This is a genomic window from Polaribacter litorisediminis, assembly GCF_019968605.1.
Lineage (GTDB): Bacteria > Bacteroidota > Bacteroidia > Flavobacteriales > Flavobacteriaceae > Polaribacter > Polaribacter litorisediminis.
The window spans coordinates 1-115,343 of record NZ_CP082966.1; the positions used below are offsets into that span (position 1 = coordinate 1).

General features: G+C 31.0%; 99 protein-coding genes (1 of these 99 running past the window's edge). 66 read left to right on the forward strand and 33 right to left on the reverse strand.

Annotated elements, in window-relative coordinates; genetic code table 11:
- Nucleotides 1-120 precede the first annotated feature (120 nt).
- On the forward strand, nt 121-690 hold the full coding sequence (locus tag K8354_RS00005) for a hypothetical protein (RefSeq protein ID WP_223444335.1): 570 nt from the start codon (nt 121-123) through the stop codon (nt 688-690).
- A gap of 181 nt (nt 691-871) precedes the next feature.
- On the forward strand, nt 872-1,411 hold the full coding sequence (locus K8354_RS00010) for a hypothetical protein (RefSeq protein ID WP_223444337.1): 540 nt from the start codon (nt 872-874) through the stop codon (nt 1,409-1,411).
- Between the two features lie 462 nt (nt 1,412-1,873).
- Here the strand turns inward: K8354_RS00010 and K8354_RS00015 are convergent, their stop codons facing one another.
- Nucleotides 1,874-4,117, reverse strand: a complete 2,244-nt coding sequence (locus K8354_RS00015; protein ID WP_223444339.1) for a TonB-dependent receptor — start codon at nt 4,115-4,117, stop codon at nt 1,874-1,876.
- A gap of 107 nt (nt 4,118-4,224) precedes the next feature.
- On the opposite strand from K8354_RS00015, the gene K8354_RS00020 reads away from it, so the two are divergent.
- The 12 genes from K8354_RS00020 (at nt 4,225) to folK (ending at nt 18,141) form a co-directional block, all read left to right on the forward strand.
- Nucleotides 4,225-4,875 carry a metal-dependent transcriptional regulator gene (locus K8354_RS00020; protein ID WP_223444341.1) on the forward strand — a complete coding sequence of 217 codons (651 nt, stop codon included), beginning with the start codon at nt 4,225-4,227 and terminating at the stop codon, nt 4,873-4,875.
- Nucleotide 4,876: 1 nt separating this feature from the next.
- On the forward strand, nt 4,877-5,713 hold the full coding sequence (locus tag K8354_RS00025; RefSeq protein WP_223444344.1) for a ZIP family metal transporter: 837 nt from the start codon (nt 4,877-4,879) through the stop codon (nt 5,711-5,713).
- Between the two features lie 301 nt (nt 5,714-6,014).
- On the forward strand, nt 6,015-9,143 hold the full coding sequence (locus K8354_RS00030; protein ID WP_223444346.1) for a UvrD-helicase domain-containing protein: 3,129 nt from the start codon (nt 6,015-6,017) through the stop codon (nt 9,141-9,143).
- 48 nt (nt 9,144-9,191) lie between these two features.
- Nucleotides 9,192-10,385, forward strand: coding sequence for a glycine C-acetyltransferase (kbl, locus tag K8354_RS00035; protein WP_223444348.1), 1,194 nt, complete (start codon nt 9,192-9,194; stop codon nt 10,383-10,385).
- A gap of 114 nt (nt 10,386-10,499) precedes the next feature.
- Entirely contained in the window at nt 10,500-11,852 is a 1,353-nt protein-coding gene (locus tag K8354_RS00040; RefSeq protein ID WP_223444350.1) for an OmpA family protein, read from the forward strand.
- Nucleotides 11,853-12,013: 161 nt separating this feature from the next.
- Nucleotides 12,014-13,522 carry a F0F1 ATP synthase subunit beta gene (atpD, locus tag K8354_RS00045; RefSeq protein WP_223444353.1) on the forward strand — a complete coding sequence of 503 codons (1,509 nt, stop codon included), beginning with the start codon at nt 12,014-12,016 and terminating at the stop codon, nt 13,520-13,522.
- 10 nt (nt 13,523-13,532) lie between these two features.
- Complete coding sequence (locus K8354_RS00050; protein ID WP_223444355.1) at nt 13,533-13,826, forward strand: FoF1 ATP synthase subunit delta/epsilon; 294 nt, start codon at nt 13,533-13,535, stop codon at nt 13,824-13,826.
- A gap of 226 nt (nt 13,827-14,052) precedes the next feature.
- Nucleotides 14,053-14,445 carry a 30S ribosome-binding factor RbfA gene (rbfA, locus tag K8354_RS00055; RefSeq protein ID WP_223444358.1) on the forward strand — a complete coding sequence of 131 codons (393 nt, stop codon included), beginning with the start codon at nt 14,053-14,055 and terminating at the stop codon, nt 14,443-14,445.
- A gap of 38 nt (nt 14,446-14,483) precedes the next feature.
- A complete protein-coding gene (locus K8354_RS00060; protein ID WP_223444360.1) occupies nt 14,484-15,686 on the forward strand; it encodes an ABC transporter permease in 1,203 nt (400 codons plus the stop codon).
- A 4-nt stretch (nt 15,687-15,690) separates the two neighbouring features.
- On the forward strand, nt 15,691-16,263 hold the full coding sequence (locus K8354_RS00065) for a hypothetical protein (protein ID WP_223444362.1): 573 nt from the start codon (nt 15,691-15,693) through the stop codon (nt 16,261-16,263).
- A gap of 61 nt (nt 16,264-16,324) precedes the next feature.
- On the forward strand, nt 16,325-16,501 hold the full coding sequence (locus K8354_RS00070; RefSeq protein ID WP_223444364.1) for a transposase: 177 nt from the start codon (nt 16,325-16,327) through the stop codon (nt 16,499-16,501).
- A gap of 512 nt (nt 16,502-17,013) precedes the next feature.
- Entirely contained in the window at nt 17,014-18,141 is a 1,128-nt protein-coding gene (folK, locus tag K8354_RS00075) for a 2-amino-4-hydroxy-6-hydroxymethyldihydropteridine diphosphokinase (protein ID WP_223444366.1), read from the forward strand.
- A 3-nt stretch (nt 18,142-18,144) separates the two neighbouring features.
- Here the strand turns inward: folK and gldC are convergent, their stop codons facing one another.
- A complete protein-coding gene (gene gldC / locus K8354_RS00080) occupies nt 18,145-18,477 on the reverse strand; it encodes a gliding motility protein GldC (protein ID WP_223444368.1) in 333 nt (110 codons plus the stop codon).
- Complete coding sequence (gldB, locus tag K8354_RS00085; protein ID WP_223444369.1) at nt 18,477-19,436, reverse strand: gliding motility lipoprotein GldB; 960 nt, start codon at nt 19,434-19,436, stop codon at nt 18,477-18,479. The genes gldC and gldB overlap by 1 nt, the downstream gene beginning before the upstream one ends.
- A gap of 60 nt (nt 19,437-19,496) precedes the next feature.
- On the opposite strand from gldB, the gene nadE reads away from it, so the two are divergent.
- Nucleotides 19,497-20,285, forward strand: coding sequence for an NAD(+) synthase (nadE, locus tag K8354_RS00090; protein ID WP_223444372.1), 789 nt, complete (start codon nt 19,497-19,499; stop codon nt 20,283-20,285).
- A gap of 545 nt (nt 20,286-20,830) precedes the next feature.
- Here nadE and dnaG read toward each other — a convergent pair.
- The 4 genes from dnaG to tig all read right to left on the reverse strand — a co-directional run bounded on the left by dnaG (nt 20,831) and on the right by tig (nt 26,382).
- Nucleotides 20,831-22,858 (reverse strand): DNA primase, encoded by a 2,028-nt coding sequence (gene dnaG, locus K8354_RS00095; RefSeq protein ID WP_223444374.1) that lies wholly within the window; start codon nt 22,856-22,858, stop codon nt 20,831-20,833.
- A gap of 85 nt (nt 22,859-22,943) precedes the next feature.
- On the reverse strand, nt 22,944-24,182 hold the full coding sequence (clpX, locus tag K8354_RS00100; protein WP_223444376.1) for an ATP-dependent Clp protease ATP-binding subunit ClpX: 1,239 nt from the start codon (nt 24,180-24,182) through the stop codon (nt 22,944-22,946).
- An 80-nt stretch (nt 24,183-24,262) separates the two neighbouring features.
- Nucleotides 24,263-24,922 carry an ATP-dependent Clp endopeptidase proteolytic subunit ClpP gene (clpP, locus tag K8354_RS00105; protein ID WP_223444378.1) on the reverse strand — a complete coding sequence of 220 codons (660 nt, stop codon included), beginning with the start codon at nt 24,920-24,922 and terminating at the stop codon, nt 24,263-24,265.
- Nucleotides 24,923-25,056: 134 nt separating this feature from the next.
- A complete protein-coding gene (tig, locus tag K8354_RS00110; protein ID WP_223444380.1) occupies nt 25,057-26,382 on the reverse strand; it encodes a trigger factor in 1,326 nt (441 codons plus the stop codon).
- A gap of 227 nt (nt 26,383-26,609) precedes the next feature.
- On the opposite strand from tig, the gene pyrH reads away from it, so the two are divergent.
- The 7 genes from pyrH (at nt 26,610) to K8354_RS00145 (ending at nt 34,913) form a co-directional block, all read left to right on the forward strand.
- Nucleotides 26,610-27,320: a UMP kinase gene (pyrH, locus tag K8354_RS00115; RefSeq protein WP_223444382.1), complete on the forward strand. Its 711-nt coding sequence runs from the start codon at nt 26,610-26,612 to the stop codon at nt 27,318-27,320.
- Nucleotides 27,321-27,343: 23 nt separating this feature from the next.
- Nucleotides 27,344-27,898 (forward strand): ribosome recycling factor, encoded by a 555-nt coding sequence (gene frr, locus K8354_RS00120; protein ID WP_223444384.1) that lies wholly within the window; start codon nt 27,344-27,346, stop codon nt 27,896-27,898.
- 100 nt (nt 27,899-27,998) lie between these two features.
- On the forward strand, nt 27,999-30,368 hold the full coding sequence (locus K8354_RS00125) for an efflux RND transporter permease subunit (RefSeq protein WP_223444386.1): 2,370 nt from the start codon (nt 27,999-28,001) through the stop codon (nt 30,366-30,368).
- Between the two features lie 497 nt (nt 30,369-30,865).
- Nucleotides 30,866-32,299, forward strand: a complete 1,434-nt coding sequence (gene asnS / locus K8354_RS00130; RefSeq protein WP_223444388.1) for an asparagine--tRNA ligase — start codon at nt 30,866-30,868, stop codon at nt 32,297-32,299.
- Between the two features lie 139 nt (nt 32,300-32,438).
- Nucleotides 32,439-32,648: a hypothetical protein gene (locus tag K8354_RS00135; RefSeq protein WP_223444390.1), complete on the forward strand. Its 210-nt coding sequence runs from the start codon at nt 32,439-32,441 to the stop codon at nt 32,646-32,648.
- 217 nt (nt 32,649-32,865) lie between these two features.
- The gene (gene rpoN / locus K8354_RS00140; RefSeq protein WP_223444392.1) at nt 32,866-34,323 is read left to right on the forward strand and encodes an RNA polymerase factor sigma-54; all 1,458 of its coding nucleotides are present in this window, start codon (nt 32,866-32,868) and stop codon (nt 34,321-34,323) included.
- Nucleotides 34,323-34,913, forward strand: a complete 591-nt coding sequence (locus K8354_RS00145) for a hypothetical protein (RefSeq protein ID WP_223444394.1) — start codon at nt 34,323-34,325, stop codon at nt 34,911-34,913. The genes rpoN and K8354_RS00145 overlap by 1 nt, the downstream gene beginning before the upstream one ends.
- Here K8354_RS00145 and K8354_RS00150 read toward each other — a convergent pair.
- The 6 genes from K8354_RS00150 to K8354_RS00175 form a co-directional block, all read right to left on the reverse strand.
- Nucleotides 34,908-35,582, reverse strand: coding sequence for a porin family protein (locus K8354_RS00150; protein WP_223444396.1), 675 nt, complete (start codon nt 35,580-35,582; stop codon nt 34,908-34,910). The two genes, K8354_RS00145 and K8354_RS00150, sit on opposite strands and share 6 nt — an antisense overlap.
- Nucleotides 35,583-35,698: 116 nt before the next feature.
- Entirely contained in the window at nt 35,699-36,166 is a 468-nt protein-coding gene (locus K8354_RS00155; protein ID WP_223444398.1) for an ExbD/TolR family protein, read from the reverse strand.
- Between the two features lie 21 nt (nt 36,167-36,187).
- Nucleotides 36,188-36,832, reverse strand: coding sequence for an ExbD/TolR family protein (locus tag K8354_RS00160; protein ID WP_223444400.1), 645 nt, complete (start codon nt 36,830-36,832; stop codon nt 36,188-36,190).
- 4 nt (nt 36,833-36,836) lie between these two features.
- A complete protein-coding gene (locus tag K8354_RS00165; RefSeq protein WP_223444402.1) occupies nt 36,837-37,298 on the reverse strand; it encodes a hypothetical protein in 462 nt (153 codons plus the stop codon).
- Nucleotides 37,299-37,306: 8 nt separating this feature from the next.
- A complete protein-coding gene (locus K8354_RS00170; protein ID WP_223444404.1) occupies nt 37,307-38,032 on the reverse strand; it encodes a MotA/TolQ/ExbB proton channel family protein in 726 nt (241 codons plus the stop codon).
- 239 nt (nt 38,033-38,271) lie between these two features.
- Nucleotides 38,272-39,309 (reverse strand): asparaginase, encoded by a 1,038-nt coding sequence (locus tag K8354_RS00175; RefSeq protein ID WP_223444405.1) that lies wholly within the window; start codon nt 39,307-39,309, stop codon nt 38,272-38,274.
- Nucleotides 39,310-39,456: 147 nt separating this feature from the next.
- Here K8354_RS00175 and K8354_RS00180 point away from each other — a divergent pair, with 147 nt between their 5' ends.
- Nucleotides 39,457-40,155, forward strand: a complete 699-nt coding sequence (locus K8354_RS00180; RefSeq protein WP_223444406.1) for a zinc metallopeptidase — start codon at nt 39,457-39,459, stop codon at nt 40,153-40,155.
- A 94-nt stretch (nt 40,156-40,249) separates the two neighbouring features.
- Here the strand turns inward: K8354_RS00180 and dusB are convergent, their stop codons facing one another.
- Together dusB and K8354_RS00190 are read right to left on the reverse strand one after the other, a co-directional pair.
- A complete protein-coding gene (gene dusB, locus K8354_RS00185) occupies nt 40,250-41,248 on the reverse strand; it encodes a tRNA dihydrouridine synthase DusB (RefSeq protein ID WP_223444407.1) in 999 nt (332 codons plus the stop codon).
- Nucleotides 41,249-41,288: 40 nt separating this feature from the next.
- Entirely contained in the window at nt 41,289-42,032 is a 744-nt protein-coding gene (locus tag K8354_RS00190) for an XRE family transcriptional regulator (RefSeq protein WP_223444408.1), read from the reverse strand.
- 192 nt (nt 42,033-42,224) lie between these two features.
- Here K8354_RS00190 and K8354_RS00195 point away from each other — a divergent pair, with 192 nt between their 5' ends.
- The 9 genes from K8354_RS00195 (at nt 42,225) to K8354_RS00235 (ending at nt 48,899) form a co-directional block, all read left to right on the forward strand.
- The gene (locus K8354_RS00195) at nt 42,225-42,620 is read left to right on the forward strand and encodes a type III secretion system chaperone family protein (RefSeq protein ID WP_223444409.1); all 396 of its coding nucleotides are present in this window, start codon (nt 42,225-42,227) and stop codon (nt 42,618-42,620) included.
- Between the two features lie 26 nt (nt 42,621-42,646).
- Nucleotides 42,647-43,348, forward strand: coding sequence for a PspA/IM30 family protein (locus K8354_RS00200; RefSeq protein ID WP_223444410.1), 702 nt, complete (start codon nt 42,647-42,649; stop codon nt 43,346-43,348).
- Between the two features lie 65 nt (nt 43,349-43,413).
- A complete protein-coding gene (locus K8354_RS00205) occupies nt 43,414-43,962 on the forward strand; it encodes a DUF4178 domain-containing protein (protein ID WP_223444412.1) in 549 nt (182 codons plus the stop codon).
- A 25-nt stretch (nt 43,963-43,987) separates the two neighbouring features.
- The gene (locus tag K8354_RS00210; protein ID WP_223444413.1) at nt 43,988-44,797 is read left to right on the forward strand and encodes a hypothetical protein; all 810 of its coding nucleotides are present in this window, start codon (nt 43,988-43,990) and stop codon (nt 44,795-44,797) included.
- Nucleotides 44,798-44,824: 27 nt separating this feature from the next.
- Nucleotides 44,825-45,694 carry a DUF350 domain-containing protein gene (locus K8354_RS00215; protein WP_223444415.1) on the forward strand — a complete coding sequence of 290 codons (870 nt, stop codon included), beginning with the start codon at nt 44,825-44,827 and terminating at the stop codon, nt 45,692-45,694.
- A 24-nt stretch (nt 45,695-45,718) separates the two neighbouring features.
- Nucleotides 45,719-47,266: a polyamine aminopropyltransferase gene (locus tag K8354_RS00220; protein WP_223444417.1), complete on the forward strand. Its 1,548-nt coding sequence runs from the start codon at nt 45,719-45,721 to the stop codon at nt 47,264-47,266.
- Nucleotides 47,267-47,298: 32 nt separating this feature from the next.
- Nucleotides 47,299-47,592 (forward strand): S-adenosylmethionine decarboxylase, encoded by a 294-nt coding sequence (locus K8354_RS00225; RefSeq protein ID WP_223444419.1) that lies wholly within the window; start codon nt 47,299-47,301, stop codon nt 47,590-47,592.
- On the forward strand, nt 47,589-48,365 hold the full coding sequence (locus K8354_RS00230; RefSeq protein WP_223444421.1) for an ion transporter: 777 nt from the start codon (nt 47,589-47,591) through the stop codon (nt 48,363-48,365). The genes K8354_RS00225 and K8354_RS00230 overlap by 4 nt, the downstream gene beginning before the upstream one ends.
- On the forward strand, nt 48,366-48,899 hold the full coding sequence (locus K8354_RS00235; protein ID WP_223444423.1) for a rhomboid family intramembrane serine protease: 534 nt from the start codon (nt 48,366-48,368) through the stop codon (nt 48,897-48,899). It abuts the gene before it with no gap.
- Nucleotides 48,900-49,000: 101 nt separating this feature from the next.
- On the opposite strand, the gene K8354_RS00240 is transcribed toward K8354_RS00235, so the two are convergent.
- Nucleotides 49,001-50,224 (reverse strand): M28 family peptidase, encoded by a 1,224-nt coding sequence (locus tag K8354_RS00240; RefSeq protein WP_223444430.1) that lies wholly within the window; start codon nt 50,222-50,224, stop codon nt 49,001-49,003.
- A 44-nt stretch (nt 50,225-50,268) separates the two neighbouring features.
- Between K8354_RS00240 and K8354_RS00245 the strand changes: the two genes are divergently transcribed.
- The 3 genes from K8354_RS00245 (at nt 50,269) to K8354_RS00255 (ending at nt 52,210) form a co-directional block, all read left to right on the forward strand.
- Entirely contained in the window at nt 50,269-51,366 is a 1,098-nt protein-coding gene (locus K8354_RS00245) for a TolB family protein (RefSeq protein ID WP_223444432.1), read from the forward strand.
- A gap of 264 nt (nt 51,367-51,630) precedes the next feature.
- A complete protein-coding gene (locus tag K8354_RS00250) occupies nt 51,631-51,906 on the forward strand; it encodes an EF-hand domain-containing protein (protein WP_223444434.1) in 276 nt (91 codons plus the stop codon).
- Nucleotides 51,907-51,934: 28 nt separating this feature from the next.
- The gene (locus tag K8354_RS00255; RefSeq protein ID WP_223444436.1) at nt 51,935-52,210 is read left to right on the forward strand and encodes an EF-hand domain-containing protein; all 276 of its coding nucleotides are present in this window, start codon (nt 51,935-51,937) and stop codon (nt 52,208-52,210) included.
- A 72-nt stretch (nt 52,211-52,282) separates the two neighbouring features.
- On the opposite strand, the gene K8354_RS00260 is transcribed toward K8354_RS00255, so the two are convergent.
- Nucleotides 52,283-52,801, reverse strand: coding sequence for an SOUL family heme-binding protein (locus tag K8354_RS00260; protein ID WP_223444438.1), 519 nt, complete (start codon nt 52,799-52,801; stop codon nt 52,283-52,285).
- 301 nt (nt 52,802-53,102) lie between these two features.
- Here K8354_RS00260 and lepA point away from each other — a divergent pair, with 301 nt between their 5' ends.
- Entirely contained in the window at nt 53,103-54,899 is a 1,797-nt protein-coding gene (lepA, locus tag K8354_RS00265) for a translation elongation factor 4 (RefSeq protein WP_223444446.1), read from the forward strand.
- Nucleotides 54,900-55,154: 255 nt separating this feature from the next.
- Here lepA and K8354_RS00270 read toward each other — a convergent pair whose 3' ends face one another.
- The 3 genes from K8354_RS00270 to K8354_RS00280 are packed head-to-tail and all read right to left on the reverse strand — an operon-like array spanning nt 55,155 to nt 59,331.
- On the reverse strand, nt 55,155-55,919 hold the full coding sequence (locus K8354_RS00270) for a LytR/AlgR family response regulator transcription factor (RefSeq protein ID WP_223444448.1): 765 nt from the start codon (nt 55,917-55,919) through the stop codon (nt 55,155-55,157).
- Between the two features lie 19 nt (nt 55,920-55,938).
- The gene (locus K8354_RS00275; protein ID WP_223444450.1) at nt 55,939-56,949 is read right to left on the reverse strand and encodes a sensor histidine kinase; all 1,011 of its coding nucleotides are present in this window, start codon (nt 56,947-56,949) and stop codon (nt 55,939-55,941) included.
- Nucleotides 56,950-56,961: 12 nt separating this feature from the next.
- A complete protein-coding gene (locus K8354_RS00280) occupies nt 56,962-59,331 on the reverse strand; it encodes a TonB-dependent receptor (RefSeq protein WP_223444456.1) in 2,370 nt (789 codons plus the stop codon).
- 316 nt (nt 59,332-59,647) lie between these two features.
- On the opposite strand from K8354_RS00280, the gene K8354_RS00285 reads away from it, so the two are divergent.
- Both K8354_RS00285 and K8354_RS00290 read left to right on the forward strand, forming a co-directional pair.
- Entirely contained in the window at nt 59,648-60,811 is a 1,164-nt protein-coding gene (locus K8354_RS00285; protein WP_223444457.1) for an IS4 family transposase, read from the forward strand.
- 142 nt (nt 60,812-60,953) lie between these two features.
- A complete protein-coding gene (locus K8354_RS00290; RefSeq protein ID WP_223444458.1) occupies nt 60,954-61,565 on the forward strand; it encodes a transposase in 612 nt (203 codons plus the stop codon).
- Between the two features lie 30 nt (nt 61,566-61,595).
- On the opposite strand, the gene K8354_RS18885 is transcribed toward K8354_RS00290, so the two are convergent.
- A complete protein-coding gene (locus K8354_RS18885; protein WP_254713032.1) occupies nt 61,596-61,907 on the reverse strand; it encodes a hypothetical protein in 312 nt (103 codons plus the stop codon).
- Here K8354_RS18885 and K8354_RS00295 point away from each other — a divergent pair.
- The 4 genes from K8354_RS00295 to K8354_RS00310 all read left to right on the forward strand — a co-directional run bounded on the left by K8354_RS00295 (nt 61,883) and on the right by K8354_RS00310 (nt 64,791).
- Complete coding sequence (locus tag K8354_RS00295; RefSeq protein ID WP_254713033.1) at nt 61,883-62,482, forward strand: restriction endonuclease subunit S; 600 nt, start codon at nt 61,883-61,885, stop codon at nt 62,480-62,482. The two genes, K8354_RS18885 and K8354_RS00295, sit on opposite strands and share 25 nt — an antisense overlap.
- Before the next feature lie 24 nt (nt 62,483-62,506).
- Nucleotides 62,507-62,791: a restriction endonuclease subunit S gene (locus K8354_RS00300; RefSeq protein WP_223444459.1), complete on the forward strand. Its 285-nt coding sequence runs from the start codon at nt 62,507-62,509 to the stop codon at nt 62,789-62,791.
- Between the two features lie 56 nt (nt 62,792-62,847).
- Complete coding sequence (locus K8354_RS00305) at nt 62,848-64,191, forward strand: Fic family protein (protein ID WP_223444462.1); 1,344 nt, start codon at nt 62,848-62,850, stop codon at nt 64,189-64,191.
- Between the two features lie 330 nt (nt 64,192-64,521).
- Nucleotides 64,522-64,791: an AlbA family DNA-binding domain-containing protein gene (locus K8354_RS00310; protein ID WP_223444463.1), complete on the forward strand. Its 270-nt coding sequence runs from the start codon at nt 64,522-64,524 to the stop codon at nt 64,789-64,791.
- Nucleotides 64,792-65,023: 232 nt separating this feature from the next.
- Here K8354_RS00310 and K8354_RS00315 read toward each other — a convergent pair whose 3' ends face one another.
- The 8 genes from K8354_RS00315 to K8354_RS00350 form a co-directional block, all read right to left on the reverse strand.
- Entirely contained in the window at nt 65,024-66,781 is a 1,758-nt protein-coding gene (locus K8354_RS00315) for a right-handed parallel beta-helix repeat-containing protein (RefSeq protein ID WP_223444464.1), read from the reverse strand.
- A gap of 4 nt (nt 66,782-66,785) precedes the next feature.
- Nucleotides 66,786-68,888 carry a T9SS type A sorting domain-containing protein gene (locus K8354_RS00320; RefSeq protein ID WP_223444465.1) on the reverse strand — a complete coding sequence of 701 codons (2,103 nt, stop codon included), beginning with the start codon at nt 68,886-68,888 and terminating at the stop codon, nt 66,786-66,788.
- 4 nt (nt 68,889-68,892) lie between these two features.
- On the reverse strand, nt 68,893-70,221 hold the full coding sequence (locus K8354_RS00325) for a T9SS type A sorting domain-containing protein (protein ID WP_223444472.1): 1,329 nt from the start codon (nt 70,219-70,221) through the stop codon (nt 68,893-68,895).
- A 24-nt stretch (nt 70,222-70,245) separates the two neighbouring features.
- Nucleotides 70,246-71,880, reverse strand: coding sequence for a RagB/SusD family nutrient uptake outer membrane protein (locus K8354_RS00330; protein WP_223444474.1), 1,635 nt, complete (start codon nt 71,878-71,880; stop codon nt 70,246-70,248).
- Nucleotides 71,881-71,885: 5 nt separating this feature from the next.
- Entirely contained in the window at nt 71,886-75,002 is a 3,117-nt protein-coding gene (locus K8354_RS00335; RefSeq protein ID WP_223444476.1) for a SusC/RagA family TonB-linked outer membrane protein, read from the reverse strand.
- Nucleotides 75,003-75,047: 45 nt separating this feature from the next.
- Complete coding sequence (locus tag K8354_RS00340; protein ID WP_223444478.1) at nt 75,048-76,925, reverse strand: alpha-1,3-galactosidase-related protein; 1,878 nt, start codon at nt 76,923-76,925, stop codon at nt 75,048-75,050.
- A gap of 90 nt (nt 76,926-77,015) precedes the next feature.
- Complete coding sequence (locus K8354_RS00345; protein WP_223444479.1) at nt 77,016-77,198, reverse strand: hypothetical protein; 183 nt, start codon at nt 77,196-77,198, stop codon at nt 77,016-77,018.
- Nucleotides 77,199-77,225: 27 nt separating this feature from the next.
- A complete protein-coding gene (locus K8354_RS00350; protein WP_223444480.1) occupies nt 77,226-79,757 on the reverse strand; it encodes a T9SS type A sorting domain-containing protein in 2,532 nt (843 codons plus the stop codon).
- Between the two features lie 226 nt (nt 79,758-79,983).
- Here K8354_RS00350 and K8354_RS00355 point away from each other — a divergent pair, with 226 nt between their 5' ends.
- From K8354_RS00355 to K8354_RS00375, 5 genes are all read left to right on the forward strand, one after another.
- Entirely contained in the window at nt 79,984-83,955 is a 3,972-nt protein-coding gene (locus K8354_RS00355) for a hybrid sensor histidine kinase/response regulator transcription factor (RefSeq protein WP_223444481.1), read from the forward strand.
- A gap of 19 nt (nt 83,956-83,974) precedes the next feature.
- Nucleotides 83,975-85,528: a sulfatase family protein gene (locus tag K8354_RS00360; protein ID WP_437440117.1), complete on the forward strand. Its 1,554-nt coding sequence runs from the start codon at nt 83,975-83,977 to the stop codon at nt 85,526-85,528.
- Between the two features lie 90 nt (nt 85,529-85,618).
- Complete coding sequence (locus tag K8354_RS00365; protein ID WP_223444490.1) at nt 85,619-87,139, forward strand: sulfatase family protein; 1,521 nt, start codon at nt 85,619-85,621, stop codon at nt 87,137-87,139.
- A gap of 38 nt (nt 87,140-87,177) precedes the next feature.
- Nucleotides 87,178-88,551, forward strand: a complete 1,374-nt coding sequence (locus tag K8354_RS00370) for a sulfatase (protein WP_223444491.1) — start codon at nt 87,178-87,180, stop codon at nt 88,549-88,551.
- A gap of 56 nt (nt 88,552-88,607) precedes the next feature.
- Nucleotides 88,608-90,260 (forward strand): sodium/sugar symporter, encoded by a 1,653-nt coding sequence (locus K8354_RS00375; protein ID WP_223444492.1) that lies wholly within the window; start codon nt 88,608-88,610, stop codon nt 90,258-90,260.
- Between the two features lie 223 nt (nt 90,261-90,483).
- On the opposite strand, the gene K8354_RS00380 is transcribed toward K8354_RS00375, so the two are convergent.
- Nucleotides 90,484-90,915 (reverse strand): winged helix-turn-helix transcriptional regulator, encoded by a 432-nt coding sequence (locus K8354_RS00380; RefSeq protein WP_223444493.1) that lies wholly within the window; start codon nt 90,913-90,915, stop codon nt 90,484-90,486.
- A gap of 149 nt (nt 90,916-91,064) precedes the next feature.
- On the opposite strand from K8354_RS00380, the gene K8354_RS00385 reads away from it, so the two are divergent.
- Both K8354_RS00385 and K8354_RS00390 read left to right on the forward strand, forming a co-directional pair.
- A complete protein-coding gene (locus tag K8354_RS00385) occupies nt 91,065-91,949 on the forward strand; it encodes a nuclear transport factor 2 family protein (RefSeq protein ID WP_223444494.1) in 885 nt (294 codons plus the stop codon).
- Nucleotides 91,950-92,419: 470 nt separating this feature from the next.
- Entirely contained in the window at nt 92,420-93,610 is a 1,191-nt protein-coding gene (locus K8354_RS00390) for a serine hydrolase domain-containing protein (protein WP_223444501.1), read from the forward strand.
- A gap of 260 nt (nt 93,611-93,870) precedes the next feature.
- Here K8354_RS00390 and K8354_RS00395 read toward each other — a convergent pair whose 3' ends face one another.
- The 3 genes from K8354_RS00395 to K8354_RS00405 all read right to left on the reverse strand — a co-directional run bounded on the left by K8354_RS00395 (nt 93,871) and on the right by K8354_RS00405 (nt 95,909).
- Nucleotides 93,871-94,299, reverse strand: coding sequence for a hypothetical protein (locus tag K8354_RS00395; RefSeq protein ID WP_223444502.1), 429 nt, complete (start codon nt 94,297-94,299; stop codon nt 93,871-93,873).
- 12 nt (nt 94,300-94,311) lie between these two features.
- Nucleotides 94,312-94,671: a DUF2237 family protein gene (locus K8354_RS00400; protein WP_223444504.1), complete on the reverse strand. Its 360-nt coding sequence runs from the start codon at nt 94,669-94,671 to the stop codon at nt 94,312-94,314.
- A gap of 146 nt (nt 94,672-94,817) precedes the next feature.
- Complete coding sequence (locus tag K8354_RS00405) at nt 94,818-95,909, reverse strand: formylglycine-generating enzyme family protein (protein ID WP_223444506.1); 1,092 nt, start codon at nt 95,907-95,909, stop codon at nt 94,818-94,820.
- 158 nt (nt 95,910-96,067) lie between these two features.
- On the opposite strand from K8354_RS00405, the gene K8354_RS00410 reads away from it, so the two are divergent.
- The 17 genes from K8354_RS00410 to K8354_RS00490 all read left to right on the forward strand — a co-directional run.
- On the forward strand, nt 96,068-97,066 hold the full coding sequence (locus tag K8354_RS00410; protein ID WP_223444510.1) for a GntR family transcriptional regulator: 999 nt from the start codon (nt 96,068-96,070) through the stop codon (nt 97,064-97,066).
- 3 nt (nt 97,067-97,069) lie between these two features.
- Nucleotides 97,070-97,963 carry an aldose 1-epimerase gene (locus K8354_RS00415; RefSeq protein WP_223444513.1) on the forward strand — a complete coding sequence of 298 codons (894 nt, stop codon included), beginning with the start codon at nt 97,070-97,072 and terminating at the stop codon, nt 97,961-97,963.
- A gap of 12 nt (nt 97,964-97,975) precedes the next feature.
- Nucleotides 97,976-99,124, forward strand: a complete 1,149-nt coding sequence (gene galK / locus K8354_RS00420) for a galactokinase (RefSeq protein WP_223444515.1) — start codon at nt 97,976-97,978, stop codon at nt 99,122-99,124.
- Nucleotides 99,125-99,252: 128 nt separating this feature from the next.
- A complete protein-coding gene (locus tag K8354_RS00425; protein WP_223444517.1) occupies nt 99,253-100,275 on the forward strand; it encodes a UDP-glucose--hexose-1-phosphate uridylyltransferase in 1,023 nt (340 codons plus the stop codon).
- A gap of 310 nt (nt 100,276-100,585) precedes the next feature.
- The gene (locus K8354_RS00430; RefSeq protein WP_223444519.1) at nt 100,586-101,413 is read left to right on the forward strand and encodes a prephenate dehydratase; all 828 of its coding nucleotides are present in this window, start codon (nt 100,586-100,588) and stop codon (nt 101,411-101,413) included.
- A gap of 40 nt (nt 101,414-101,453) precedes the next feature.
- Entirely contained in the window at nt 101,454-102,599 is a 1,146-nt protein-coding gene (locus K8354_RS00435; protein WP_223444522.1) for a pyridoxal phosphate-dependent aminotransferase, read from the forward strand.
- A gap of 116 nt (nt 102,600-102,715) precedes the next feature.
- The gene (locus tag K8354_RS00440) at nt 102,716-103,567 is read left to right on the forward strand and encodes a prephenate dehydrogenase (protein ID WP_223444524.1); all 852 of its coding nucleotides are present in this window, start codon (nt 102,716-102,718) and stop codon (nt 103,565-103,567) included.
- A 53-nt stretch (nt 103,568-103,620) separates the two neighbouring features.
- Nucleotides 103,621-104,703, forward strand: a complete 1,083-nt coding sequence (locus tag K8354_RS00445; RefSeq protein WP_223444525.1) for a bifunctional 3-deoxy-7-phosphoheptulonate synthase/chorismate mutase type II — start codon at nt 103,621-103,623, stop codon at nt 104,701-104,703.
- Between the two features lie 882 nt (nt 104,704-105,585).
- Complete coding sequence (locus K8354_RS00450; protein ID WP_223439252.1) at nt 105,586-106,644, forward strand: IS701 family transposase; 1,059 nt, start codon at nt 105,586-105,588, stop codon at nt 106,642-106,644.
- Nucleotides 106,645-106,968: 324 nt separating this feature from the next.
- Nucleotides 106,969-107,463 carry a hypothetical protein gene (locus K8354_RS00455; protein WP_223444526.1) on the forward strand — a complete coding sequence of 165 codons (495 nt, stop codon included), beginning with the start codon at nt 106,969-106,971 and terminating at the stop codon, nt 107,461-107,463.
- 318 nt (nt 107,464-107,781) lie between these two features.
- Entirely contained in the window at nt 107,782-108,747 is a 966-nt protein-coding gene (gene rsgA, locus K8354_RS00460) for a ribosome small subunit-dependent GTPase A (protein WP_223444528.1), read from the forward strand.
- A gap of 3 nt (nt 108,748-108,750) precedes the next feature.
- The gene (dtd, locus tag K8354_RS00465) at nt 108,751-109,203 is read left to right on the forward strand and encodes a D-aminoacyl-tRNA deacylase (protein ID WP_223444531.1); all 453 of its coding nucleotides are present in this window, start codon (nt 108,751-108,753) and stop codon (nt 109,201-109,203) included.
- A 6-nt stretch (nt 109,204-109,209) separates the two neighbouring features.
- Entirely contained in the window at nt 109,210-109,854 is a 645-nt protein-coding gene (locus tag K8354_RS00470; protein ID WP_223444533.1) for a TatD family hydrolase, read from the forward strand.
- The gene (locus K8354_RS00475) at nt 109,851-110,567 is read left to right on the forward strand and encodes a tRNA threonylcarbamoyladenosine dehydratase (RefSeq protein WP_223444535.1); all 717 of its coding nucleotides are present in this window, start codon (nt 109,851-109,853) and stop codon (nt 110,565-110,567) included. Before K8354_RS00470 ends, K8354_RS00475 begins: the two co-directional genes overlap by 4 nt.
- A gap of 85 nt (nt 110,568-110,652) precedes the next feature.
- On the forward strand, nt 110,653-111,291 hold the full coding sequence (locus K8354_RS00480) for a YceI family protein (RefSeq protein WP_223444537.1): 639 nt from the start codon (nt 110,653-110,655) through the stop codon (nt 111,289-111,291).
- Between the two features lie 218 nt (nt 111,292-111,509).
- Nucleotides 111,510-113,423 carry a DUF3857 domain-containing protein gene (locus K8354_RS00485; RefSeq protein ID WP_223444539.1) on the forward strand — a complete coding sequence of 638 codons (1,914 nt, stop codon included), beginning with the start codon at nt 111,510-111,512 and terminating at the stop codon, nt 113,421-113,423.
- A 10-nt stretch (nt 113,424-113,433) separates the two neighbouring features.
- Nucleotides 113,434-115,343: the 5' portion of a DUF3857 domain-containing protein gene (locus K8354_RS00490; protein WP_223444541.1), read on the forward strand. It continues 130 nt past the right edge of the window; the window shows 1,910 of its 2,040 coding nt (coding positions 1-1,910); it begins with the start codon at nt 113,434-113,436; the stop codon falls past the right edge of the window.

Genomic DNA, 115,343 nt, shown 5'->3' on the forward strand with positions numbered 1-115,343 from the left:
TATTTGTAATGTTCTTGGCTTATTATTAAATAGTTGCTATTTAAGTTGTAAATTTAAATTAAAAGGTCAATCGTGAGGTTTTTATGGATAGTTTAATATATTTGTAAAAAAAAGCTAATTATGAATAATCTCAAAAAAACTTGTTTTTTTGTTTCATTTATTTTCTCAATAGCAGTGCTTCAAAGTCAGGATAGAGATCATAAATGGGCCGTAAGTATAGGATCTGGAGCAGTAATTTACGCTGAAAAAGATTTCTCATCTGTGGGATATCGATATTCCCCTCAAGTTCCAAGAATATCGATTGCAAGGTATGTGTTCAAAAATATAATTATTGCCGGATCATTTTCAACAACTATAGACCCTATTAAAAAATATTCAACCTTTGATGGTGAAATGAGATATGACTTTGGTACCGCAGAAAATGTATTTTCTCCTTTCTTTTTTAAGAGACTTTCTCCTTATGTTTTAGTAGGTGCAAGTATCGTTGATGCTAAGAATATTCGACCAACGGTAAACTTTGGTGCAGGTGGCACATTTTGGATTACGCAAAGATTTGGTTTAAATGCTCAGTTAATCTATAAGTATCATTTTTCTGGAGACAGCGCTCAACCCTCTCATGTGTATGGATCTGGAGGTATTGTATACAATTTTAGCAGGATAAATAGTAGGCGAGGGCCAAGGGGCTTTTAGTAGTTTTATTTTTTTTTAATTTAAAATTATGACATTCAGTAGAAAAAGTGTGTTATTATCTTTTTTTTTTTTAATAAAACGATATATTTGTAAAAAAAATAGAATGCAATTATTTACCATTCCCCATATGAAAAATTTAAAAAAGGAATATATTTTCGCTCTTTTCTTGTTTTTGACAATCATGATACAAGGTCAAGATAACAACAATAAATGGGCGGTAAGTATTGGCGGTGGGATTTTAAATTATAATCCCAAATATGGTACTCCTTCTTCCGCAGTCGGCTACAGGTGGGTAGAAATGCTTCCGCATTTTACTGTTGCAAGATATGTTGCTAAAAACCTGACTATATCTGGTTCGTTTGGTATAGCGTTACAGGAATCTCCTAGATACGAAATAGATACGTTTAGAGACGACGTTCAAGTTCAATGGGCAGCAAGATATGATTTTGGAACTTCAGAAAATATAATTTCTCCTTATGTCTTATTAGGAGGAAGTTTAATCAGTGCTCGGGGTAATACTGCTACAACCTTAAATTTGGGAGTTGGTGGAACACTCTGGGTTTATCGACGATTTGGGTTAACTGGTGAATTAATGCAAAGATTTAATTATGCAGGAGTTGAAAGTCAACCTTCGCATCAATTTGTTTCTGTAGGTATTGTATATCGCTTCAATTTAGGTGGGGAAAATGGTAGGCGTAGATTGTGGAATGTGAAACATTAGTTCGTTAATTAGTTAATTAGTCGTTTTCGGGGTTTTATTTAATATAGTTTGTGTTTTCCTTGTTTATGCTATTAATTAAATCAAGAATTTTGAATTTAAGATGGTAGCAGTATTACACTAATGCTAGTATTTATAAAGTCTTTTAGCAATTCTTTATTTTCTGTTTTAATGCCTCAAGACTTATATAATTTTCTCACCTAGAAGACCAATTTCCTTTTCTTCAATTATTTTAATAAATTACAGTGCTTCATTTTAAAATACGAATGATTTCCTTGTATTTAAATTTATTTTGTTTCATTACAAATTAAATTTTTCATCAATCTTTACAATAGAAAAAATGTTCTAGTTTTTTGTTGATGTAGCTTTTCTAATTAAAAAAAGAAAAATTTCAATAAGTTTTTTCCCGATTGCGAAAAAATTGCTGAAAATTGAAAAAAAGAATGGCAGCTTCGATTTTTTTATCTAAAATAGGGTATATCTGATTCCTAAAAAAGCTCTAATTCCTTGGTTGGAGGCAAACATATAGCTGGGATCAAAAGCTAATTCGGGGTTTTGTTGTGTGTCTATTCCAATATCAAAAGGATTGTCGGCTCCATTAATACTATTTGCAGGTGGTGTAAAGTTTAAAATGTTTTTGATACCGCCATAAACTTCCCAACTCTTCGTAAACTTTTTTGTAAATTGAATATTCTGAATACTAAACCAAGGTGAGTTTGCCGCTCTTGGGTCATTTTCTCCTAAAAGAGGCAATCGCATGGGCCCGTATACGTTGCCTGTATAATCCATAGAAAAATTATTAGTAAACTTATAAGAAATAGACCAAACGCCGCTAAAGCTTTCCGTTAATATTTGTCTTGTTTTTATGCTATTTTCAGTAATAGAAACGTCCATTAAAGTAGCGCCGGCGTTTATGGTCAGTCCGTTTGTAAAGATAATATCTGTATTTAAAGATAGTCCTTTAGAAACTGAAAAGCCATTTAAATTGGCATAGATAATTTTGTTTGTGTCTGTTTCATAATCGGGTAAAATACGATTCTCGAAATAGGTATAAAAAGCACTTGCATCTAAGGTTACATAAAAATTTTCTGTAGTTATTTTTTTTACATAATTTATATTCGCATTCCAAGAAGTCTCTGGCTGTAATTCACCATCAAATTCAACTTCTCTTGCGCCTGTTAAGGCTGCATGGTCTTCTGTGAAAACGTTGGCAACTCTAAACCCGTTACCAATGCTAATTCTAAAAATATCTGAATTATCTTTAGAATTCCATTTGTAATTAATCCTTGGTGAAAAAATATTTCCATGCAAACTATTGTAATCCCATCGTGTTCCTAATAATAATTTATTTTGATTGTTCAGAGCAATTTCGTCTTGTAAAAAAATACCTGGTAAATGAGATATTGCAGGTTTGTTCGCCGTTCCATTTTCATCTAAAGTAGCAAAGGTGCTATCATCATAAAACGTATATCGATAGGCTACACCTAAAAGAAAATCGTGTTTTTTTGCAATTTTTTTGTTATAAACAAATTGTCCGAAACCAATTAACTGTGTCGCATCGTATGCATCTTTTCCATAAAAAGAATCTTGATAATGGCCGTTTGCGCTAAACTGAAAACTAATATCTTCAAATGTTGGTAACTCATAAGTTCCAAAAGTTTCCCATCTATTGGTGTAAATACTCTCTCCATAAATTTGATCTGTTCCTCTAAATTGTCGTTGCCATTCCATTTCTCCTCCCCAACGATCTTCATACATATATCTAGTAGCAATATTAAAAACTTTATTGTTTTTTCTTTTAATGTTAATCTTATTAAAAATGGAAATTCTATTTTGAAGCGTTAAATCTGTAAAATTATCGTTGTTATTATCAATTCTATTTTGAAAGTTAAAATAATTAATACCTAACAGACCTTGAACTTTTTCTGAAGCTTTATAGCGTAAACCAATATCTGTATTTACTTCACCCCATGAGCTAGTCATCACATCCGTAGATAAAATGGGGGTATTGCTAGGTTTTTTAGTGATGATATTGATGATGCCACCAACAGCTTCAGACCCATATAAAGTAGAAGCAGGACCTTTTACAATTTCTACCCTTTCTATTAACGATTGCGGAATTCCTGTTAATCCATATACTGTAGAAAGTCCACTAACAATGGGCATTCCATCAATTAAAACAAAAGTATAAGGGCCTTCTAAACCATTAATATGAATGTCTCCTGTGTTGCAAACATTACAATTTAATTGTGGACGAATTCCATTTATATTTTGCAAAGATTCAAAAATAGAAGGTGTAGGATTTTTCTTAAAAAATGTTTCACGATATACTTCAACAGGAACCGGACTGTTAGATTTTATTACAGGTCTTAAAGTTCCTGAAATCACAATCTCTTCTAGAGCACTGTTTTCATCTAGAATAAAGTTTTTTATTAATTTTTCACCTCCAGAAAATGAAATTATCATTTTCTGCGAGTTAAAACCAACGCTGCTTAAAATAAGGATGTACTTTCCGTTTGGAATATTTTTCAACTCAAAAAAACCATTTTCATTGGTTGCAGTGCCTAATGAAGTGTTTTGTAAATATACATTTACAAAAGGTATCACCTGTCCATTCGATGTTATTTTACCAGCAATGCTATTTGTTTGTCCATATATTGATGCAATTCCTAAAAATAAAAAACAGATAAATTTGAAGAGTATTTTCATGCTATTAAATATTATTTTTGACAAATATAATATTATTTTTAGACTAGACTAAAAATATATTTTTATAAAAATAAAAAGTATATCTTTGTAGCACTAAATACGCACAAATGTTTACATTTTCTGAAGAGAATTATTTAAAAGCCGTTTATCATTTAGAGTTAGAAACGAATAAAGTAATTAACACCAATGCGATTGCAGAAAAATTAGAAACGAAAGCTTCTTCCGTAACAGATATGATTAAAAAATTATCTGATAAAAAAGTTTTAATTTATAAAAAATATAAAGGAGTCACTTTAACGAAATTAGGAAAAAAAACGGCAGCAAATGTGGTTCGTAAACATCGGCTTTGGGAAGTTTTTTTAGTTGAAAAATTAAATTTTTCTTGGGATGAAGTACATGAAGTTGCAGAGCAATTAGAACATATAAAATCTCCAAAATTAATTAATCAGTTAGATGCTTTTTTGGGTTTCCCTGAAAGAGATCCTCATGGAGATCCTATTCCCGATAAAAATGGCGATTATAATCAAATTGAAAAAAGATTATTATCAACCTTAAAAATTAAGGAAAGCGGAATTTGCATTGGTGTTCATGATTCATCATCAGAATTTCTACAATTTTTAGACAAACAAGAAATTGCGCTAGGCCAGGAGATTCATGTAATTGGTAAAGAACCTTTTGATAATTCGATGTTGATTAAGATAGCACATAGAGAATTATCAATATCCAATAAAATAGCAAACAATTTATATATAAAGTAAGATGAATATATTTAATCAATTGGTAGAATATGCCAAAGATAACCCTATTTGGGCAGCATTATTTGCGTCGCTTTTTACATGGGGATTAACTGCTGCAGGTGCCGCTTTGGTTTTCTTTTTTAAAAAAGCCAACAGAGCAGTTTTAGACGGAATGTTAGGGTTTACGGGAGGTGTTATGGTAGCTGCAAGTTTCTGGAGTTTACTTGCGCCAGCCATTGATAACAGTCCTGGAGAAGGTTTTGTGAAAGTTTTACCAGCGGCAATTGGTTTTGGTTTAGGAGCGTTATCACTTTTCGGAATGGATAAAATTTTACCCCATTTACATATCAATTTTAAAATCGATGAAGCAGAAGGTGTTAAAACAGAATGGCATAAAACAACGCTTTTAGTGCTTGCAATTACACTTCATAATATTCCTGAGGGTTTGGCTGTTGGTGTTCTTTTTGGTGCAGCTTCTACTTTAGTTGGGGTGGAGCAAACAGAAATGATTATTGCGGCAATTTCTTTGGCAATCGGAATCGGAATTCAGAATTTTCCAGAAGGTTTTGCAGTATCGATGCCACTTCGTAGACAAGGAGTTAGCAGGTTAAAAAGTTTTTGGTACGGTCAATTGTCTGCTGTTGTAGAGCCGATTGCTGCAGTTTTAGGAGCTTTAGCAGTTTCCTTTTTTACTCCAATTTTACCGTATGCTTTGGCTTTTGCAGCAGGTGCGATGATTTTTGTAGTGGTAGAAGAAGTAATCCCAGAAACGCAAAGAGATAAATATACAGATATTGCTACGCTTGGTTTTATTGGTGGTTTTATTGTGATGATGTCTTTGGATGTAGGGCTTGGGTAATAGTCCTTTTTAATTTCCCCAAAGGGGAAAGCACTCGTGTGTTAATTTTTTGCGCTCTTTTTTATTCTAGAAATAGTTTTTTTTCAACCATTCCTCAATTGTTCCTTCCCTTTGGGAAGGTTAGGATGGGATTTTAATTTCCCCAAAGGGAAAAAAAATGCTTGTTTTTTTTTGCGAATGCGCGTCTTTGTGAAATTTTTATAAATACAAATCGCTGTGTAAATATTTTTGATGAAAACTCAGACTAAATTTTAAGTTTATTTGTGTAAATTCGTGCAATTCGTGTCTTAAAAAAAACGCTGTGCAACAACTCTCAACTTTTCAAGTATACAACGCTTCTGCCGGAAGTGGAAAAACATTTACGCTTGTCAAAGAATATTTAAAGGTATTATTAAATTCTAATAATGTTTTTGCATTTCAGAAAGTATTAGCAATCACTTTTACCAACAAGGCGGCTGGTGAAATGAAAGAGCGTGTATTGTCTAGCTTAGAAGATTTTTCCGAAGGAAAAGAAAATGAATTACTTAATATTATTTTGCAAGAAATTAAGGTTGATAAGGATTTAATTCAAGAAAGAAGTCAGAAAATATTACATGCAATTTTACAAAATTATTCGGCATTTTCAATTACTACAATTGATAGTTTTACCCATAAAATTATCAAAAGTTTTGCGTATGATTTAGGATTACCACTCAATTTTGAGTTAGAAATGGATGCTATTTCATTATTAAATCAAGCGGTAGATATTTTAATTTCTAAAATAGGAACCGATAACAAACTCACAAAATTACTGATAGATTATTCTTTAGATAAAATAGATGATGATAAATCTTGGGATATTTCTAGAGATTTAAATGAGTTTGCTAAAGTACTTTTAAACGAAGATGATATTAAATATTTTAGAGAACTTTCTACTAAAAAATTAGATGATTTTACGAATCTAAAGTCTAAGTTATTTATCCATCAAAAGGAATTAAAAACCGATTTTAAAAAAGTTGGCGAAGATTGTTTGGGGTTAATTGCTAGTCATGATATTGAACATAAGGATTTTATGCGGGCAACCATACCTAAATTCTTTGCAGATATTAATGCTAAAGGATTTGATTTTACGTATTTAATAAGAAGTGAAACGGTTCAAAAAGCCATTGATCAGCATCAATATTATTCAAAATCTACCTCAAGTTCGGTGGCACAAAGTATAGAAGGCATTGTACCCGAAATTATAAGTTTATTTGAAAAATCGAAAGGAATTTATAGTAAGTTTTTAATGAATAAACTAACCTTAAAAAATATCATTCCTTTAGCGGTTTTAAATAATATTAACCTTGAGTTAGAGAATATTAAGGAAGAAAATAATATTAGATTAAATGCAGAGTTTAATCAATTAATTTCAGACAATATAAAAGAGCAACCAGCGCCTTTTATTTATGAGAGAATTGGGCAACGTTTTCAGCATTATTTTATTGATGAAATGCAAGACACATCTGTATTGCAATGGCAAAATTTAATTCCGTTAATTGACAATGCTTTGGCGCAAGAAAATGGTAATTTGCTCTTGGTTGGTGACGGAAAACAAGCAATTTACAGATGGCGTGGAGGTAAAGCAGAGCAGTTTATAGATTTGGGTTCTGATCTAGAAAACCCTTTTGCGATACACAAAGAAATTAAAAATTTAGAAACCAATTTTAGAAGTTATGCCGAAGTTATTAATTTTAATAATTCGTTTTTTAAACATACGGCCAATTTTCTTCAAAATAAATCTTACAAAAACTTATTTTTAGAAGGAAATAATCAACTAGAAAACACTAAGAAAGGAGGCTTTGTTTCACTTTCATTTCTTGAAAAGGAAGATGAAAAGGAGGATGAAAAAATAAAATATCCGAAGAAAGTTTTAGCGAAAATAATCGAATTAAAAAACGACTTTTCTTTGGGTGAAATCTGTATTCTCACAAGAAAAAGAGCCGATGGTGTTGCGATTGCAAATTACTTGTCAGAAAACGGAATTGATATTATTTCATCAGAAACTTTGCTATTGCAAAATAGTACTAAAGTTTGCTTTATTGTAGATGTTTTAAAAGTTTTACAAAATCCGAATGATGAGGAAACTCGGTTTGAGATGCTTTATTTTTTGCAAGACCATCTACAAATTAAAAATTCAAAACATACCTTTTTTAAAGAGTTCGCAAAAACAGACAATCAAACTATTTTTGAAGCTTTAAAAAAATACGGAATTTCATTTGAGATTTCCAATTTTCATCAACTACTATTTTATGAGAAAATTGAAGAAATTATAAGGAGTTTTAATTTGATGAATTCTTCAGATGCGTACATACAATTTTTTCTAGACGTTGTTTTAGAGCAACAAAGAAAAAATATTGATATTGCTGCGTTTTTAGAGTTCTGGGAGCTCAAAAAAAATAGTTTAAGTATTGTGGCACCAGAGAGTGCGAATGCGGTTCAGATAATGACGATCCATAAATCGAAAGGATTAGAATTTCCTGTGGTAATATTTCCTTGTGATGTAGATATTTACAGACAAATAAATCCTAAAGTTTGGATAGATGAATTGCCAGAGAATTATGATAATTTTAAAGAATTATTACTGCCTTACAATAAAGAATTAAGCCATGTAAATGCAACAGGTTTAAAAGTTTTTAACCAACAAAGAGAAGAATTAGAATTAGATAATTTTAATTTATTATATGTTTCCTTAACAAGAGCTGTAGAGCAATTGCATATTATTACTGAAAAGAAAATTTCAGCAAAAGGAATAGAAGATACTAAATTTTATTCAGGTGTTTTTATCAATTATTTAATACAACTTCATCTTTGGGATAATGATATACTTGATTATTCTTTTGGTGATGCAAAAAGAGCTAGTAAAAAAGAAGGATTGCAGTCGGTTGCGGAAATTCATGAAAAATTCATCTCCAGTCCTTGGCAAGAGCATGATCTCGTTTTATTGGCTGGTGCTTCAAAATTATGGGATACGATGCAGGGAGAAGCTATTAATTTCGGGAATCTAATTCACGAAATTTTATCGAAGATTATGACTATAAATGATGTTGAAAAGGTTGTGGAGCAGTTTCATCAACAAGGATTTTTAAATGAGAAGCAATCTGAAGAAATTAAAGAAAAAATCTACTCAATTGTGAAGCATCCAAAGTTAGCGAGCTATTTTTCTGAGGATATCATTGTATACACGGAACGAGAAATAGTAGACGTAGATAATCAAATTTTAATTCCAGATAGATTGGTTTTTACGGATAAAAATCAAGTGGTAATCATTGATTACAAAACAGGAATTCGATCAAATGAGCATGATCAACAATTATTAAGGTATGAAAGAGTTTTAAATTCGATGAAGTTTAAGGTGATTAAAAAAATGTTAATTTATATGCATAAAGAAATTGATGCTGTTGAAGTATAATCAGAAAAATTAAACTTTGTAACTTTGTATTTCTTAAATCAATAGAAAATGTACGGAAAAATTAAAGATATTTTAACAAAAGAGCTTCAAGAAATAAAAGAAGCAGGTTTGTATAAATCAGAAAGAATCATCACCTCTTCACAAGATGCAATGATAAAAATTTCTTCTGGGGAAGAAGTAATTAATTTCTGCTCTAATAATTATCTCGGGTTGTCAAATCATCCAGAGGTAATTCAGGCGGCAAAAGACACGTTAGATTCTCATGGTTTCGGAATGTCTTCAGTACGCTTTATTTGCGGTACTCAAGATATTCATAAACAATTAGAAGAAAAAATTGCAGAATTCTATCATACAGAAGATACTATTTTATATGCAGCTTGTTTTGATGCGAATGGTGGCGTTTTTGAACCCTTACTAACAAAAGAAGATGCGATAATTTCAGATAGTTTAAATCACGCTTCTATTATAGACGGCGTTCGTTTATGTAAAGCAGGACGTTATAGATATGATAATAATGATATGGCTTCTTTAGAGGCGCAACTAATAGAAGCGAACAAACAAAATCATCGGTTTAAAATTATTGTTACTGATGGTGTTTTTTCTATGGACGGAATTGTAGCGAAATTAGATGAGATTTGTGATTTAGCAGATAAATATGATGCCCTAGTTATGGTCGATGAATGCCATGCTACTGGCTTTATTGGTAAAACGGGTCGTGGAACTGTAGAGTTGAAAAATGTAATGGATAGAGTTGATATTGTAACCGGAACTTTAGGCAAGGCTTTAGGAGGAGCAATGGGTGGATATACAACAGGTAAGAAAGAAATTATCGAAATTTTACGCCAGCGTTCAAGACCTTATTTGTTCTCTAATTCATTAGCGCCAGCAATTGTAGGAGCCTCTTTAAAAGTTTTTGATTTAATTTCTGATGACACTTCTTTAAGAGATCAATTAGAATGGAATACAAATTATTTTAGAACAGAAATGGAAAAAGCAGGTTTTGATTTGGTTGGTGCTGATGCCGCAATTGTGCCTGTAATGTTATACGACGCAAAACTTTCTCAAGTGATGGCTAATAAATTATTAGAAAAAGGTATTTATGTTATTGGTTTCTTTTTCCCTGTTGTACCCAAAGAAAAGGCTAGGATTAGGGTGCAACTCTCTGCAGCGCATAAAAAGGAGCATTTAGATAAAGCAATTTCAGCATTTATAGCAGTTGGTAAAGACTTGAAGGTTATTTAAAATTGATAAAGACTTGCTGTTTTATGAATATTTTGTAGATTTGTCTTTGTATTAATGACGGAAGATTTTATTTTTGTCATTGCAATAACGAACTTTTAATTTAAAAACTTGATAATGAAACGATTAAAATTAGCTGTGATGGCTTTATTTGCGTTTGTAGCCGTTGGTAACATAAGCGCGCAGGATGAGAATAACCGTTGGGCGATAAGCGCAGGCGTTAATGCTATAGATGTTTACAATGCACCAGGGATAGATTTGGCTGATTGGGTAAATACTGAAGATTGGAATATACTTCCTACAATATCAAGAATTACAGTTGAAAGATATTTTAAAAAAGGATTTTCTTTACAATTAGCGGGTTCTATGAATAAAATGGAATGGTTAGAGAGAGCCAATGATTCAGATTTATTATATTGGTCTATAGACGCAGCAGTGAAATATGATATTAATAGATTAGTGGGTGAAACGGGTTGGTTTGATCCTTTTATGCATATTGGAGCTAGTTACGTGACTTTTGGTGAACAAGATGGAGGTGCGTTAAATTTTGGTATAGGTTTCAATACTTGGTTTAATGATAATTTAGGTTTGAGTTTTCAAGCTTCATCAAAAAGACATTTGGATGAGAAATTTAGAACGCATTATCAAACTTCTGTTGGTGTAATCGTTAAATTTGGAGGTAAAGATACAGACGGAGATGAGGTATATGATAAAGATGATGCTTGTCCTGAAGTTGCTGGTTTAAAGGAATTCAACGGTTGTCCTGATGCAGATGGAGATGGAGTTAAAGATTCTGATGATGCTTGTCCTAATGTTGCTGGATTAGCAGCTATGAACGGTTGTCCAGATTCTGATGGAGATGGTGTTGCTGATAAAGATGATATGTGTGTAAATGAAGCAGGTACAAAAGCTAACAAAGGTTGTCCAGATTCTGATGGAGATGGAGTAGTAGATAAAGATGATAAGTGTCCTTCAGTTTCAGGTGATGCGGAAAACGGTGGTTGTCCTTGGCCAGATACGGATGGAGATGGTATTTTAGACAAAGATGATAAATGTATCAATGAAGCTGGTTCAGCTTCTGATAATGGTTGTCCTGTAGTTTCTTATGCTGCTAAATTTGCTGAATTAGGTATAACTGCATTCGATAAAAACATTTTATTTAATACAGGTAAAGCTAATTTTAAATCTGGAGTTACTGTAATTTTAGAAGGAATGTTAGAGGTATTAAATGAATATCCTAAATCTGAATTTGCAGTTAGAGGTTATACAGACAGCACAGGTTCTGAGGCTTTAAACTTAAGGTTATCAGACAAAAGAGCTAATGCGGTTAGAAACTTTTTAATTAATAATGGTATTAATGCTTCAAGATTAACTGTAAAAGGTTTTGGTGAAGAAAATCCTGTAGCGCCTAATAATACAAGCGCAGGAAGAGCACAAAATAGAAGAGTTGAAGTTAAAGTAACAAACTAGTAGCTTTTTACTACACTAGTTAAATATAAAAAGTCTCATCAATTCGATGAGACTTTTTTAGTTAAAAAAACTTTTTTAATTCCAACCAAAAAAAGTAACTTTGCAACCTGAAAATGAGATATACATCTCAAAACTAAATAATAATTTTAATTAGATACACAATGTCTACAATAACAGGTAAAGTTTCTCAAATTATTGGACCAGTAATTGATGTTGAATTCAATACAGATAGCGAACTTCCTAAGATTTACGATTCTCTAGAAATTAAAAAAGCAGATGGCTCTATTTTAGTTTTAGAGGTACAACAGCATATTGGAGAAGATACCGTTAGAACAATTTCTATGGATGCCACAGATGGTTTAAGTAGAGGAGTAGAAGTATTTGCTACGGGTAGTCCTATTCAAATGCCAATCGGTAATGATATTTATGGTCGTTTATTCAACGTTACTGGAGATGCAATCGATGGTTTAGGAAATTTAAAAAAAGAAGGTAAGAATGGTTTGCCTATTCATAGATCTGCACCTAAATTTGAAGATCTTTCTGTATCTACAGAGGTTTTATTCACAGGTATTAAAGTAATCGATTTAATTGAGCCTTACGCAAAAGGAGGTAAAATTGGATTGTTTGGAGGAGCTGGAGTAGGAAAGACAGTTTTGATTCAGGAGTTGATTAACAATATTGCAAAAGGACACGGTGGTTTGTCTGTTTTTGCAGGCGTTGGAGAAAGAACTCGTGAAGGAAACGATTTACTTCGTGAAATGTTAGAGTCTGGCATTATCAAGTATGGTGATGATTTTATGCATTCTATGGAAGAAGGCGGATGGGATTTATCAAAAGTAGATAAGCCAGGAATGAAAGATTCTAAAGCAACATTTGTCTTTGGTCAAATGAATGAGCCACCTGGAGCACGTGCAAGAGTTGCTTTATCGGGTTTAACGATTGCTGAATATTTTAGAGATGGAGCAGGAGAAGCACAAGGTAAAGATGTACTTTTCTTTGTCGATAATATTTTTAGATTTACGCAAGCAGGTTCTGAAGTTTCTGCATTATTAGGTCGTATGCCTTCTGCAGTTGGATATCAACCAACGTTGGCAACAGAAATGGGAGCAATGCAAGAACGTATTACATCTACCAAAAAAGGTTCTATTACATCTGTACAGGCTGTTTATGTACCGGCAGATGATTTAACAGATCCAGCACCAGCAACAACTTTTGCGCATTTAGATGCAACAACAGTTTTGTCTCGTAAAATTGCAGAGTTAGGTATTTACCCAGCGGTAGATCCTTTAGATTCTACTTCAAGAATCTTATCTGCAGAAATTCTAGGAGATGAACATTATAATACTGCAACAGCTGTAAAAGAAATTTTACAACGTTATAAGGAATTACAAGATATTATTGCCATTTTAGGTATGGAAGAATTATCTGAAGAAGATAAATTAGTGGTTCATAGAGCAAGACGTGTACAACGTTTCTTATCTCAACCTTTCCATGTTGCTGAACAATTTACAGGTATTCCAGGAGTTTTAGTAGATATTAAAGACACTATCAAAGGATTTAATATGATTATGGATGGTGAATTAGATAAATATCCTGAAGCTGCATTTAACTTAAGAGGCTCAATTCAAGATGCAATTGATGCTGGAGAAAAAATGTTAGCTGAGGCTTAAAAGATAAGATATGTTTTTAGAAATTGTAACACCAGAAGCAATATTGTTTTCATCAGAGGTAGATTCTTTATCTGTTCCGGGTGTAAACGGAGAGTTTCAAATGTTAAATAATCACGCGCCAGTGGTTTCTATTTTAAAGAAAGGTGTTGTAAACATTCATGTTCATAGCCAACAGCATTTAAAATTAGAAAAATTAAATGGTAAATTAATTCCACATATTGATGACGCAAAAATTTTAACTCTACAAATTAGTTCTGGTACGCTAGAGTTAAATGATAATAAAGCGATTATTTTAGCGGATTAATAAAATCAAAATATTAAATTAAAATCTCAAAACAAGTAATTGTTTTGAGATTTTTTGTTTTAATCAAGTACTTTTATAGGAATAAAGGTAAGTTTAATGCTAAAAGCTATAAGGATTATAGAAATGATTTATTGCTAAAACTGAACGTAAAAAACAGAGTTGATTTGCCGCTGTATGCTATTAAAAATAAAATTTACACTCTATAAAAATATCGTAAATTTGCAGTATGGAAGAAACAAATAGACAAAGAAAAATTGCAGGAGTCTTGCAGAAAGATTTGGTAGATGTGTTGCAAAAGGCCGCACAAGATGGTATGAAAGGAGTATTAATTTCTGTCTCTAAAGTACATGTTACATCAGATTTAGGAGTTGCTAAAGTATATTTGAGTATTTTTCCGTCAGAAAATAGAGCTGAGATAATAAAAGGAGTACAATTTAATACGGCTACAATTCGATATGAAATGGCAAAACGTACGCGTAATCAATTGCGTAGAATGCCAGAATTATTATTTTTTGGTGATGATACTCTTGATTATTTAGAAGAGATTGATAAATCTTTAAAGGGTGAAGACGAAAATCCAATAAAGAACCCAGCAGTGCTACCAAGACGAAAAAGATAATACCTATTTAACTCGTCATACCAAGCGAAAATGAGCTTATGAATTTTCCGCTATACATAGCCAAAAGATATTTATTTACCAAAACAAGTAATAATGCAATAAATATTATTACAATAATTGCATCCATCGCTGTTATTATCAGTTCTTTAGTGTTATTTATTATCCTTTCAGGATTTTCAGGTTTGCGAACTTTTAGCTATAATTTATTAGATGCCTCTGATCCTGATATTAAAATTTCAGCGGTAAAGGGAAAATCTTTTGTTGCTACTGATGATATTTTTAAAATTATTAATGAAAATAGCGCCGTAGAAGCTAGTTCTAAAATTATTGAAGAACATGTTTTTTTAGAGTATAATGATAAAAATGAAATTGCTTATATTAAGGGAGTTGAAGAAAATTATACTCAAATTACGAGCATAGATGAAGTTTTAAGTGTTGGTAATTGGTTAGATCAAGAATACACAAATACAGCCGTTGTGGGCAGAACAATTGCTAGAAAACTTTCTTTAGGAGTTAGAAGTTTCGGAGAACCTTTGTCGATTCTGGTACCAAAGCCTGGTGTTGGTTTTATCAATCCTTTAAATGCATTTTATAAATCTGATGTTCAAATTATTGGTTTATATGCAGGTACGGAAGAATTCGAAAGTAAATTTGTTTTTGTTACGCTGCAACAAGCTGAAGATTTATTAAAATTTCAAGAAAATCAAGTAACCGCATTAGAATTAAAATTGTTAGAGGGTTCAGATTCAGATAAAGTTGCAAATGAACTTCAAATAGCATTAGGTGAGGCGTATAAAGTACAAACGAAAGAGCAATTAAATGAAGTTTTTTATAAAGTAATTAATACCGAGAACTTTGTTTCGTACCTTATTTTCACATTAATCGTAATTATTGCACTATTTAATGTAAGTGGAACCATTATCATGATGATCATTGATAAGAAAGAGAATTTAAAAACTTTGCACAGTTTAGGAGCTACGGTTACAGAGATTAAAAATGTATTTATCCTTCAGGGTTTTTTGCTAACCTTTAGCGGAATGATTGTTGGATTGATACTCGGCGTACTTTTAGTTTTTCTCCAAAATAAGTTCGGATTATTGATGATTATGGAAGATTTGCCGTATCCTGTAGAGTTTCGATTTACGAATCTACTCATTGTTTTTTCAACTATCACTATTTTAGGGTTTATTGCAGCCCAAATAGCTAGTAGTAAAATTTCTCAAGAATTTATAGAAAGGTAGGTTGATGAAGGTTGATAGACATTTAATTTGTGTATTTTTTATATATTTAATTACAAGTTGTGTTTCCTATAATCAAGTTGTGAAATGCGAAAAGAATAAAGAAATTACAGAAAATTTAGATGCTCTTCAAAATGGATATTCTATTAATTTACCAAATAATTGGTTTGCATATAATGACATACACTGCAGTTTAGTCTATGCTCCTAAAGAAAATTTAAGTATTGGTAATACGTCTAATTCTACGGTAGTGAATATCTTCGGACCAAATATTTTTGGTTCTTTTAAGGGTGTAAAAAATATTGATGACCTAACGACGAAGTCTATCAATTTAATTAATAAGAATTTTGGGAATCCAGAAATTTTTCTAACAAAATTAAATCATGAAAAGTACGGTGATTATACAGTATTGAGATTTAAATCAAATATATTAGGTGTTCATTATGAAAATTTTTCAGTCAATTATTTTTATGAAGGTGATGTTTATAAAATTTCATGTTTAGCCAAAGAGAATGATTTTAATAAATATATTGTAGATTTTCAGGAAATAGTAAGTTCTTTTAAAATTTTGAAAAGGTAAGAAATCTAATTTATTTATTGTTAGAGACTATAAACTCAACGCTGTCTGAATAAAAAATTTTTTGAAGCATAGATGGAAAATCATTCATCTTAGAACGACTCATAAGAGAAAAACAAGGGAAATGGAAAAGAAAGAAAAGACGATAAAAAGTGGTTTAGGTACTTTTGAAATTCAAATTCCAACAGATAGAAATAATAGTTTTGAGCCAGAAATCATCAAAAAAAGCAAACGATATTAGAGGAAAATTTATCATAAAAAATTATAGGGTTATATGACTTAGGGATGGATTTCCGAGATGCAACATTTTATATAAAAAAGATGGGTGAAATGTCTAGTTTAATATAAACCTGCCACGCAATAACCAATGCCTATAAAACCGTCCGTTGGCAATAACTCCTACTAGATTCATTTAAACTTTAGCTCTTTGCTAGGTCCTTTTTTCAAAGTATTACGAACTTTTATTAAATATAGACATTATCTCATAAAATTAGACAATCTACTTCCGAGGTGCTAAAATTTGTTCCATATCTTGGATAACTACTAGAAAATAGATTTTTAAGAAAAAATCTCAAGGCTTTAACTTTTTTGTTATTCCAAAAGTGTATCGCATTATTTTTTTAAATTGATATTAAAATCGTTGCTATAAGTTGACGGTTTTTTTGTGCTTTTTTGTTTCTTTGCATACGCTTAAAAAACCTCACGAACCTCACAGATTTTTGTAACTTGTGAGGTTCTTTAACCACTATTTAATTGAAAATTAATCACGTAGTATATTTATCAATAGGCAGCAATCAAGGAAATAAGCTTGTAAACCTTCAGAATGCAATTGATTTAATTGCTGATCAAGTTAATTCTATTAATAAAATATCTTCTGTTTATAAAACTGCTTCTTGGGGATTTGATAGCGATGATTTTTTTAATATTTGTTTAAAGATTTCAACGCATCATCTACCTGAACAATTCATGCAAATCCTTCTGAATATAGAAATAGAACTAGGTAGAAAAAGAAAAGATTCTAGCGGCTATGCCGATAGAAATATTGATATAGATATTTTATTATTTGATGATGAAATTATTTTCTCTAAATTACTTACGGTTCCGCATCCAAAGATGTTAGAACGCAAATTTGTTTTAATTCCTTTAGTTGAAATTGCGCAATCCATAATTCATCCCATAGAAAAAAAACCGCTTTCTATTTGCTTGCTAAATTGCAATGATTCTGCTGAAATTTCTAAAATTGACGCACAATTAATAAGACCTGTTCCGATTACAGAGAAATATAATTATATTGCTATTGAGGGAAATATAGGTGCAGGAAAAACATCATTATCTAAAATGATTTCGAACGAATTTAATGCGAAAATTATCTTAGAAAGGTTTGCAGAAAATCCGTTTTTGCCAAAGTTTTATGAAGATAAAGAACGATTTGCATTCCCGTTAGAAATGAGTTTTTTAGCAGATCGGTATCACCAATTATCTGATGATTTAGCGCAATTAGATTTATTTACAAACTTTATTGTATCGGATTATTACATTTTCAAATCGTTGATATTTGCTCAAATTACACTTCAAAAAGATGAATATTTACTCTACAGAAAAATGTTCGATTTAATGTACAAAGAAATTACAAAACCCGATTTATACGTCTATTTATACCAGAATACAGCACGGTTATTAGAAAATATAAAAAAGCGTGGTAGAGATTATGAACAAAATATTGAAGCTGGGTATTTACAAAAAATTCATGATGGTTATAAAAATTTTATAAGCACCCAACAAAATTTAAATACGTTGGTTATTGACGTTTCTGAACTTGATTTTGTAGACAATATAGAAGACTATAACGCTATAATCCGTCAAATTAAAAAATCTTCTTAAAAACTATTTCAGCACTAACTTTTCAGCAAAATAATCACAAAAATCTTTCATAGTAGCCCCCATTTTAGAGTCATCTGTATCTCTTTCAAACGATTCTGCCATGGCAACTAAAGTTTGATGATAAAACTGTTTCATTTCATCTATTGGCATATCTTTGGTCCACAAATCCATACGTAAAGTATCTTTCTTTTTATGATCCCAAACGGAAATCATCACTGCTTTAGATTGTTCTGTATCAATACCACCATCTATTGCCGTCCAAGAAATTTCTTCGGGAACTTTATTTTCGTCTAAACCAATTTTAAATTTAACTTCTGAAGTATGTTTTACTGCCATTACCTTTTGGGTTTATATTTAGATTTATTGAAGACTTCTTCTTCACTCGTTTTTAATAATTCTTGTAAAGATACATTATTATGTTTCATATAAGATTTTACAATTTGCCACCCCATCCAAACACCAATTTTACCAGGAGATAAATTATCTTGTTCTTTGTAAAATTTCGAGAAGGGTGCGTTTTCTAAAAACCGTAAATTTAACTTTGTATCGGTACTAAATAATAATTTTTGATCAATAAAATACGTCCAAATTTCTTCTTCATTAGCTTCCGCCCAATTTAGTTTATCTTGAGAATACCCCATTTTTTCTTGGTTAGAAGTTGATGGTATATAAAGATCTAATAAATATTTTTTTTTTCCTTCATAAATCATTTTAGCAATAAAACTTCTAGTATTTAAAGGATAGACTTGCTGATCAATTAAAGCATTTGCAACATCAACTACAAGATGCTCTTTTGTATTATTTTGTTTAATATATTTCGGATAATCTGCATAAAATGGGTGGTTTTCTCCGAGATAAACATCCAAAGAAATAAGCAGTAAACTATCGGCATAAATAACGCGACTATTATAATCTATATTTGTTAACATCGTAACAACATTGGGCGCTCTAAACTGCGGATTGTAATATTTTATATGTTTAAAAAGTGAGGTAATTTGCCTTTCCTGAAATGAGAAATCTTTATAAACCTTTTGGGTTTCGGTAAATAATTCTTGCTCTAGTGAATCGTTAATTTTTAAAAGCGCTAAACTATCTATAAACGCTTCTGGGAATAAATACGGATATTTATGTTTAACAATTGGTAATGTTTCTTTTGATGCAGTATAAAAATCTATATCATATCTTTTTACAGAAAAATCGACATTAATTTTTGAAAAATCAATATTGGTCTCATTTTTATCAGAACATGAAAAAAAGAGGGGTAAAACCATTAAAAACGCAAATAAAAATCTCATAATATTTGTATATTAGTACATCCATTTAAAGAACGATAAAAATACTAAAATAGTTTGTCAATGAATACAGAAAAAACAGCAGAATACATTATAAATTGGTTAAAAGACTACGCCACAAATGCAAACATAAAAGGATTTGTTATTGGCGTTTCTGGCGGAATAGATTCTGCTTTAACCTCTACCTTGTGTGCAAAAACAGGCTTACCTCTCTTGTGTTTAGAAATGCCAATACATCAATCTAAAAAACAAGTATCACGAGCAGAAAACCACATTGAGTGGTTGCAAAAAAAATTTACAAATGTTTCTAAAACAGAAGTAAATTTAACGCCAGTTTTTGATAGTTTAATTGCTGCGTTACCCGCTGTAGAAAGTGAAGAAAGTCGTTTTATGTCTTTAGCAAACACAAGAGCCCGTTTGCGTATGACAACCTTATATTATTTTGCTGCATTGCATGGATATTTAGTTGCTGGAACAGGAAATAAAGTAGAAGATTTTGGTGTTGGGTTTTATACAAAATATGGAGATGGAGGTGTTGATTTAAGTCCGATAGCCGATTTAATGAAATCAGAAGTATATGAAATTGCAAAATATTTAGGGGTTCATCAAGAAATTATTGAAGCTGCTCCAACGGATGGTTTATGGGGAGATAATAGAACCGATGAAGATCAAATTGGTGCTTCTTATGATGAATTAGAGTGGGCTATGAATATGCAAGAACAGGGCAAAACTGCAGATGATTTTTCTGACAGAGAACAAGAAGTATTTGTACTTTACAGCAGATTAAATAGGATGAACCAGCATAAAATGAAGCCAATTCCTGTTTGCGAAATACCGCATGAAATAAAATAAATGAGTTCTTATTCCATTAAAAATCCCTTAACTTTTATAGTTAAGGGATTTTTAATTTTCTTCTTCTGTTGATTCTTATAATAAATTAGCAGAAACCATCATTTTTTTAATCCTCATATACGCCCTTCTTTGAGAGCCTTTATTAATTTCAAAAGGGAGAAAAAGAAACAATTGAATAATTTTTAAAATTTGTAATATTCTTTTCATAATACTTTTCTTGTTTCGTAGTGCAAGAAACAAAAAAATATCTATTTTTAAAATTATTTAGACCAATAAAATGGTTTTTTTGTATAATTTTGATGAATCGATAAAAAATAGGGTAAAAAAATATAAAATTTATTTCTTTATTAATAAAGAACAAGAATGTGTTAGTAAACAACTATTTATACAATTTTATTTTATAATGTAGTGGTTATAAAATAAATTATTTTTTTGATTCATTAAAATTAATCAACAAGAATCATGGTCTGAGTTGTAGTTTTTTTTTGATAAAAGCCAAGGGAAAAGGAAACGATTTATTGTGGCTTTACAGGATTAATTTGGCATTATACGACTCTATTCAATTTTTCGAAAAGGCGCATTTTAAGACTTGTATAGTTTTTTATCATTTCTAAATCTATATTTTTAGATTGATTCTCGATAGCTTCCTTCATCAACTCCTCAATTTTTTTACCAATTAAAATTCTTCTTAAGTTAAAGATTACATCTGTAACAGCTTTGGGTAGCACGTCAATAGCCGTTTTTACTTCTATATTTTTACTTTCCCAATTACTTAATTGCATCTTTGGGTTTTCTTTATCCATTAAAATAGAAGTGATAATTGTGGTAATTTCTGAATTTTCATGACTGGTAAAATCATTCATATCTAATTTTTCTGATTGATTTAATTGATGAATCATTTCTACATAAATTTCTTGAAAAACGGCATTCGAAAACTCAATTTCATCATCATGCAAATGCAAATAAATCTCGGAGCTCACAGTATTCTCAAATTTTCTTAAAGAAATAGTTTCCTTCCCTTCTTCATCTACCTCAACAATTTCTTCCGTAAAATCAACTTTTTCATTACCATACAAAACTAAAATCCTAATAATTTCTTGTTCTAAAATAGAAAGTTCGTCAATTTTCTGAGAAGGCACTCGTCCTCCTTTAATAAGACCCATTGCCGCTTGTTCTTGTTCTTGAAAGTATTCTGGAGGTGGCTCATTAGGATCTATGTTAGGGTTGTAATTGGTATTTGCATTTGTTTGTGTCTTTTTTTTCTGAAAAGATTCTTTTTTTAATATTTGAGCCAATTCACTAAACAAGACCCGCTCTGAAATATCCATGATTCTAGAACATTCTTGCACGTAAACTTCACGTTGAATACCATTTGGAATTTTAGAAATACTGGTAACAATATCTCTAATAACAGTCGCTTTTTTAATAGGATCGTTATTAGAATCTTTTAATAAAAGTGATACTTTAAAGTTGATAAAGTCTGTTGTAGAATTCTCTAAATATTCTTTTAGCTCTAGATCAGAATGCGACTTTGCAAAACTATCTGGATCTTCACCATCCGGAAACTGAACCACTTTAACGTTCATTCCTTGCTCTAAAATTAAATCGATTCCGCGTATAGAAGCTCTAATTCCGGCAGCATCGCCATCAAAAAGGACTGTAATATTTTTTGTTAATCGATTTACCAATCTAATTTGGTCAGCGGTTAAAGCGGTACCTGAAGAAGCTACCACATTTTCAATTCCTGATTGATAAAAAGAAATAACATCTGTATAACCCTCTACCAAATAACAATTATCTTGTTTGGCAATTTCTTTTTTGGCTTGATAAATTCCGTATAGAATTTTACTCTTGTGATAAATATCGCTTTCTGGAGAATTTAAGTATTTGGCTGCCTTTTTATTTGCTGTTAAAATTCTTCCACCAAAACCTAAAATTCTTCCTGACATGGAATGAATAGGAAACATTACCCTTCCTTTAAAACGATCAAATTGTCTATTTTCTTTTACAATCGATAATCCTGTAGCCGCTAAATATTTTAAATCATATCCTTTTGCTAAAGCTGTTTTTGTGAAATTATCCCATTCATCGAGACAATATCCTAAATCGAATTTTGTGATAATTTCATCTGTAAAGCCTCTTTCTTTAAAGTAACTTAACCCAATTGCTTTTCCTTTATTGGTGTTTAGCATTAAATTATGAAAATATTCTTTGGCATAATTAGAAACCAAAAACATACTTTCTCTCTCATTCATTTGAGCTTTTTCTTCGCTGGTTTGTTCGGTTTCTTCAATTTCTATATTGTACTTTTTAGCCAACCATTTTAAAGCTTCAGGATACGAAAAATGCTCATGCTCCATTAAAAACGAAACAGAATTTCCTCCTTTTCCGGTAGAAAAATCTTTCCAGATTTGCTTTACTGGAGACACCATAAAAGAAGGTGATTTTTCGTCTGTAAACGGACTTAATCCTTTAAAATTACTTCCTGCTTTTTTTAGTTGCACAAATTCACCAATAACCTCTTCTACCCTAGCAGATTCAAAAATTCGGTCTATGGTACTTCTAGATATCATTTGTTATAAAAAAGAGTTACAAATATATAAAGACCTCACAGGTTTTGGAAATCTGTGAGGTCTAAAAAATTAAATTAATTTTATATTAAGAAGCTGCCTTTAACTTCTTTAAAGTTGTGTTTGTTAATTTTGCTTCTGCATATTCTTTGGTAACATGCAATTCTTTTTCATCAGAACTTGGCAACTCAAACATGGCATCTGTAAAAATAGCTTCACATAAAGATCGCAAACCTCTTGCGCCCAACTTATATTCAACTGCTTTTCCAACAATGTAATTTAACGCTTCTTCTTCAATCGTAAAAGCAACATCATCAATTTTAAACAATTTAGCATATTGTTTAATGATTGAGTTTTTTGGCTCTGTTAAAATGGCACGCAACGTTTTTGCATCCAAAGGATTCATATAACTTAAAACTGGCAAACGTCCAATAATTTCTGGAATCAATCCAAAGGCTTTTAAATCAGAAGGAATAATATATTGTAATAAATTTTCTTCATCCACTTTATCATCGCTCATAGAAGCGCTGTAACCCACTGCTTGCATGTTTAAACGCTTACTAATAATTCTGTCTATTCCTGAAAAAGCTCCTCCTGCAATAAATAAAATATCTTGTGTGTTTACCTCTATAAATTTTTGCTCTGGATGTTTTCTTCCGCCTTTTGGCGCAACATTTACAACGGTTCCTTCTAATAATTTTAACAATGCTTGTTGTACACCTTCACCAGAAACATCTCTTGTAATGGATGGATTGTCTCCTTTTCTTGCAATTTTATCTATTTCATCAATGAAAACAATCCCTTTTTCTGCTTTTGCTACATCATAATCAGCCACTTGCAATAATCTACTTAAAATACTTTCTACATCTTCACCAACATAACCTGCTTGCGTTAATACAGTAGCATCTACAATAGAAAAAGGAACATTTAGCATTCTTGCAATTGTTTTTGCAACCAAGGTTTTTCCCGTTCCTGTTTCGCCGACTAAAATAATATTAGACTTTTCGATTTCTACATCGTCATCATCATTTTTATTTTGCAATAAACGTTTATAATGATTGTATACAGCAACTGCCATTGCACGTTTTGTTTCGGTTTGACCGATAATATATTGATCTAAAAAAGCCTTAATTTCCATAGGCTTTTTTAGCATTACATCTTTGGATAAACCACTAGATTTAGATTCCGAAATTTCTTCTTCTACAATGCCATGTGCTTGTTCTATGCATTTATCACAAATATGTGCATCCATCCCTGCAATTAACAGGTCTGTTTCTGCTTTTTTTCGTCCGCAAAACGAACACTCTAAATTTTCTTCTTTCGCCATTTGATTTGGTTTTTGGTTATTAGTTAATCGTTATTGGTAAAAAAATTACCAAAAACCATCAACCAAAAACTAAATACTTTTTATTTTCTTGCTAAAACTTCATCAATCATTCCGTAGGTTTTTGCCTCGGCTGCCTTCATCCAATAATCTCTATCAGAATCTTTTTGAATTTTATCAAAGGGTTGACCTGAATGATTAGAAATGATGGTATATAGTTCATCTCTTAATTTAATGGTTTCTTTAATAGTAATTTCCATATCAGAAACTTGCCCTTGCGTTCCGCTCATTGGCTGATGAATCATAATTCTAGAATGTGGCAATGCCGAACGTTTTCCTTTAGCTCCTGCACACATTAAAACTGCTCCCATAGAAGCCGCCATTCCTGTACAAATTGTGGCTACATCTGGCTTTATAAATTGCATGGTATCATAAATACCTAGACCCGCGTAGACGCCACCGCCTGGAGAATTAATGTAAATTGAAATATCTTTATTCGCATCTAAACTTTCTAAAAAAAGTAATTGTGCTTGTATAACATTAGCAACTTGATCATTAACACCTGTTCCTAAAAAAATAATTCGATCCATCATTAAACGTGAAAAAACATCCATTTGAGTGATGTTCATTTGACGCTCTTCCATAATATATGGCGTTAAACTACTTGTAATTTGATTAAAGTAGGTGCTGCTTACTCCTTGGTGTTTTGTCGCGTATTTTTCGAACTCTTTTCCGTAATCCATTTCTTAATTCTTTTAAAATATTATGAACTGTAAAGATAAGAACAATTCTCTTAATAATATGTTAGAGTTTAAACTTGAAAGACCTGAATTCTTTAATTCAGGTCTTTATCTTTTAAGACAATAATTCTTTAAAATTATTGCTTATATGCTTCTTTGATAAATTCCTCGTAAGAAACCTCTTCTGTTTTAAAGTTGATATTCTCTTTAAAGAAGGTAATTAATTTCTGATTAATTAATTGATTTTCTAATTTTTGAGCTTCTTCTTGATTCTGTAAGATTCTAGCAGCAATATCATCCAATTCTTTTTCTTCTGGATTCATATTCCCGAACTGTGCCATTTGCTGACGGATAAATCCTTTTGCATACGCTACCAATTCTGCATACTCTAATTTGATGTCATTATCTTTCATCAACTTACCTTCAATTAATTGATAACGCAAACCTTTTTCAGATTTTTCAAATTCAGCTTCAGCCTCTTCTGTAGTTAATTCTTTTTCACCTGCAGTTTTTAACCACTTTTTTAAGAATTCAGTAGGTAAATCAAACTTTGTATGCTCCATTAAATACTCTTGAACAGCTCCTAAGATATGCTGATCTGCTTGTTGTTGAAATTGTTTTTCTGCATCTTCCTTAATTTTTTCTTTCAACTGGTCTGCAGTGGTAACACTACCATCAGAAAATAATTTATCAAACAATTCTTGATCTAAATCCGCTGGCTTCGTTGTGGTAATCTCTTCTATGGTAAAAGTAACGGTGATGTCTAAATCGTGAATTTCATCGTGAGCAACTCCTAAAATTTGTTGTAATTTATGGTCGTCTTCAAACAATTTTTTTGTTTCTAACTCAATTACATCACCTATTTTAGCGCCAATAAGTTTGTTTTCGTTTTTATCACCTTTTAAATCATTTACTAAAAAAGTACTTTTTTTATTGATTTCCTTTTCTTCATTTATAAAAGTTCCCGTAACATTAGCATGCTCGGTAGCCTCCTCTATAGGAGTTACTTTTCCGTAACGAATTTGAATATTCTTTACTTCTTCATCAATTAATGAATCTGTTGCAACAATATTATATCGTTTTATTTTATTTTTTTCTGATAAATTAATCTCAAATTCTGGCATTAAACCTAATTCAAATTCAAAAGAAAAAACATCTGAATTCCAATCGAAATCCTCTTGAATTCTTGGAATAGGATTCCCTAACATCTTTATTTTTTCTTCGGATATAAACTTAGTTAAAGAATTTTGCAAAAGCTTGTTAACCTCGTCCATCATGATCGATGAACCGTATTGCTTTTTAATCATTCCCATAGGCACGTGCCCTTTTCTAAATCCAGGAACATCTGCCTTTTTTCGATAATCTTTTAACTTTTCAGTTACAGTTGTCTGGTAATCTTCTGCAACAATATCTACTTTTATAACTGCGTTTAAAGCATCTACATTTTCTCTTGTAATATTCATTTCTTGTTATCTCTAGTTCTTAAAAAAATCGAGTGCAAAATTAATCAATTTTATTTAGCTTACAAAAGTTTAAATTGTTCTATTTCAGGTTTTTCGTTTTTAATTCTTTTCAAAAAAAAATTAAAAACAAAAACAAGTCGGCTGATTTTCATTTAAATAAAAAAAATACTTAATTTTGCTTGCACACAAGTGCTTCCAAACGAAGAACAACAAACAACCAAACAAACATGCATTACAAAAGAATTCTTTTAAAATTGAGTGGAGAGGCATTAATGGGCGATAGACCTTATGGTATAGACCCTAAACGACTTGCCGAATACGCAAAAGAGATAAAGCAGGTTGTAGATAGAGGTATTGAGGTTGCTATTGTTATTGGTGGTGGTAATATTTTTAGAGGTGTAGCCGGAGCAAGTAATGGTATGGATCGCGTTCAAGGAGATCACATGGGAATGCTCGCAACATGCATCAACGGCTTAGCTTTGCAAAGTGCTTTAGAAGATGAAGGTTTGCATACTCGTTTGCAAACGGCATTAGAAATTAAAGAAGTTGCAGAGCCTTATATAAAACGAAAAGCTATTAGACACTTAGAAAAAAGACGTGTTGTTATCTTTGGTGCTGGTACAGGAAATCCTTATTTTACAACAGATACTGCCGCAGTTTTAAGAGCTATTGAAATTAATGCAGATGCTATTTTAAAAGGAACTAGAGTTGATGGGGTTTATGATAAAGATCCTGAAAAAAATACAGATGCTGTTAAATTTGAAACCATTTCTTTTAAAGAAGTTATTGAAAAAGGTTTAAAAGTGATGGATATGACGGCATTTACTTTGAGTGAAGAAAATAAATTACCGATTATTGTATTTGATATGAATACAAATGGAAACTTATTAAAATTGATTTCAGGAGAAAATATAGGTACAATAGTTGACGTTAAATAATGAAAATCTTTAAATGTTAAAAGATGAACGAAGAAATTGAATTTATTCTAGATACCGCCAAAGAGGCAATGAACAATGCCATAGCGCATTTAGAAAAAGAATTACGCTCAATCAGAGCAGGGAAAGCCTCACCAGCCATGTTGGGGACGGTTATGGTAGATTACTATGGTTCGCAAACACCACTTGGGCAAGTTGCTAACGTTAACACCCCAGACCCCAGAACATTAAGCATTCAGCCTTGGGAAAAAAACATGTTACAACCCATAGAAAAAGCAATACAGAATGCAAATCTGGGTTTAAACCCAATGAATAATGGTGATATTATCATGATTAATGTTCCGCCTTTAACAGAGGAACGAAGAATCGGTTTAGCAAAACAAGCAAAAGCAGAAGCAGAACATGCAAAAGTTGGCGTTAGAAATGCCCGTAAAGATGCGAATAACGACATCAAAAAAACAGATATTTCTGATGATATGAAAAAAATTGCAGAAGATGATGTTCAAAAACTAACAGATACTTTTGTCAAAAAAATAGATGATACCTTATCCGTTAAGGAAAAAGAGATCATGACCGTATAAATAATTGAAAATTAAATTTTAACAAAGAGTGTTTTTAAAACACTCTTTGTTTGTTTTATGCACCCCTACAATTTAACTACCTTTGTGTAAAATTTTTTGAATGAATTTCTGGACAAAAGTTGCAGGTATTATTTTAAGAAACCGGTACTTGGTTTTAGTATGCATTGCTATCATTACAGGTTTACTTGCTTCTCAAATGAAGTATATGAAATTTTCATATACAGAAGCAAATCTGTTACCAGAAAACCATGAAGCTAATTTAGAATACAATAAATTTTTAGAAATCTTTGGTGAGGAGGGTAACCTTGTTATTCTTGGCCTTAAAGATTCCACCGTTTTTACTCCGCAAAAATTTAATGCCTGGAATGGTTTAGTAAAGCAATTTGATGATTTAGAAGAAATAGATTTTACAGTTTCTATTGCTGATATTCAAAAATTAAAGGCCGATAGAAAAAAAAGAAAATTTGTTTTAGAGCCTCTATATGCCAAGGATCCAAAAACATCAGAAGAAGTTTTAGCGATTAAAAAAGAACTTTTTGAAAAACTACCTTTTTACGATAATCTACTTTTTAACAAAGAAACCGGCACATTACAAACGGCTATTTATATCAAAAAAGAGATTATAAACACTCCAAAACGTAGAGATTTTATATTCAATACATTAATCCCGATTATAGAAAAATTTGAAAAGAATCAAAATGTTGATGTTCGTATTTCAGGAATGCCTTATATTAGAACATTAAACGCTCAAAACATTCAAGATGAAATATTACTTTTTGTTTTAGGCGCACTTTTAATTACGGCGATTATCTTCTTTTTCTTTTTTCGTTCTTACAGAGCCACCTTTATAACTTTACTTGTTGTTATTGTGGGTGTTACTTGGGCTTTCGGTTTTATAGGTTGGTTTGGTTATGAAATCACTGTTTTAACCGCATTAATTCCGCCTTTAATTATTGTAATTGGGGTGCCGAATGCTGTTTTCTTGATTAATAAATATCAGCAAGAAATAAAAAAGCATGGAAATCAGGCAAAATCTTTACAACGTGTTATCGCAAAAGTTGGTAATGCAACTTTAATGACGAATATTACCACTGCCTCGGGTTTTGCAACCTTTGTGTTTGTAAAAAGTGATTTATTGCGCGAATTCGGAATTTTAGCATCCGTAAATATCATCAGTATTTTCATTTTAGCGTTGTTAATAATTCCTATTATTTATAGTTTTATGCCACTTCCGAAAAAGAAGCATTTAAATCATTTGGAAAAAAAATGGATAGAAAATGTGGTAAATTGGATGGAAAGAATGGTGAAAAATCAACGAATTACTATTTATTTTACCACAGTTATCGTCATTATTTTAAGCATTATTGGTGTTTATAAAATTAGAGTTTCTGGCAGTATTATTGAAGATATGCCAAAAAGTACGGGCTTTTATAAAGATATAAAATTCTTTGAAAATGAGTTTGGTGGCATTATGCCCCTTGAAATTTTAATTGATACTAAAAAAGATAAAGGAGTTATGAAATTATCCACGTTAAAAAAGATGGATAAAATTAACGAAACGATAGAATCTTTTCCAGAACTCTCAAAACCAATATCTGTTGTAAATTTGGTAAAATACTCAAAACAGGCTTACTATAAAGGAAATCCTAAATATTATCAACTACCAACAAATCAGGAACAGAGTTATATTTTTGCATATACAAAGAACACCAATAGCGATGCGGGGATGCTAAAAAACTTTGTAGATTCTACAGGTCGTTATGCAAGAATTACCACCTTTATGAAAGATATTGGTACGGATAAAATGGATGTGATTCAAGAGCGTTTAAAAGCTGTTATTAATAAAGAATTTCCGGCGGATGATTTCTCTGTTTCTATTACCGGTAAAGCACTAGTTTTTATAAAAGGGACCAATTATTTAATTACCAATTTGGTGGTTTCTTTATCATTAGCCATTATTTTAATTGCCCTTTTTATGGCTTGGATGTTTAGATCTCCTCAAATGATTGTAATTTCTTTGTTACCTAACATGCTTCCGTTATTAATTACAGCAGGACTCATGGGCTTTTTTGATATTCCGATAAAACCTTCAACAATTTTAGTATTTAGTATAGCATTTGGTATTTCTGTGGATGATACTATTCATTTTTTGGCGAAGTACAGGCAAGAATTAATTGCTAATAATTGGCGTATAAAACCCTCTGTTTATAGTGCTTTAAGAGAAACAGGTGTAAGTATGTTTTATACTTCTATTGTGTTATTTTTTGGCTTTTTGGTTTTTTGTCTGTCTAGTTTTGGCGGAACTATCGCTTTAGGTGGTTTGGTATCTATCACCTTATTATTGGCCATGGTTTCTAACTTATTATTACTTCCTTCCTTATTGCTAACTTTTGAAAAGAAAATTGCAAATAAAAAAATGTTTAAAGAACCTAAGATTAAAATTATTCCGTTAGAAGAAGAGAATTTATAAATGCTAGAATTTATTCAAAAAAATCTATTCTAAAGTGAGGATTTTAAGTTCTTTTTTTAATTAATTGTGAATATTAAAACAAAGAATAAAGAGTACGATTTCTTTTTAGTTGAAGTGAAAAGAGCAGGTGCGTTTTATTATAGTAATTTTAATTGATAAATAGAATAACATTTAAACGAGATACACTTTTACTGAACCTCCGACCTAGAAAATTATAAGTTTCAGAAATTATAAACATAAATTGTATCTTTATTTCATTGACAAAACAAAATTTAAAAACTAGAAATTAAGAAATAAAACCTAAAGAAATAGCTCCAAATGCCTTTATTATGGTAAGATTCTTTTAGAATAAATTGTTTTTTTATAGCATAAATAATAATCGCGATTATTTTTTAAATACTCCTTATTTACATCTTTAAATTATCCTATAATTTACTACAAAAAAAGTATCTTTACAATTCGAAGAAAGCTTTTAGAACAAATCAAACAAAAGAAAAATGACAGAGAAAAGCGTTGCCGAAATTTTAAAATCGGATGCAATTTTACAAGAAGTGCTATTAAAAGGCTGGGTAAGAACTTTTAGAAGTAATCGATTTATTGCTTTAAATGATGGTTCTACTATTAAAAATATCCAATGTGTTATCGACTTTGAAAACACAGCTGAAGAGACTTTAAAAAGAATTACAACAGGAGCTGCAATTGCTATAAAAGGAACTATTGTAGAGAGTCAAGGAAAAGGGCAAACTGTTGAAATTCAGGTTTCTGAAATTGAAATTTTAGGAGATTCTAATGCTGATGAATATCCTATTCAACCTAAAAAACATAGTTTTGAATTTTTAAGAGAAAACGCTCATTTACGCATGAGAACCAATACATTTAGTGCTGTAATGCGCGTGCGTTCTAAACTATCTTTTGCCGTTCACAAATATTTTCAAGAAAACGGTTTTAATTATGTAAACACACCAATTATAACGGGTTCAGATGCAGAAGGTGCTGGTGAAATGTTTCGAGTAACCAATTTTCAGGACAACAAAGCGCCTGTTACGGAAGATGGAAAAATAGATTATTCAAAAGACTTTTTTGGTAAAGAAACTAACTTAACAGTTTCAGGTCAATTAGAAGCAGAAACCTTTGCTATGTCTTTAGGAAAAGCTTATACTTTCGGTCCTACATTTAGAGCTGAAAACTCAAATACTACTCGCCATTTAGCTGAATTCTGGATGATTGAACCAGAAGTGGCCTTTATGGATTTAGATGGGAATATGGATTTAGCTGAAGATTTTATCAAAGCTGTTTTAAAAGATATATTGATAACTTGCGAGGACGATTTGGCTTTTTTAGACCAACGTTTAACACAAGAAGAAAAAAGTAAACCACAAGCACAAAGAAGTGAAATGAATTTGCTTGCAAAACTTCGGTTTGTAGTGGATAATAATTTTAAAAGAGTTTCTTATACGGAAGCCATCGATATTCTTCGAAATTCTAAACCAAACAAAAAGAAAAAATTTCAATTCCCTGTTAATGAATGGGGAGCAGATTTACAATCTGAACACGAGCGTTTTTTGGTGGAGAAACACTTTAAATGCCCGGTGATTTTGTTTGATTACCCTGCGAATATCAAAGCATTTTATATGCGTTTAAATGATGATGGTAAAACGGTAAGAGCTATGGATGTTTTATTTCCAGGAATCGGAGAAATTGTTGGAGGTTCTCAAAGGGAAGAACGTTACGATGTTTTAGTTGATAAAATGAAAGCTTTAAATATTGAAGAAAAAGAGTTGTGGTGGTATTTAGATTTAAGAAAATACGGTACTGCTGTTCACTCTGGATTTGGTTTAGGCTTTGAAAGATTGGTGCAATTTACAACCGGAATGAACAATATTAGAGATGTAATTCCTTTTCCAAGAACACCTCAAAATGCAGAATTTTAATTAGATTTTTTGTATTTTTAAAAAAACTTTGAAGGCTAAATACTTTGGTTAGTTATAAAACATAATTTGGAGTGGTATAGTTATTAAAACGAAAAATATTTTGGCTATTTTTATTTCTAATTTTGAAATAACAAACTCTATGAGAAAAGTAATTTTCACTTCAGAAAGTCATAAAATGTTGCAAAAGAGTAGAGGAGAAGGAGATATTAGGTTTTTTTGTTATCAATCTCTAAATGAAATTGACGTAGCAAGGACGGAAGGGATGCATGAACAGCTCTATGAACAACAAAAGTTTTTAATCAACGAAATCGAGTTTTTAAATAGTAGAATGATAAAAATAACAGTTTAAACATTCTAAAAAATTAAATTAAAAAATAAAGGAAAAAACGCATGGTAAACTGATTTTTCTTAAACTATAAAAAGTTAGTTCAAATAAATAGTATAGAAATTGTTTTAGAAAATTTCTCTAATATTTGTAAATTAGAATACAATTATTGGTATCGCCTTTTGTGATACTAATCAAGACCAAAATTCAATTTTTAAGTTTTTAAAAGAAAACTAAATAAATGCTAAAACAAAGCCTTCAATACAAACTACTGCAGAAATTAAGTCCTCAACAAATTCAGTTGATGAAGTTAATTCAATTACCTACGCAAGCTTTTGAAGAACGTTTAAAACAAGAAATTGAAGAAAATCCTGCATTAGATACTGGCAAAGAAGAATTATCATCGATCGATGATGATTTATCTAATGAATTTGATGATACGGGAACTGAAAAAATTGAAGCTGAGGACATCAATATAGATGAATATTTAAGTGATGATGAAGTGCCAAGCTATAAAATGCAAACAAATAATTATTCGGCAGATGATGAAGAAAAAACGATACCTTATGCTGCAGGAACAAGTTTTCATCAATCTTTAAAAAATCAATTAAATACGTATTCCTTAAATGACGAAGAACGCGCTATTGCCGAATTTTTAGTGGGTAGTATTGATGATAGTGGCTATATAAGAAGAGAGATTATAGATTTAGTTGATGATTTAGCTTTTACCGCAAATGTTTATACCACAGAACAAAAAGTAGTTTCACTACTTACGAGAGTTGTGCATACGTTAGACCCAATTGGAGTTGGTGCTAGAGACCTAAAAGAATGTTTAATAATTCAATTAAAAGCTAAAGAAAATAATAAAACAAGAAGTTTAGCGATTGATATATTAGAAACAGCTTTTGATCATTTTGTAAAAAAGCACTATATAAAATTACAAGAAAAATTTAATATTTCTATTGATGAATTAAAGGAAGTAAATGCAGAAATTTCTAGATTAAATCCGAAGCCTGGAAGCTCTTATGCTGGTAATAATAAAATTGCAGAACAAATAGTTCCAGATTTTTCTATTAAAATTATTGACGGTGAGTTAGATTTGACTTTAAATTCTAGAAATGCTCCAGAATTGCATATTTCAAGAGAGTATAACAATATCTTAAAAGGATATCAAGAATCGAATACCAAAAGTAAATCTCAAAAAGATGCCGTGTTTTTTATCAAACAGAAATTAGATGCTGCAAAATGGTTTATAGATGCCATCAAACAGCGTCAACAAACACTTTTAGTTACGATGAATACGATTATGCATTATCAGATTGATTATTTCTTAACTGGTGATGAACGCAATTTAAAACCGATGATTTTAAAGGATATAGCCGATAAAATAAAAATGGATGTTTCTACCGTTTCTAGGGTTGCGAATAGCAAATATGTTTCTACGCCATATGGCACAAAACTGATAAAAGAATTCTTTTCTGAATCTATGAAAAATGATCAAGGTGAAGATGTATCAACCAAAGAAATTAAAAAAATATTAGAAACCGTCATAGCAGAAGAAGATAAAAAAAAGCCTTTAACAGACGATAAATTATCAAAAATTTTAAAAGAGAAAGGATATCCTATTGCGAGAAGAACAGTTGCTAAATATCGAGAGCAGTTAGACTTACCTGTAGCACGTTTAAGAAAAGAAATTTAGTGCGTTTTTACAAATTCATATCTACTATTTTACATCCCATTGTAATCCCTACAATAACTGTGATGTTGTATTTCTTATTGGTACCGAATACAATTGTTAGCAGTCAAAAATTAACCATTTTAAGTTTAATTTTTACCATTACTTATTTAATACCGTTATTAATTTTAATACTTTTTAAAAAATTAAAAATTATTAAAAATTATCAAACAAATAGCATAAAAGAACGAAAATTACCTATGGCATTAATGATTGTATTATTTTACTTATTAGGGAACACCATCAGTAATATTGGTAATTTAAGCCATCTCTTTTATGCAACTTCCTTAGGTCTATTACTAATTTATATCTTGTTCTTTTTTAACATAAAGGCAAGCGTGCATCTGCTCTCATTAGGTTTATTCATAAGTTTCTTTATGGTAATATCCATTTTGTATGCACAATCATATATTTTATTAATAACTATTATTTTCTTGTTGTCAGGTATTTTAGCAAGTGCAAGGCTAAATTTAAAAGCGCATACTACTAAAGAAATATATATTGGTTTTTTTATCGGAATTATGGCGCCTTTTTTAGTGTATGCAATTTTATAACAGATAAAATATAAGTCCAAATTTTAGGATACTAGTATCGATAGTTTCGCCATTTATTTTGGCATTGGTAAACATAGGAGTAAGATTGTAAAAAAGATTAAGATTCACCTCATCATAACCTGCGGAAAGGGACAATCCATATTGTAATTTTTGATATGCACTGACATTTTTATATTCAAAATTCATAGAATTTTCTTCAAATTGAAATTTATTAGAAAGATTATATAAAAATTTTAGCCCTCCATAAAATCTCCAGAACTCATATTTTTTTGCATTAGATGTTCTAAATCTCAATTCTATGGGGAACTCTAAATTATGAGCCTTAAATACATTAGAAGTAAGATTGATAGCAGGATTAAAAACAGTTACATTATTAATCTCTTCAACTCTTAATTTATGATTAAAAAAATCAAATCCATAACCTATTCCTAAAGCAATGGAGATGGTTCCTTTTTTATTTAGAATAATATCTTTTATAAAACCCATTGATAAAGCGTAGGAAAAACCACTTTTACTTATTTCTTTCGGTTGATTAGAAAATTGAGCATAAGAAATCGATCCATAAATTTGATCTTCGGCATACCAATCCCCTAATTGTAAGGAATCTTTTTGAGCACATACATTCAGCACAAAAAATAATAAACAGTTAAAACAAAATATTTTCATCATTTTAAGCTAAAACGTTAAAAAGTAAAATACACGATACCTTCAAAAATAAACTAATTAAATAAAAAAAGGGTTTAATTCGTACGAATTAAACCCTTTTTATAATGTGTGAAAATATGTTAGTTTTTCGCAGCTGTCGTCGTAGAATAATTAATTTTAAGAGCATTTACATCTCTTAATTTTAATCTAATATCTATAATCGTTCCTACATTAGATTCTCTATCAGCTTTAATAGATGTTGTCATAAGAGGAATTAGTTGTTCAGCAATCTTGTCTCTTTTACTTAAAATAAAAGCTGGAACCTGATCTGCTGTAGAAATTTTATCATTCAACTGAATTTTATTATAACCCACACCATCTCTGTTCGTGTCTTTTGATTTACCTACATAAATTGTACTGACCAAACTTTTATCTTCTAACTTTTTAATTTCACTAGCAGCTGGCAATCTAGGATTTTCAATTACTAAATTGGTTTCTCTCATAGTTGTGGTAACCATAAAGAAAAATAGTAACATAAAAACAATATCTGGTAATGCTGCCGTGTTTACAGCCGGTATACCTTTTTTCTTCTTTCTAAATTTAGACATTTGTTAAATTTTAAAAATTAATTAAGAGGTTGGTTCGGCATCCGAAATTATTTGAGGATAAGATTTTTTAATATCTTCCACTTTGTTTCTTAAGGACTCCACTCTATTTTTTAAATCTGCACTTTTCTTAGCATCCTTAAACGATTCTTCTAATTCATCAAACGTTACGCCGTAACGTTCTTTAGACAATCTGTTTCTTAATTCGCTATATGCCCTTAACAACTCATTTTGAACTACAATATACGTACCATATTCTGTACCTCTATCACTTTGAACCGAAATAATTGCTTTGTTAGGATGATCTGAAGAGGCATCACTTCTTTCTCCTTTACAATAATCACAAGCTGCACCAGGAGAACCATCTTCTCCAGGCTTACCTATGCCTCCACCATTATCTATAAACTTAATGGCAGCGTCTTTAATATCTTTAATTTCCATGCGCTCTCCTTCTACAAGGAGTTCATTATTTCTATTAATATTTACTTCAAAGATATTTTTCTCCTTAATCACTGGAGGCACATAATCTGCTGGTGGTTTTTCTGATAACTTCTTAGAGACACCTGAATCTACATTCATGGTTGTAGTTACTAAGAAGAAAATTAATAACAGAAAAGCAATATCTGCCATCGAACCTGCGTTAATTTCTGGATTTTCTCTTCTTGCCATAATTTTATGATTTAACCAATCCTTTTAATAAATCCCAAACAAAGAATAAACTAGCAATACCACCTAAAATGAGGCTATACCAAATTCCTGTTCCTACCCAATGATTAATTGATGAACCTTCTTCACCTCCTGGTTCTATTTTTCCTGCTGCATTATAAACTGCTTCACTATCAGACAAGAAATAAGCGATGAATAAAAGAACTGCTAATACAGCTACTCCTCCTAAAGTTTTCTTTAAGTTTTCTGGATTCCTTACTAAAGCCCATAAAGATAAAGCAATTGTAATTATTACTGCAGCATAAAAAAGATATGTAGAATAGTAAATTAATGGGCTCACCACTTTGTTAGCTACATCTACATTAGTTTCAATGGTTTCAGTATCTTCCATAAAAATTCTTATGAAAAGGAAACCACCTATAATGGCTATTATAGCAATTAAAATATTTAAAATTTTAGTACTTTTCATATTGAATATTATTTTTTATACTTTACTAGTAAATCTATCAAAGAGATAGAAGCATCTTCCATACTGTTTACAATACTATCAATTTTCGCAACGATATAATTATAAAAAATCTGAAGAATGATCGCAACAATAAGACCAAATACAGTTGTTAATAAGGCTACTTTAATACCCCCTGCAACTACCGCTGGAGAAATATCATTTGCTACTGCAATGTCATTAAATGCTCCAATCATACCAATTACAGTACCCATGAAACCAAGCATTGGTGCAAGAGCAATAAACAAAGAAATCCATGAAACATTTTTCTCTAATTGTCCCATTTGAACACCTCCATAAGAAACAACTGCTTTTTCAGCTTGCTCCACACTTTCATCAACTCTATCTAAACCTTGATAAAAAATTGAGGCTACTGGTCCTTTTGTATTTCTACAAACTTCTTTAGCAGCTTCTACACCACCAGAGCTCAATGCATCATCTACATTTGCTAATAATTTTTTAGTATTCGTTGTGGCCATGTTTAAATAAATAATTCTCTCAATGGCGATAGCTAATCCTAAAATTAAAGCTACTAATACAATCCCCATAAATCCAGGGCCACCGTCAATAAAGTTTTGCTTTAAGATTTGGTGAAAAGTTTGAGATTCTGTTGCTGCTGCTTCTTGAGCGAAAGTGGATTGTATAGCTCCAAAAAACATAAATCCGGTTACAGATAAGACATTTACTACTTTTTTCATCTTTGTTATAAATTAATTTTAATTGTTAACGGGTTAAAGGTATAAATTTTCATCTCAAAAAAAGAAAAAAATGACGAAATTTCTATTTTTTAATTGAGAAATTCTCTTTTTCATTTTAGAGACTGCCAAGTAACAAAAAATGTTATGCATAAAAAAATTTTTTTATGATATTTCTCCGATTAGATTCAAATTATTGCGAAAACATTTCTTTTTTGAAGTATTCTTTGTAATTTAATTACCTAACCATCAGAAATTTCTCCCCTTAAAGATTTTTCAAAATAAAATGTAAAATCTTTTAACGATAAATTTTCCTTAAGCAAATACATCAACTTTGCGACTGCTGATTCTGTAGTAATATCTTTTCCGCTGATAATTCCTAGATCCTTTAAACCAATACTGGTTTCATAATGACCTTGCATTACGCTTCCTCCCGGACATTGAGAAACATTTACAATCTTAATATCTCTTGAAACAGCCTCTTTTAATAGTTTTAAAAACCATGGAGTATTTAAGGCATTTCCTGCTCCGTAAGTTTCTAAAATTACTCCTTTTAAATTATCTACATTCAAAATACTGTGCACTACTTTTTCTGTAATTCCGGGAAATAATTTTAAAATTACAATATCATTAACCAGTTCTTTTCTAACAACCAACTCTTTTTTTTCTGTTGATGGTTTATGAATATAATATTCATTAAAATTAAGATGCACACCACTTTCTGCTAAAGGTGGATAATTCATAGAGGTAAAAGCCTCAAATTGCTCGGCATTTATTTTTGTAGTTCTGTTAGCTCTGTATAGCTTGTATTCGAAATACAAACAGACTTCAGAAATTATAGGTTTGTTATCTTTTTGTGAACATGCAATTTCTATAGAAGTAATTAAATTTTCTTTGGCATCCGTTCTTAAATCACCAATTGGTAACTGAGAACCCGTAAAAATAATTGGTTTTTGTAAATTGTCGATCATAAAACTTATTGCGGACGAAATATAAGACATGGTGTCTGAGCCTGTTAAAACTACAAAGCCATCATAGGCTTTATAATTTACTTCTATGGTTTCTGCAATGTCTTTATAAAACGATGTATTCATATTAGAAGAATCTATAGGATCCTCAAAAGAAATGCTTTTAATAGTACATTGCAATTGCTCTAATTCTGGAATGTTTTCTGTAATCTGACTAAAATCGAAAGCTTTTAAAGCGTTTGTTTTATAGTCTTTAATCATACCAATGGTACCACCTGTATAAACAATTAATATGTTTGGTTTTTTTGACATTATGACATCTATTCTTAATAAATTCTTAAATTCTAATCATTTCTGTATGACAACAATTAAATTTTATGCACAAACATAAAAGTTGGAATACTTAATGTTGTAAATTTATCAAACAAAAATGAAATACAATTTTTAAAAGAATAAATTATGATAGGATTCTATATGTTAATTGGTGCAATATCCATACTAAGCTGGTTTGTAAGCAATCAATTGAAGAAAAAATTTAAGAAGTATTCTCAAGTTCATTTAAGAAATGGAATGAACGGGGCGGAAATTGCAACAAAAATGCTTTCTGATAATGGTATTTATGATGTAAAAGTAATTTCTACTCCTGGAAGACTAACAGATCATTATAACCCGAAGGATAAGACAGTAAATTTAAGTGAATCCGTTTATAGTCAAAGAAATGCCGCTTCTGCTGCTGTAGCTGCGCATGAAGTTGGCCATGCCGTACAACACGCAAAAGCATATCGTTATCTAACCATGCGTTCTCAATTAGTGCCTATTGTGAGTATTACCTCTAAATTTTCTCAATGGTTGGTTATTGGTGGAATTATTTTAGGGGCTACCTCGGGCGCCACGGGCTTAGGGTTCTACATTGCTGTTACAGGTTTAGTTTTTATGGGCTTAGCAACAATTTTTAGTTTTATTACATTGCCTGTTGAATATGATGCAAGTAACAGAGCTTTAGTTTGGCTAAAAAACAAAAATATGGTAACTCCACAAGAATTTGAAGGTTCTAAAGATGCTTTAAAATGGGCAGCTAGAACTTATTTAGTGGCGGCTTTGGGTTCTTTAGCGATGTTGTTATATTGGGGAATGCAAATTTTAGGTGATAGAGATTAGGCATTATAAATATATTTTGTGTCTCGCTGCTTAGTAGATGAAAAAAATAACTTTGATAAAAACCTTACTGAGGCAGAAATAATTGTGGAAAATTTTAGAATAAAGGAATAGTAGCATTTCCGAATTTAGCTTCTACTTCATTAAAAGCCTCAAAAACGTCTTTTGGATCATCAGAAGTAACCATTTTAGTTCTATATTCTTTAAAATGTGGAATTCCTTTAAAATAATTGGTATAATGCCTTCTGGTTTCTACAACCCCTAAACGTTCGCCTTTCCAATCAATAGCCATTTGTAAATGTCTTCTTGCAACTTGCGTTCTTTCAGAAATTGTAGGTTTAGGTAAATGTTCTCCGGTTTCAAAAAAGTGTTTTACTTCTTTAAAAAACCAAGGATAGCCAATAGAAGCTCTGCCAATCATGGCGCCATCCAAACCATATTCATCACGCATCATCATGGCTTTTTCTGGCGTAGTAACATCTCCATTGCCAAAAACAGGAATATGCATCCTTTGGTTGTTTTTCACTGCGGCAATGGGTTTCCAATCCGCATCACCTTTATACATTTGTGCTCGAGTTCTACCATGAATAGAAATGGCTTGGCAACCCACATCTTGCAAACGTTCTGCCACTTCTACAATTCTAATAGAATCATGATCCCAACCTAAACGTGTTTTTACAGTGATGGGCAAATTCGTGTGTTTTACCATGGCCTCGGTTAAGGAAACCATGAGATCAATATCTTTTAAAATTCCTGCTCCTGCACCTTTAGAAACTACTTTTTTTACAGGGCAACCAAAATTAATGTCAATAATATCGGGATTCGATTTTTCTACAATTTCAATCGTTTTTAACATCGATTCTAAGTTAGCTCCAAAAATCTGAATTCCTACAGGTCTTTCTTTTTCATAAATATCAAGTTTCATGAGGCTTTTTGCAGCATCACGAATCAACCCTTCAGATGAAATAAATTCAGTGTACACTACATCTGCACCATTTTCTTTACACAAAGCTCTAAATGGCGGATCTGAAACATCTTCCATAGGTGCTAACAATAAAGGGAAATCTGGAAGTTGAATATTGCCTATTTTTGTCAAAACGTATTATTTTTTGCAAAATTAAGCATTAAAAATTTAATTATTCTTTAATAATTTGTTGTAATTGTTTATTCATAGTATCAATCCTGTCTTCAAGTTTAGAGGCAAAGTTAGGATATCTATTGAGCAGCACTGAGGTTACTTTCCAAACAAATAGTTCATCATCTTTATTAACTGTTATTGGAGGAATATGCACATGATCGGCTAAAAATAAATAACTAGTATCGTTTTTTTGTAACCTTCTTACAAACAAACGATCGTTCCACAAAGTAATCACAACACTTCCTTCTTTTACTTCTGAAATTGATGTTGATACGCCAATAACAGTATCATTTGGGTATAAGCCTTCTTCTTTATACACCATCATTAAATCTTGAACTGAAAACGCTAACAGGCCTTCTTCGGTTTTTATCGGAATTTGTACAGTAGGTAAATTTTGGTAGCTTTTGGAAGTAGGAAATTCTGAAATGAAAAAATCTTTATTCAATTCATTTACAAATGGAACCGATGAAAATGTTGTTTGCACCACCTGATTTAAATCTGTTGTAATTCCGATATTAAAGCTTAATAATTGATTGATGGTAATTTCTTTGGTTAAAAGATCATCAATAGAAATACTAAAATGATTAGCAACTTTAATGATGGTTTCTATCTTAGGCTCACTTCTTCTTTCTTCATAAGCCCCTAATGTAGCTCTCTTTAAATCAAATAAATTTGCAAATACTTGCTGGCTCATTTTCTTTACTCCTCGAATTTTCTTAATATTTTTCCCAAAAAAAGACATATTTTGCTAATTTTATTTGCAATTTAAAATTTTATTGCTACATTTGAATCAAAATTAATAAATAAAATCAATAAAATGAGTAGAAACTATGTGAATAAACTAAAATAATTAGCAAATAATTTAAAAAAAGGACTAAAAAAACACCAAAGAATTAAAAAGTGTTTTGTAATATTAGCGCAAATAAACACACTTATGAAGAATCATTTTAATACCATTAAAGACTATCTTTTAGAATTAAATTACGCAGTTACTCACGAAGACGAAAAGGAAGGGATTTTAATTATCAAAAATCTTGAAGAAGGCATCAACAATCTTATTATTGGAGTTGCTGATCCGATTTTAATCATAGAGCAATATATTTTTAAAATTAATCACCCGAACGAAACAGTTTTTAGAGAATTATTGCAAAAAAACAGAGATATTGTTCATGGCGCTTTTGTATTAGATGAAACAGGGCAAAAAGTAATTTTTAGAGATACACTGCAAATAGAAAATATCGATTTAAATGAGCTAGAAGGTTCTATAAATTCATTAAGCCTTTTATTAAGTGAATATTCCGAAAATATTATACAATTTTCAAAATATTAAAATTCAAACATTAAAAAGACAGTATTATGAATATTTTTAAACGATTATTTAACGTTGGCAAAGCAGAGGCAAATTCTGCTATTGACAAAATGGAAGACCCTATTAAAATGACTGAACAAGGCATTAGAGATATGAAAGGGGATTTAACAAAAGCGCTAGAAGGTTTAGCACAAGTAAAAGCAATGCTAATTCGCTCACAAAATGACAAAAAACAATTTGAGGCTATAGTTAAGGATTATCAAAATAAAGCCATGCTAATTTTACAAAAGGTTCAAAAAAACGAATTACCCGCAGAAGATGGAGATCGATTAGCAAAAGAGGCTTTAGTGAAAAAAGAGGAAAACCAAGCGCAGGTAAATAGAACGATTATGGAAGTTGAAAAGTTTTCGCAATCAACTTCTCAATTAGAAAGAAATGTATCTTCACTTCGTGTGAACATTAGCAAATGGGAAAACGAATTAAAAACATTAAAAGCGCGGGTAAAAGTTGCTAATGCTACCAAGAATTTAAACAAGCAGATGGCGGGTATAGACAGTTCTAGTACTGTAAATATGCTAGAAAAAATGAAAGAAAAAGTAGAAGAAGAAGAAGCTTTAGCAGGTGCCTATGGAGATATTGCCAATGAAGCTAAAAGTGTAGATGACGAAATAGATAAAGTTTTAGATACTACAAGTTTGAGTGCAAATAACGATTTAGAAGCGTTAAAAAGACAAATGGGATTGTCATAATCTTAATCTAAAAAAAGACTTAGTGGCACTAAGTCTTTTTTTATTTAAATATTTTAAAAAGAACAATGGGAATATTCAACTTTTTCAAAAAAAAAGAAACTGAGCGGCATTTTGACCCTACAAACATAACTGTTAGAGATTTAGGAAAAGGCTATATTTTTGAGTATAATACTGAAAATTGGACGGTTACTGCTGTTTTTGAATACGATTGGGGAGGTAATTATTTTACTCGAGAATTTACAATTCAAAATGGAGAAATTATAAAATACCTTCATCTTGAAGATGATGGAGGATTAACAGTAACTTTATCGGATAAAATAAAAATCAGAAAATTAGGAGAAGAGGTCACCGATTTTATTTATGAAAAACAAAAACCACCTAAAAAGATAATTTTTGAAGGAATTAAATATTTTCTAGATGAAAAAGCACCAGGTTATACGAAAGAAATAGACCAAGAAACTTGGGCAGAATTAGTGTCATACGATTATATAGACGAAGATGAAGAAAAAGTGTTATCTATAGAGCAATATAGTGATGAATCTTTTGAAGCTAGTGTGGGTCAAATTATTCCTGAATCTAGTATCTATAATATTCTACCTAAAGAAGAAAATTAGTAACTTTATACCAAATTAAATATTGATGAAATACACGCTAAAATATACATTAATAATTACCCTGTTTTTTATACTATCTTCCTGCGGAAATTCTTCTGAAAAGAGAACCTATATAAAATCTCCTGTAGATAATTTAATCACAACATATATAGATCAACAAAATTTTAGTGTAATTCTAGCAGATATGAATTATGATGAGAGTAAAAATAGCTATTTCCACAAATATCGAATTATAATACCAAAAACTCAAAAGGCATCTTCAGAAAAAACTGAAAATGATTTTGAAATCGTAAATACAGACTGGAAAAAAGTGACTCCTATTACGTTTGAAAAACATCAAAATGATCTGGGAATGACTATTCTCTCGAAAAAAGAAGGAGTTTTAGATAAAAAAACAGCTCCTGCTGGTTATGACAACTATGTAGGGAATTCTAATTATGGAGAATGGAAAACGAATTCGAATGGAAGTTCTTTTTGGGCGTTTTACGGACAATACGCTTTTATGCGCTCTATGTTTGGGTGGGGTTCTGGTTACCGAAATTATAGGTATGATTATGATGATTATGGAAGCTATCGAGGAAGTAGAAATTTTTACGGAAGAAACAATACATATGGCACAAAGAATTACAAAAATACGAATTCTACATGGGCAAAAAAACCAGAGAGTTTTAAGCAAAGAGTACAGAGTAATGTAAAGAAAAGTGCTTCTTCTATGAGGTCTTCTGGATATTCATCGAACAGAAGCTATTCAAATTCTACGAACAAAACAACCAGAACCTCCAACGCTTATAGCAGTTCTTCTACAAGATCTAGAAGTGGTGGTTTTGGAAAATAAGGGCATATCAATCTTTAAAAATATCAAATGAACGAATATATCAATATTACTGAACTTCTTCATTCTGGAGGTTATATATTTTCTGGGCTTATTATTTTTACCATAGGAAAGTTATTATTTAAACTTACACATCTAAAAACAAACATTCAGCAAGAATTAGTTGATAAAGACAATTTTGCATTTATCCTTTCTTATGTAGGGTATTTTACAGGAGTTTTAATTACTATTGGAGGTTGTGTTGTGGGTGAAAGTTATGGTTTCTGGACAGATATTCAACATATTTTTATCTATGGTATTTTATCCATTATCCTTTTACAAATTTCTAATTTTTTGGGTGATAAATTTATCTTGCCTAACTTTCATATAAAAAAAGAAATTATTGATGATAAAAATGAAGGTACAGGAATTATAACCGCTGTAATATATATTGCCAACGGTCTTATTTTATACGGAGCTTTACTTGGGGAATCTAATGGTATTGTAGAAGGAATAACAACTTTTGTAATTTATTGGTTATTAGGAAATGTGATGCTTATCATAGCTTCAAAAATTTATGGATTGTGGATAAATTACAATATTCATGATGAAATAGAAAAAGACAACGTTGCTGCAGGTGTTGCTTTTGCAGGGGCTATTTTAGCTTTAGGAATTATTATCATGAACGCATTAATAGAACCTTTTTTTGACTGGACTACTACTTTAATTGGTGTTTCTGTTCAAATGATAGTTGGTTCCGTTTTACTCCCTATAATGCGTTTTTTTGCAGATAATATCTTACTACCAGGTCAAAAATTGACGGATGAAATTGTAAATCAAGAAAAACCAAATCTAGGAGCGGGTCTTATAGAGGCTTTTGCATATGTAGGTTCTGCTGTTTTAATTGCTTGGTGTGTTTAATTTTTTATTTCAAAAAACAAACTGTTGAAATTTTTCAAACAAAATTCTTTTGTATTAAAAGCAGCTATTTTCGCCACTGGCTTTGCTGGTATTGTTGCTGAATATATACTTTCAACATTGGCAACATATTTTATTGGAAACTCCATTTTTCAATGGACAATGATTGTTTCTCTAATGCTTTTTTGCATGGGATTAGGAAGTAGGTTAAGCCAACTAATCACCAAAAATCTAATTCAAAATTTTTTAATCCTTGAAATCTCGTTATCTATTTTAGTTGCTTTTTCATCTGTTTTAGTATATACGCTGGCAGCATTTACGACGTATTACGGAATTGTAATCTACGCTTTAAGTATGCTTGTCGGTTTGCTGATAGGTTTAGAAATTCCTTTAGTAGTTCGTATAAACAAAGAGTATGAAGATTTAAAAAGTAATATTTCTTCCATTTTAGAAAAAGATTATTACGGAAGCCTTTTGGGTGGTGTATTCTTTGCTTTTATTGGGTTGCCTATTTTGGGACTCACATATACCCCTTTTGCATTAGGAATCGTGAATTTTCTGGTAGCAGTTATTGTGTTTTTTCGTTTTAAAGATAAGTTAACTTCAAAAAAACATTTTAACCTAAAAATAAGCCTTAGTGCTACATTTATACTTTTAATTATCGGACTTTCATTTACAAACCCAGTAATAAAATGGGGAGAACAAAAAAAATACAAAGACAAAATTGTATATGCAGAACAATCTAAATATCAAAAGATAGTCATCACAGAATGGAAAAATGAACATTGGCTATATTTGAATGGGAACTTGCAATTTTGTACGTTAGATGAAAAAATGTATCACGAAGTTTTGGTGCATCCTATTGTAAAACTGCATGCCAAACCTCAGCGTATTTTGATTTTAGGAGGGGGCGATGGTTGCGCAGTCCGCGAAATTTTAAAATATAAAAATGTTGAAAAAATAGATTTGGTAGATTTAGACCCTATCATGACTGATTTAGGAAAAAACCATCCAATATTAATTGAAACTAATTTAGGGAGTCTAAATTCTAAAAAAGTAACTATTTACAATAAAGATGCCTATATTTTTTTAGAACAAAATACCACCGATTTTTATGATATTATTATTGCAGATTTACCAGATCCAAGAAATATTGAATTAGGCAGGTTGTATTCAAAAGAATTTTATACCCTTTGTTATAGAAAATTAAGACCTAATGGATTTATTATAACGCAAGCAGGTAGCCCATATTTTGCTACAAAAGCCTATGAGTGCATTAATAAAACCATTGAAAGTGCTGGTTTTACAACCGCAAAACTTCATAATCAAATTATTTCTATGGGAGAATGGGGTTGGATATTAGGAACCAAAAATAAATTGGAGCCAGGTATTTTAAAAAAGCGATTAAAATCTTTAGAATTTGAAAATACCAATTGGCTTAATAACGAAGCCATGCAACTTATTACTTCTTTTGGTAAAGATTTTTATGCTATTGAAGGTGAAGTAGAAGTAAACAGCGTTCACAATCCTGTTTTGTATAAATATTACTTAAAGGGTAATTGGGACTTATATTAAAATTACAAATTAGTTAAGAGACATAGATTAAAATGGAATACAAACAAATAGACGCTCAGATTTATAATTATCGCTTTTGGATAACTTGCACGAATCCAAAAACTTTAAAAAATAAGTATGATGCGTTATTAAAAAAAATTGGATTTACCATTTTACAGTTTCATGAACATTATTTCCCGGAAAAAGGATATACTTGTTTTTGGCTTTTGGGTGAAAGTCATTTGGCGATTCATACCTTTCCAGAAAATAAAAAAACGTATATAGAATTAAGTAGTTGCAATAAAGAAAAATTAACTCTTTTTAAAACTGAAAGTAGCCTGTTATGAAAAATAAAGTTAGAGAGTTTGTAAATCATAATAAATATTTTGTTCAATTTATTTATGGATTAATTATACTTAATATAATTGCTTTAATTTTAGAGTCTTACCAGAGTTTAAATGCCAATTACAAATGGTTTTTTAATGCTTTTGAAATTTTTTCGGTTGTCATTTTTTCAATAGAATATATTGTTCGTATTTGGGTGTCTGACAAAACAAAAGAAAATAAAAGGGAGCGTATAAATTATGCTTTTTCTACATTAGGTATTATCGATTTAATTGCTATTATTCCTTTTTATTTACCTTTTATTTTTCCGATTGATTTGCGTGTTGTTCGTATTTTGCGCTTGTTTAGATTATTACGAATTTTTAAGTTAAGCAGGTATTCAAAATCTTTAAAGACCATTCGTTATATTTTAAAAGAAACCAAATCAGAATTATCCATTACCATTTTTGTAATTTTTGTTTTAATGGTACTGTCCTCAACATTAATGTTTTATATAGAACATGACGATCAACCAGAACAATTTGCTAACATTGGAGATGCTTTTTGGTGGGCAATTGCCACATTAACAACAGTGGGGTATGGAGATGTATACCCTGTAACCCCTTTGGGTAAATTATTGAGTGGTGTAATTGCATTAATTGGTATTGGCTTTGTAGCATTACCTACAGGAATAATCAGTTCTGCTTTTATTGAAAAAATTCAGAATGAAAAAAAAGAACAGAAAAAGGCAGAAGGTCAATGCAATTGCCCACATTGCGGAAAAGCTATTGATTAAATGCAAAAACACATTAAAAATATTGCAATAACAATTCTGCTGTTGTACTTCATTTTTATCGTTAGTCTAATGCTGCCAATCACTCAATTTGGTATTGTGCCAAGATCACTAAAAGGATTAATTGGTATTATTACAAGTCCTTTTTTACATGCAAATTTTAGTCATTTAGTGGCAAATACATTGCCGTTAATTACGTTACTTTTTGTTTTGTATGCTTTCTATCCTAAAAAAGCATTTTCAGTACTTATAATAAGTATTTTACTAGGAGGAGCTTTAGTTTGGCTATTGGGAAGAAATGCTAACCATATTGGTGCGAGCGGATTAATTTATGCGTTGGTAAGTTTTTTAATTGCAAACGGTTTCTCGGAACAAAAAATTGTTCCTATGCTTATTTCTATCGGAATTGCAGTAATTTACAGTAGTTTGTTTTTAGGAATTTTTCCATCTGTACATTACCCTTACATTTCTTGGGAAGGGCATTTATTTGGGGCTATTTCAGGTATTGTGGCTTCCTTTAGGTTAAAATATAAGTAGCACATTCATGCTAGTTTAACTTTTTAATAATAGTAGCTCTCTAATTGATTAGGAGATGGTATTATTATATTTTTTACTTTTTAAGTATCGGGTTCTTTTTTCTAAAAGTTAATTATTTTTTCAACCTCTTCACTTCCTCTTTTTACCACAACTTTTGTAGAATTTCCTTTTTCAAAAACAGACAGAGCTCGCATATAACTCATCATATCCACAACGGTGCTATCTCCTAATTGTATCACAATATCTCCCTTTTTTAAACCAGCTTTTTGAGCGGGCTTTTCTTCAGAAATTCCATCAATTCTCATGCCTTTTCCATCGAACATGTAATCAGGAATTACGCCCAAACCAACTTTAAAACGCGGTGTTTCTTCGCTTTCATTTTTTGTTTTTCTAAAAGATAATTTTCCATTATTGTCAAGATCCGTAATGATGTTAAAAATGTAATCGGAAATTAGTTCCATTCCTTCATAATTCAATTTTTCTGAATCATCACCTGGTTTATGATAGTCTTCATGTTGCCCAGTAAAAAAATGTAATACAGGAATATCCGCTAAATAAAAACTAGTATGATCACTAGGGCCAACTCCAGATTCTTGCTGAATTAATTTAAACTTAGAATTATGAGATTTTAATGTTTGTTTAAAAATTGGTGAGGTTCCTGTGCCGTAAACTGCTAATGCAGAATCTTTTTTCAAACGCCCCACCATGTCCATATTAATCATATAAGACACTTTTTTAGTATCGATTGTTGGGTTTTTTACAAAGTAATTAGAACCTAAAAGTCCCATTTCTTCGCCAGAAAAAGCCATAAAAAGATAATTGTTGCTTTTATTTTTCGCTTGCAATTTTGAAACTAAATTTAATAAAATAGCAACTCCAGAGGCATTATCATCTGCACCATTATGAATGGCTTTGATAGAATCTCGGTATAACGAGCCTTCTCCGCCATAGCCTAAATGATCATAATGCGCGCCAATAATGATCGTATTTTCAGCTTGATTATTTATAAATCCTACCACATTATTACCTGTAATTGTTCCATCTCCATTCACATCAAATTTTACTTCGTCATGAGGATTGGTTTTTGGTTTAAAGGTAAAAGGTTGTAAATAATCTTTTGTTCCTTTTGGTTGTAATCCTAATTCTTTAAAGCGTTCAGAGATGTAAGAGGCAGCTTTCTTTTCACCTTTTGTGCCTGTTTGTCTTCCTTCTAAATCGTCAGAAGCTAAAAAAGTAACGTCTTCTTTAATTCTAGTTTCTTGATTGATAGGTTGTTTACAGGAAATTAAAAAACTGAAAAAGATTAAAAATAGCAGGTTTCTCATGATGATAAATATTATTTTTGCAAAGTTAATTAATAAATAATAAAATGAGAATCCTTTCTATACTTGTATTGGGACTATTATTAGTTTCTTGTAAAACAGAAAAAAAGCAATCAGAAAATAAATCATCCGAAATTACCACGCTGAAAGACTCTTTGATTTATCCGGAAGAAGTACATTTTAAAAGTTTGCGTCAAGTAACCTTTGGTGGCGATAATGCAGAGGCTTACTGGAGTTTTGATGATCAACAATTAGTTTTTCAATCAAATTATAAAAATTGGAATGTTAGTTGTGATCAAATGTTTTTAATGAATGCTGATGAAAATTTTAAAAACAAAATGCCACCAATGATTTCTACAGGAAAAGGACGTACTACTTGCGCGTATTTTTTACCTGATAACAAACATATTATTTATGCATCTACACATTTGGTTGATGATAATTGCCCCGAAGTTCCTTTGCGTAAAAACGGAAAATACATTTGGCCAGTTTACGATAGTTTCGACATTTTTGTAGCAGATTTAGAAGGCAATATCGTAAAACAATTGACCAATGAAAAAGGCTATGATGCAGAACCAACAGTCTCTCCCAAAGGGGACAAAATTGTGTTTACATCTACAAGAAGTGGCGATTTAGAATTATATACAATGAATATTGATGGTTCTGACGTAAAACAAATTACAGACGAATTAGGCTATGATGGAGGTGCTTTTTTCTCTCCAGACGGCACAAAAATTATCTTTCGTTCTTCAAGACCAAAAACTAAAGAAGAAATTAAAGCATATAAAGATTTATTAGCAGAAGGCTTGGTAGAACCTACAGAAATGGAGCTTTACATTTGTAATGCAGATGGCTCTGAATTACGTCAATTAACAGATTTAGGAAACGCCAATTGGAGTCCGTTTTTTCATCCTTCAGGAGAAAAGATTCTATTTTCATCTAATTTTGAAGCGGAAAGAGGTTTTCCATTCAATTTATATTTAATAGATTTGGATGGCAAAAACTTAGAAAGAGTTACCCACGGTGAAACTTTTGATGCTTTTCCTGTATTTTCCAATGATGGTAAAAAGTTGGCTTTTTCGTCCAATAGAAATAATGGAGGTGGTAGAGATACCAACTTGTTTATTGCAGAATGGCAGGACTAAGAGGACTGATGTTCTGAAATAACAACAAGAGATACCAACTTGTTTATTGCAGAATGGCAGGACTAAGAGGACTGATGTTCTGAAATAACAACAAGAGATACCAACTTGTTTATTGCAGAATGGCAGGACTAAGAGGACTGATATTCTGAAATAACAACAAGAGATACCAACTTGTTTATTGCAGAATGGCAGGACTAAGAGGACTGATATTCTGAAATATAATTTGGATGTAATTTATTTATCTCTTAATGACACGAAGCTAAAATGGCTTGGACAAAAGAAAAAATACTAGAGAATATAGAGTTTTTAATGCGAAGTAAATTCGAAACACCCGAAGAAGCTTTTTATTATTATGATCAAGATAGTGATGGGTTCTTAACAAAAGATGACTTTAAACTTTTATTAAAAGAAGCAGGAGTTCATATAATCATAAGAGGTTTGGTGGCTGAATTTATGATACAAAGTTTTGATCAAAATAATAACAAAACCGTAAGTTGGGAAGAATTTCAAAAGGCAATTAAAGAATCAGGAATTGAATAATAAGAATTAATCAAATAATACAAAAAAAATGGGAGCAAAAGAAAATATTTTAAAAGACATACATACGCTAATTACCACTAAATTTAAATCTCCGGAAGAAGCGTTTTTAGCTTTTGATAAAGATAAAGACGGATCTTTAAATAAAGATGAAATTAAAGACTTACTAAAAGAAGCTGGCGTAAATACCTTCTTGAGAGGCATGGTTGCTGGTGAAATGATTAAAGGTTACGATAAATCTGGTGACGATAAAATGAATAAAGAAGAATTTCACGTCGCTATTGCCGAGTTAAATCGAGATTATTAAAGCTATCTACAAAACTTAAAAAAGTAAAATGAATTTCATTGTACTTTTTTGTTGACTGCAATTTCTGTAAAATTATTCTAACGCAACAAGTACTTCATTCTTTCTATTGAATATTTCCATAGGGGCATTGTAGCCAAAAAACAAAAAGTTGTTGCTATATTGCAAGCCTTCTTTTTTTAGAGCTTCGGTCAACTTCTTTTTATAAAATTCAATTTTTTTATCATTAGCCCATCCACCAAAAGAAATTGCAGCCATTTTCTTTGCGGGCATTTCTTTAAATTCTATGGATGCATCATTAGGAATTGGTAAATTTTCTTTGGTATATTTTTTAGGCACCATAAACATCATGGTCGTAGAATCTTCTAAAGTCATAGCGACAGGAGATGTCATAGCTATTTTTTCCTCTTTTTTATTACCTCCAAAAATATAGCCAGCTAATACAGAAAATCCTTTTCGAGAAGCTTTGTCATACGTTTTTGTCCCTAGGTTGACAGCCGTAAAAAGGGTGGCTTCATAATTTCTGATTTCAAAATTATCGTACTTTTTTACTACTTTAAAAGGATATTTTTCAATATTTCTCTGACTACTCATAAAAAAAATTTGAGAAGCTACAAACACCAAAACCAATACTCCCAAGATTAAATAAACTATTTTCATTTTCATAATGTATTACATGTATTTACAACTTATTGTATTAAATGTAAGCAAAATAATATATTTAATATGTTAAAGCATTCCCATAAATATATTGAGCATAAAATTTGTATTTCTTATTTTAAGTGATAAGATTAAAAAGAGCCTCTGTTCATGTAATACTTTGCAAAAATGTTTTATTGTTTCTACTTTTTAAATCCCTTATATTTGCCAACTATTTACAACTCAAATTTAACGAATGAAGAACATTAGAAACTTTTGCATCATTGCTCATATAGACCATGGTAAAAGTACATTAGCAGATAGATTGTTAGATTTTACAGGATCTGTAACTAGCCGTGAAAAAAAGGATCAGTTATTAGATAATATGGATTTAGAGCGTGAACGTGGAATTACCATCAAATCTCACGCCATTCAAATGGATTATACGCACAATGGAGAACAATATGTTTTAAATTTAATTGATACTCCTGGGCATGTAGATTTTTCTTATGAAGTTTCAAGATCTATTGCTGCCTGTGAGGGCGCGCTGTTAATTGTAGATGCTGCACAAAGTATACAGGCACAAACAATTTCTAATTTATACTTGGCTTTAGAGAATGATTTAGAAATTATTCCCGTTTTAAATAAGGTAGATTTGCCATCTGCAAACCCAGAAGAGGTTACGGATGATATTGTTGATTTATTAGGATGCGACGCCGAAGAAGTAATACATGCCAGTGGTAAAACAGGTTTTGGGGTCGATAATATTTTAACCGCAATAATTGATAGAATTCCCGCTCCAAAAGGAAACCCAGATGCACCATTACAGGCCTTAATTTTTGATTCGGTTTACAATTCGTATAGAGGAATCGAAACCTATTTTAGAGTTTTTAATGGTGAAATAAAAAAAGGCCAAGAAATTAAATTTGTTGCTACGGGTAATAAATATTATGCGGATGAAGTGGGTACTTTAAAATTAACCCAAGTAGTTAAAAAATCTGTAAAAACTGGCGATGTTGGGTATTTAATTACAGGTATAAAAACAGCGAAGGAAGTAAAAGTAGGAGATACGATAACCGATTTTGCAAACCCAACCAAAGAAATTATTGCAGGTTTCGAAGATGTAAAACCCATGGTTTTTGCAGGGATTTATCCTGTAGATACAGAAGATTATGAGGAATTGCGTAATTCTATGGAAAAACTTCAATTAAACGATGCTTCCTTGGTGTTTCAGCCAGAAAGTTCTGCCGCTTTAGGTTTTGGTTTCCGTTGTGGATTTTTAGGAATGTTACACATGGAAATTATTCAAGAACGTTTAGAACGTGAGTTTAACATGACGGTTATTACGACAGTTCCCAACGTTTCTTACCATGCTTACACAAAGAAAAATCCAGAGGAAATTATCATTTTAAATAATCCAACAGATTTACCAGATCCATCTAGATTAGATAGAGTAGAAGAGCCTTTTATCAAAGCATCCATCATCACAAAATCAGATTTTGTTGGTCAAGTTATGAGTTTGTGTATCGAAAAACGAGGTCAAATTATCAATCAAACTTATTTAACGACCCAAAGAGTTGAGCTGATTTTTGAAATGCCTTTGGCAGAAATTGTATTTGATTTTTACGATCGATTAAAAACAGTTTCTAAAGGATATGCTTCTTTTGATTATCATCCTATTGGCATGAGAGAATCGAAATTGGTAAGAGTAGATATTTTATTAAATGCACAACCTGTAGATGCACTTTCTGCATTATTACACGCAGATAATGCGTACACAATAGGAAAGAAAATTGTAGAAAAGTTAAAGCAATTAATTCCTAGGCAACAGTTTGATATTCCTATTCAGGCTGCAATTGGAGCAAAGATTATTGCGCGTGAAACTACAAAAGCACTGCGTAAAGATGTAACTGCAAAATGTTATGGAGGAGATATTTCTAGAAAGCGTAAGTTGTTAGAAAAGCAGAAAAAAGGAAAGAAAAGAATGCGTCAGGTTGGGAATGTAGAAATTCCGCAAGAGGCCTTTATGGCCGTTTTAAAGTTGAATGATTAAGCTTTGCTAACATAAACAAATAACACATCATCATAAAAAAAGAACCCTTTTTGAGAAATCAAGAAGGGTTTTTATTTGGAGCTATTTCCAGCTTTACGCACTCGCTTTTTTTGCAGAAAAAGCAAAAAAGAGCTCAAACAAATGCTTCAATCTGGGCTAAACTTGTTGGAAATTGTAGGCAACCCGAAAAACTTTTAGCAAATTAAAACACTAAACCTCATAGGTTTTTAAAACCTGTGAGGTTTCTATATAATTTTAACACTCCAACCATTTTCTAAAATCAGCAGTTGTAGAAGAACTCGTCATTACTTTTTCTTTGTAATTTTTTATAGAAATCAATAATCGGTTTTTAAAATGACTTTCAATTTTTTCTATAAAATCGATGTTTACAATTTCACTTCTATTGATTTTAAAAAACTTTTTAGGGTTTAATTGTTGATGAATACTTCCTAAATTTTGTGAAATGGTATGTCTTTTCCCTTCTTGATCATTTGCTAAACAGAAATCTCCAGAAGCAGAGATTAAAGCGATATCAACTGCATTTAATAATTGAATTCCTGATGCTTTTTTAATTACAAACCGCTTTTTGTAGGTATTGTATTCTTGTTGTAATGCTGTTTTTAAAACATTAATTGTGGCATCATCTAAAGTAGTGTAATCGCCTTTTTTAAATAACGATTGGTATTTTATAATTGCCTTATTAAAATCGTCTTGAGAATAGGGTTTTAAAATGTAAGCAATTCCGTTTGTGTGAAAAGCTTGAAATAAATATTCATCATGAGCAGAACAAAAAATAATAGGGGTATCAATGGTAACTTTGTTAAATAAATCAAAAGACAATCCGTCTAACAATTGAATATCCGATAAAATAAAATCATAGGTATTTTCTTTGAGTAACTGCGCTCCATCAACAAGAGAACGTGCCCAATCTTGAGATATTTTTACATCAAAAAAAGCATCCAAACACTTAGTTAGTTTTTGATATGCAGGTATTTCGTCTTCTAGAATTAATATTTTCATTTTCTTTTTTTCAAGCGAGTTAAGTTCCTTGTAGTTTCATAATCGGAATAAAAACTTCAAACTTAGTATCTGTGTTCAAAATCTGTATTTTTTCATCAGACAAAAGTTGGTAGCGCGTTTCTAAGTTTTTTAAACCTGTGCCAAAAGATTCTTGTTGTGCAATTACTTTCGATTTTGTGTTGGTAATCATTAACCAACCTTCATTAATTTGAATCGTGGTTTTAATTGGCTTTGTGCCATTAGATTTGTTGTGTTTCACCACATTTTCTAGCAAGCTTTGCAAAGCACCTGTCGGAATAAATTTATCAACCAAAGCCATATTTTCTTCAATTGTAAACTCATAATCTTTACCAAATCTGGTTTTAATTAGAAAGATGTAATTCTTAGCCAATTCAATTTCGCTAGAAAGCTCCATTACTTCAGCATCTTTGGTTTTAATTAAATATCTATAAATTAACGATAGTTTATTGATGTACTCTTTTGCTTTTTCTGGATTACTATCAATTAAACTATCTAAAGTATTTAAGTTATTGAACAAAAAATGCGGGTTGATTTGAGAGCGTAATAACTTTAATTCGTTTTCTTTTTGCTGTTCTTTTATTTTAGAAATTTGTGTTTGTCCTTCGTAAAATTTCTTTGTGATTAATATTCCTAAAGCAAGACCAATTGAATCTGAGCCATTGAAAATGGCGTACAAAATTAGATTGCCTAGTTTTGGAAATTTACTCCAATCGTTATTACCAGTAGAAAACCCTACAACTCTTTCTATAATTCCTATTGATGTGATGACCAACAAACCATACAAAGCGAAAAGAATATAATTTTTCTTTTTAAGAAGAAATCTTGGGATGATAAAGTACATAAATAGTAAAACACCAGATAAAGAGGTGATTACGAACATAGGAATATCTACCAAATATTCTAATAAAGTTGCATCTTGATCTAGATAATCAAAAATATTTAAGGTAATACTGATGAGGTAAAAAACAGTAAGAATAATATAGTCAGACTTGTCAAGCTTTGTATTCATTAAACAAATATATTAATTACTGTCATTTATTCTGTTTTCTTCATCTCTGTTTGTATTTCTAGAAGATTTTTTCTTTCCAAATTTAGATCCAAAGCTATACACCAAACGCAATTGAATATTTTGTCTAGAACCGTTACTTTCTACTTCTGCAGTTCCATTTCCGTAATCAATATTACCAACAAAACCTCTATTGAGCATTTTATTAAAACCGAGATTTACTTTTAGTTTATCGTCCATAAACTTTTTACCGAAAGAAAAATCTAACTCAGCCAGCCAATCAACTTCAATTTGCCCTTCTAAAGCTCCTGTTCCATAATTCCCACTGAGTTCAAAATTAATATCCCAAGGCAATTGGTAACTTGCTTGAATAAACCAAATCAAATTCCATTTGTTTAAATCTACACCATAGGTTGAAGATTGAAAATCTGTGTTGGTCACGATAATTCCTGTATAGCCATCTAAACCTTTAGTAAAATTAACGGGTGCAAATAATCGAAAGTTCCAATTCGCATTGTTTTCTACATTTACCTCTTGCTGACGAATTTGTGCAGTTGCATTATCTTGACTAATCAATTGAAAAATTACATCATCAGTTTTGCTGTAACCAATGGTAAAAAAAGGTTGACCTTCATAGGTTAAATTAAATTGATAATTATTGGTGTAAGATGGTGTTAATCTTGGATTACCTTCACTTGCAGAAAATGGATCTAAAAATTGTTGAAATGAGTTTAAGCTGTTATATCCTGGTCTTTGAATTCTATAGCTGTAAGATACACTTGCACCTAAAATGTCTGTTAATTTTCTGCTGATGGATGCGCTTGGAAATACTTTTTTAATGGGACGCTTCTGAACTTCAGTCACCATTTGTCCGTCTTTTATAAAGGTTGATGTTCCGTCTGTATTACTGTCTTCATAACGTAATCCGCCAGAAAAAGACCATTTTCCGAATTTTGCATTTACTTTAGAGTAGAGAGCAAATATAGTTTCATCAATTGCGAATCGACTACTTAAACTATCAATTGTATTAAAATTAGTGTTTTCTAAACTTTGCGTTTCTAAATCATTATCGGTTCCTACATCAGCAAAACGGGTACCCGCGCTTAGTTTAAAGTTGTCAGAAAATGTTTTGGTATAATCTGCTCTGTAGGTTTTAATCTTATATTTTCCATCTTGTATGTACCTTCTGTCTGTAAAATTTACCGTACTTCCAGCGGCTCTAGACAATCGATTTGTATTGTCATTTACAAAATCCACATAATTAAAGTCGATTAGTAACTTGTCTGTATCTGTCTTATATTCGTAATATGGATTCATATTAAAGTTACTTCGTTGTCTGTCAAAACTATTTTCAGAAAATAGCGTATTTGTATTATTTACATCAGAAATAATGGTTTTACTTGTGGCAATTCTTTCTGAATCTCTGGTATTCATTGTGCCTCCAATTCCTATAGAATGTTTATCATTTATATAATAATCTAAACTACCACCAATTCTAAAATTATCTGGGTCATAAGGTTCTCTTGTCACTTGATTGTAGGTTTCATCGCCCACAGTTCTAATTAAAAACAAATCGTCTCTCCAAGTCGGTTGAGAGTAACCTGTGCTTAGTTGCCAATTCAATTTGTTTTTATAACTCGCTATCGAAAAACCAGCACCCCATTCAAAACCTTCGTCTTCACCAATCCAAGTATTTGCGCTGCCATGCGTTCCTAATTTTACATTTTTCTTTAAAATGATGTTGATGATCGCGCCAGAACCAGAAGCTTCGTATTCTGCACCAGGTTGTTCTACGACTTCTATTTTTGCAATATTATCTGCAGGAAAATCTCGTAATAACGTTTCAACATCCATATATTCTGTGGTTTTTCCGTTGATTAAGATTCGAACGCCACCTTTACCGGCAATTGAGATTCCGTTGTTCGTTACTAGAACACCAGGAACTTTTCTCATTACATCTTGTAGGTTTGTGTTAATCATATCAGATTTTTCTAAATCTACAATTAGTTTTTCGGCAGTTTGTTTAATTACTGGGCGCTTACTTTTTACAACCACTTCATTTAATGTTTGCATTTCTTCTTTTAAAGTGATGTTGAAAGTTTTATTTCCGTTTAGATCAAATTCAGGAATTTTATAGGTTTTAAAACCCAACATCGAAATTTCTATTTTGTATTTTCCAGAAGTAATTTTTTCAAAACTATAATTTCCATTTTCATCAGAAACGGTTCCTTTTGGAGCTGCATTTTCTCCTGTTTTTAGTAAAAGGATATTTGCAAATGGCAAAGGTTCATTTTGCTCATCAACAATTTTTCCGTTGATTTTATGCTGCGAAAAGGTGGTTAAAATTCCGAAGAAAAAAAAGAGGATAATTTTTAAAACTTTCATTTGGTTGGTTTTTTATTAGCATTGCAAAAGTGCCGATTTTGTTAGGATAGAAAAACGAGTTTCTGACGAATTGGGTTAAATTTCCGATAAACAGATTACGATGTTCTATAAAGACTAGACGCTTTATATTTGTATAAAGTTTCCTGCAACCAAAAAATGCCTAGAAAAATCGAAGCATTTTTAAATATTATTTCACTAGTGTCCACTAAAAACTAAAAAAAGTTCATTGAAATTATTGTAAATCTGTATTTTAAGTTTCATTTTGAAGCGTGACGATTTGAAATGGCTACTATATTCGTAAATCAACATTACGAATATGAATCAAGGTAAATATATTTTCTCTCAATTAGTGAATTTTCTTCCACAACGTGTTTTTGATAGAATTACAGCTAAATATTCAGGTAATAAATCAGTCAAACATTTTACTTGTTGGAATCAATTATTATGTATGATGTTTGGTCAATTATCTGCACGAGAAAGTCTAAGAGATTTGATAGCTATTATTGATGCTCATAAATCAAAATCATATCATTTAGGATTTGGAAAAAGTATAACTCGTCGCAATTTATCAAAAGCAAATGAGAATCGAAATTATAAAATATTTGAGGAGTTTGCTGACTACTTAATTAAGATTGCTCAAAACAAAAATGATACTAGCAATTTTAAAATAGAAGGTTCTATTTATGCTTTTGATTCTTCAACAATTGACTTGTGTTTAAGTGTATTTTGTTGGGCTCATTTTCGCAAAACAAAAGCAGGGATTAAATTGCATACCCTTTTTGATGTCAATACTCAAATCCCTGTATTTATTCATGTTACAGAAGCAAATATCCATGATGTGAATGCTATGGACGTCATAGATTACGAACCTTTAGCTTACTATATATTTGATCGTGCTTATGTAGATTATGAACGTCTTTATCGGATTGAAAAAGCAAAAGCTTATTTTGTAGTTCGAGCAAAATCTAATGTTAAATTTAAAAGAATATATTCTAAAAAAAAAGATAAAACTACTGGAATTAAATATGACCAAATTGGAAAAATAATAGGTTTTTATAGTTCTAAAAATTATCCAAAAAAAATTCGTAAAGTAAAATATCACGATAGTAAAACTAAAAAAACGTTCGTGTTTTTAACCAACAATTTTAAACTATCTGCAAGTGATAATGCATTGCTTTACAAACAAAGATGGCAAGTAGAATTATTCTTTAAATGGATAAAACAACATCTAAAAGTGAAAAATTTTTGGGGCAGATCAGAAAACGCTGTGCGAATACAAATCAATGTAGCAATTGCAACATATTGTTTAGTTTCAATAGTCTCAAGAGATTTACAAATAAACCGTTCAAATTATGAAATTTTGCAAATTTTATCAGCATCATTAATTGATAAAACACCTTTAAATGAGTTACTTATGAAATCAGATTACAATAATGTCAATGAACGAAATACTAATCAACTGGTTTTCAACTTATTTTAAGTGGAGACTAGTGAGAAAATTGGTTAAAAAATAAAGACACAATTTTATTTTTAGGTGTTTGGGGACAAATAAATAACACAAATTTTAATTCCCTAGAATTCGAGGGAATTAAAAAACTAAGGATATAGAAATAGTAGTACGCATGTCTGAAAAATTTAAGAATACATATCGCATAAAATCAGCCCGATTACAAAATTGGTATTACAGCCTTAGCGGCATGTATTTTATAACCATTTGCACCATTAATAGATCGCATTTTTTTGGTGAAATTGAAAATAGCAGAATGAAATTAAATGAATTAGGGCAATGTATAGAACAACAAGGGTTAAAAACATTTGAAATAAGGCAGGATATGAATTTGCAAATGGGCGAATATGTAATTATGCCAAATCATTTTCACGCCATTATAATTATTGGCGATAATATATACAATACGCAACGTGATTCGGTAACGGAATTTAGAGACGCAATGCATTGCGTCTCTACCCCAACCCCAACCGTACCACCAACCGCCGCCGACACACCAAACGTTGTAAACAAATTTGGGCCACAAACCAAAGATTTGGCATCCATAATACGGGGGTTTAAATCATCGGTAACCACCATGGCACGAAAAAACGGAAACACCCATTTTGGGTGGCAATCCCTTTTTCATGACCATATGATACGAAACGAAAAATCGTTTCAAAACATTTCAGCGTACATCATAAATAAGCCTTTAAAATGGAAGGAAGATAAATTCTTTAAAAATTAAAATGATGCAGAACGATAGACAATTAATACCTCAATTGAGGTTTTCAGAGTTTGAAGAAAATTGGGAAATAAAGTACATATAAAATATTGCTAAAGTTGTTGGTGGTGGTACACCATCTACTACAAATGCTGAATATTGGAATGGTGAAATAAATTGGTTTACACCTACTGAAATAAAATTTGATATTGTTTCAGAAAGTAAAAGGAAAATAACAGATTTGGGTTTAACTAAATCTTCTGCAACACTACTTCCTAAAGGTACTATTCTGCTGACCACAAGGGCGACAATAGGTGAAGTAGCAAAATAGCTCAAGAAGAGTGCACGACAAACCAAGGTTTTCAATCTTTAGTGTAAATAAAAATAATTCTAATCAATTTGTATTTGATTTAATAAAAGTATATCGAAAAGAACTATACAAAAGAGCTAATGGCTCTACTTTTAAAGAAGTTAGTAAGAAAGAAGTAGAAAAAATTAAGGTTATAATTCCATCCCTTCCAGAACAACAAAAAATAGCCTCCTTCCTTACCGATGTAGATGATGCCATTACCCAGCTCACCAAAAAGAAAACCTTTTTAGAGCAATACAAAAAAGGGGTAATGCAAAAAATATTTAAGCAAGAGTTAAGGTTTAAAAATGATGATGGTAATGATTTTGTAGATTGGGAAGTGAAACAATTGAGAGAGGTAGCTAATTACAGAAGAGGTAGTTTTCCACAACCTTATGGTTTACCAAAATGGTATGATAAAAAGAATGGTATTCCATTTGTACAAGTGTACGATGTAGAGGATAATATGTTGTTAAAACCTAAGACGAAACATAAAATTAGCGAATTAGGTGCTAAACAAAGTGTATTTGTAGAAAAGGGTACTTTAATTATAACAATACAAGGTTCAATAGGTAGAATTACAAAAACTTAATATGATTCTTATGTAGATAGAACATTGTTAATCTTTCAATCATATAAAAAGCCTTTAAATTTAGATTATTTTAAATATGTTTTGTTTTTGTTATTTGAAATTGAAAAAAAGAAAGCACCAGGTGGTATAATTAAAACTATTACAAAAGAAGTTTTAAGTTCGTTTAATGTTATGATTCCAATACTTGATGAGCAAACCAAAATAGCTGATTTCTTATCAAATATAGATTTAAAAATAGATGCTTTAAATACCAAAATGGAACATAGTAAAACTTTTAAAAAAGGCTTGTTACAAAAGATGTTTGTTTAATTATTGCAAACAAAAAGCAATTTCAATAATTAAAACATTTAAAAACTTCGAGATTCTTGATAAATCTCGAAGTTTTTAGTAGTTTTACCTCTATGATAGAACAAGTACCAAAATTTGAGTTCTCTAAAAAAGTTATTAATAATTTAAAAGAACCAGAAACCTTAAAAATCATTAAATCTATTAATGATGATTATTTGTATTGGGATAAAATAAAATACAAAAAAACAAAGTTTACACCCCAAGAGTTATGGGACATTGTAAAACTTAGTAGATTACTTAAAACAGAAACCATCACTTTCGGTAAGCATAATTTTAAATATGTAACCACCGATTATATACAAAAGGTTGTGCATTTTTTCGATATGAATATTGGTGGTTATATGGGGGCAAAAAACATCATACCAGAAGAAGATAAAACACGTTATTTAGTAAGTTCTATTATGGAAGAGGCTATTTCAAGTAGTCAAATAGAAGGGGCTAATACTACACGTAAACGTGCTAAAGAAATGTTGCGCAAAGAAATTAAACCGCACACAAAATCAGAACAAATGATTGTAAATAATTACCTTACAATCAAACACATTACGCAAAATAAAACAGAGAATTTAACACCCGAAAACTTATTAGAAATACATCGCTTAATTTCTAAAGATACCCTAGAAACTAAAACCGAAGAAGGTGCTTTTAGAACAAGTAATGATATTTATGTGGTAGATCATATAAAAAGCGAAGTAGTGCATACACCACCAAGTTTTAATGAAGTACCATTCTTAATAAACGATTTATGTACTTTTTTTAATGAAGAAGTAGAAAAAGATAATTTTATACATCCACTATTAAAAGGAATTGTTATTCATTTTATGATAGGGTTTATTCATCCTTTTACAGATGGTAATGGGCGTACAGCAAGAGCTTTGTTTTATTGGTATTTATTAAAAAAAGGCTATTGGTTAACAGAGTATTTGTCTATTTCAAAAATAATTCAAGACACAAAAAATCAGTATGAAAAAGCTTTTATTTATACTGAAAATGATGAAAATGATTTATCGTACTTTATTACATATAATTTAAAAGTAATGGAAAAAGCCTTTGATGCTTTAAAAAATTACATTCAAGAGAAACAAAAGAATCATTTTAAAATTGCAAGATTTATTAAAATACCTAACATTAACGAGCGGCAAGCTCAATTATTAAAAATTGTTTACGACAATCCAGAGGTTGTATTTAATACCAAAGAAATACAAAACAGATTTAATGTATCTAATTATACTGCTCGTACAGATTTAAAAGGATTAGTAGATTTACAGTTTTTAGATATGATTCCTGTAAATAAAGTAAAACGAAATTTTATAAAATCGCAACAATTCAATCAGTTATTGATAAAGCATAAAATAGTTTAAAACTTCGAGATTCTTTAAAAATATCGAAGTTTTAAAAAGAAAAAGAAAAAGAAAAAGAAAAAGAAAAATGACAACACAGCCAGAACAAGTATTAGAAAATAATTTAATAAGCCAACTAATGGGTTAGGTCATAAGTCTGTTACTATAAAAACAGAAGCCTTAACTACCAAAATAAAAAACAGTAAAACCTTAAAAAAAAAGTCTTTTTAAAGCAGATGTTTCTTTAAAAAATACTTACTCATGTAACCGTGATGTAACTAAGCTCATGTAAATACACGTAAATACCAGTAAAATAAGTGCTTTTGAGTGTAACTTGTATGTAACTAAACGATGAATAGAGAAGATATAGACCAACTTATTAACGAATTACAGGCATTACCAAAAGAAAGTGAATGTGTAGAATTTAAAGGTAATAATTGGAATCCAGAAAAGTTAGGTGCTAACATTTCTGCACTTTCTAATGCAGCACTTTTAGAAGGAAAACGATATGGCTATATTGTTTATGGTATAGAAGATATAACTCATGCTATTATTGGTACAGATTTTAACCCAGATAGTACTAAAATTAAACAGACTGTAAACTCAACTCTGTTTGAATAAATTTAATACTTTTTTTTATTCAGACAGAGTTCTGGTTACACCCTCGTTTTATGATAGAAAGATACCAAAAACAATGCATTTACACAATAAAATTATAACAAAAATTGATTATAATTATCTAATAATCAAATTATTAAAATATGATTTAAGATAAATCAGCAAGCCCAAAGTAAAAGAGTGTGTATAAATTTAGAGTGAATTTTAGTTAAATACTTTATGATTTAGTACCGTTTTAATTTTCAAAGTCCAAATTTGTATTGTTATTTTTAAAAATAAGCTCGTGTTCTTTGGAGAGGTCATTAGTGCTTCTCATAAACTTATTCCCCTTTATGATAGTATTATTTGAGGATTCTATTGATAAGGCTCTCTTGTTATAAGAAAATATATTATTCGTAATTTTAATATTTTCTAATCCTTGCCAATCAGCGGTTGTAACTCCATTCCATTTGGTTTTAGCGTTCAGATTTTTCAATTTAACCACCCTCATTTGAATGGTTGCAAAATCCTTTTCATTTAAGTAGGTTTCATCGTAGCCACAATTTTTAAAAATATTTTGGTTAATTATGATATTATGAGCGATAAAACCCTCACCCCAATCAACTCCATTGATAAGTGTAATGGCACTTTGACTTAAATTCTCAAAATAATTTCTTTCAATCAAACCATTAGAGGCTTGTATTAAAATTCCGTACCTTCTGGCATTTCTAAAGGTATTGTTTCTAATCACAAAAGATTCATTGGATTGATTATCCAAATAGGCAATATCATTCTTCTTCGTGTCACCAACATTTAAGGCTACTGGGACAGGTTTATCTAACGTAATTCGCATTTTTCCGTCTCCTAAAAACTTATTTTCGATAACATTAAATATTCCTATTAATTTACCCTCTCTCGGATTGTAAATTCGCAGGATGTCTCCTTTTACCACTTGATATTTCATCATTAACTCTGTAGGTGAAATCTGTTTAAGAATATGACGCATAGTGGTTTTTAGGTTCACAGCGTCATCACTGTATCCTTCAAAAAGAGAATTTTCTATCCAAGGACCAAATTTACCTCCATTTACATGCATGCAATCCGCATTGGCACTGTGAATTCGGCCTTCCTTAAGTTTTACCTCACATCCTATAATATTCCATTCTTCCATATTAATAGCGGCATAGCTACCAGCTGGACTGGAAAAATTAGTATTATTGAGAAAAGTAATATTTTTACTCATATTTGTTTTAAATATAGAACTCCCATTGGTTCTCGCTACATGAACATACACGTCTCCGACTTGCATAAATTTTAACATTCTTGGTCCAGGCATTTTTATTCGGAAAGTACCAAGTTCTAATTCTTTAAAATTTTTAGAGGCGTAATAATTCGGAGCACCATCTTTTAACTTTCCAGGAATTTCAGGATCCATTAGCATTCCCCATACTCTGCTAGCATCTTGAAACATGGCCATATTAAGACTGGGGAAACCCTCATCAATCCTAAAATCAAAAGTACTATTTTTGATATCTACACCCACAATTTTTCCTTGAGTAAAGGGTAGTGGATCATAATCAATGGTTAAGTTTTTAACAATTACATTCTTACTCTTCCAAATTGATAAAAAACCCTTTAAAGGGTCATGAATAATAATTTCAGAACCATTTCCATCGATAATAATATTGTTACCCTCTTTTAATTCAATTAAATGAAACTTATTTTTTCCTTCAAACAAATCGTATCGTCCTTTAGAGAATGTAAGCTTTATACCAACTCCTGTTTTTACCCATTTTTTACAATACTCCAAAGCTTTTCGAAACCCAGGACCATCATCTTTTCCATCGTTTGGAAATGCCCCAAAGTCTGACAGTTTAACTTCTACTGATATTGGAAAATCCAAAAGTGGTACGTTTCTTTTAGTTCTAAAATGATCTGGTAAAGAGAAGTTATATTGTGCATAAGACGAAAATCCAACAAAACATAATAATACTATTAAAAGTGTTTTTTTCATCTTTTTATTTTTTTAAAATTTTTTTAGTTAAGGTTCCTTGACTAGAAATAATAGTAAACAGGTATATACCAGTATTCAAATTTGAAATATCTATTTTATTAGATTTACGCACGTTAGCTTCAAAAAGTTTAGATTTTATTAGTTTACCTGAAATGTCATAAATTGTCCATCTACCTTGAGAGATTTCACAGGTATTGCTAAAATCAATACTATTTTCGTCTATTTTAAAATCCCAACATAATTTTTTAAATTCATTAACAGACAAATTACAATTATCGTTTGCTTGAGTAACGTTAGAGTTGTTGGTTAAAACGATTCTACCTAAATCAGTTCCGGAAAAAGAAGTGTTAGGATTTACTGTATTACATTGAATTAAGCCGGTATTTACATTTTGCATGTGAATTCCTTTTTTGTTATAACTTATATCGTTATTAGTTATGGTAACATTTTCAATGCCTTGCCAGTCGATTGCTTCCACATCACAAATTGTTTGATTTGCAGAACAGTTAGCTACTAATTTTGCTAAATAAACAGTAATTGCGGCAGATTTAGAATCTTCTAAGTAGGTAGTATCAAAACCACAATTTTTAAAAACATTGTTATGTATTTTAATGTGTTTGGCAGCAAAACCTTCTCCCCAACCGGCGGCATTTCGTATTTTTATTCCACCTGTACTTAAGTTTTCAAATGTATTGTTCTCAACTATACCATAGGTGCCTTGTATTAATAAGCCGTATCGTCTTGCATTTCTAAAAACATTATCTCTTAAAACAAAAGATTCGCTAGATCTATTTTCTATATAACATTTATCATCAGTTTGATGATCATTACCGCTTATAGTTGTAATATTTATTGCATTCGATAAAGTAGTTCTAAACTCATTATTCCCTAAATTTTGCACTGCTGTAACATTTGCAGTACCTAAAGAGATTCCATCTCTTGGATTGTAAAATCGTAGAGTATCACCCACAACTACATCAAATTTTAATGTAAGTTGGTTATTTGCTTGCACAGAAAGTATTTCTCTTCTAGTGTGTTTTAAGTTCATAGCATCATCACTGTAACCCTCAAAAGTAGAACCTTGTATCCATGGTCCAATAAAACCACTATTAATATGGAAACAATCTGCGTTTGCGGTGTGCAACCTTCCAGAGTTTGGTTTAAATATTAATTTACAGTTTAAGACATTCCATTCTTTATTATTAGATCCATTGTAAGAACCAGCTGCACTAGTATAAGAGGTATTTCTTAAATAGGTTACTTGTTTGCAGTTATTCGTGGCAAATGTTGTTCTACCATTATATCTTGCTATAAACACAAACTTGTCGCCAACCTCCATATAATTTAGATGATCAGGATTGGATAATCTATAACGAAAAGTATTTGCTCTAATAAATTGGAAAGCATCATCAGAAGTGCTTATTAAATTTGGAGCCCCTTCTTTAAGACTTCCATCGGCATTTTTTAACATTCCCCAACGTTGAGGAGCATTTCTAATATGTCCTCTATTCATCATCGGAAAACCTGCGTCTATTTCTAAATAGAAATTATTTTGCCCTGGATTTTTTTGCACGATTGTTCCTTGTGTAAATGGCAATTCATCATAATCAATTATAAAATTTTTTATGATGATGTTTTCGGAACTGGAAGTTCTCATAAACCCAACTGAAGGATCATGTATAAGTATTTCTGCATTATTCCCATTAACAACAATATGACTTGCTCTATTTATAAAAAATATATGAGTTTCATCATTTGCCTCAAAATCAGCATTATTTATATATGGTTTACCAATATCATACACTCCTGTTTCAAATTTTACTTCTATAGGATTGCTTGCTGTTGCATTATCTTCTGCAAATTTTAAAGCCTCCGTAATGGCTTGAGTGTCGTCATTGCCATCATTAATTATTGCCCCATAATCAGAAACATTGATGGTAGTGGCAGTAGAAAGTTCTATTAATGGTAATTCTCTTTTTATTCTAAAAAAATCTGGAACTGGATCAAAAGTTATTTGCTGTGCAAATGTGCTGTAACTAAACGTATAGATTAGTATCCAAATAGTTAAAATTTGAATTCCATTTATAGTAAACTTTCTACGGCGCATTTATTTATTGTTTTATAAATCTTTCTGACACTTTACCTTCAATTGTTAAGATGTAAATACCAGCTTTTAAATTAGCAACGTTTATTTCTTGAAATTCATTTTTGTTTGAAGCACTCTGTACTTTTTGGCCTAAAGTATTGAAAATTGTATACGAAGTAATTGGTACTTTAATTTGTAAGTTTTGATTTGAAATTACAGAAGGAAAAGATAATCTTCCTTTACTCTGATAGTTATAATCTTCAATAGACAAAGAAGTAGCCAATACCAAAGTTCCGTCAGTTTGTAAAGCTAAGGTTTGTCCATTACCAACACCATCTGCACTAATTTGCGCTAACTGCGCTGCTGTTAAACTTGTATTGTCTGTCCCAAACTTTATAATTCCTTCTTTAAAACCAGTAATATTTAAAGTGCCAGAATTCCATTCAATTTCAGAACTATTTGCAAAGAAAAGTTCTGTAATACTATCATCAATATCTAAATTTAGTGTTCCTGTTCCTGAGCCTGTGAATTGAATCTCGCCCATACTATTTTGATTTTTATTAACATCGAAAGTGAGTGTTCGATTTCCATCAACTCCTATGTTTCCTTTATAAACATTTGCTCCATTAATAACGATACTGCAGTTGTCAGCATTACTTTGAATTTTTTGACCACTAGGCACAAATACACCATTATCTGCAGTATTTACTGTAACTACAGAGTTTGCACCAACCCAAACAAAATCTCCTGTACGATCAGAGTTATCAGAGGTGTTTCCAAATGTTATATTAGTATTTGCACTAAATCGTAATGCACCTGCACCAGCAAGAACACCGTCAAAGGTATAGGTACCCCCTGAATTTGATCTTGCTTCTAAAGGTGTATTTAATGTTAATAAAGAACCCGCTGAAAATTGTATAACATTTCCACCACCATTTGCGTGATTCATTATCGTATTTTTAAAACCTGTAGCTATCGAGTTATTTATAGTAACATTTCCATTAAAGCTAAGTATAGCATCGTTATTTGAAGCATTTTCTATTCCTAGACCAGGATTTGCATTTACATCAATTGTTAAAGTACTCTCACCAGAAATATTTACAGTTCCTCCTGGAGTAGAACCAGCCGTTGCAAATGTGGTTTGAATTTTTTTTACTGTAAAATCTGCATTTACAATGGATGCTATTAATGTGGGAAAACCAACTATATCTGTCGCTACTGGCGCTGCATTTAGAGACCAATTTGAAGCATTAGACCACTCTTGATTACCACCGTTGTTGTTAAAATCGTTTCTTTGAGCAACTATAACTGTCGCAAAAATCATTAAAAAAAGTGTAACATAATTTTTTTTCATAATTGTAGTTTTAAAAGTTAATTATTAGTATCCGTTGTTTTGAATTAAATTTTGGTTTAAGTCTCTTTGTTGCAAGGGAATTGGGAACCAAATACGTTCTGGGCGCCAATTATTTTTGATAGTAGGAGCAGTTCCTACGTTATAAAAACCATCTGTTTCTGATAAGTTTTGAATGGTTTCGTCGTATTTATGAAAACGTGCTAAGTCTATTCTTCTCCAGTTTTCAAAACACAATTCTCGGGAGCGTTCCTCTAAAAGCTCTGTTAAAAAATTTGGTCTAACATACGTCAAGTTTAAATCTTGAACCGTAGTTGATGCTGCCACAGCTCTTTGTCTTAATGTTGTTAAGGTGCTTCGTGCTGATCCTTCATCCCCCAGAAAATATTGTGCTTCCGCTCTTAGTAATAAAATATCTGCATATCTTAACAATGGCAATGAAAGTGAACTGGCCCAAGGAGCAACGAGTTTTTCTTTTGGGTCTATCATTCTGTATTTCCCTATACAATATAACCCAGTATTAGGACTTTGAATTTCTAATGGGATATAATAATTGACACCATCAATAATTTCTTGCGAAGAGCTTGCAGGAAGATTTCCTGTTAAATTGTGTTTAAATCGAATATCACCCTCTGTATATTTATTCCATAATTCTGATGTAGGGCGATACCACCCAAAACCACCACCTGTAATATTCATATTACCTTGTGGTACAAAGCCGTTTACCATTACCGTAATTACATTCTGTGTAGCATCAGAACTTGCTTCTGCTGTAAATAAACACTCCCTGTATTGAAAAGACTTTGTAGTTTCTCTGAATAAATTATCATATTCTGGTATGAGTTCATATCCACTTTGATTTATAATTTCGGTGGTATAATCTAATGCTTTTTGATAATGTGCATCCGCATCAACCCAATCAAAACTATTTATTGATACATCTTGGAAACTTACGGAACCTGTTTTCTTAAAACTTGCTAAATAAGTATGTGCTTTAACCAACAAACCTGCAGCTGTATATTTATTAATACTGCTTTCTCTTGGACCTCTAGTTTGTAAATTTTGGTATCCAAATTCAAAATCACTTAACACCTGTTGATAAACTGTTTCTATAGATTGTCTTTCTTGATTTGGGTCATGAACTGGGGTGTTATAAACTGGAATACCTCCATGCATCATAGATAACATCATATGATAAAAACCTCTTAAGACTCTTGCTTCTGCTTCAATTTCAATCTTTCTATTATCGGTAAAATCATCAATATTTTGTAATCTATCAATTAATATATTTGCTCTGTTAATACCAGCATAAAAGAAAAACCAATTTTCATTTATAAATGTTGATTCACTGGTAAAGCTTGCATTACCCCAAACTGAGAAAGTAATGTTATTAAAATTATTTCTTAAGATTGCTTCATCTGTAGCACCATTTAACATAAACATTAATCCTCTTCTGTAGCCCGAGGCATTTCCGAAATTTTGAACTGATCCCGCTGTTAAAATTGAATACACTCCATTTAAACCAATTTCTGCGTCGTCTGCACTTTTGTAAAAATTATCTGGTGAAACAAAAGAAAACGGCACGGAATCTAAATGATCCTCACAAGAATTAATTGTAATAAACGCAATAAACGATATGATAATGTAAAATATATTTTTCATTTTTTTTAAAATTTAAAATTTAGTCCTAAAGAAAAAGATTTAACTCTTGGGTATGAGATACGCTCATAACCAGACATTAAAGGGTTATTTGAACTTACTTCTGGGTCAAAACCAGAATAATTTGACCAGGTAATTAGGTTTGTACCAACAAAAAATACCTTTAAATCTTGAACACCATAATTTTCTATAAATTTTCTCGGCACTTGATATCCAAAATTGACATTTTGTAAACGTAAAAAAGAACCATCTTCAACAAAATAAGATGAGGTTACGGCATCTACTCTTCCAAACTCCGGATAAATATTAGAATTATTTGTGGATGTCCAACTATTGTCATAATAGTCTCTTTCTATATTCATAAATGGCTGAAAACCATGAGTTCTTAATCTACCTGCGTTAAAAATATCATTTCCATAACTCCACTGAAGCAGAAAACTCAAGTCAAAATTTTTATATTTAAAAGTATTGGTAATTCCTCCAAAATGTTTTGGAATACTATTCCCTATTATTTGTCTATCTCCATTTTCGTCAATAATTCCGTCTCCAGAGAGGTCTTTATATTTCTTTGCACCTGGAATAGGGCTAGCAAGTTGAGAGTCTACAACACCCGGTTTTAAGACATAACTTCTTGAATCATGAGGAATAGCAGTGTCACTGCCATTTTGCCAAGTAAAATCATCTATTTGATAAACACCATCGTAAACAAAACCATACATTGTTCCAATTGGCTCACCTACAATAACTCTTCCTGGTGAAGTTAGCCATCCTCCAGGAACCACAACAGGGATAAAGTCTGCACCACCTAAATCAATTACTTCGTTTCTATTAAAGTTTATATTAAAATCTGTTCTCCAACTAAAATTATCAGATTGAATATTCGTTGTTGAAAGACTAATTTCCCAACCACTATTTCTAATCTCACCAATATTCAATACTTGATTTGCATAACCGCTTTGAGCAGAAACAGGCGCATTTAGCAATAAATCTTCTGTTTTTTTAACATAATAATCTAAAGTTAAGTTTACTCTATTATCGAAAAGTCCTAGATCAATTCCCGCATCATATTGTGTAGTCGTTTCCCATTTTAAATTTTCATTAGCTAAAGACGATGGGGCAATTCCTAATAATTGACCTCCATTATTTGCATAGAAAGCGTTTTCCATACTAGAAAAATAGCTGTAAGGAGGTATTCTTTCATTCCCTGTAACTCCAAAACTTAATCGCATCTTTAAATTGGAAATTTCTTTAATATTTTTAATAAAGTCTTCTTCAGAAGTTTTCCAAGAAAATGCTCCTGACGGAAAATATCCCCAACGATTTCCTGCTCCAAATTTATCTGAACCATCAGCTCTAAAAGTTGCTGTAAATAAATATTTATCTTTTAAAGTGTAATTTACTCTACTAAAATAAGAAAGTCTTTTTGCTTGAGTTCTCAACGTTTCATAGCTAAGGGGAGTTTGACCAATACTAATATTATTAAACCCTAAAGACTCAATATCAAAACCAGAAATATCATTTAAAAAGCGTTCAAAGTTATAAAGGCTTACTTCATAGGCTGCCAATGCATCAATTCTATGATTCTTATTAAATCGTTTTCTGTAATTAAATTGATTTGTAAAATTGTAAGAATAGGTACCTACTTCATTAATAATAGCTCTTCCATCCCATTGGTTTCCCCAGTTGGTATTTGAGCCATAATATACTTTAGATTTAGATTTTGAATAATTTAAACCTATTTGAGATCTAAAGCTAAGATTTGTATTAATCTTATAGGTTCCAAACATACTTCCCAAAACTCTAAATAATCTAACTTCTTTTTCTGCTTCTTCTATAAGAGTTAATGGAGAAATATTTTCATCTAGTTCTTGATTTATCTCTTCATCTAAGATTCTCCATGGATTTGCAATAACAAGTAACTGCGTAATTCCGTTAAAATTATCTAATCCACCATTACTAGCAACACCTGTTGTTTCTGAGAAAGCACCATTCATATTTACCCCTAATTGTAACTTATCGTTATGGGTATGATTAATTCTTGTTCTAAAGGTATATCTATTATAATCATTATTTAAAACAATACCTTCTTGATCTAAAAAACCTGCACTCGCAGAAACTCTAGTTTTATCATTACCAGTGTTTAAACTTAAGTTATGTTGTCTTGTAATTCCTGTCCTTAAAATTTCATTTTGATAGTTGTATGAATCATATTGAGTGAAATCCCTAGGTGTTTCAAAAATACCATCATTATCTAAATCTCTAGCTAAGAACTGATTGTTTCCTCTTTGTTGTTGGTAAGTTATATATTCTTCTGGTGAAAGAACATCTAAAATTTTACTAGTCTCACCAACGGTCATCATAGAATTAAACTCAATGGTCGATTTTCCTGATTTTCCTGATTTTGTAGTGATAATAATAACACCATTTGCTCCTCTAGAACCAAAAATAGCGGTTGCAGAAGCGTCTTTCAGAATTTCAAAGGACTCGATATCATTTGGATTTATTGTTGACAAAGGGTCTAAAGTAGATTGGGATCCAGTACCATTGGCAACTTCATTCGTATTAATATCAATTTGTACTCCATCTATAACAAATAGCGGGGATGTATTTCCAAAGACAGAATTTGCTCCTCTAATTTTCACGTTTACAGAAGAACCTGGCTCTCCAGATTGTCTTGTTATTTGAGCACCTGCCACCCGTCCTTGTAAAGCGCTAAGTGCACTTGTGGTTTGTGTTTCTGCAAATTGTTCTGCTTTTACACTTCCTACAGAACCTGTTAAATCTTTTTTCTTTACAGAGCCATATCCTATGATAACAATTTCTTCTAATGAATTTTCTGCGGGTTCTAAAACAACATTAATTTCTGTTTGGTTTCCAACCTCAACTTCTTTTGGTTTTAATCCTAAGTATGAAAAAACAAGCACACTGTTATTTGATTTAACCTTAATTGTATAGTCTCCATCAAAACTAGAAACTGTTCCAAGAGATGACCCTTTAATTAAAATTGAAACACCTGGTAAAAGGTCGCCATAACTATCTTTTACAATTCCTTTTACCGTTTTTTGGCCGTAATAAGCTGCAGACGATAAAACAAATGTTAATAGTAAAATAATTTTTTTATTCATTTGGTTTGTTTTTTATATTAAATATAAAATTTACTTAAGTATTGTCTATTTAGAAGACTTTTGATAAAATGAATCCTTTCTATCTATTTGAATATTAGTTGATTTTTTGTCAATACTTAAAGTACCTTTTTTGCTATCCAGTCTTTTGTAAGTATTTCCTTGTATATGAACATCATTACAATTTATAATTTGAATATTGTCTACATTTGGGAATATAGGTTTGTATGTATCTGTCTGAATAATTGTATTATTTTCAAAGATTAAACCATTTACTGACATAGCTACTAAAATAGAGTTGTCAAACGTTTTTATGGTGTTGTTTCTAATTGTAATATCTCTGCTGTACATTCCTTTAAAGTTCTTTTTATCAACATACTGAGGGTCAATTAAAAAGATTGATTGTGGTCCATTACCACCATAAACAGCATTTTCAATTACATTATTTTCAATTAAAAGGCCATCATTAGGTCCGGATTCGTTCCATAATCCTAAATCTCCTGTTAATCTAAAACTTGCCATTTGAGACGATAGGTGATTATTTCTAACCACAACTTTTCTTGGTGTTGAAATTAGAAGACTTCTAGCTCTATTGTTTCGAACAATATTATTTTCAATAATCGCCGAAGCATGCCAAGAAATGTTTTCTACTCCATCATAAACCTGTACTTTGTTGGTTATGGGTTTATCAAAAGTGATATAAGATATTTTTTCATTAACTCTTTCAACTTTTTTTAAAACCATTGGTTCTGTTGTTGGCTGAAGATTTAATTGATCGATTATCTGAACTTCATCTCCTTCTTCACCAAATAAATATCCGTTTTGATGCGGATGATAGGTTTCTACTGCAAGCGTATAATCATCGATTATTTTGTTTACTCTTACATAGGTTCCATGAATATTAGTAGCATCATCTAACATGTTTTCAAACGTACAGTTTTTTATGGTTACCATTCCTTTTACATTACAAAAATGTGTAGCATCTGCCGTTGTTGTAATCATTCTACCAGAACCTTCTCTTAATACTACATTAAAACTATCTAGTGTAATATTTTCTGATCTTTCAGCAATCAATCCCATAGCACCTGCATGATATACATTTACATTTTTGAATTCCAAATCTTTTGATTTAAAAACTCTAAAAGCAGGACTTGTTCTATTTTCGAGATATTCTCCTTTAGAAACCATGACAGATCCTAGAGGAGGAAGTTTCTCCATTTTGGTTGTAATGCGAATCAATCCTTTTTTCAATTCTTCAGCATTAATTCCTTTTTCAGGCATGTTATATTGCTTCGTATTGTATAAAGGTGCCATTGTTTTAGGGTCCCAAAAAATATTTTGACCTACTTCTAAATTGTAGTGTTCCCAAAAAGCAAATCTTTTTCCATATTTTCTCTCATAGGGCGAATCTTCTCTTTCTAAGGTGATGTAAAGATGACCGTATTTAACTAGGTAAGGAGTTTTTACTTCAATGTCAAAAGTTTTAGTAGTTGGATTATTTGCAACAACTAAACCTTCAATCATAAAAGGAACATCCCAATCAACACTTAGGTTTGTTACTTTAGTGTTTGAGCTTTTTTCAATTATAAAAGGAATCATTTTACCATGAAAGATAAAATCAGAACCTCCTCCATCGACCACAAAATTATGAAAATCAATTAAAGGGAAAGCCGTTCTTTTCAGACCATTATCATTATTCGTAATTTCACAATATCTTTCTGGTGCGAAAGTGGGATAAAAGTGATAGGTTCCTTTTGGAAAAATTAATTTAGAGATGCCTTCTTCCTTGCATTTTTTTAAAGCTTTCACTACGATAGGAGTAATGTCTTTATACTTTTCTATTTCAAAATCTTTTAAGTTTAAAATTTTTTGACTGTAAGTAGTAGACAATGTAAGTAAAGCTAAAAGAAAGACAAATTTCCTCATGGATTTATAAAGTATTATAATTAGTTTATTTTTTTAATTTGATATGTAATCTTATAATTTTTTAATCGATACTATGTATTGAATGAAAAATTATTCAAAACCTGCACCTACAGCAGATGGGCTGCTTGCTTGCGCTTTTTGTGGAAATAAAATCATATAAGTACCCAATGAAGCTAATGCGGCATATTTACCATAGTTTCCTATCTTTTTCATAGCTTCTTTACGAGTAATTTCTTGGTCATTTTGTTGTGTGTTTTCTATCTTTTTTTTCATGACATAAGTTTTATGTTGTGGTTTGTATTATTCTAAAATGATTTTCTTGTTTAATTTTCCAGCTTCTGTTTGAAGTTGAACGATGTAAGCACCTGATACGAATTTTGGTAAAGAAATTTCTTTAACACCAGTAGAAATAAATGCACTTTGCATAACTTGTTTTCCTAAAATATCGTACAACTTTAAATTAGCAGTTCCAGAAGGCAAACCAACTACTTTTAAAGTATTTCTATTCGTAGTAAATACACTAATATTTTCTAATGCAACATCTATAGTGCTTAAGACGTTTTTTGTATTTGTATGTAAATAGAATCTTCCAACTCCAGTAGAGTTTTCACTTAAAGTTACTTCATAAGAAGTATTTGTTTCGTCTAAACGATTAAATGTATTGTTTAATCTATCTTCTAAATAAACTTTAACATTTAAAGGGAAGTTTGATAATTCTAGAGAAAATATTATCTTTTTACCTGCATTAGCAACGACGCCTATTGGTATGGTTAAAGATTCAAGTTCAGATGCAGGTAATGATTGTTTTTGGTATTTTTTACCTTGATTTTCGTTTACTAAATGTGTGTAGAGTTCAAAATCATTTTTAACGCCACCAAAAACTTCTCCTTCCCAACCAAAGTCATAACCTTTCGTAGCATCATTTAAAAAATATAATTTTGTAAAACGACTATTTTGGCTGTCAGAAACTAATAATTTTAATTCAGTTCTAGCAATTTTTTGGAATGTACCTCCTGTTGTAGCTTGATTTGATTCCGCAAAATTTAGACTTTCTGCAGTCGTTACATTTACAAAAAATCCTTGAGCAGGCGCCAACATAAAAGAATCACCAGACATTTGAACTTCATACCCGCCATCTCCGCCGTTTAATGTTTGATTCCACACCCAAATTTGTGATTGGTCAATTCCAGAAGTAGATCCTAAAAATGTTGCACTATTAATGTGAGCTACATATGGGTTGCCTAACAAATTAAAACCTTTAGTAGGCGTATTGATAGTTACACCTGCATTATCTGTAGTAAAGTCTCCTTCAAAACCAACGTCATTGTCTGCATATTCTCCTCCATTATCAGCAAAAGTAATTGCATCTGGCGTTATTTTCATAGAAAAACCTTGTCCAGAAGTAGCAGTAATATTATTATTTGTATCAGAGAAATAGGTCCAAGCAGCACTTCCTATTTCTCCAGGATTATAGGTCGCTATTCCTCTTTTAGTGGCACTGCCTATAGTAATATCATTTTTATCTGCAAATGCATCATCAAAAACCTCTCCAGACAAAGGGGAAGAAATTAAGTACCATGCTTTCGCATTTTCTGCATCATCTTGTAGATTTGCAAAGTAGCGCACTATACCTGTTACATCAGATTCTCCATTTACAATAAATACGTTTTGACCTTGAATTCTTAATTCAGTAGTTACTTTAATATTATTAACAGCTACTCCAGCAGTAAACATATTACAAATTGCACCTATGATAGCAATATTTTCAGTACCATCTCCAATAGGAGCAGTTCCACTAGACCAATTTGAGTTTTCAGACCACAATATAGATGCAGTTCCTTCAAAAATATTTATTCCAGAATCCCAAGCACCAGCATCATTATTATCATTACCAAAATCAATTGGAGTGGCATCAGTTAAAGAATTAGGAGCATTGTATGTTAAATTAGGACTAACAAATGCAAATGTTGTATTCGTGAAATCGGCTGTAATGTTTGATCCCGTCTCCGTATCAACATTATTTGTGTATTGTGCAAGAGAATTTAAAAAACTCATGGTTGCTCCTCCAACTCCATTAAAATCTGAATTGAGGCCTGTTCCATTATTTGCTTTATTATTATAAAAAAGAGAATTTTGAACCGTTATATTGTTGCTGTTTGAATTTACTCTTATGGCTGCTCCTTCAAAATTTCCTGTTTTGGCAATTTTATTTTCAGAAAACGTACAGTTTGTTATGGTTGCATTTGCAGATCCGGTAAAATGAATAGCGCCACCTCTGGCATTGGCTGCTGTAGAAGTTATCACAGCATTATTATAAAAAGTACAACCCGTAAAATTTATCGTCGGATTTTGAGCAATATAAAATACTCCACCTCCATTTTCGGAGGATGTTGAATTATTTAAGAAATTACAACGTATAAAAGTAAGGGTCATCCCTGTTTGTGAAGAATTATTTAAAACGGATCCCTGAAAAGCCGAATTGAAGTTTTGAAAAGTAATACCTGTAAATGTAATGGTCTTAGCAGCATCAGCAGTAATATTAAATAATCTATTAGCACCAGTACTTTGAACCATGGCATTAGAAGCCCCTTCAAAAGTAAGAGCTTTATTGAATGCAATTTGACTATTTTGTGTTATGGTACCCACTATAATTATTTTATCATTATCAATTGCAGCGGTTATGGCATCACTTAATGAGAGATATGGGTTTGCTTCAGATCCTAAAGTGGCACCTCCATCAGTTACTGTAGTCCCAACATATTTATCGGTACTAAAAATATTTGTAACTATAAAGAGACATAAAGATGCTAAAAGAAGGTAATTTTTTTTCATAATATTTGGCTTTAAAGCTTAAATTTTTTCCATTCACAATTACTTGCTAGAATGGTTGTATTTATTACGGTTCAAATGTAAAAAAAGGACTAATTGTTAATGTTTTGATATGTAACAATCGTTTTTACTATTGTAACAAAATGAATATTTAATAGTATTTAAGGTATTTATTTCCATTTTTATTTATTTTCTTTGATAAAAGTTAACACATATTCAATTTTTACAAATGAATAGCTACGTAATACATCTATTATTTATTCTTAATTTTTTATCTTCAGTTTCTGCTCAAAGATTGCAGTTAAACGCATTAACTGTTAAAGATGGTTTGTCTCAACATGATGTAAGTTCTATTATTCAAGATGCTGAAGGTTTTATTTGGATTGCGACTTATGATGGATTGAATAAGTTTGATGGATATCAAATTGAAAATTACTTTCATGATAATAATGACAGTGCTAGTTTGTCAAGTAATAGACTGCGTTGTTTGTTCGAAGAAAAAAATAAACGTATTTGGATTGGTACAGATGGGTATGGCTTAAATTATTATAATTTAGAAAAAGGAAGTTTTACAAGAGTTAAAGTTCCTGTTAACTATGAAATTATTAATGATATTTATCAAAATTCTGAAGATGAAATTATTGCAGCTACAACACAAGGTTTGCTGAAAATATCTCAAAATAATCAATCTTTTTTGGTAGAAATATTACAAACACCTATTACAGGGTTTGATATTAAAAAAATTAAACTTTTAGAGAATGGCAATATTCTTTATGCAACCAATAGAGGTCTTTGGCTTAGTCATAAAGATGGATACAGCTTAGTAAAAGGTTCTGACAATATTTCCTTTAATACGATTGTAGAAACCTCCAATAATCAAATTTGGGCTGCAGGTAAAAGTGGTTTGTATCAAATTATAAACAATACGTTAGTTTCTAAAAGAAATAAAATAGACAGTAATGTACTTTCTATGGCAGAAGGTATACATAATGATTTATGGATTACTACTTTTAATAGTGGGTTGCTTTATCTTTCTTTAGATAATTTAAAGGTTTCAAGCATTCCGCCTTTTTATAATTCTAATGAGAATTATCTTTATAACAAACAATTAAAATATATTTTTAAAGATGCTACAAATACACTTTGGATTTCAAATACTAAAGGCTTAGTATACTCAAACTTAGATAGTAAAAAATTTAAAAGCCTGCCGATTGAAAAAAAAGTAAATGTTAGAACCTTGTTTTCTAAAAATGATAAAATTTATTACGGATTACAGGCAGGTAGATTTTATATCTATTCTTTTGATACGAATTCGAATAAGGTAATTAATATTCCTAAAAATGCAAAGGCTTTTAGAGTTGATACCTTAAACGGAAAAATTTATCTAGCTACTACAAGTGGTTTATTTAGAGAAAAAATAGCGAACAAAGATGAATTTGAGCGTGTTCCTATTTTTGAAGATTCACCTGAAAAAAATAACTTATTAGTCACCAGTTTTTGTAAAGATGGCTTTGGAAACCAATATTTTGGAACTTTTAAAGGCCTGCTATTTAAAGACAAAAAAAGCACTTTTTGGATTCATAAAAAATTTAAAAATTTAGATTATTTAAGAAATGTACGTGTATTTTCTTTAAAAGTAGACAATTTAAAAAGCTGTATTTGGGTAGGAACAATTTCTGAAGGATTATTTAAAATTAACCTAGGCAAATCAGGAAATATATTATCTGTAGAAAGTTATAACGAAAAAATGACGGGGGCTTATAAAATTCCAAATAATTCGATTTGGTCATTCTATCAAGATAAAAATAACTCGCTTTATGTAGGCACAGATACGGGGCTCCTTTTAAAAAAATCGAATGAAAATGAATTTAAATCTGTAAAAGCAAAAGGCATTCAGAATAAAAAAATAATGGGAATTATTAGCGACGAATCTTCTAATTTGTGGTTAAATAATTCTCAAGGAATCTTAAAATATAATGTAAAAACAAAGGTTGCCACAAAGTATAATTATTTTGATGGCTTACTAACCAACTCCTTTACAGAGGCAATTTCTAAAAATGATAAAGGCCAATTATTTTTCGGTAATATTTCAGGAATTAATTATTTTAAATCAGGCGAACTAGAAAACAATCCATTTCCGTCAAAAATTTCTTTTACAAACCTTTGGATAAACAACAATAAAGTACATGTAGATGAAGAGATATTAGGTTCAACGATTCTAAAAAACAGACTTAATAGAACAAATAATTTAACTTTAAATTACAAACAGAATGATTTTTCAATTGAATTTACCAGCACCAACTACGCAAATGTTAAGGTAAATAAGTATCGATATCAATTAGAAAATTACGATAAAAACTGGCAAGTTGTAGATAATACCAAACGATTTTCAAGTTACTCTAATATTCCTAGTGGCAACTATAAACTTAATGTTGAAGCGACAAGCCCTACCGGAGTTTGGTCAAATAATATAAAAACTATTTTAATTACTATTAAGCCTGCACCTTGGAATACTTGGTGGGCATATTTACTATACTTCGTATTAATTTCTACAATTTTATTTGCATTCATTTATTTCTGGTTAAACAAAGAAAAATTAAGAAATCAGATAGCATTATCTACTTTAAAAAACGAACAAGAAAAAGAAATTAATGAAATGAAGTTAACTTTTTTTACAGATGTTGCGCATGAATTTAAAACACCTCTATCTTTAATAATTGGGCCTTTAAACGACTTAATCAAAGGCAATATTAATAAAGAATACAAAGAGTTTTGTTATAATATTGTTTCGAGAAATACAAATAGAATGATGAACCTTGTGAATCAACTTTTAGATTTTAGAAAAGTAAATTCTGGTTTAAACATTTTAAAAGTTTCGAGAAATGATATGACCTCATTTGTAAAAGAAATTACAAAATCTTTTGCTTGGCAATCCAAAACAAGAGAAATAGACTTAAAAATTGTTTCACCTCAGAGCTATTATTGTCATTTTGATAAAGATATTGTAGAAAAAGTTATCTATAATTTATTATCAAACGCTTTTAAATATACCCCAAATAAAGGTACCATAGAAATAGAAATTAAACCCACTTGGAAACAAGAGTTAGAATATTTTGTAATCTTAATAAAAGATAGTGGTAAGGGGATTTCTCAACAAGATAAAAAGAAAATATTTCAAAGACATTTTCATGGAAAAGACCGATCTTCATCGGGTATTGGTTTGCATTTAACAGCAACATTAATAGAGGCTCACAAAGGAGAAATTAATGTACTGAATAGTGCTTTGGGAGGTACCGAATTTATGATAACGCTGCCTGTATCATCAAAAGCTTTTACAGAAGAAGAATTTTTAACAAAAGATGATATTCCAGTTGATAATCCAAAAGATTACATTCCTGGAGATATGATTGAAAGCACAAAAGAAAATTTAAATGAAGACAGTGAAAAAATATTAATTGTTGAAGATGATTATGATTTAAGAAAGTATTTAAAAACGATTCTAAATAAAGACTATGCTGTTATTGAGGCTAATAATGGTAAAGAAGGATTAAACATAGCGCTAAAAGAAATTCCAGATATTATTATAACAGATGTAATGATGCCAGAGCTAGATGGGATAGAAATGTGCGAACAAATCAAAAAAAATATTTTAGTTTCTCATATTCCAGTATTAATGCTTACGGCTAAAACAGGTGATGAATTTTATAATAAAGGTTTAAAAGTAGGTGCTTGGGATTATATAGCAAAACCATTTAATAGTGCTCAATTGCTTCAAAAAGTCAATAATATCATAAAAACAAGAAATAGTTTTAGACAGTATATTGATGCAGGTTCATCCAAAGAAATTAAAAATCATTACGTGTCTTATGATCAGCAATTTGTAAAAACTGCGATAGAAATTGTACATCAAAAAATGGCTGAGCCCAGTTTTTCTGCGAAAGAATTGTCAGAGGTATTGGGTTTAAGTAGAATGCAATTACATAGAAAACTGAAGGCTTTAGTTGGGCTAAGTACAACTGCTTTTATTAATGCAATCAAAATTAAAAAAGCGATACAAATGTTTGATGAAGGCTGCGACCGGGTGCAAGAAGCTATGGATGCTGTAGGAATCAATAGCTATGCACATTTTATTAGTCTATTTAAAAAAGAAAAAGAAATGACACCCAGTAAATATATAGAGCTAAAATCTACAAATCAATAAACGAAAAATATTAATAGAAATGAAAAAACATATCTTAACACTATCATTATTATCAATTTTTGCTTGTAATATTGCTCAAAAAAAGGATCATAAAATAAATAAAATGATTTCTGATAAACCCAATGTTATTGTCATTTATTTAGATGATTTAGGATATGGAGATATCAGTTCTTACGGTGCAACAGCACTACAAACGCCAAATATAGATGCTTTGGCTTCTGGCGGAATTAAATTTACAAACGGTTATGCTTCATCAGCAACTTGTACACCAAGCAGGTATGCCTTGTTAACAGGGATGTATCCTTGGAGAAATAAAAATGCAAAGATTTTACCAGGGACTGCACCTTTATTAATTTCTACAGAACAAAAAACCTTACCTAAATTATTTAAAAATCAAGGATATCAAACAGCCATAGTTGGTAAATGGCATTTAGGTTTAGGAACTGGTATTGTAAACTGGAATGAAAAAGTAACTCCAGGTCCCAATGAGGTTGGTTTTGACGAATCGTATATTATGGCAGCTACACAAGATAGAGTTCCAACGGTTTACATTAAAGATGGTCATGTGGTTGGATTGGATAAAAATGATCCTATTCTAGTAGATTATAAAAATAATTTCGAAGGCGAACCTACCGCAATTTCTAATCCAGAATTACTAACAATGAAATGGCATCATGGACACAATAGTAGTATTGTAAACGGAATACCAAGAATTGGTTATATGAAAGGTGGCGATGCTGCAAAATGGACAGATACAGATATGGCAGATCACTTTTTAGAAAAAGCTCAAAACTATGTAAAAACGCACAAAGAGAAACCGTTCTTTTTATATTATGCAATGCAACAGCCACATGTGCCAAGAACACCACATCCAAGATTTATAGGAAAGTCTGGAATGGGACCAAGAGGAGATGTAATTTTAGAAGCAGATTGGGCAATTGGCGAATTTATGAAAACCCTAAAAGAAGAAGGGGTTTTAGAAAACACCTTAATTGTTTTTTCTAGTGATAATGGTCCAGTTTTAAATGATGGTTATTATGATGATGCTGTTGAAAAAGTAGGAACTCATGATCCGAAAGGAGGATTAAGAGGAGGGAAATACAGTATTTATGAAGCTGGAACAAGAGTCCCGTTTATTACCTATTGGAAAGGAAAAATTAAACCACAAGTATCAGATGCTTTGGTTTGTCAAATGGATTTATTGGCATCAATTGCTAGTTTATTAAATATCGAAGAAAAATCCACAGATAGTCAAAATTTACTAAATACTTTTTTAGGAAAATCAGAAAAAGGTAGAGAATATTTAATCTTAGAAGCTACAGGAAAAACAGCATTAAGAAATGGAGATTGGTTATATATACCAGCTTACGAGGGAACAAATTACAGAAAAGCTGTAGGCATAGAGGTCGGTAATTTTCCTTTTGAACAACTTTATAATTTAAAAGAAGATAAAGCACAACAAAATAATTTAGCTGAAACGAATGCTCAAAAACTAGCAGAAATGAAACAAACTTTTATCAATTTAAGAGGTTTGGAATATCAAAAAGGGGTAAAAGAAGTTGTTTTTAAATAGAATAATTATAATACCCAATAAATATTTCATTAGATGTTTTTATTTGAGAAGAGTTCAAGTAAAATGAATTTTTAAAATAATTCAAAAAAAATGAAAAAAATACAAATTAAGTATGCACTTCTTTTTTTATGTATGGTTTTTGTATTTTCTTGTAATACTCAAAATAAAGAAGATAAAAGACCTAACATTCTATGGATAGTTGCAGAAGATGTATCTCCTTTTATGGGAGCTTATGGAGATGCTATTAATAAAAATTATACACCTATTATTGATAAAATGGCTTCAGAAGGAGTTTTATTTAAAAGAGCCTATGCAACAGCACCTGTTTGTTCGGCTAGTAGATCTGCATTAATTACAGGAGTCATGCAAACCACTACAGGAACACATCAACATAGATCAAGTAGATTTACAGATGGTGAAATAGTTCCGGAAGAACTTAGAATTTATTTGCCTAAAAAAATGAAAACTATTCCTGAATTGATGAAAGATGCTGGATATTTTACATTTAATAATGGCAAAGACGATTATAATTTTCATTACAACCGACTAAATTTATATGATGTAAGTACTAAAGAAGACTATAAACCTGGAATGAATGGATGGCAAGGAAATAAGGCCAAGTATACGTCTTCTAGCTTAAAAGACGTGTGGAGTTCTAGGCCAAATAAAAGGCAACCTTGGTTTGGTCAAATTCAAATTGATGGAGGAAAAGCAAAAGCAAAATTTGTTAGAAAAGGAGAGAAATTAAACGATAACGAAGTACCATTACCGCCTTATTATCCAGAAGGAACATCATTTCAAAACGCTTGGACAGTTCATTACAATGCAAATCGGGGTGCAGATGCTAATATTGAAGATATTTTAAAACAATTAGAAGCAGATGATGAACTAGAAAACACCATTATTTTCTTTTTTTCAGATCATGGAAGTAACACATCATTAAGACACAAACAGTTTTGTTATGAAGGTGGAATGCTAGTTCCATTAATTATTAAAGGAGATGATATACGATTTAAAAAAGGTTTGATAAGAGATGATTTGGTTTCTTTATTAGATGTTTCAGCCACTACTTTAGCACTTGGGAATGCAAAAATGCCAGACTATTTAGACGGTCAAAATCTATTTTCTGATAAGTATAAAAAACAAGATTATGTTATTGGTGCTAGAGATCGATGTGATTTTACCATAGATAAAATTAGAACTGTTGTCTCAAAAAAGTATAGATATATTAAAAATTATTTTCCAGACAGAATCATGTTACAGGCTGGTTATAGAGACCGTTCGCCCGTAGTTAAAGACTTTAAGAAACTACATATAGAAGGAAAACTAACACCATATCAAGAAAAACATTGGTTTGGAAAAAGACCTGTTGAAGAATTGTACAATCTTGAAGAAGATCCTCATCAAATGAACAACTTGGCGAATAACCCTGATTATAAAACCGTATTAGAAGAACATCGAAATGTTTTAAAATACTGGATTAAAGAAACAGATGATCAAGGTCAAAGACCAGAAGATATAAAGCAATTAAAAGCCACTTATGACTTATGGAAGGATAGACCACTTTTTAAAGACGCAAAAATAAATCCAGAATATGATGTTTTCAAATAAAAACTATTTTTAGTGTGAAGTTAAACTATACTGCAATAGTGTCAATAGTATTTTTAGTACTTACAAGTTTGGTTGGTTGTGCATCAAAAAGTAATGCTCAGCAAACAAAAAATAAGCCTAATATCGTTTTATTCTTTGTAGATGATTTAGGTTGGTCCGACCTTGGTTTTCGTAATTCTATTTTCGAGTCTCGTAATATTAATAGTTTGGCAAAATCAGGACTAAGTTTTGAACAAGCCTATATCCCCACACCAACTTGCAGCCCAAGCCGAGCAACATTATTAACGGGTAAACATCCCGTGCGTTTAGAGATGGTTCGTCATATTCCTGGAGGTAAAAAAAATGGTTTTGATCAGTTTGGAAGAGGTTCTATAGAATATCATTTATTACCAAGAGATCCAGCACAATTTCCTTCAAGAAATTGGTTGCCTTTAGAACATAAAACCTATGCAGAGGCTTTAAAAAATCTAGGATATTATAATTTGTTTGTAGGAAAATGGCATTTGGGTCATGAACCTTATCACCCTAATAAACAAGGTTTTGATAAACAAATTGGTACTTCAAATTTTGGACATCCAAAATCGTATTATCCACCTTATTTCAAGCAAGATACTATTTTTGAGGATACAAAAAACACCTATTTAACAGACAAATTAACGAATGAAGCAGTAAGTTTTATTCGTAATTATAAAAAAGAAAATCCTTTTATGCTCACATTTTCCTATTATTCTGTGCACTCACCACATGAAGGTCCTAAAGATTTAGTAGCGCATTTTGAAGCAAAAGGATTGAAAGGTAAATTTGCTCATTATGCTGCCATGGTGAAAGCTACGGATGAATCTGTCGGAAGAGTTATGCAGGCCATTAAAGATACTGGTAAAGAGAAAGAAACCATTTTTATCTTCTTATCGGATCAAGGAGGATATTTTGAAAACGCACCTTTTAGAGGAGGTAAAATGACTGAAACACTTTTTGAAGGTGGTGCTCGTGTACCTTTTTTCTTTTATTGGGATGGGGTTACAAGTCCCAATAGTAAAAATAACACACCAGTACAATCTACAGATTTATTTCCAACTCTTATTGAAATAGCGGGTGGAGATACTTCTACATATCCAAATTTAGATGGGGTTTCGTTGCTTTCAACCATCAAAGAAAATAAGCTATTGCAAAAAAGAACGCTCTTTGGATATAGAGCTTATGAAGACTTGTACGCATCAGTAAGAGATGGGGATTGGAAATTATTAGCTTATAGAAGTGGAAAAACAGAACTCTTTAATATTTCTAAAGATGTAAAAGAGGAAAATGATTTAAATAATAAAATGCCTGATATTGTTGATAAATTGAAAGATAAATTGATGAAATGGGAAAAAGAAATGGATGTTGAAAAATATTCAGGAGTGCTTTTGAAATAAGATTTTTAATTGCGTTTGACAATAAATAAAATAAATACCAAAAATCAGTACAAATTATGACAGCAAGTTTTGAAATTTTAGATTACATTATTTTTATAGCATATGCTATTTTAATTTTAGGAGTCGGTTTATGGGTTTCTAGGGATAAAAAAGGACACCAAAAAAATGCCGAAGATTACTTTTTAGCCAGTAAATCTTTGCCTTGGTGGGCTATTGGAGCCTCCTTAATTGCTGCCAATATTTCTGCTGAACAATTTATTGGAATGTCTGGTTCTGGGTTTGCCTCCGGATTAGCCATTGCTTCGTATGAGTGGATGGCAGCCATCACCTTAATTATCGTAGGAAAGTATTTTCTACCTATTTTTATTGAAAAAGGCTTATACACCATTCCTGAGTTTGTTGAAAAACGATACTCTACCAACTTAAAAACCATTTTAGCTGTTTTTTGGATTGCTTTATATGTTTTTGTAAACTTAACCACTGTTCTGTATTTAGGTTCTCTTGCCTTAGAAACTATTATGGGAATTCCGATGATGTATGGAGTTGCTGGTCTAGCATTGTTTGCAGCAGCGTATTCCTTGTATGGAGGATTATCAGCAGTAGCTTGGACGGATGTAATTCAAGTAGTTTTTCTAGTCATTGGTGGTTTGGTAACGACGTACTTAGCATTGAATACAGTTTCTGACGGACAAGGTATGTTTGCAGGATTGACAACCATTTACGAGGCAGTTCCTGAGCGATTTGCGATGATTTTAGATGAATCGAATCCTGAGTATAAAAACTTACCAGGTATTGCAGTTCTTGTTGGAGGAATGTGGGTGGCGAATTTATATTATTGGGGATTTAATCAATATATCATCCAAAGAACTTTGGCGGCGAAATCATTAAAAGAAGCACAAAAAGGGATTTTATTTGCAGCCGGTTTAAAATTAGTAATTCCGTTAATTGTAGTAATTCCGGGTATTGCAGCGTATGTAATGGTCAATGATCCTGAAATTATGGCAAGATTGGGTATGGCTGGATTAGAGAATTTACCAAGTACAGAACAAGCAGACAAGGCTTATCCTTGGTTATTACAATTTCTACCAACAGGATTAAAAGGTGTGGCGTTTGCAGCCTTAGCAGCTGCGATTGTTTCTTCTTTGGCATCCATGTTAAACTCAACGTCTACCATTTTTACGATGGATATTTACAAACAATACATCCATAAAAATGCATCTGATAAAGCTACTGTAAATATGGGTAGAATTTCTGCGGCAGTTGCTTTGTTAATTGCGTGTATTATGGCGCCTTTATTAGGGAATTTGGATCAAGCCTTTCAGTTTATTCAAGAATATACGGGAGTGGTAAGTCCAGGGATTTTGGCTGTCTTTATGTTAGGTTTGTTCTGGAAAAAAACGACCAACAAAGGAGCAATTTTTGGTGCATTAATATCAATTCCGATTGCAATGTATTTTAAAGTAGCGCCAAAAGGATGGTCTACCAATTCGATATTTGTAGATGTTCCGTTTATGGATCAAATGGGGTATACTGTTGTATTAACAATGATTGTAATTGCCATATACAGTTACTTGCAACACAAAGGTGCAGATGATGAAAAAGGAATTGATATTTCTAAAGCGATGTTTAAAACAAGTCCGCTGTTTAATATTGGGTCGTTTGCAGTCATGCTAATTTTAGTGGTATTGTATAGTGTGTTTTGGAATTAAATAAGAGTTGTATTGAGTAATAGTTGTATTGTATTGAATTAGAGTTACATATATAAATTTAGTTCTTTTCAAGTTTTACTTTAAGATTTTAATCGTCATTACATATTTGAACAATTTGAAAGTAAAAAACTGAATACAATTCATATTTTAAGGCCTTTCTGTCTCATGAATAGATTTAGAAATGGAGCGTAAAAAACCTCAATATTAGAGAGTTTCGTAAGGATTATATTGTTGCGGTCAATTTTTCTCTATACCGCTGTTCAATTATTTTTCCAAATCCAGCTTTATCATTTCTCAAAAATTCCATTTCCTCATTATTAACTATCGTTGGATGCACTTCTCTTAAATGTTTATCACTCCAAATCCCTAACGCTAAAATTACGGGTATTAAATCTAACGCTTTATTAGTAAGGTGATAGTAAACCGACTTTTTATTGGTGGGTAGTTTAAACTTTGTAATCAGTCCAAATACTTCCAATTGTTTCAGTTTGCTTGAAAGAATATTGGTGGCTATGGATTCGTCACTTTCGGTAAAATCCTTGAAAGTTTCTTTGTTTTCTATCAGCATTTGCTTAATTATTACTAACATCCATTTATCGCCCAAAACATCAAGCGCAGAAGTAAAAGGGCAATTGCATCTAAATTTTGTTTCCATTATATGTTACTTTTTCTGTTGCAAAGATAGTAAATTATATTTTTTACTTGCAATATGAAATTAATTTGAAATATTACTTGCGTTATAAAAGTAATTTCTTATTTTTGCTTGCGAATAACAAGTAATAATTTAATTAAATACCAAAATCAATGAAAAAAGTAATCACAGTAATTGTGTTAGCAGGTATTCTTGCTTCCTGTAGTACAAAAAAAACGAATAAAGCAAGCGAGTCTAATCCATCAAAAAAAATAGATATGAATAAAAAAGAAATCGTAGGTACTTTTTTAGGTGCTGTAATGCAACAAGATACAAGCACAATGAGAGAATTGGCAAATACCAATTACATCCAGCATAATCCATTTATACCCACAGGATTAGAACCATTTATACAAATGCTTCCTATTCTTAAAGAAAACGAAACAACTGCCGAAAACATAAGAATGTTTCAAGACGGAAATTATGTGTTTATGCACAACATTTGGCGAAATGCAAAGCCTTTTGGTGCAGATGAAATGGTTTCATTTGATATTATCCGATTAGATGAAAATGGTAAAGTAGCCGAGCATTGGGACGCTATGACACCTTTGGTAAAAGAAACTGCTAGCGGAAGAACACAAACAAATGGTTCTACAATTGTGACAGATTTGGATAAAACCGAGGCAAATAAAGCATTAGCCAAATCTATGGTAGAAGACATTTTGATGGGTAAAAACCCGAATAAAATCAGCGATTACATCAGTACCGAACAATACGACCAACACAATCCAGCAATTAAAGATGGACTAAATGGTATAGCTGAGGCCGTGCAATATCTTACTGCACAAAACAACATGTTCCAATACACTAAAATTCATAAAGTATTAGGCGAAGGTAATTTTGTACTAACTATAAGCGAAGGTAATTGGAATGGAACAACAAATGTTTTTTACGATTTGCTTAGGTTTGAAAATGGAAAAGCGGTAGCGCATTGGGATGTCATTCAACCGATCCCAACAGAAGGTTTAGCGAATGATAACGGAATGTTCGGATTTTAATTTTATAAACATTTTGGGCGTCTGCCTGCCGCAGCCAGGTTACCGCAAGGTTCGGGCTTTCCGCTGTATCTTTTTTTGCTTTAAAAAAGTAAAAAAAGGATGCCGCCTCAATTCCTAACGCAAATACACAACGAAACAATTGATACCGTTTTAGACATGTAATGCCGTAATAAATCGTTTCTTTTTAGCTTACTTTTTATTAGAAAATATGACTGTAATGAAGGCTACGCTAATTCTTTTTTAATTTCAATAAATCAAAAAAAGAATTCAATTTATTTACACGGCATTATACATATAGATTGGTATCACAATTACAAAACAGGTATCAAAACATACAAGTTTTGTTTTGAAACGAAATTGTTTTGAGCCAATAAAATCATAAAGTTTACTTAAATACTATAATTTAATGCGAACGTTTTTTGCTTATTTATAAATGATTGCTAACTTGCAGTCAAATTCCTGATTGAAACTTGAAAAAATATAGCAGACAAATTTATATAGTATTCATGCTTTTTGTGTGTACTTTCATTCTTATAGCCAATATCGCGGCATCTAAAGGCAATGTAGTTACTAAACCAAAGATACCTCCAGTAGTAGAAAAAGAACTTTCAATTTTAGTAGAGCATCATCCTGAAAAGATTACAAAAAATGTACGTCATAAATTAGACTCTTTATTAAAACGCATTAATAAAAGAAACGATTTTAATGGGGCTGTATTAGTAGCAAAGAATGAAAAAATCTTGTATAGCAATCAGATAGGGTTGGCAGATTTTAGAAAAAAAGAACCGCTGAATAAAGAATCGGTTTTTCAACTAGCTTCCGTAAGCAAACAATTTACTGCAGCAGCAATTATGCTCTTAAATGAGCGAAATAAAATTAAACTTACAGATAGTGTAAATGCTTATTTTCCGGATTTTCCTTATAAAGATGTAACGATTAAAAATCTGTTGAACCATACCGCCGGATTGCCAAAATATTTTTGGGTAGCAGAGCATAAATGGGAACAGAAAAAAGCACCTACAAACAGGGAGATGATGGCTTTATTAGCAAAAAGTAAAGTCAATCGTTTTTTTAAGGCAGGTCGTAATTTTGATTATTCTAACACGGGTTATTTTGTGTTGGCTTCTATCGTAGAAAAAGTTTCTGGGACCTCTTTTAGTACTTTTTTAAAGAAAAATATTTTTGATCCATTGCAGATGCAACATTCGTATGTGTACAGTTTTGAAAATGATACGATTAAAGAAAACCAACTAGATGGCTATAGATTGTACCGAGGGTGGAGGCATCGTAAAATTCCAGGTACTATAAACGACGCCATTGTTGGTGATAAAAATGTGTATACAACTTCAGAAGATTTGTTTAAATGGACATTAGGTTTAAACTCTGGGAAGTTGCTGTCAAAAGAATCCCTAGAACTGATGTATGCTAAAGGAGAAACAATATACGGCAGAAAGGTACCTTACGGATTTGGTTTTAGAATCGATACGAAAAGAGATAAAAGTATCTATCATCATGGTAAATGGAATGGTTTTAGTACAGGACTTACAAAATATTTGGATGATGATTTGGTCATTATCGTTTTAGAGCATACTAGTTATAACGCTATCACATCACTGAATAGAAAAATAAAAAAAATTGTTGCCGAAAATTTTGGAGTTTGATTTTATGAAAATAGGAAAATGTCATGTGTCAAAAAGATTCGAGTTACACAGGTATAACCTACCAATGAAGATTCAGTGCACTCTTTTTGTATTTAACCAAATACACGTTTAATAAAACCTGCAAGAAATAAATATTTCTTCTAAATTTCCTAGATCTTACCTTAAATACTTGTAGATCTGTAAAAGCACTCAAAGCCAATTTATTTTCGTGTGCTTTACTGATATTAAATCAATTGTTATGAGTGTATTTACTTTTTGTCTCAATAAAAAATATGCATTAAAAGATGAAATATGAATAAAATAGACCATAAAAATGTACGAATCCAATTTCTTTGAATTAACAGTTGTAAAAGTTTGTGATTGTGTTTTCCTTCGGATATTTTAAAATGCAGTGGAGCAAATCCGAAGAAGGTAAAAATCCAAAGAAAAAGAACGATTAATAAAGTAAAAATAGGTGCAAAATTAGGTTGATAAAAAACAGCAAAAATCGCCAAAACTAATTGTGCAAGCATTAACGGAACTACTATGATTGCAATTCTATTCGTATATTTTTGATGCCAAGTAAAAAGGTTTTCTTTGGTATAATAAACAAAACTTGGATAGATAATTAACTGCACCATCCAAATTAAAATAACCAAACCAAAATCAACTAAAAGTATACTTTGTGTTATAATTTCATTGTAATTCAATTTTAATCCAATTTATGTTGCAGCATATTTTTGTAAAACTTCTAATGAAGTGTATTGTAACGATTTTATATGTGTGGCTTCTAGCATAATTGGTGGAGCTTTACCAGCCTTTTTAGCTTCTAGCCATCTAGAAATACACAAGCACCATTGATCTCCAGGTTTCAACCCTGGAAAACTCCATTGTGGAATTGGCGTTATTAAATCATTGCCTCTAGCCGCAGAATATGCTAAAAATTCTTGAGTAACGATGGCGCAAACGGTGTGTGTGCCAACATCATGAGACACGGTTCTACAAAAACCATCTCTAAAATAACCTGTAGCTGGTTTTGTGCAACAACTTTTTAAGGGTTTGTTAAATACGTTTAATTCCAATGGATTAATTTTAACTATGAAGAAATAAAGATACAAAAAACGAATTTTCTAAAACTCCTAAAACAAAATTTACTGTTAATAAATTTCGGTTAAAGATTTAAAAGATAAGATTTTGTATCTAAATGTTACCTCAGTATTTTATAAAACTATTGATTTTCAGTGACTAACATCTCTGGAGTTGCGACAGTTCTAAAACCTACATGGTCTGAACTTGAATTAATTTCCACGCCCATTTTTGCAGAAATTCTAAAGCTAGCACAATAGGATTCATGGCATAAAAAAGAACCACCTTTCATTACGTGTTCTACCTGATTAGGGTTTTGCGGGCTGTAAGATTTTAATGCACCTTTTGGATTTAATAACGTTTTAGAAGTATCTAATTCTTTATAATAATTTACATTAAATAAGTCGCTAGTTATTTCCCAAACATTACCAGTCATATCATACAAACCCATACTGTTTGCAGGATATGATTTCACGGGTGATATAAATTCAAAACCATCTGTAGATTCATTTTTTATGGGAAAAACTCCTTGCCAAGTATTGGCGTTTGCATCTAAAATACGGGTATCATTTCCCCAGGTAAAAATAGCATCTGAGTTTTTTCCTTGTGCAGCAGCTTCCCACTCTGCCTCTGTTGGTAAGCGTCTATTTGACCATTTGCAATAAGCCAAGGCATCTTCTAAGGCGATGTGAACAACAGGGTAATCATCTTTACCATCTATGTTAGATGCTGGGCCTTCAGGATGTTTCCAATTCGCACCAATCTTCCAAGTCCACCATTGTTGATAATTGTTCATATTGACAACGGCGTTTACATTTTTATTAAAAATTAAACTTCCTGGTTGTAAAATAGAATCATGAGGTTTCGGAGTACCAGGAGGAACTTGGCTTTTCATTTCCTCCCAATCTATTTTTCTTTCGGCTACTGTAATGTACTTTGTAGCTGCTACAAAAGTTTTAAATTGTTTGTTGGTTACTTCTGTAACATCTATATAAAAACCATCCACGGTAACTTTATGAGCTGGTTTTTCTCTTGACATCGCATATGTATCCGTGTCTTTTGCTCCTTGTAAAAATGTTTTTCCTGGCACCCAAAGCATTCCTTTTGGTGTTTTTGAGATAGATAATTTGTTAGATGCTGTTTTTTCTTTTTTACAACTAAATAAAGAGAGTAAGACAAAAAGAATGTAAAAAGTAATTTTAAAAGGAATCTGTGTTTTATGGAATATTCTCATTTTAATTTAAAATTTTAAAGATTAAAAATATTGATGTTTAACGTTTACATACCGTCAGAATCAATAAGATTTGTGTGTTTTATCCATGATAATTCAAAGATAATAACAAACCAGTACATACCAGTAGTTTATTTGGTTATTTTTTATATATTTGTAATGTGCAATTTAAATCTCTAAAAACAAATTCGGGCGTACCCAAATACAAACAGATTATTTCTTCTGTGGAAGATGCTATCGTAAAGGGTTCGCTAAAAAAGGGAGATAAATTACCTTCCTTAAACGCTATTAAGAATAAACATTCTCTATCTAGAGATACAGTTCTTACGGCTTTTAACGAGTTAAAAAATCGTGGAATTATTCACTCTATTGTTGGTAAAGGCTATTATGTTTCAACCGAAAACATTGCTGTAACACAAAAAATATTTTTACTTTTTGATGAGTTAAATTCTTTTAAAGAAGATTTATACAATTCTTTTTTAAATTATTTAGGAGATGCTATTCAAGTAGATATTTTCTTTCACCATTTTAATCCTGAAGTTTTTTCAAAGTTGATCAATGATAATATAGGCAATTATACTTCTTATATAATCATGCCTGCAAATTTAAAAGAAACAGAAAAAATTATACAAAACTTACCTTTTGATAAAGTATATATTTTAGATCAGGTTCCTGATACCTTGTCTGAATATTCGTCTATTTATCAAAATTTTGATAAAGATATTTTTGAAGGCTTATCATCTGTAATTACAAAGATTAATAAGTACAAAAAACTGATTTTAGTATACGCTAAAGAAAAGCAACCACAAGGTATTTTAAATGGGTTTTATACTTTTTGCAATCACTTTAATATTGATTATCAAATAGTAGATGTTATTAAAAATGAAACACCCCAAAAAGGAGCAATTTATATTGTTTTAGACGATAGAGATTTAATACAAATCATTAAAAAAATAAAAGAAGAGCAGTTTGTTTTAGCAAAAGATATTGGTGTTATTTCTGTAAATGATACCATGTTAAAAGAAATTGTAGAAGGTGGTATCACCACAATTTCCACAGATTTTAAATTGATGGGAAAAAGATTGGCAGAAATGATTTTAAAAAATGAGCATGTAAAAGTAGAAAATCCTAGTAGTTTAATTTTAAGAAAATCTATTTAAAGTATGTATAAAGGTAAAATAATAAAAGAAAATGGGTTTAGTTTTATAGAACTTCAAAATACATCAAAAACTACAAAAGCAAAAATTTGCCTAGAGGAAGGAGCACGTCTTAAAGAATTAAAATTTAAGCAGGTTTTTCTAATTAAAGAGCAACCTAATTTTGATTATAAAGATTCTTATGCTTCTTCTATTTTATTTCCTTTTGCAAGTAGAATTCAAGAAGGTCGCTATACTTTTAAAGATAAAATGTATCAATTTAACTGTAATGATGCAGATAAAAATGCGTTGCATGGATTGGTTTATAACAAGAAATTTAAAGTTGTACATATATCAGAAGGTTCTAAATTCTGTTCAGTAATCTTAGAATATAAAGAGGTACAAGAAAGTCCTGGTTTTCCTTATACCTATAAAATTCAGCTTACCTATACACTTTTTGAAAAAGAAATGAGTTTGTCTGTAAAAATAGAAAATACAGATGTAAAAGCTTTTCCATTTACTGTAGGTTGGCATCCTTATTTTTTAAGTGATAATCTCAGCAACAGTACTTTAAAATTTAAAAGTGATAAAAAAATAGAATTCGATGAAAATTTAATCACTAAAAGAGTGGTTGATTTTAAAGGTGAAGAAGAATTTAAAATTGAAGACAAGCAGCTAGATGATTGCTATATTTTAAACTCAGATAGCATAGAGTTTAAGACACCAAAATATCAAATAGAAATTACCACCAATCAAATAGAAAATTATTTGCAACTATACACGCCAAAAGATTTGCCCATGATTGCCATAGAACCCATGACCGGAATCTCTAATAGTTTTAATAATCAAATAGGATTGCAAGTTTTAGAACCTAAACAGTCTTATTCTTTTCTATGGGATTTAAAATTGAACAATAATTAAAGCTACTAAAAAATGAGTGCAAAACTAACCAAGGAAGTACAACAGCAATTTATAGAAACGTTTAAAACGGAACCTATCTTAATTTTTTCTCCAGGAAGAATTAATATTATAGGAGAACATACAGATTATAATGGGGGTTTTGTTTTTCCGGCAGCAGTAGACAAAGGGATTGCAGCGGCTATTCAAAAAAGTGATTCAGGCTCTTGCATAGCAATCGCTTTAGATTTAGACAGCACCATTAAGTTTCAGTTAGACTCCCTAAAACCATCTAAAGAAGGCAGTTGGGAAAATTATGTGTTTGGGGTTGTTGCCGAAATTCAAAACAAAAACAAAGTTATAGGCAATTTTAACATCATCTTTAAAGGAAATATTCCTGAGGGTGCAGGCATGTCTTCATCAGCGGCTTTAGAAAATAGTGTGGTTTTTGGTTTAAATGAATTGTTTAATTTAGGACTCACAAAAACAGAAATGATTCTGATTTCACAAAAAGCTGAACACAATTATGTTGGTGTAAAATGTGGCATTATGGATCAATATGCAAGCATGTTTGGTATTAAAGAAAATGCGTTGTTGTTAGATTGTAGAACTATGGAATCTAAACCGTATCAAATAGATTTTAAAGACCATCAATTATTACTCATCAATACAAATGTAAAACACAGTTTGTCTGATAGCGCTTATAATGACAGGCGTTCTGCTTGCGAAACGATTGCTGCAATTTTAAAAGTTGAGACTTTAAGAGATGTTACTGAAAAAGATTTAGTAAAAATTATAGATACAGTTACGCCAGAAAATTATCAAAAAGCATTGTATGTAATTCAAGAAATAGAAAGAACACAAAAAGCAGCGAAAGCTATTGAAGAAAATGATTTAGAAACTTTAGGTACTTTAATTTACGCATCGCATAATGGTTTGCAAAATCAATACAAAGTAAGTTGTGATGAGTTAGATTTTTTAGTAGCGCAAGCAAAGAAAAACAAACATGTTTTAGGAGCAAGAATGATGGGTGGCGGTTTTGGTGGTTGTACAATTAACCTAATTGCAAAAACAGCCGCAAAATCTTTCGGGGAATCCGCTTCTAAAGCCTATCAAAATAAATTTGATAAAGACTGTTCTGTATATTTTGTAAATCTTTCTGATGGCACACATATAGTAAAATAAATTCTAAAATATCAGTTTGAGTGATTCCGATTTTTTCATCGAAAATGTATCCAGAACATCTTCAATTTTCAAATTATTCTCACATCAGAATTAAAAATTAAAGCAAATAATCAACTAGAAGAAACAATATGGAAAACACAAATTTACAAGATTACTCTCACAAGAGATATAATATTTTAACGGATGAATGGGTTTTAGTTTCTCCGCATAGAGCAAAACGTCCTTGGCAAGGGCAGAACGAAGAAATTTCTTCAGAAAAAAGACCTGCTCATGATTCGAGCTGTTATTTATGTGCAACAAATACTAGAATAAACGGAGAGATAAATCCTGATTATAAAGATGTATTTGTTTTTACAAACGATTTTGCCGCACTTCAAAAAGATTCACCCTCTTTTCAATTTCATGAAGGTTTGTTACAAGCAAAAAGCGAAACAGGTATTTGCAAAGTAATCTGTTTTAGCCCAGATCATTCTAAAAGTTTGGCAGAAATGGCGGTGGAAGATATTAAAAAAGTGGTACAGGCTTGGCAAAAAGAATATACAACTTTAGGCGAAATTGAAGGAATCAACTATGTTCAAATTTTTGAAAATAAAGGCGCAGTAATGGGGTGTAGTAATCCGCACCCGCATGGACAAATATGGAGTCAATCTACTTTACCAAATGAAGTTGATAAAAAAGATACTCAACAAAAGATCTATTTTAATAAAAACAAAACGAGTCTTTTAGGTGATTATTTACAGCAAGAATTAGCAGCAAAAGAAAGAATTATTTTTGAAAACGATGATTTTGTTGTGTTGATTCCGTTTTGGGCAATTTGGCCTTTCGAAGCCATGATTGCGCCTAAAAAACAAAAAAAGAGCATTTTAGAATTGTCTGATGATGAAGCTACAAATTATGCAGAAGCAATTTCGGTAATTACTAGTGTGTATGATAAATTATTTAACACTTCTTTTCCGTATTCTAGTGGAATTCATCAAGCACCTACAGATGGCAAAGAAAATGCACATTGGCACTTTCATATGAGTTTTTATCCGCCTTTATTAAGGAGTGCAACCGTCAAAAAATTTATGGTAGGTTATGAAATGTTCGGTTCTCCGCAAAGAGATATCACTGCTGAAATAGCTGCAAAAAGATTGAAAGATTTGTTATGATTAATGCATAAAGTTTATTGTAAATTGAGTTTTATTGTAGAATACCTAAAAAAAAAGCCTTGTTTTTATATATTTCATAAAATTTATCAAACTTTCTTTATAATATTTGTATATATGAATTTAATCTTTAGATTTGTCTCCACAAACAAATAGAATTAATATGTTAACTACAATTTGGACTCGTTTCTATTTTTACTTTTATTTTTACAATAAAAGGAGAGACTTTGTATCATGTTGTTAATTAACGTTAAAAATATATAAAGTCTCGAATTTACTTCGAGGCTTTTTTTTTGATATCAATATTTAATTAATGCAAAAAACGATCGCCATACAAGGAGCAGAAGGCTCAAATCATCATAAAGTTGCACGCGATTTTTATGGTGCTGCTATTCAATTAAAAGAATGCATGTCTTTTGATAGTTTGGTGGCTAGTTTATTAGACAATTCTGCAGACCTTGGCGTTATGGCTTTAGAGAATACGATTGCGGGTTCTATAATTCCTAATTACGCTTTAATAGACCAAAATAATCTACATATTACAGGTGAAGAATACTTAAATATTCATCATCATTTAATGGCTTTGAAAGGGCAGAAGATGCACGATATTAAAGAGGTTTGGTCGCATCCAATGGCATTGTTACAGTGTAAAGAATTCTTTAAAAATTATCCTCATATTCGATTGGTAGAAGATGTCGATACTGCCGAAGTAGCTAAAAGAATATCCAAAGAAAATTTAGTAGGTATTGCAGCAATAGCTCCAAAAATAGCCGCAGAAATTTTTGATTTAGTAGTTCTTGAAGATGAAATTCAGACGATAAAAGAGAATTCAACTCGGTTTGTAATTGTACAAACTACAGCACCTCAAAACGGAATTGATCAAATAAATAAGGCGTCTTTAAAATTTCAACTAAATCATAAGAGAGGAAGTTTAGCCGCAATTTTAAATGTATTAAGCGATTGTAAAATGAACTTAACCAAAATTCAATCCTTACCAGTAATTAAAACCCCTTGGAAATATTCCTTTTTTGTAGATATAACTTTTGAAGATTATAACGAATATCAAAAAGCAATTACGATTATAGAAATTATGGCAGAAGAATTCAAGATTTTGGGAGCCTATAAAAACGGCAGGCGTTAGCTCAATTCTGAACTAGTTTCAGAATTAAAATTAAATACATATGATTACACCAGCAAAAAGATTAGACACCGTTCAAGAATACTATTTCTCTAAAAAATTAAGAGAAGTTAGAGGTTTAATGGCGGCAGGAAAACCAATTATCAATATGGGAATTGGCTCTCCAGATTTACAACCGCCTATAAAGGTCATTGAAGCAATTCAAGGAAGTTTAAACGATGCAGCAGCGCATAAATACCAGTCATATCAAGGTTTGCCTGAGTTAAGAACGGCTATTGCTAATTTTTATAAAAATAAATTTTCTGTAAATTTTAATCCAGAAGATGAAGTGTTGCCTTTAATGGGCAGCAAAGAAGGAATTATGCATATTTCGATGGCTTTTTTAAATGAAGGCGATCAAGTTTTAATTCCGAATCCAGGATATCCCACCTATACTTCTGTAACAAAGTTAGTGGGCGCAGTGCCTCTTTTTTATGATTTAAGTGATGCGACAAATTGGCAGCCAAATTTTGAAGCCTTAGAGAGTCAAGATTTAAGCAATGTTAAAATTATGTGGGTCAATTATCCGCATATGCCAACCGGAACGAACGCAACGCTAGAAATGTTTCAAAAATTAGTTGAATTCGGAAAGAAGCATCAAATTTTAATCATTAATGACAATCCGTATAGTTTTATTTTAAACGAAAACCCTCTTAGTATTTTGCAAGTAGAAGGCGCAAAAGACATTGCTTTAGAATTAAATTCTTTGAGTAAAACATTTAATATGGCGGGTTGGCGTGTTGGAATGGTTTTAGGAAATGCCAATTTTATCAGCGAGATTTTAAAAGTAAAAAGTAATATGGATTCGGGTATGTTTTACGGAATTCAAAAAGGTGCTATTGAAGCGTTGCAGTTATCGAATGACTGGTTTCATCAACAAGATAAAGTTTATAAAGAACGGAGAGATTTAATTTGGCAATTGGCAGATAAATTAGATTGTAGCTATGATACAAACTCAACAGGATTGTTTGTTTGGGCAAAGATTCCTGAAGGAAAAAAATCAGAAGAAATTACAGACTCGATTTTATATGATAAAGATATTTTTATCACACCAGGAACCATTTTTGGCAGTCAAGGCGAAGGATATATACGTTTTTCATTGTGTGTAACCTCAGAAATTATTACAGAAGCAATTAACAGAATTCAATAGCAATGGGTTTCAACCCATTGTTAATTATTAGAATTCAATAGCAATGGGTTTCAACCCATTGAAAAAGGGTTTCAACCCATTATAAATGGGTTTAACCCATTGAAAAAAGAGGAAAAATGAAAAATATATTTTGTATTGGTATTGGTTTAATTGGCGGTAGTTTTGCCATCGACATTAAAAAAAATAGCCCAGACGTTGTAATCTACGGAATTAGCAGAAAGGATGAAACCTTAAACAAGGCTTTAGAATTGAATCTAATCGACAAAAAAGCAACGTTAGATGATTTAGAAAATGCAGACTTGGTCATTGTTTCTATTCCTGTCGATGCAACCGTAAAATTACTGCCCACTATTTTAGATAAAATATCAGATAATGGTTTGGTGGTCGATGCTGGATCCACAAAGGAAGCAATTTGTAAAGTGGTTGAACATCATCCAAAAAGAAGAAATTTTTTAGCCTGTCACCCAATTGCAGGAACCGAAAAATCAGGACCTACAGCAGCTATTTCTGGCTTATATAAAGGGAAAACCAATATTATTTGCGAAGTAGAAAAGACAACTTTTAAGCTTCAAGAAAAAGCATTAAAGCTTTTTACAGACATTGGGATGCGTATTCGCTACATGGATCCTGTTTCTCATGACAAACACATTGCGTATGTTTCGCATTTATCGCACATCAGTGCTTTTATGTTGGGTAAAACAGTCATCAACAAAGAAAAAAATGAACGCGATATTTTTGATATGGCAGGCTCAGGATTTGAATCTACCGTGCGTTTAGCAAAAAGTTCGCCTGCAATGTGGACACCCATTTTTAAGCAGAATAAAGAAAATGTAATTGAAACATTAGAAGAATACATCAACAATTTACAACATTTTAAAGAGTTGATGCAACAGGATAATTTCTCCGAAATTTTTAATCAAATGGAGAATACAAATTATATAAAACAAATTTTAAACGGCATAAAATAAAGGCCAAAACAGCTGTTCATAAAAAAGAAAAAGCAGCACAAACAAATATTATAATGAAGAATACAAAAGAATTAAGAACATGGTTGGATGATATGAAATTAAATCATCCTCTAGTAATAGCAGGGCCTTGTAGTGCAGAAACTGAAGAACAAGTTTTAAAAATTGCACACGAATTAAAAGATTCTGATGTAAATTATTTTAGAGCAGGAATTTGGAAGCCAAGAACCAGACCTGGAAATTTTGAAGGTGTGGGTGCTTTAGGTTTAGGCTGGTTAAAAAAGGTAAAGGAAGAAACAGGAATGAAAACCTGTACGGAAGTTGCCAACGCAGCACACGTAAAATTGGCGATTGAAAATGATGTTGATTTGTTATGGATTGGCGCTCGGTCTACCGTATCGCCATTTATTATGCAAGAAATTGCAGATGCTTTAGAAGGTACCGATAAAATTGTTTTAGTAAAAAACCCTGTAAATCCAGATTTAGCTTTGTGGTTAGGTGGAATTGAACGATTATACATTGCCGGAATTAAAAATCTTGGCGCAATTCACAGAGGATTTTCTACCTACGAAAAAACAAAATATAGAAATATTCCTGAGTGGCAATTAGCAATTGAATTTCAAAATAGATTTCCGGATTTGCCGTTAATTTGTGACCCTTCTCATATCACCGGAGACAGAGAAATGATTCAAGATGTTTCGCAAGTAGCCTTAGACTTGAATTTTGATGGTTTAATGATCGAAACACACTTTGATCCTGAAAATGCATGGAGTGATGCTGCTCAGCAAGTAACACCCACAAAGTTGAAATCTATTATGGAAGAATTAAAAATAAAAAAGGAAACAGAAACGGCCTCTAGTTACAGAGAGCCTTTAGAAAATTTAAGAGCTCAGATTAACGTTGTCGATGATCAATTAATTGATATGTTAGGAAAAAGAATGAAAATTGCAGATGAAATAGGGGCCTTAAAAAAAGAGCAAAATGTAGCCGTTTTACAATCTAGACGTTGGAACGAGATTTTAGGCAATATGGTTTTAGAAGGCGAAAGTAGAGGTTTAAGTGAAGAATTTGTATTGAGAATGTTTAAGGCAATTCACCAAGAATCTATCAATCATCAAGAAAAAATTATCAACGGATAGTTTTTGGGCGTTACCTAAAGGTCAGGCTTTCATTACTCACTTTTTTTGCAGAAAAAGCAAAAAAGAGTTCAGACATGCCATTCAATCCTTAACGCATAGAGCAAACTTATAAAAGAAGTTACTAAAACTAATTTATAGCATTTAGCGGACCTCACAGGTTTTTAAAACCTGTGAGGTCTTTTTTATACAATCAAAATAAGTAGTTTTTTATACACTGTCAATTCGAGTGAAATTTATTTTTCAGAAATTTTGTATCGAGAAGTCTTTTTTCAAAATTTAACAAGTTCTCGATATAGTTTTTCATCTTTAACTATTCTTATAATCAAATTATTAAAATGTTCTTTTTGTCTTTTGAGCGATTAATTCGAAAACAAAAGTCATCAACATAGCTTTCCATTTTAAAATCGCATATTGATGAATTGGTCCTTTTTAAACCAATAATTAATCATCAAGAAAAAATTATCAACGGATAGTTTTTGGGCGTTACCTAAAGGTCAGGCTTTCATTACTCACTTTTTTTGCAGAAAAAGCAAAAAAGAGTTCAGACATGCCATTCAATCCTTAACGCATAGAGCAAACTTATAAAAGAAGTTATTAAAACTAATTTATAGCATTTAGCGGACCTCACAGGTTTTTAAAACCTGTGAGGTCTTTTTTATGCAATCAAAATAAGTAGTTTTTTATACAGTGTCAATACGAGTGAAATTTATTTTTCAGAAATTTTGTATCGAGAAGTCTTTTTTCAAAATTTAACAAGTTCTCGATATAGTTTTTCATCTTTAACTATTCTTATAATCAAATTATTAACTGATCTTACGCAAGAATAATTTGCTTTTAAGATATTTATAGATTATATTGTTAATAACTCTGATACTAAAAAAGATGGATAATTTTGTTGATTTATATACAGATTACTTGATAAGTTCAAGTTCTTACACGACAGCAACAGGAATGGCATCATTACTTTCAATAAAACACGACAAAATAACACGAGCATTAGGGACAGGTGTTTACGACAGTAAATTTCTATGGAAAAAAGCAAAACCTTATGTTGAAGAATTGACTCAATCTAAAGAAACTATCATTTTAAGTTTTGATGATTCTATACAAGAAAAACAATATACAGCTGAAAGTGAGCTTAACACTTGGCATTTTGACCATGTGTTTGGAAGGTCTGTAAAAGGGATTAATTTCCTAACTGCTTTAGTGGAAGTTGGGGGTATGCGTATACCATGTGGCGTAGAGTTTATAAAGAAAGATCTTTGGGTTACCGACAAAAAAACAGGGAAGAAAAAGCGTAAAAGTAGTAAAACTAAAAATGAACTTTTTAGAGAAATGCTGGAAGAATGTAGTAGTAAAATACACTTTGATTATGTTTTGGCTGATAGCTGGTTTTCTTCGGTAGAAAATATGATTTGTTGTAAAAAAACATTGAAAAACGATTTTATTATTGCCTTAAAAAGCAATCGAAAAGTAGCCTTATCATTAGAAGATAAGCAAAATGAGACATACGTAAATATTAAAACATTACAGCCAGGACAGCAGACCGTGGAAGTTTGGTTTGAAAAACTAGACTTTCCGCTGTTGCTTACAAAGCAAGTTTTCAAAAACGAGAATGATACAGTCGGCGAGTTGTACTTGGCTTGTAGTGATTTAAGTGTATCGTATGACCAAATAACTACAATCTACAAAAAACGGTGGGCAGTAGAAGAATATCATAAATCAATTAAAAGCAACACAGGTTTTGCTAAATCTCCAACTAAAAAAACAGCAACACAAACGAATCATTTTGTCCTGTCAATAATAGCGTATATAAAGTTGGAGTGGCTTAAACAAAGAACAGGAAAAAATCACTTTGCAATGAAAACACAAATCTATTTAGCAGCACAACAAGCTGCTTATAATGAACTCAAAAACTTATCAACAACTAAAGCTGCATAATTCGTTTTTTGGGGATTTGTTTGCGTAACATGAGTTATTAAAATGTTCTTCTTGTCTTTTGAGCGATTAATTCGAAAACAAAAGTCATCAACATAGCTTTCCCTTTTAAAATCGCATATTGATGAATTGGTCCTTTTTAAACCAATTTTTGTTCTAAATGGGATAAAGTATTTTGTCTCCTATATCTTCTACGAACTAGTTTGACGTACTAAAAACTACCGTTTATCTAAAGATTTGTCTCATTAATCGAAGTTTAATTTCTAAGGTTTTAATCTTTTTTATCTTTATCCTGTAATCAAATAATCTAATTTTAAAACTCGTATTATGTTTATTTTAAAAAATATATCAATCCTAATTGTTCTGTTTACAGGTGTTTTTTCATTATCAAAAATTGAAAATACACCTCCAAAATCGAGTTTGAATTTAGAAAAAATTAATGTAGTTGAAATGCTCTCTGAACAAGAATTTCAATGCAGACCTTCATCCAAAATTATGTTTTATGTAGAAACAGCTTTGGTTAAAAAGTATCGAGGCGCTGCCACAATTAAGGCAAGTGTATATGTTTTAGATCGTGCTTCTGGTCAATCTAATTTGTTGGTTAGCGAAAATATTTTGGTGCCTTCACACAAAGACGCTTTTTTAACTTACGATACGGTAGGCAATGGTTCTGATAAAAAAGTGTTGTCAAATGGAGATAAAATAATAGGTAGCAATGCACAAACATCTTATTCTTTTAGCGAATTGATAAAGTATAAAGCTATTTATACAAGTTACTTAATAGCGACCAATAAATTATTAGACATTCAAAGAACAATTTAATCGAATGCATAAATAGACCTAAAGCTTTGCAGAAACGTGAAGCTTTTTTCATGTTTGCCTTTTTTTGATAGGAAAGTATGTTTCGCAAAGCGTCATGTTTAAGGCTTTTTACACCGAAAGTTATTTCATATTCGGAATAGTTTATCGAGTTTCTAACTTCGCCTATTTGAGAGCTTCGAATTTTTTGTAACCTTCACTTCATAATCTTTTAATCGTTTCTTGTATTTATTTTTGTATCGACATTTCTTATGTTTAATTTGGTTGTTGATTTCTAACGTATTCTTTCTAATTCAATTATAATTCTGCATCTTTGTTATAATGATAGGAATCGTATATAAATCTACAGGAAGCTGGTATTTTGTAAAGTCTGCTGATGGAGAATTTCATCAATGTAGAATGAAAGGAAAACTTAGGTTAAAAGGAATTAAAAGCACCAATCCAATTGCCGTTGGTGATAAGGTTGTATTCGACTTAGAAAAAAAGGGAGATGAGGAAACCGGAGTTATCAAAAAAATTTTAGATCGAGATAATTTTATTGTCAGAAAATCGGTAAATCTTTCTAAACAAACGCATATCATCGCTGCCAATATAGACCAGGTTTTTTTACTAATCACCATCAACAATCCGCCAACATTTACCGCATTTATAGATCGGTTTTTGGTTTCTACTAGAGCTTACAGAATTGATACTATTTTAGTTTTTAATAAAATTGATTCCTATGAAATTGAAGAAAGAGCCGAAATTTTATATCTCAAAGATATTTACGAAGCCATTGGATACAGATGTATCGAAGTTTCTGCGACCGAAAATAAAAATATAGATAAAGTCAAAGAGTTAATGTTGGGTAAAACGTCCATGTTTGTTGGTCATTCTGGGGTAGGTAAAACTACTTTGGTCAATACCATTGAGCCTAGTTTAAATTTAAAAACAAAAGAAATTTCAGAGCAACACAAACAAGGGCAACATACAACAACCTTTGCAGAAATGTTCGATTTAAGTTTTGATGCTAGAATTATAGATACACCCGGCATTAAAGGGTTTGGAGTTGTGGATATCGATAAATATGAATTGGGAGATTATTTTCCAGAATTTTTTGCGTTGAAACAAGATTGTAAATTCAATAATTGTATCCATACAAAAGAGCCCAATTGTGCTGTAAAAGAAGCGTTAGAAGAAGATAAAATATCTTGGTCTCGTTACAAAAGTTATTTGCAAATTTTAAGTGGCGATGAAGAAAAAGAACATTTTAGAACCGATGTTTGGAACGAAGAAGATAATGAGTAAAGAATGAAAACCGTACTTCAAAGAGTCGCTAAGGCGAGCGTAACAATCAATCAAAATAAAATTGCCGATATTACAAATGGGATGCTTGTTTTAGTAGGAATTGTAAATGACGATGGGCAAGAAGATATTGATTTTTTAGTGCGAAAAATTGTAAATCTTCGAATTTTTAATGATGACAAAGAAGTAATGAATAGGTCATTAAAAGATACAGATGGAGAAGTAATTGTGGTCAGTCAGTTTACATTACATGCCTCCACAAAAAAAGGAAATAGGCCAAGTTATATAAAAGCAGCAAAACCAGAAATTGCCATTCCGTTGTATGAAAACTTTATTGAAACATTAGAAAAAGAATTGGGTAAAAAAGTGAAAACAGGCCAATTTGGCGCAGATATGAAAGTTGATTTAGTCAATGACGGTCCTGTTACAATTCTTATCGATTCAAAAAATAAAGAATAATTTTTGATGCTGTATTTTGACGTGCATACACATAGATTTTCTGCGGATAAGAAAGTTTTTTCTATCGTAAACAGGTACCCAAATTCAACAGATTTTTCGAAACCTTTTTCAATCGGAATCCATCCCTATTATCTTCATAAAGAAAATATTGAAATCGAACTTTTACAAGTAGCAGAAAAACTACAACATAAAAATTGTTTTGCCTTAGGAGAATGTGGCTTGGATAAAGGCATCAAGGTTGATTTTGAACTTCAGAAGTTTGTGTTTAAAAAACAGATTCAACTCTCAGAAAAATATCAGAAACCACTCATTATTCATTGTGTAAAAGCTTTCCAAGAAATCATTGTTTTTAAGAACGAATTAAAACCAAAACAAACTTGGATTTTACATGGATTCAGTAAGAATTTACAAGTTGCGCAAAGTTTACTTAAAAATGGAATTATTTTATCAATTGGCGCAGCAAGTATCAAAAATAAAAAATTACAAGAAGTTTTGTTGCAAATACCGATCGATGCTATGTTCATAGAAACCGATGATGCTGGTTTTGAAGTTCTAGAAATTTATCAGAAAATAGCATTCTTAAAAAAAATGAAACTTGAAGAGCTTCAACAAAAAATAGAACATAATTTTAAACGTATTTTTAAAAGATGAGATGGTTAGAGCGCACAGAATTATTGGTGCAAAAAGAAGGACTAGATGCTTTAAAAAAAGCGAATATTCTAATAGTTGGTTTAGGTGGCGTTGGCTCTTATGCAGCGGAATTTATAGCAAGAGCAGGCGTACAAAAAATGACGATTGTAGATGGCGATTTTTTTGACGAAACGAATAAAAATAGGCAGTTACCAGCGTTAGATTCTACCATTGGTAAATCGAAGGCAAAGGTGTTGGCAGCAAGATTAAAAGACATCAACAAAGATATTTCGCTGACAGTTTTAGAAGAATTTTTATCACCAGAAAGAGCCTACGAAATTGTTTCTAAAGAGTTCGATTATGTGTTAGATTGTATCGATAGCATTACACCAAAAGTAAATTTAATAGTGGCAGCAAGAAGAAAGAAAGTAAAGATAATTTCTTCGATGGGAGCAGGAGGAAAGTTAGATGCAACGAAAATTAAAGTAAAAGATATTAGCAAAACAAAAAATTGTAGCATGGCTAGAGTGTTGCGTAAAAGGTTGAAAGAAAGAAAAGTAGATAAGGGCGTAAAAGCTGTATATTCTGATGAAATGCAAATTTCAAAAAGTGTAAAAATTACAGATGGTACTAATTTCAAAAAGTCTTATTACGGCACTATTAGTTATATACCAGCCGCTTTTGGCCTGCAAGCAGCAGCTCATGTTATTAATGTTTTGTTAAAAAAGCACTAGATAGTTTCCAGGGGAAATAAATTGATTGTATATTTGTACCAGAATTAAAACTAACAAATTCAATTAAAACTAAAATCAAGTCAAAATGAAAAAAATAATTTTAGCCCTAGTGGTTGTGGCATCAGTGTTAACTGCATGTAAAGGAGAGAAAAAAGAAAAAGTTGAAACTGAAAAAGCAAAAGTAGTAGATATAAACGTTGCAGATTTAGATAACGTAAATATCACAGAGTCTGTGTTAAATTGGAAAGGAACCAAGCCTGGAGGTGCTCATAACGGAACGGTATCTATTCAAAAAGGTGGATTATTATTAAACAATGGTACTTTGGTAGGAGGACAGTTTACGTTTGATATGAATTCCATTAAAAATTTAGACATGGCTGGTGAAGAGGGCGCAGCGAAAATAGAAGGTCACTTAAAAGCTGCAGACTTTTTTGATGTAGCAACGTATCCAACTTCTAAATTTGTGATTACAAAGGTTGCAAAAGAAAACGGAAAATTATTAGTTACAGGTAATTTACAGATTAAAGATGTAACTAAGAGCATTACAATTCCTGCAATGATTTCTACAGAAGGCGGGATTACTACATTTAAAAGCGAAACCTTTAATATCAACAGAGCAGATTTTAATGTAAAATATGGTTCTAAATCATTTTTCGATAATTTAAAGGATAAATTTATTGATGATTTAATCGAAATGTCTTTTGAAGTAAAAACAAAAGCGTAATTTGTACCCACAAAAATTTATGCAATCATATTAACTTTAACAAACGAAAAAATGAAAACTCAAAAAGCTGGTAGACCTTGTGGATGCGGAAATACACAAGACCCAAACGGGAACTGTGACGGATCACACGCAAACAAATAATAAATTTTAATTTATTTTTAAACCCAAAACTTTTAGTTTTGGGTTTTCTTTTTTACATTGGTCTTTCATAAAAAGCTATGTTTAAAAAAAAGTTCCCCAAAATATTATTTATATTATTTCTCTATGCTTTTATTGGCTACTCTCAACGTGCAGATTTAAATGTATTCTCAATTCCTGCTGAATTAAAAGAAAATGCAAATGCTGTTGTTAGATACAATTCGATAGAAATTTTTATAGAAGATTTCGATGAAATGTTGGTTTCTGAAAAAATGATAGTCACTGTTTTTAATAAATTGGGCAATTCAGATGCAGCAATTGAAGAGCGTTATGATAATCATACAAAAATTACAAATCTCTCTGCGCTTATTTATGATGCTTTTGGAAACGAAATTAAAAAATTTAAAGAAAGAGATTTTTTAGATGTAAGTGCTGTAGATGGTGGAACCTTGTATTCGGATTCTAGAGTAAAATATGTGAATTATACACCAGTTTCATATCCTTACACATTGGTTTTTGAAAGCGAATATAAAACATCTACAACAGGTTTTATTCCAACTTGGTTTCCTGTAAATGGTTATTATGTTTCTGTTGAAAAAAGTAGTTATAAAATAAATAATCCAAAAAAAAATGCTTGGCGAAAAAAAGAAACTCATTTTGATAGTTTTAAAATTGAGAAAACTGAAACGGAAACATCCTTAGAGTACGTTTTAAAAAATCAGCAAGCTTTAGAATATGAAAATAGCTCAATATCATCTAGAGATATTTTACCAATACTTAAAGTAGCTTTGAATAAATTTAGTTTAGATGGTGTTCATGGCGAGTTCACAAACTGGCTAGAGTTTGGTAAATGGATGCATGAAGCACTCATAAAAAATCAAGATATTATAGACGAAAAAACGAAAATTAAAATATTAGAATTAGTAGAAGGAGTCACAGACCCGATTGAAAAAGCCAAAATTGTGTATGCTTATATGCAAAATAAAACACGTTATATTAGTGTTCAAGTTGGTATTGGTGGTTGGCAACCTATTGCGGCTAATATAGTAGATGAAGTTGGTTATGGAGATTGTAAAGGATTAACAAATTACACAAAAGCTTTGTTAGATGTTGTAGGTGTTTCCTCTTATTTTACGTTGGTTTATGCTGATGAAAAAAGAAATATAGATAAAGATTTTTCATCTTTTCAGGGAAATCATGCAATTTTAAACATCCCAAATAAAGAAAAAGATATTTGGTTAGAATGCACAAGCCAAACAATGCCATTTGGTTTTTTAGGCGATTTTACGGATGATAGAGATGTTTTAGTAGTAAAACCTGAAGGTGGTTTTATTAAAAGAACAGCTATTTATAAAGATGAAATTAACCTTCAAACAACACTTGCTAAAATTGAACTAACTCCAAAAGGTAATGTGATTGCTTCTCTAAATAGGGTTTCTAAAGGTTTGCAATATGATGATAAATCATACCTGGATACTTTTACAGAAGAGGAGTTGATAAAAAATTATAAATCTAGAACTTGGAGTTATAATAATAATTTAGAAATAAACTCTCATCATTTAACAAATGATAAAGAAAATATTGTTTTCACAGAAAATTTAGAAGTTTCCATTGCAAATTATGCCGCTGTAAATGATACTGAATATTTATTTAGAGTAAATATTTTTAATGCAGAAAATGAGGTGCCAAAAAGATATAGAGATAGAAATTTACCCTTAAAAATTAGCAGTGGCTATAAAGATGTAGATGAATATATTATTAAATTTCCTGAAAATTATACATTAAATTATACTCCAGAAAATAAAGAATTAGCTACCAAATTCGGAACGTATAAAATCAGCTTTAAAATTAAAGATGAACGCACACTTTCATACAAAAAAGAGATTGTAATTAAAGAAGGGGTGTATCCAAAAGAAGATTATACAAAGTATAGAAGTTTTAGAAGAAGTATCGCAAAAGCAGAAAATTTAAGAGTAGCACTCACAAAAAAATAATTTATAAAAAATGAAAAATATTGTTCTATTTATTGCACTATTTTGTCAAATATCAATAGTTGCACAAAACTATAAGTTTGGTAAAGTTTCTAAAGAAGAAGTAGAGGAGAAATTTTACCCTTTAGATTCTACTGCAGATGCAGCATATTTATACAAACAGAGAAGAACGTATTATAACTATAATAATAATTCTGGTTTCGAAATTGTTACAGAAGTTCATATAAGAATAAAATTATACACTACAGAAGGTTTTAATTATGCAACATTTAAACTGCCTTATGTAAATCCAGAAGATGGAGAATCTGAAAATATTAGTTCGATAAAAGCTTATACGTATAACCTCAACGAAAAAGGAAAGGTAGATGATGATAAACTTTCTAATAAAGATATTTTTGATGAAAAAGTAAACAAGTTTAGGCACGTAAAAACAATTACAATGCCTAACTTAAAAGAAGGCTCTGTTATTGAGTTAGAATATACAATGACTTCTCCATATACAGATTATGTAGACGATTTACAGTTTCAATATGGCATTCCTGTTAAAAAATTATTAGTTACTATAGAAACTCCTGAGTGGTTGGTTTTTGCTAAAAAGAATAAAGGGTATTATTTAATCACACCACAAGAATCTTCCAGAAATGGAAGCATAACTTTTAGAAATAAAGTAAGAACAACAACTAGACAGGTTGGAAGTGGACGTGGAGGGACAACAATGAGCACCTCTTATGAAAATACAAACCAAGACCTTGCTTATAATATCTCTAAATTTGAAGGAGAAAATATACCACCTTTAAAAAATAACGAACCTTTTGTTAGTAACGCAAATAATTATAGAGGAGCTGTTACATATGAATTAGTTGGCACAAGATTTCCAAATTCACTACCTAAAAATTTTTCCAAATCTTGGGATGATGTTAGCAAGCAAATTTATAAATCTAGCAGTTTTGGTGAAGAGTTAGAAAAATCAAACTATTTTAAAGAAGATATAAAACCGCTCTTAGCTAATGCAAAATCAGATGCAGAAAAATTAGCTAATATTTTCCAGTTTGTAAAAGCAAATGTAAAATGGAATGGTTACTACAGCAAATATACAGATGAAGGTGTAAGAAAAGCGTATAAAGATAAAACAGGGAATGCCGCTGAAATTAATTTAATATTAACCTCTATGTTACGTGAAGCCGGCTTAAATTCCAATCCTGTTTTAGTAAGCTCTAAAGGAAATGGAATTCCAATGTTTCCAACAATAAAAGGGTTTGATTATGTTATTTCTATAGTGCAATTTCCAGATAATTCGTATGTTTTATTAGATGCTACAGAGCCATACAGCATGCCTAATATTTTACCTGAAAGAGCCATAAATTGGAATGGAAGAATTGTTACAAAAACAGGTGAATCTGCTTGGGTAAAGTTGTCACCATCTAAATATGCATCAACAGAAAATATGGCATTGGTTAAAATTTCTGATGATTTGATGGTCAATGGTGTTATTAGATCAAAGTATGAGAATTCAAGTGCATTAAACTTTAGGAAAAATAAAAATCATATTAAAGATGAAGAATTAAAAGAAAAATATGAAGAAAACAATAATTTAGAAGTAGAAGATTTTAAAATTGTTAATCAAGAAGATTTAAACAAAGCAGTTATTCGAAATGTAAAATTTGTAAGTGAGGATTTATTAGAAAGAATTGGAAATAAAATTTATATAGAACCTTCTCTTTTTTTAACCAAGAGAATAAATCCTTTCAAATTAGATGAACGAAAATTCCCTGTAGATTTTGTAACAGCTTGGAAAAATGAAAACAAAATAACAATTCAAATCCCAAAAGGGTATGCAGTAGAAAGTCTTCCAGAATCTTTAGCAATTGCGTTGCCAGATAATTTGGGTGTTTTTAAATATCAAGTGATGCAAAGTGGAAATAA

Coding starts and splice junctions, on each gene's coding strand:
- K8354_RS00020 (WP_223444341.1), top strand. CDS start 4,225: ATGTTTACATTTTCTGAAGAGAATTATTTAAAAGCCGTTTATCATTTA.
- K8354_RS00485 (WP_223444539.1), top strand. CDS start 111,510: ATGTTTAAAAAAAAGTTCCCCAAAATATTATTTATATTATTTCTCTAT.
- K8354_RS00200 (WP_223444410.1), top strand. CDS start 42,647: ATGAATATTTTTAAACGATTATTTAACGTTGGCAAAGCAGAGGCAAAT.
- K8354_RS00135 (WP_223444390.1), top strand. CDS start 32,439: ATGAGAAAAGTAATTTTCACTTCAGAAAGTCATAAAATGTTGCAAAAG.
- K8354_RS00345 (WP_223444479.1), bottom strand. CDS start 77,198: ATGAAAAAAAAGATAGAAAACACACAACAAAATGACCAAGAAATTACT.
- K8354_RS00010 (WP_223444337.1), top strand. CDS start 872: ATGATACAAGGTCAAGATAACAACAATAAATGGGCGGTAAGTATTGGC.
- K8354_RS00285 (WP_223444457.1), top strand. CDS start 59,648: ATGAATCAAGGTAAATATATTTTCTCTCAATTAGTGAATTTTCTTCCA.
- frr (WP_223444384.1), top strand. CDS start 27,344: ATGAACGAAGAAATTGAATTTATTCTAGATACCGCCAAAGAGGCAATG.
- K8354_RS00015 (WP_223444339.1), bottom strand. CDS start 4,117: ATGAAAATACTCTTCAAATTTATCTGTTTTTTATTTTTAGGAATTGCA.
- K8354_RS00250 (WP_223444434.1), top strand. CDS start 51,631: ATGGCTTGGACAAAAGAAAAAATACTAGAGAATATAGAGTTTTTAATG.
- K8354_RS00335 (WP_223444476.1), bottom strand. CDS start 75,002: ATGAATAAAAAAATTATTTTACTATTAACATTTGTTTTATCGTCTGCA.
- K8354_RS00375 (WP_223444492.1), top strand. CDS start 88,608: ATGACAGCAAGTTTTGAAATTTTAGATTACATTATTTTTATAGCATAT.
- K8354_RS00180 (WP_223444406.1), top strand. CDS start 39,457: ATGATAGGATTCTATATGTTAATTGGTGCAATATCCATACTAAGCTGG.
- clpX (WP_223444376.1), bottom strand. CDS start 24,182: ATGGCGAAAGAAGAAAATTTAGAGTGTTCGTTTTGCGGACGAAAAAAA.
- K8354_RS00255 (WP_223444436.1), top strand. CDS start 51,935: ATGGGAGCAAAAGAAAATATTTTAAAAGACATACATACGCTAATTACC.
- K8354_RS00205 (WP_223444412.1), top strand. CDS start 43,414: ATGGGAATATTCAACTTTTTCAAAAAAAAAGAAACTGAGCGGCATTTT.
- kbl (WP_223444348.1), top strand. CDS start 9,192: ATGTACGGAAAAATTAAAGATATTTTAACAAAAGAGCTTCAAGAAATA.
- K8354_RS00430 (WP_223444519.1), top strand. CDS start 100,586: ATGCAAAAAACGATCGCCATACAAGGAGCAGAAGGCTCAAATCATCAT.
- atpD (WP_223444353.1), top strand. CDS start 12,014: ATGTCTACAATAACAGGTAAAGTTTCTCAAATTATTGGACCAGTAATT.
- K8354_RS00005 (WP_223444335.1), top strand. CDS start 121: ATGAATAATCTCAAAAAAACTTGTTTTTTTGTTTCATTTATTTTCTCA.
- K8354_RS00050 (WP_223444355.1), top strand. CDS start 13,533: ATGTTTTTAGAAATTGTAACACCAGAAGCAATATTGTTTTCATCAGAG.
- nadE (WP_223444372.1), top strand. CDS start 19,497: ATGAATACAGAAAAAACAGCAGAATACATTATAAATTGGTTAAAAGAC.
- K8354_RS00190 (WP_223444408.1), bottom strand. CDS start 42,032: ATGTCTTTTTTTGGGAAAAATATTAAGAAAATTCGAGGAGTAAAGAAA.
- K8354_RS00170 (WP_223444404.1), bottom strand. CDS start 38,032: ATGAAAAAAGTAGTAAATGTCTTATCTGTAACCGGATTTATGTTTTTT.
- K8354_RS00040 (WP_223444350.1), top strand. CDS start 10,500: ATGAAACGATTAAAATTAGCTGTGATGGCTTTATTTGCGTTTGTAGCC.
- K8354_RS00235 (WP_223444423.1), top strand. CDS start 48,366: ATGCAAAAACACATTAAAAATATTGCAATAACAATTCTGCTGTTGTAC.
- K8354_RS00355 (WP_223444481.1), top strand. CDS start 79,984: ATGAATAGCTACGTAATACATCTATTATTTATTCTTAATTTTTTATCT.
- dtd (WP_223444531.1), top strand. CDS start 108,751: ATGAAAACCGTACTTCAAAGAGTCGCTAAGGCGAGCGTAACAATCAAT.
- K8354_RS00320 (WP_223444465.1), bottom strand. CDS start 68,888: ATGCGCCGTAGAAAGTTTACTATAAATGGAATTCAAATTTTAACTATT.
- K8354_RS00280 (WP_223444456.1), bottom strand. CDS start 59,331: ATGAAAGTTTTAAAAATTATCCTCTTTTTTTTCTTCGGAATTTTAACC.
- K8354_RS00450 (WP_223439252.1), top strand. CDS start 105,586: ATGGATAATTTTGTTGATTTATATACAGATTACTTGATAAGTTCAAGT.
- K8354_RS00380 (WP_223444493.1), bottom strand. CDS start 90,915: ATGGAAACAAAATTTAGATGCAATTGCCCTTTTACTTCTGCGCTTGAT.
- K8354_RS00230 (WP_223444421.1), top strand. CDS start 47,589: ATGAAAAATAAAGTTAGAGAGTTTGTAAATCATAATAAATATTTTGTT.
- dnaG (WP_223444374.1), bottom strand. CDS start 22,858: ATGATATCTAGAAGTACCATAGACCGAATTTTTGAATCTGCTAGGGTA.
- K8354_RS00385 (WP_223444494.1), top strand. CDS start 91,065: ATGAAAAAAGTAATCACAGTAATTGTGTTAGCAGGTATTCTTGCTTCC.
- K8354_RS00270 (WP_223444448.1), bottom strand. CDS start 55,919: ATGAAAATATTAATTCTAGAAGACGAAATACCTGCATATCAAAAACTA.
- K8354_RS00160 (WP_223444400.1), bottom strand. CDS start 36,832: ATGGCAAGAAGAGAAAATCCAGAAATTAACGCAGGTTCGATGGCAGAT.
- K8354_RS00025 (WP_223444344.1), top strand. CDS start 4,877: ATGAATATATTTAATCAATTGGTAGAATATGCCAAAGATAACCCTATT.
- K8354_RS00275 (WP_223444450.1), bottom strand. CDS start 56,949: ATGAATACAAAGCTTGACAAGTCTGACTATATTATTCTTACTGTTTTT.
- K8354_RS00150 (WP_223444396.1), bottom strand. CDS start 35,582: ATGATGAAAATATTTTGTTTTAACTGTTTATTATTTTTTGTGCTGAAT.
- K8354_RS00405 (WP_223444506.1), bottom strand. CDS start 95,909: ATGAGAATATTCCATAAAACACAGATTCCTTTTAAAATTACTTTTTAC.
- K8354_RS00440 (WP_223444524.1), top strand. CDS start 102,716: ATGAAAAATATATTTTGTATTGGTATTGGTTTAATTGGCGGTAGTTTT.
- K8354_RS00310 (WP_223444463.1), top strand. CDS start 64,522: ATGAATAGAGAAGATATAGACCAACTTATTAACGAATTACAGGCATTA.
- K8354_RS00415 (WP_223444513.1), top strand. CDS start 97,070: ATGTATAAAGGTAAAATAATAAAAGAAAATGGGTTTAGTTTTATAGAA.
- K8354_RS00350 (WP_223444480.1), bottom strand. CDS start 79,757: ATGAAAAAAAATTACCTTCTTTTAGCATCTTTATGTCTCTTTATAGTT.
- tig (WP_223444380.1), bottom strand. CDS start 26,382: ATGAATATTACAAGAGAAAATGTAGATGCTTTAAACGCAGTTATAAAA.
- K8354_RS00125 (WP_223444386.1), top strand. CDS start 27,999: ATGAATTTCTGGACAAAAGTTGCAGGTATTATTTTAAGAAACCGGTAC.
- rpoN (WP_223444392.1), top strand. CDS start 32,866: ATGCTAAAACAAAGCCTTCAATACAAACTACTGCAGAAATTAAGTCCT.
- K8354_RS00360 (WP_437440117.1), top strand. CDS start 83,975: ATGAAAAAACATATCTTAACACTATCATTATTATCAATTTTTGCTTGT.
- K8354_RS00175 (WP_223444405.1), bottom strand. CDS start 39,309: ATGTCAAAAAAACCAAACATATTAATTGTTTATACAGGTGGTACCATT.
- gldC (WP_223444368.1), bottom strand. CDS start 18,477: ATGGCAGTAAAACATACTTCAGAAGTTAAATTTAAAATTGGTTTAGAC.
- K8354_RS00245 (WP_223444432.1), top strand. CDS start 50,269: ATGAGAATCCTTTCTATACTTGTATTGGGACTATTATTAGTTTCTTGT.
- K8354_RS00365 (WP_223444490.1), top strand. CDS start 85,619: ATGAAAAAAATACAAATTAAGTATGCACTTCTTTTTTTATGTATGGTT.
- K8354_RS00435 (WP_223444522.1), top strand. CDS start 101,454: ATGATTACACCAGCAAAAAGATTAGACACCGTTCAAGAATACTATTTC.
- K8354_RS00445 (WP_223444525.1), top strand. CDS start 103,621: ATGAAGAATACAAAAGAATTAAGAACATGGTTGGATGATATGAAATTA.
- K8354_RS00210 (WP_223444413.1), top strand. CDS start 43,988: ATGAAATACACGCTAAAATATACATTAATAATTACCCTGTTTTTTATA.
- pyrH (WP_223444382.1), top strand. CDS start 26,610: ATGCATTACAAAAGAATTCTTTTAAAATTGAGTGGAGAGGCATTAATG.
- K8354_RS00455 (WP_223444526.1), top strand. CDS start 106,969: ATGTTTATTTTAAAAAATATATCAATCCTAATTGTTCTGTTTACAGGT.
- K8354_RS00480 (WP_223444537.1), top strand. CDS start 110,653: ATGAAAAAAATAATTTTAGCCCTAGTGGTTGTGGCATCAGTGTTAACT.
- K8354_RS00225 (WP_223444419.1), top strand. CDS start 47,299: ATGGAATACAAACAAATAGACGCTCAGATTTATAATTATCGCTTTTGG.
- galK (WP_223444515.1), top strand. CDS start 97,976: ATGAGTGCAAAACTAACCAAGGAAGTACAACAGCAATTTATAGAAACG.
- K8354_RS00155 (WP_223444398.1), bottom strand. CDS start 36,166: ATGTCTAAATTTAGAAAGAAGAAAAAAGGTATACCGGCTGTAAACACG.
- K8354_RS00290 (WP_223444458.1), top strand. CDS start 60,954: ATGTCTGAAAAATTTAAGAATACATATCGCATAAAATCAGCCCGATTA.
- rbfA (WP_223444358.1), top strand. CDS start 14,053: ATGGAAGAAACAAATAGACAAAGAAAAATTGCAGGAGTCTTGCAGAAA.
- K8354_RS00475 (WP_223444535.1), top strand. CDS start 109,851: ATGAGATGGTTAGAGCGCACAGAATTATTGGTGCAAAAAGAAGGACTA.
- K8354_RS00315 (WP_223444464.1), bottom strand. CDS start 66,781: ATGAAAAAAACACTTTTAATAGTATTATTATGTTTTGTTGGATTTTCG.
- K8354_RS00065 (WP_223444362.1), top strand. CDS start 15,691: ATGAAGGTTGATAGACATTTAATTTGTGTATTTTTTATATATTTAATT.
- K8354_RS00165 (WP_223444402.1), bottom strand. CDS start 37,298: ATGAAAAGTACTAAAATTTTAAATATTTTAATTGCTATAATAGCCATT.
- K8354_RS00195 (WP_223444409.1), top strand. CDS start 42,225: ATGAAGAATCATTTTAATACCATTAAAGACTATCTTTTAGAATTAAAT.
- K8354_RS00260 (WP_223444438.1), bottom strand. CDS start 52,801: ATGAGTAGTCAGAGAAATATTGAAAAATATCCTTTTAAAGTAGTAAAA.
- K8354_RS00330 (WP_223444474.1), bottom strand. CDS start 71,880: ATGAAAAATATATTTTACATTATCATATCGTTTATTGCGTTTATTACA.
- K8354_RS00240 (WP_223444430.1), bottom strand. CDS start 50,224: ATGAGAAACCTGCTATTTTTAATCTTTTTCAGTTTTTTAATTTCCTGT.
- K8354_RS00325 (WP_223444472.1), bottom strand. CDS start 70,221: ATGAAAAAAAATTATGTTACACTTTTTTTAATGATTTTTGCGACAGTT.
- K8354_RS00060 (WP_223444360.1), top strand. CDS start 14,484: ATGAATTTTCCGCTATACATAGCCAAAAGATATTTATTTACCAAAACA.
- K8354_RS00470 (WP_223444533.1), top strand. CDS start 109,210: ATGCTGTATTTTGACGTGCATACACATAGATTTTCTGCGGATAAGAAA.
- asnS (WP_223444388.1), top strand. CDS start 30,866: ATGACAGAGAAAAGCGTTGCCGAAATTTTAAAATCGGATGCAATTTTA.
- clpP (WP_223444378.1), bottom strand. CDS start 24,922: ATGGATTACGGAAAAGAGTTCGAAAAATACGCGACAAAACACCAAGGA.
- K8354_RS00340 (WP_223444478.1), bottom strand. CDS start 76,925: ATGAGGAAATTTGTCTTTCTTTTAGCTTTACTTACATTGTCTACTACT.
- rsgA (WP_223444528.1), top strand. CDS start 107,782: ATGATAGGAATCGTATATAAATCTACAGGAAGCTGGTATTTTGTAAAG.
- K8354_RS00215 (WP_223444415.1), top strand. CDS start 44,825: ATGAACGAATATATCAATATTACTGAACTTCTTCATTCTGGAGGTTAT.
- gldB (WP_223444369.1), bottom strand. CDS start 19,436: ATGAGATTTTTATTTGCGTTTTTAATGGTTTTACCCCTCTTTTTTTCA.
- lepA (WP_223444446.1), top strand. CDS start 53,103: ATGAAGAACATTAGAAACTTTTGCATCATTGCTCATATAGACCATGGT.
- K8354_RS00425 (WP_223444517.1), top strand. CDS start 99,253: ATGGAAAACACAAATTTACAAGATTACTCTCACAAGAGATATAATATT.